Origin of the sequence: Pseudomonas sp. SJZ079, from assembly GCF_007993865.1 — a bacterium.
Classification (GTDB): Bacteria; Pseudomonadota; Gammaproteobacteria; order Pseudomonadales; family Pseudomonadaceae; genus Aquipseudomonas.
The window spans coordinates 57,672-169,407 of sequence record NZ_VIUH01000006.1; the positions used below are offsets into that span (position 1 = coordinate 57,672).

Annotated in this window: 111 protein-coding genes, 2 tRNA genes and 2 pseudogenes (1 of these 115 running past the window's edge); 44 read left to right on the forward strand and 71 right to left on the reverse strand. The window is 63.2% G+C overall.

Features of this window, described 5'->3' with window-relative positions; genetic code table 11:
* Window positions 1-1,236, forward strand: the 3' portion of a protein-coding gene (locus FBY03_RS07965; RefSeq protein WP_147171660.1) for a FadD3 family acyl-CoA ligase. The gene continues 339 nt to the left of window position 1, outside the view; 1,236 of the gene's 1,575 nt are visible here — the last part of the coding sequence; the start codon falls outside the window, past its left edge; it ends in the stop codon at window positions 1,234-1,236.
* A 141-nt stretch (window positions 1,237-1,377) separates the two neighbouring features.
* Entirely contained in the window at window positions 1,378-3,642 is a 2,265-nt protein-coding gene (locus FBY03_RS07970; protein ID WP_147171661.1) for a bifunctional diguanylate cyclase/phosphodiesterase, read from the forward strand.
* A gap of 19 nt (window positions 3,643-3,661) precedes the next feature.
* Here the strand turns inward: FBY03_RS07970 and FBY03_RS07975 are convergent, their stop codons facing one another.
* The 4 genes from FBY03_RS07975 to FBY03_RS07990 form a co-directional block, all read right to left on the reverse strand.
* Window positions 3,662-4,630, reverse strand: coding sequence for an acetyltransferase (locus FBY03_RS07975; protein ID WP_147171662.1), 969 nt, complete (start codon window positions 4,628-4,630; stop codon window positions 3,662-3,664).
* Between the two features lie 12 nt (window positions 4,631-4,642).
* On the reverse strand, window positions 4,643-5,431 hold the full coding sequence (locus FBY03_RS07980; protein ID WP_147171663.1) for an SDR family oxidoreductase: 789 nt from the start codon (window positions 5,429-5,431) through the stop codon (window positions 4,643-4,645).
* 123 nt (window positions 5,432-5,554) lie between these two features.
* A complete protein-coding gene (locus tag FBY03_RS07985; RefSeq protein WP_256677891.1) occupies window positions 5,555-6,736 on the reverse strand; it encodes a sulfotransferase in 1,182 nt (393 codons plus the stop codon).
* Window positions 6,733-7,848, reverse strand: a complete 1,116-nt coding sequence (locus FBY03_RS07990; protein ID WP_147171664.1) for a DUF1214 domain-containing protein — start codon at window positions 7,846-7,848, stop codon at window positions 6,733-6,735. Before FBY03_RS07990 ends, FBY03_RS07985 begins: the two co-directional genes overlap by 4 nt.
* A gap of 280 nt (window positions 7,849-8,128) precedes the next feature.
* On the opposite strand from FBY03_RS07990, the gene FBY03_RS07995 reads away from it, so the two are divergent.
* From FBY03_RS07995 to FBY03_RS08020, 6 genes are all read left to right on the forward strand, one after another.
* Entirely contained in the window at window positions 8,129-8,614 is a 486-nt protein-coding gene (locus tag FBY03_RS07995; RefSeq protein ID WP_147171665.1) for an SRPBCC domain-containing protein, read from the forward strand.
* A gap of 176 nt (window positions 8,615-8,790) precedes the next feature.
* A complete protein-coding gene (cysD, locus tag FBY03_RS08000) occupies window positions 8,791-9,750 on the forward strand; it encodes a sulfate adenylyltransferase subunit CysD (protein ID WP_256677893.1) in 960 nt (319 codons plus the stop codon).
* Window positions 9,750-11,654, forward strand: coding sequence for a sulfate adenylyltransferase subunit CysN (gene cysN / locus FBY03_RS08005; RefSeq protein ID WP_147171667.1), 1,905 nt, complete (start codon window positions 9,750-9,752; stop codon window positions 11,652-11,654). Before cysD ends, cysN begins: the two co-directional genes overlap by 1 nt.
* A 186-nt stretch (window positions 11,655-11,840) precedes the next feature.
* Window positions 11,841-13,010 (forward strand): helix-turn-helix transcriptional regulator, encoded by a 1,170-nt coding sequence (locus FBY03_RS08010; protein ID WP_147171668.1) that lies wholly within the window; start codon window positions 11,841-11,843, stop codon window positions 13,008-13,010.
* Window positions 13,011-13,085: 75 nt separating this feature from the next.
* Complete coding sequence (locus FBY03_RS08015) at window positions 13,086-13,841, forward strand: SDR family NAD(P)-dependent oxidoreductase (RefSeq protein WP_147171669.1); 756 nt, start codon at window positions 13,086-13,088, stop codon at window positions 13,839-13,841.
* A gap of 112 nt (window positions 13,842-13,953) precedes the next feature.
* Window positions 13,954-14,673 (forward strand): EthD domain-containing protein, encoded by a 720-nt coding sequence (locus FBY03_RS08020; RefSeq protein WP_147171670.1) that lies wholly within the window; start codon window positions 13,954-13,956, stop codon window positions 14,671-14,673.
* Between the two features lie 61 nt (window positions 14,674-14,734).
* On the opposite strand, the gene FBY03_RS08025 is transcribed toward FBY03_RS08020, so the two are convergent.
* Both FBY03_RS08025 and FBY03_RS08030 read right to left on the reverse strand, forming a co-directional pair.
* Window positions 14,735-15,613: an SDR family NAD(P)-dependent oxidoreductase gene (locus FBY03_RS08025; RefSeq protein ID WP_147171671.1), complete on the reverse strand. Its 879-nt coding sequence runs from the start codon at window positions 15,611-15,613 to the stop codon at window positions 14,735-14,737.
* Window positions 15,614-15,628: 15 nt separating this feature from the next.
* Window positions 15,629-17,392, reverse strand: a complete 1,764-nt coding sequence (locus tag FBY03_RS08030) for an FAD-binding protein (RefSeq protein WP_147171672.1) — start codon at window positions 17,390-17,392, stop codon at window positions 15,629-15,631.
* 263 nt (window positions 17,393-17,655) lie between these two features.
* On the opposite strand from FBY03_RS08030, the gene FBY03_RS08035 reads away from it, so the two are divergent.
* The 3 genes from FBY03_RS08035 (at window position 17,656) to surE (ending at window position 21,921) form a co-directional block, all read left to right on the forward strand.
* Window positions 17,656-19,287, forward strand: coding sequence for a DUF1302 domain-containing protein (locus FBY03_RS08035; protein WP_147171673.1), 1,632 nt, complete (start codon window positions 17,656-17,658; stop codon window positions 19,285-19,287).
* Between the two features lie 23 nt (window positions 19,288-19,310).
* Window positions 19,311-20,693, forward strand: a complete 1,383-nt coding sequence (locus FBY03_RS08040) for a DUF1329 domain-containing protein (protein ID WP_147171674.1) — start codon at window positions 19,311-19,313, stop codon at window positions 20,691-20,693.
* Window positions 20,694-20,931: 238 nt separating this feature from the next.
* Window positions 20,932-21,921: a 5'/3'-nucleotidase SurE gene (surE, locus tag FBY03_RS08045; protein WP_147171675.1), complete on the forward strand. Its 990-nt coding sequence runs from the start codon at window positions 20,932-20,934 to the stop codon at window positions 21,919-21,921.
* A gap of 274 nt (window positions 21,922-22,195) precedes the next feature.
* Here the strand turns inward: surE and FBY03_RS08050 are convergent, their stop codons facing one another.
* Genes FBY03_RS08050 through FBY03_RS08060 form a run of 3 tightly spaced genes read right to left on the reverse strand, consistent with a single transcriptional unit; the run spans window position 22,196 to window position 25,071 of the window.
* Window positions 22,196-23,305, reverse strand: a complete 1,110-nt coding sequence (locus tag FBY03_RS08050; protein WP_147171676.1) for a 3,4-dihydroxy-2-butanone-4-phosphate synthase — start codon at window positions 23,303-23,305, stop codon at window positions 22,196-22,198.
* 10 nt (window positions 23,306-23,315) lie between these two features.
* A complete protein-coding gene (locus FBY03_RS08055; RefSeq protein ID WP_147171677.1) occupies window positions 23,316-24,242 on the reverse strand; it encodes an alpha/beta hydrolase in 927 nt (308 codons plus the stop codon).
* On the reverse strand, window positions 24,229-25,071 hold the full coding sequence (locus FBY03_RS08060; RefSeq protein WP_147171678.1) for an SDR family NAD(P)-dependent oxidoreductase: 843 nt from the start codon (window positions 25,069-25,071) through the stop codon (window positions 24,229-24,231). Before FBY03_RS08060 ends, FBY03_RS08055 begins: the two co-directional genes overlap by 14 nt.
* Window positions 25,072-25,254: 183 nt before the next feature.
* On the opposite strand from FBY03_RS08060, the gene FBY03_RS08065 reads away from it, so the two are divergent.
* The 4 genes from FBY03_RS08065 to FBY03_RS22960 all read left to right on the forward strand — a co-directional run bounded on the left by FBY03_RS08065 (window position 25,255) and on the right by FBY03_RS22960 (window position 29,300).
* Complete coding sequence (locus tag FBY03_RS08065) at window positions 25,255-26,298, forward strand: Rieske 2Fe-2S domain-containing protein (RefSeq protein WP_147171679.1); 1,044 nt, start codon at window positions 25,255-25,257, stop codon at window positions 26,296-26,298.
* Between the two features lie 126 nt (window positions 26,299-26,424).
* Window positions 26,425-27,555 carry a helix-turn-helix transcriptional regulator gene (locus FBY03_RS08070; protein WP_147171680.1) on the forward strand — a complete coding sequence of 377 codons (1,131 nt, stop codon included), beginning with the start codon at window positions 26,425-26,427 and terminating at the stop codon, window positions 27,553-27,555.
* Between the two features lie 860 nt (window positions 27,556-28,415).
* Entirely contained in the window at window positions 28,416-28,964 is a 549-nt protein-coding gene (gene nudE / locus FBY03_RS08075; protein WP_147171681.1) for an ADP compounds hydrolase NudE, read from the forward strand.
* Window positions 28,965-29,129: 165 nt separating this feature from the next.
* A complete protein-coding gene (locus FBY03_RS22960) occupies window positions 29,130-29,300 on the forward strand; it encodes a hypothetical protein (RefSeq protein WP_156088613.1) in 171 nt (56 codons plus the stop codon).
* A 286-nt stretch (window positions 29,301-29,586) separates the two neighbouring features.
* Here the strand turns inward: FBY03_RS22960 and dmpG are convergent, their stop codons facing one another.
* The 4 genes from dmpG to FBY03_RS08095 form a co-directional block, all read right to left on the reverse strand.
* On the reverse strand, window positions 29,587-30,621 hold the full coding sequence (dmpG, locus tag FBY03_RS08080) for a 4-hydroxy-2-oxovalerate aldolase (protein WP_147171682.1): 1,035 nt from the start codon (window positions 30,619-30,621) through the stop codon (window positions 29,587-29,589).
* Window positions 30,622-30,758: 137 nt separating this feature from the next.
* Window positions 30,759-31,667, reverse strand: a complete 909-nt coding sequence (locus FBY03_RS08085) for an acetaldehyde dehydrogenase (acetylating) (RefSeq protein ID WP_147171683.1) — start codon at window positions 31,665-31,667, stop codon at window positions 30,759-30,761.
* A 2-nt stretch (window positions 31,668-31,669) separates the two neighbouring features.
* Complete coding sequence (locus tag FBY03_RS08090; RefSeq protein WP_218570765.1) at window positions 31,670-32,479, reverse strand: fumarylacetoacetate hydrolase family protein; 810 nt, start codon at window positions 32,477-32,479, stop codon at window positions 31,670-31,672.
* A complete protein-coding gene (locus FBY03_RS08095; protein ID WP_147171684.1) occupies window positions 32,476-33,321 on the reverse strand; it encodes an alpha/beta fold hydrolase in 846 nt (281 codons plus the stop codon). The genes FBY03_RS08090 and FBY03_RS08095 overlap by 4 nt, the downstream gene beginning before the upstream one ends.
* 377 nt (window positions 33,322-33,698) lie before the next feature.
* Here FBY03_RS08095 and FBY03_RS08100 point away from each other — a divergent pair, with 377 nt between their 5' ends.
* Together FBY03_RS08100 and FBY03_RS08105 are read left to right on the forward strand one after the other, a co-directional pair.
* Window positions 33,699-34,472, forward strand: a complete 774-nt coding sequence (locus tag FBY03_RS08100) for an SDR family oxidoreductase (protein WP_147171685.1) — start codon at window positions 33,699-33,701, stop codon at window positions 34,470-34,472.
* Between the two features lie 11 nt (window positions 34,473-34,483).
* Complete coding sequence (locus FBY03_RS08105) at window positions 34,484-34,978, forward strand: SRPBCC family protein (RefSeq protein ID WP_147171686.1); 495 nt, start codon at window positions 34,484-34,486, stop codon at window positions 34,976-34,978.
* Window positions 34,979-35,148: 170 nt separating this feature from the next.
* Here the strand turns inward: FBY03_RS08105 and FBY03_RS08110 are convergent, their stop codons facing one another.
* Window positions 35,149-35,817: a metalloregulator ArsR/SmtB family transcription factor gene (locus FBY03_RS08110; RefSeq protein WP_178090598.1), complete on the reverse strand. Its 669-nt coding sequence runs from the start codon at window positions 35,815-35,817 to the stop codon at window positions 35,149-35,151.
* Between the two features lie 114 nt (window positions 35,818-35,931).
* Between FBY03_RS08110 and FBY03_RS08115 the strand changes: the two genes are divergently transcribed.
* From FBY03_RS08115 to FBY03_RS08150, 8 genes are all read left to right on the forward strand, one after another.
* On the forward strand, window positions 35,932-36,249 hold the full coding sequence (locus FBY03_RS08115) for a Rieske 2Fe-2S domain-containing protein (RefSeq protein ID WP_147171688.1): 318 nt from the start codon (window positions 35,932-35,934) through the stop codon (window positions 36,247-36,249).
* A gap of 202 nt (window positions 36,250-36,451) precedes the next feature.
* Window positions 36,452-37,900, forward strand: coding sequence for a Fe-S cluster assembly protein SufB (gene sufB, locus FBY03_RS08120; RefSeq protein ID WP_147171689.1), 1,449 nt, complete (start codon window positions 36,452-36,454; stop codon window positions 37,898-37,900).
* A 15-nt stretch (window positions 37,901-37,915) separates the two neighbouring features.
* Entirely contained in the window at window positions 37,916-38,674 is a 759-nt protein-coding gene (gene sufC / locus FBY03_RS08125; RefSeq protein WP_147171690.1) for a Fe-S cluster assembly ATPase SufC, read from the forward strand.
* On the forward strand, window positions 38,671-39,990 hold the full coding sequence (sufD, locus tag FBY03_RS08130; RefSeq protein ID WP_147171691.1) for a Fe-S cluster assembly protein SufD: 1,320 nt from the start codon (window positions 38,671-38,673) through the stop codon (window positions 39,988-39,990). The genes sufC and sufD overlap by 4 nt, the downstream gene beginning before the upstream one ends.
* Complete coding sequence (locus FBY03_RS08135; protein WP_147171692.1) at window positions 39,987-41,240, forward strand: cysteine desulfurase; 1,254 nt, start codon at window positions 39,987-39,989, stop codon at window positions 41,238-41,240. Before sufD ends, FBY03_RS08135 begins: the two co-directional genes overlap by 4 nt.
* Window positions 41,237-41,692 carry a Fe-S cluster assembly sulfur transfer protein SufU gene (gene sufU / locus FBY03_RS08140; protein WP_147171693.1) on the forward strand — a complete coding sequence of 152 codons (456 nt, stop codon included), beginning with the start codon at window positions 41,237-41,239 and terminating at the stop codon, window positions 41,690-41,692. The genes FBY03_RS08135 and sufU overlap by 4 nt, the downstream gene beginning before the upstream one ends.
* 3 nt (window positions 41,693-41,695) lie before the next feature.
* On the forward strand, window positions 41,696-42,529 hold the full coding sequence (sufT, locus tag FBY03_RS08145) for a putative Fe-S cluster assembly protein SufT (RefSeq protein WP_147171694.1): 834 nt from the start codon (window positions 41,696-41,698) through the stop codon (window positions 42,527-42,529).
* A 38-nt stretch (window positions 42,530-42,567) separates the two neighbouring features.
* Window positions 42,568-44,574 (forward strand): thioredoxin domain-containing protein, encoded by a 2,007-nt coding sequence (locus FBY03_RS08150; protein WP_147171695.1) that lies wholly within the window; start codon window positions 42,568-42,570, stop codon window positions 44,572-44,574.
* 7 nt (window positions 44,575-44,581) lie between these two features.
* Here the strand turns inward: FBY03_RS08150 and FBY03_RS08155 are convergent, their stop codons facing one another.
* The 9 genes from FBY03_RS08155 to FBY03_RS08195 all read right to left on the reverse strand — a co-directional run bounded on the left by FBY03_RS08155 (window position 44,582) and on the right by FBY03_RS08195 (window position 51,678).
* Window positions 44,582-45,052, reverse strand: a complete 471-nt coding sequence (locus FBY03_RS08155; RefSeq protein ID WP_147171696.1) for a YbhB/YbcL family Raf kinase inhibitor-like protein — start codon at window positions 45,050-45,052, stop codon at window positions 44,582-44,584.
* 111 nt (window positions 45,053-45,163) lie between these two features.
* Window positions 45,164-45,604, reverse strand: a complete 441-nt coding sequence (locus FBY03_RS08160) for a nuclear transport factor 2 family protein (RefSeq protein ID WP_147171697.1) — start codon at window positions 45,602-45,604, stop codon at window positions 45,164-45,166.
* A complete protein-coding gene (locus FBY03_RS08165; RefSeq protein ID WP_147171698.1) occupies window positions 45,601-45,990 on the reverse strand; it encodes a nuclear transport factor 2 family protein in 390 nt (129 codons plus the stop codon). Before FBY03_RS08165 ends, FBY03_RS08160 begins: the two co-directional genes overlap by 4 nt.
* Before the next feature lie 11 nt (window positions 45,991-46,001).
* Window positions 46,002-46,616, reverse strand: coding sequence for a transferase hexapeptide repeat family protein (locus tag FBY03_RS08170; protein WP_147171699.1), 615 nt, complete (start codon window positions 46,614-46,616; stop codon window positions 46,002-46,004).
* A gap of 59 nt (window positions 46,617-46,675) precedes the next feature.
* Complete coding sequence (locus tag FBY03_RS08175) at window positions 46,676-47,878, reverse strand: acetyl-CoA C-acyltransferase (RefSeq protein WP_147171700.1); 1,203 nt, start codon at window positions 47,876-47,878, stop codon at window positions 46,676-46,678.
* A gap of 156 nt (window positions 47,879-48,034) precedes the next feature.
* Window positions 48,035-48,493, reverse strand: coding sequence for a MaoC family dehydratase (locus tag FBY03_RS08180; RefSeq protein WP_147171701.1), 459 nt, complete (start codon window positions 48,491-48,493; stop codon window positions 48,035-48,037).
* A 2-nt stretch (window positions 48,494-48,495) separates the two neighbouring features.
* Window positions 48,496-49,278 carry an SDR family oxidoreductase gene (locus FBY03_RS08185; protein ID WP_147171702.1) on the reverse strand — a complete coding sequence of 261 codons (783 nt, stop codon included), beginning with the start codon at window positions 49,276-49,278 and terminating at the stop codon, window positions 48,496-48,498.
* Window positions 49,279-49,300: 22 nt separating this feature from the next.
* Complete coding sequence (locus tag FBY03_RS08190; protein ID WP_147171703.1) at window positions 49,301-50,494, reverse strand: acyl-CoA dehydrogenase family protein; 1,194 nt, start codon at window positions 50,492-50,494, stop codon at window positions 49,301-49,303.
* Window positions 50,491-51,678: an acyl-CoA dehydrogenase family protein gene (locus FBY03_RS08195; RefSeq protein ID WP_147171704.1), complete on the reverse strand. Its 1,188-nt coding sequence runs from the start codon at window positions 51,676-51,678 to the stop codon at window positions 50,491-50,493. The genes FBY03_RS08190 and FBY03_RS08195 overlap by 4 nt, the downstream gene beginning before the upstream one ends.
* A 259-nt stretch (window positions 51,679-51,937) precedes the next feature.
* Between FBY03_RS08195 and FBY03_RS08200 the strand changes: the two genes are divergently transcribed.
* Together FBY03_RS08200 and FBY03_RS08205 are read left to right on the forward strand one after the other, a co-directional pair.
* On the forward strand, window positions 51,938-52,129 hold the full coding sequence (locus tag FBY03_RS08200) for a hypothetical protein (RefSeq protein WP_147171705.1): 192 nt from the start codon (window positions 51,938-51,940) through the stop codon (window positions 52,127-52,129).
* Between the two features lie 708 nt (window positions 52,130-52,837).
* Entirely contained in the window at window positions 52,838-53,038 is a 201-nt protein-coding gene (locus FBY03_RS08205; protein ID WP_147171706.1) for an AAA family ATPase, read from the forward strand.
* A 23-nt stretch (window positions 53,039-53,061) separates the two neighbouring features.
* On the opposite strand, the pseudogene FBY03_RS23415 reads toward FBY03_RS08205, so the two are convergent.
* The 3 genes and pseudogenes from FBY03_RS23415 to FBY03_RS08220 form a co-directional block, all read right to left on the reverse strand.
* A pseudogene (locus FBY03_RS23415) lies at window positions 53,062-53,127 on the reverse strand (integrase); the annotation flags it as partial.
* A gap of 39 nt (window positions 53,128-53,166) precedes the next feature.
* Window positions 53,167-54,096, reverse strand: coding sequence for a malate dehydrogenase (locus FBY03_RS08215; protein ID WP_147171707.1), 930 nt, complete (start codon window positions 54,094-54,096; stop codon window positions 53,167-53,169).
* Window positions 54,097-54,445: 349 nt separating this feature from the next.
* On the reverse strand, window positions 54,446-55,417 hold the full coding sequence (locus FBY03_RS08220; RefSeq protein ID WP_147171708.1) for an AraC family transcriptional regulator: 972 nt from the start codon (window positions 55,415-55,417) through the stop codon (window positions 54,446-54,448).
* A gap of 174 nt (window positions 55,418-55,591) precedes the next feature.
* Between FBY03_RS08220 and FBY03_RS08225 the strand changes: the two genes are divergently transcribed.
* Complete coding sequence (locus FBY03_RS08225; RefSeq protein ID WP_147171709.1) at window positions 55,592-56,614, forward strand: alpha/beta hydrolase; 1,023 nt, start codon at window positions 55,592-55,594, stop codon at window positions 56,612-56,614.
* A gap of 177 nt (window positions 56,615-56,791) precedes the next feature.
* The gene (locus tag FBY03_RS08230; protein ID WP_147171710.1) at window positions 56,792-58,015 is read left to right on the forward strand and encodes an MFS transporter; all 1,224 of its coding nucleotides are present in this window, start codon (window positions 56,792-56,794) and stop codon (window positions 58,013-58,015) included.
* Window positions 58,016-58,229: 214 nt separating this feature from the next.
* On the opposite strand, the gene FBY03_RS08235 is transcribed toward FBY03_RS08230, so the two are convergent.
* From FBY03_RS08235 to dapA, 20 genes are all read right to left on the reverse strand, one after another.
* The gene (locus FBY03_RS08235; protein ID WP_147171711.1) at window positions 58,230-59,105 is read right to left on the reverse strand and encodes an SDR family oxidoreductase; all 876 of its coding nucleotides are present in this window, start codon (window positions 59,103-59,105) and stop codon (window positions 58,230-58,232) included.
* 238 nt (window positions 59,106-59,343) lie between these two features.
* Window positions 59,344-60,492, reverse strand: coding sequence for an acetyl-CoA C-acetyltransferase (locus FBY03_RS08240; protein ID WP_147171712.1), 1,149 nt, complete (start codon window positions 60,490-60,492; stop codon window positions 59,344-59,346).
* A gap of 75 nt (window positions 60,493-60,567) precedes the next feature.
* Window positions 60,568-61,623: an acyl-CoA dehydrogenase family protein gene (locus tag FBY03_RS08245; RefSeq protein ID WP_147171713.1), complete on the reverse strand. Its 1,056-nt coding sequence runs from the start codon at window positions 61,621-61,623 to the stop codon at window positions 60,568-60,570.
* A 10-nt stretch (window positions 61,624-61,633) separates the two neighbouring features.
* Entirely contained in the window at window positions 61,634-62,800 is a 1,167-nt protein-coding gene (locus tag FBY03_RS08250; RefSeq protein ID WP_147171714.1) for an acyl-CoA dehydrogenase family protein, read from the reverse strand.
* 14 nt (window positions 62,801-62,814) lie between these two features.
* Window positions 62,815-63,573: an enoyl-CoA hydratase family protein gene (locus FBY03_RS08255; RefSeq protein ID WP_147171715.1), complete on the reverse strand. Its 759-nt coding sequence runs from the start codon at window positions 63,571-63,573 to the stop codon at window positions 62,815-62,817.
* 25 nt (window positions 63,574-63,598) lie between these two features.
* A complete protein-coding gene (locus FBY03_RS08260; protein ID WP_147171716.1) occupies window positions 63,599-64,666 on the reverse strand; it encodes a nitronate monooxygenase family protein in 1,068 nt (355 codons plus the stop codon).
* Complete coding sequence (locus FBY03_RS08265) at window positions 64,666-65,538, reverse strand: enoyl-CoA hydratase (protein ID WP_147171717.1); 873 nt, start codon at window positions 65,536-65,538, stop codon at window positions 64,666-64,668. Before FBY03_RS08265 ends, FBY03_RS08260 begins: the two co-directional genes overlap by 1 nt.
* A 37-nt stretch (window positions 65,539-65,575) precedes the next feature.
* On the reverse strand, window positions 65,576-66,379 hold the full coding sequence (locus FBY03_RS08270; protein ID WP_147171718.1) for a CoA-transferase subunit beta: 804 nt from the start codon (window positions 66,377-66,379) through the stop codon (window positions 65,576-65,578).
* Between the two features lie 12 nt (window positions 66,380-66,391).
* Window positions 66,392-67,273, reverse strand: coding sequence for a CoA transferase subunit A (locus tag FBY03_RS08275; protein ID WP_147171719.1), 882 nt, complete (start codon window positions 67,271-67,273; stop codon window positions 66,392-66,394).
* An 11-nt stretch (window positions 67,274-67,284) separates the two neighbouring features.
* Entirely contained in the window at window positions 67,285-68,184 is a 900-nt protein-coding gene (locus FBY03_RS08280; RefSeq protein WP_147171720.1) for a VOC family protein, read from the reverse strand.
* Between the two features lie 531 nt (window positions 68,185-68,715).
* Window positions 68,716-69,117, reverse strand: coding sequence for a type II TA system antitoxin MqsA family protein (locus FBY03_RS08285; protein WP_147171721.1), 402 nt, complete (start codon window positions 69,115-69,117; stop codon window positions 68,716-68,718).
* Window positions 69,118-69,119: 2 nt separating this feature from the next.
* On the reverse strand, window positions 69,120-69,416 hold the full coding sequence (locus FBY03_RS08290; protein WP_147171722.1) for a type II toxin-antitoxin system MqsR family toxin: 297 nt from the start codon (window positions 69,414-69,416) through the stop codon (window positions 69,120-69,122).
* 183 nt (window positions 69,417-69,599) lie between these two features.
* Window positions 69,600-70,343, reverse strand: coding sequence for a hypothetical protein (locus tag FBY03_RS08295; RefSeq protein WP_147171723.1), 744 nt, complete (start codon window positions 70,341-70,343; stop codon window positions 69,600-69,602).
* 247 nt (window positions 70,344-70,590) lie between these two features.
* Window positions 70,591-71,661, reverse strand: a complete 1,071-nt coding sequence (locus tag FBY03_RS08300; RefSeq protein WP_147171724.1) for a serine/threonine-protein kinase — start codon at window positions 71,659-71,661, stop codon at window positions 70,591-70,593.
* Complete coding sequence (locus tag FBY03_RS08305) at window positions 71,658-72,809, reverse strand: serine/threonine-protein kinase (RefSeq protein WP_256677892.1); 1,152 nt, start codon at window positions 72,807-72,809, stop codon at window positions 71,658-71,660. The genes FBY03_RS08300 and FBY03_RS08305 overlap by 4 nt, the downstream gene beginning before the upstream one ends.
* Window positions 72,748-73,878 (reverse strand): PP2C family serine/threonine-protein phosphatase, encoded by a 1,131-nt coding sequence (locus FBY03_RS08310; protein WP_178090600.1) that lies wholly within the window; start codon window positions 73,876-73,878, stop codon window positions 72,748-72,750. Before FBY03_RS08310 ends, FBY03_RS08305 begins: the two co-directional genes overlap by 62 nt.
* Window positions 73,879-74,342: 464 nt before the next feature.
* A tRNA-Ser gene (locus FBY03_RS08315) sits at window positions 74,343-74,432 on the reverse strand.
* A 192-nt stretch (window positions 74,433-74,624) separates the two neighbouring features.
* On the reverse strand, window positions 74,625-75,494 hold the full coding sequence (locus tag FBY03_RS08320; protein ID WP_147171726.1) for a phosphoribosylaminoimidazolesuccinocarboxamide synthase: 870 nt from the start codon (window positions 75,492-75,494) through the stop codon (window positions 74,625-74,627).
* A gap of 95 nt (window positions 75,495-75,589) precedes the next feature.
* Window positions 75,590-76,708: an outer membrane protein assembly factor BamC gene (gene bamC / locus FBY03_RS08325; protein WP_147171727.1), complete on the reverse strand. Its 1,119-nt coding sequence runs from the start codon at window positions 76,706-76,708 to the stop codon at window positions 75,590-75,592.
* A 17-nt stretch (window positions 76,709-76,725) separates the two neighbouring features.
* On the reverse strand, window positions 76,726-77,604 hold the full coding sequence (gene dapA, locus FBY03_RS08330; protein ID WP_147171728.1) for a 4-hydroxy-tetrahydrodipicolinate synthase: 879 nt from the start codon (window positions 77,602-77,604) through the stop codon (window positions 76,726-76,728).
* A 223-nt stretch (window positions 77,605-77,827) separates the two neighbouring features.
* On the opposite strand from dapA, the gene FBY03_RS08335 reads away from it, so the two are divergent.
* Both FBY03_RS08335 and FBY03_RS08340 read left to right on the forward strand, forming a co-directional pair.
* Window positions 77,828-78,385: a glycine cleavage system protein R gene (locus FBY03_RS08335; RefSeq protein WP_025167116.1), complete on the forward strand. Its 558-nt coding sequence runs from the start codon at window positions 77,828-77,830 to the stop codon at window positions 78,383-78,385.
* A 10-nt stretch (window positions 78,386-78,395) separates the two neighbouring features.
* On the forward strand, window positions 78,396-78,869 hold the full coding sequence (locus FBY03_RS08340; protein ID WP_147171729.1) for a peroxiredoxin: 474 nt from the start codon (window positions 78,396-78,398) through the stop codon (window positions 78,867-78,869).
* A 45-nt stretch (window positions 78,870-78,914) separates the two neighbouring features.
* Here the strand turns inward: FBY03_RS08340 and FBY03_RS08345 are convergent, their stop codons facing one another.
* Together FBY03_RS08345 and FBY03_RS08350 are read right to left on the reverse strand one after the other, a co-directional pair.
* On the reverse strand, window positions 78,915-79,982 hold the full coding sequence (locus FBY03_RS08345; protein ID WP_147171730.1) for an AI-2E family transporter: 1,068 nt from the start codon (window positions 79,980-79,982) through the stop codon (window positions 78,915-78,917).
* 40 nt (window positions 79,983-80,022) lie between these two features.
* Window positions 80,023-80,274: a sulfurtransferase TusA family protein gene (locus tag FBY03_RS08350; protein WP_147171731.1), complete on the reverse strand. Its 252-nt coding sequence runs from the start codon at window positions 80,272-80,274 to the stop codon at window positions 80,023-80,025.
* 107 nt (window positions 80,275-80,381) lie between these two features.
* Between FBY03_RS08350 and FBY03_RS08355 the strand changes: the two genes are divergently transcribed.
* Window positions 80,382-81,815, forward strand: a complete 1,434-nt coding sequence (locus FBY03_RS08355; protein WP_147171732.1) for a M48 family metalloprotease — start codon at window positions 80,382-80,384, stop codon at window positions 81,813-81,815.
* A gap of 56 nt (window positions 81,816-81,871) precedes the next feature.
* On the opposite strand, the gene nadA is transcribed toward FBY03_RS08355, so the two are convergent.
* The 16 genes from nadA to aspS all read right to left on the reverse strand — a co-directional run bounded on the left by nadA (window position 81,872) and on the right by aspS (window position 95,199).
* Window positions 81,872-82,930, reverse strand: coding sequence for a quinolinate synthase NadA (gene nadA / locus FBY03_RS08360; protein ID WP_147171733.1), 1,059 nt, complete (start codon window positions 82,928-82,930; stop codon window positions 81,872-81,874).
* Window positions 82,931-83,119: 189 nt separating this feature from the next.
* Window positions 83,120-83,195: transfer RNA gene (locus FBY03_RS08365), tRNA-Lys, on the reverse strand.
* A 57-nt stretch (window positions 83,196-83,252) separates the two neighbouring features.
* On the reverse strand, window positions 83,253-83,927 hold the full coding sequence (queC, locus tag FBY03_RS08370; RefSeq protein WP_147171734.1) for a 7-cyano-7-deazaguanine synthase QueC: 675 nt from the start codon (window positions 83,925-83,927) through the stop codon (window positions 83,253-83,255).
* 69 nt (window positions 83,928-83,996) lie between these two features.
* Window positions 83,997-84,644, reverse strand: coding sequence for a 7-carboxy-7-deazaguanine synthase QueE (gene queE, locus FBY03_RS08375; RefSeq protein ID WP_147171735.1), 648 nt, complete (start codon window positions 84,642-84,644; stop codon window positions 83,997-83,999).
* A 115-nt stretch (window positions 84,645-84,759) separates the two neighbouring features.
* Window positions 84,760-85,572, reverse strand: coding sequence for a tol-pal system protein YbgF (gene ybgF, locus FBY03_RS08380; RefSeq protein WP_147171736.1), 813 nt, complete (start codon window positions 85,570-85,572; stop codon window positions 84,760-84,762).
* Between the two features lie 6 nt (window positions 85,573-85,578).
* Complete coding sequence (gene pal / locus FBY03_RS08385) at window positions 85,579-86,076, reverse strand: peptidoglycan-associated lipoprotein Pal (protein WP_147171737.1); 498 nt, start codon at window positions 86,074-86,076, stop codon at window positions 85,579-85,581.
* Between the two features lie 69 nt (window positions 86,077-86,145).
* The gene (gene tolB, locus FBY03_RS08390) at window positions 86,146-87,444 is read right to left on the reverse strand and encodes a Tol-Pal system beta propeller repeat protein TolB (RefSeq protein ID WP_147171738.1); all 1,299 of its coding nucleotides are present in this window, start codon (window positions 87,442-87,444) and stop codon (window positions 86,146-86,148) included.
* A 5-nt stretch (window positions 87,445-87,449) separates the two neighbouring features.
* Entirely contained in the window at window positions 87,450-88,436 is a 987-nt protein-coding gene (tolA, locus tag FBY03_RS08395; protein ID WP_147171739.1) for a cell envelope integrity protein TolA, read from the reverse strand.
* Complete coding sequence (gene tolR, locus FBY03_RS08400) at window positions 88,433-88,885, reverse strand: protein TolR (protein ID WP_147171740.1); 453 nt, start codon at window positions 88,883-88,885, stop codon at window positions 88,433-88,435. Before tolR ends, tolA begins: the two co-directional genes overlap by 4 nt.
* A 34-nt stretch (window positions 88,886-88,919) precedes the next feature.
* Complete coding sequence (tolQ, locus tag FBY03_RS08405; RefSeq protein WP_147171741.1) at window positions 88,920-89,615, reverse strand: protein TolQ; 696 nt, start codon at window positions 89,613-89,615, stop codon at window positions 88,920-88,922.
* Between the two features lie 2 nt (window positions 89,616-89,617).
* On the reverse strand, window positions 89,618-90,070 hold the full coding sequence (gene ybgC, locus FBY03_RS08410) for a tol-pal system-associated acyl-CoA thioesterase (RefSeq protein WP_147171742.1): 453 nt from the start codon (window positions 90,068-90,070) through the stop codon (window positions 89,618-89,620).
* Window positions 90,071-90,122: 52 nt separating this feature from the next.
* A complete protein-coding gene (gene ruvB / locus FBY03_RS08415) occupies window positions 90,123-91,175 on the reverse strand; it encodes a Holliday junction branch migration DNA helicase RuvB (RefSeq protein ID WP_147171743.1) in 1,053 nt (350 codons plus the stop codon).
* Between the two features lie 6 nt (window positions 91,176-91,181).
* The gene (gene ruvA, locus FBY03_RS08420; protein ID WP_147171744.1) at window positions 91,182-91,787 is read right to left on the reverse strand and encodes a Holliday junction branch migration protein RuvA; all 606 of its coding nucleotides are present in this window, start codon (window positions 91,785-91,787) and stop codon (window positions 91,182-91,184) included.
* A 21-nt stretch (window positions 91,788-91,808) separates the two neighbouring features.
* Window positions 91,809-92,333: a crossover junction endodeoxyribonuclease RuvC gene (gene ruvC / locus FBY03_RS08425; protein WP_147171745.1), complete on the reverse strand. Its 525-nt coding sequence runs from the start codon at window positions 92,331-92,333 to the stop codon at window positions 91,809-91,811.
* A gap of 175 nt (window positions 92,334-92,508) precedes the next feature.
* The gene (locus FBY03_RS08430) at window positions 92,509-93,258 is read right to left on the reverse strand and encodes a YebC/PmpR family DNA-binding transcriptional regulator (RefSeq protein WP_147171746.1); all 750 of its coding nucleotides are present in this window, start codon (window positions 93,256-93,258) and stop codon (window positions 92,509-92,511) included.
* Between the two features lie 165 nt (window positions 93,259-93,423).
* A complete protein-coding gene (aspS, locus tag FBY03_RS08435; protein ID WP_147171747.1) occupies window positions 93,424-95,199 on the reverse strand; it encodes an aspartate--tRNA ligase in 1,776 nt (591 codons plus the stop codon).
* Between the two features lie 305 nt (window positions 95,200-95,504).
* On the opposite strand from aspS, the gene FBY03_RS08440 reads away from it, so the two are divergent.
* The 6 genes and pseudogenes from FBY03_RS08440 (at window position 95,505) to FBY03_RS23220 (ending at window position 100,086) form a co-directional block, all read left to right on the forward strand.
* Window positions 95,505-96,623 carry an HD domain-containing phosphohydrolase gene (locus FBY03_RS08440; protein ID WP_147171748.1) on the forward strand — a complete coding sequence of 373 codons (1,119 nt, stop codon included), beginning with the start codon at window positions 95,505-95,507 and terminating at the stop codon, window positions 96,621-96,623.
* A 94-nt stretch (window positions 96,624-96,717) separates the two neighbouring features.
* The gene (locus tag FBY03_RS08445) at window positions 96,718-97,536 is read left to right on the forward strand and encodes an SDR family oxidoreductase (protein ID WP_147171749.1); all 819 of its coding nucleotides are present in this window, start codon (window positions 96,718-96,720) and stop codon (window positions 97,534-97,536) included.
* A 133-nt stretch (window positions 97,537-97,669) separates the two neighbouring features.
* The gene (locus FBY03_RS08450; RefSeq protein ID WP_147171750.1) at window positions 97,670-98,140 is read left to right on the forward strand and encodes a Dps family protein; all 471 of its coding nucleotides are present in this window, start codon (window positions 97,670-97,672) and stop codon (window positions 98,138-98,140) included.
* Between the two features lie 109 nt (window positions 98,141-98,249).
* Entirely contained in the window at window positions 98,250-99,317 is a 1,068-nt protein-coding gene (locus tag FBY03_RS08455) for a GGDEF domain-containing protein (protein WP_147171751.1), read from the forward strand.
* 166 nt (window positions 99,318-99,483) lie between these two features.
* Window positions 99,484-99,804 (forward strand): annotated as a pseudogene (locus FBY03_RS23420) (cold shock domain-containing protein membrane protein); the annotation flags it as partial.
* A 24-nt stretch (window positions 99,805-99,828) separates the two neighbouring features.
* On the forward strand, window positions 99,829-100,086 hold the full coding sequence (locus tag FBY03_RS23220; protein WP_256677894.1) for a cold-shock protein: 258 nt from the start codon (window positions 99,829-99,831) through the stop codon (window positions 100,084-100,086).
* Between the two features lie 61 nt (window positions 100,087-100,147).
* Here FBY03_RS23220 and FBY03_RS08465 read toward each other — a convergent pair whose 3' ends face one another.
* Window positions 100,148-100,354 (reverse strand): SlyX family protein, encoded by a 207-nt coding sequence (locus FBY03_RS08465; RefSeq protein ID WP_147171753.1) that lies wholly within the window; start codon window positions 100,352-100,354, stop codon window positions 100,148-100,150.
* Window positions 100,355-100,357: 3 nt separating this feature from the next.
* Window positions 100,358-100,783 (reverse strand): HIT domain-containing protein, encoded by a 426-nt coding sequence (locus FBY03_RS08470; RefSeq protein WP_147171754.1) that lies wholly within the window; start codon window positions 100,781-100,783, stop codon window positions 100,358-100,360.
* Window positions 100,784-101,536: 753 nt separating this feature from the next.
* Between FBY03_RS08470 and FBY03_RS08475 the strand changes: the two genes are divergently transcribed.
* Window positions 101,537-102,799, forward strand: a complete 1,263-nt coding sequence (locus tag FBY03_RS08475; protein WP_147171755.1) for an OprD family porin — start codon at window positions 101,537-101,539, stop codon at window positions 102,797-102,799.
* A gap of 96 nt (window positions 102,800-102,895) precedes the next feature.
* On the opposite strand, the gene FBY03_RS08480 is transcribed toward FBY03_RS08475, so the two are convergent.
* Window positions 102,896-103,303 (reverse strand): PaaI family thioesterase, encoded by a 408-nt coding sequence (locus FBY03_RS08480; protein WP_147171800.1) that lies wholly within the window; start codon window positions 103,301-103,303, stop codon window positions 102,896-102,898.
* A 114-nt stretch (window positions 103,304-103,417) separates the two neighbouring features.
* Here FBY03_RS08480 and FBY03_RS08485 point away from each other — a divergent pair, with 114 nt between their 5' ends.
* The 3 genes from FBY03_RS08485 to FBY03_RS08495 all read left to right on the forward strand — a co-directional run bounded on the left by FBY03_RS08485 (window position 103,418) and on the right by FBY03_RS08495 (window position 106,894).
* Window positions 103,418-105,133: a proline--tRNA ligase gene (locus FBY03_RS08485; RefSeq protein WP_147171756.1), complete on the forward strand. Its 1,716-nt coding sequence runs from the start codon at window positions 103,418-103,420 to the stop codon at window positions 105,131-105,133.
* Between the two features lie 24 nt (window positions 105,134-105,157).
* Window positions 105,158-106,111: a hypothetical protein gene (locus FBY03_RS08490; protein ID WP_147171757.1), complete on the forward strand. Its 954-nt coding sequence runs from the start codon at window positions 105,158-105,160 to the stop codon at window positions 106,109-106,111.
* Between the two features lie 210 nt (window positions 106,112-106,321).
* Window positions 106,322-106,894, forward strand: a complete 573-nt coding sequence (locus FBY03_RS08495; RefSeq protein ID WP_147171758.1) for a transglycosylase SLT domain-containing protein — start codon at window positions 106,322-106,324, stop codon at window positions 106,892-106,894.
* Between the two features lie 355 nt (window positions 106,895-107,249).
* On the opposite strand, the gene FBY03_RS08500 is transcribed toward FBY03_RS08495, so the two are convergent.
* Together FBY03_RS08500 and FBY03_RS08505 are read right to left on the reverse strand one after the other, a co-directional pair.
* Window positions 107,250-107,525: an acylphosphatase gene (locus tag FBY03_RS08500; protein ID WP_147171759.1), complete on the reverse strand. Its 276-nt coding sequence runs from the start codon at window positions 107,523-107,525 to the stop codon at window positions 107,250-107,252.
* Window positions 107,526-107,528: 3 nt separating this feature from the next.
* Entirely contained in the window at window positions 107,529-107,966 is a 438-nt protein-coding gene (locus FBY03_RS08505) for a TlpA disulfide reductase family protein (RefSeq protein WP_371920760.1), read from the reverse strand.
* 72 nt (window positions 107,967-108,038) lie between these two features.
* Here FBY03_RS08505 and FBY03_RS08510 point away from each other — a divergent pair, with 72 nt between their 5' ends.
* Window positions 108,039-109,448: a PilZ domain-containing protein gene (locus FBY03_RS08510; RefSeq protein ID WP_147171761.1), complete on the forward strand. Its 1,410-nt coding sequence runs from the start codon at window positions 108,039-108,041 to the stop codon at window positions 109,446-109,448.
* Between the two features lie 126 nt (window positions 109,449-109,574).
* Complete coding sequence (locus FBY03_RS08515; RefSeq protein WP_147171762.1) at window positions 109,575-109,967, forward strand: hypothetical protein; 393 nt, start codon at window positions 109,575-109,577, stop codon at window positions 109,965-109,967.
* Window positions 109,968-110,014: 47 nt separating this feature from the next.
* Here FBY03_RS08515 and FBY03_RS08520 read toward each other — a convergent pair whose 3' ends face one another.
* Both FBY03_RS08520 and FBY03_RS08525 read right to left on the reverse strand, forming a co-directional pair.
* Window positions 110,015-110,236: a hypothetical protein gene (locus FBY03_RS08520; protein WP_147171763.1), complete on the reverse strand. Its 222-nt coding sequence runs from the start codon at window positions 110,234-110,236 to the stop codon at window positions 110,015-110,017.
* A gap of 174 nt (window positions 110,237-110,410) precedes the next feature.
* Entirely contained in the window at window positions 110,411-111,631 is a 1,221-nt protein-coding gene (locus FBY03_RS08525) for a YihY family inner membrane protein (protein ID WP_147171764.1), read from the reverse strand.
* Window positions 111,632-111,736: the final 105 nt, after the last annotated feature.

The following is a 111,736-nucleotide window of genomic DNA, read 5'->3' on the forward strand; positions in this document are numbered from 1 at the left end:
TTCCTCGGCCTCGACTACCCGCGCCAACTGGCTGGTGAGCACTTGCCGCAACTGCGCCAGATCGTCGGCCTGCGTGGCGGCGCTGCGGATTGCCTGGGCTGGGCCGAGTTTCTCGCCCTCGGCCGCAATATCCCCGCTGCCGTGCTGGCGCGCCGTCAGGTGGCGGTCACGGCGCAGTCGCTGTCCGATCTGCTGTTCACCTCCGGCACCACAGGCCGGCCCAAGGGGGTGATGACCGAGCACGGCCAGAACCTGCGGGTGGTGCGCGACTGGAGCGAGGTGGTCGGCCTGCGCCAAGGCGAGCGCTACCTGATCGTCAACCCGTTCTTCCACTCCTTCGGCTACAAGGCCGGTTGGCTGGCGGCGCTGATGCGCGGCTGCTGCATCTATCCGCAGCAGGTGTTCGATGTCGAGCAGCTGCTGGCCTGCGTGACGCGCGAGCGGATCAACGTGCTGCCGGGGCCGCCGACCCTCTATCAATCGCTGCTGGCCCACCCACGGCGCGGCGACTACGACCTGTCCTCGCTGCGCGTGGCGGTGACCGGCGCCGCGGCGATCCCGGTGCAGATGATCCAGCGCATGCGCGACGAACTGGGCTTCGCGACCATAGTCACCGCCTACGGTCTGACCGAGGCCTGCGGCTTCGCCAGCATCTGCCGCCCCGGCGACCCGGCGGAGCTGGTCGCCAACAGCAGCGGGCGAGCCATGCCCGGGGTCGAACTGCGCTGCGTGGATGCCCAGGGCCAGCCGCTACCGCCGGGCCAGGCCGGCGAGCTGCTGGTACGCGGCTACAACCTGATGCGCGGCTACTTCAACGACCCCCAGGCCAGCTTGGATGCCATAGACGCCGACGGCTGGCTGCACACCGGCGATATCGGCGTGCTCGATGCCCAGGGCTACCTGCGCATCACCGACCGGCTCAAGGACATGTTCATCACCGGCGGCTTCAACGTCTACCCGGCGGAGATCGAGCAGGGCCTGCTGCAGTACCCGGGCCTGGCCCAAGTCGCGGTGATCGGCATCGCCGACGAGCGCCTCGGCGAGGTGGCCATGGCCTTCCTGCTGCCCGCCCCCGGTCGCCGCATCGAGACGTCGGCCGTGCTCGCCTGGTGCCGCGAGCGGATGGCCAACTACAAGGTGCCGCGCCGGGTGCAGGTGGTCGAGGCCCTGCCGCTGAACGCCGCCGGCAAGGTGACCAAGAATGTCCTGCGCGAGTGGGCGGCGCGCGAAGCCTAGGTGTGCCCGCACCGGCCTGGCTGGCGGGCTGGCGAGCAGGCGCAATCGGCACCGCTGGGGTGTCGGTCGGCGACGACAGACGCAACCCAGCATGCCCGACGAGTAAGCTAAAATGCGCGCCATTAACCGCCAGGTGCCGCCATGCCGGATCATTCCGAAGAACTTGCCACAACCTATATCCACCTGCTGAAAGAAGTCGCAGTAGCGACCAATGAGGCGCTGGGCGTTGAAACCGCACTGCTCGCGGCCCTGCGCAGCATTTGCCGGGTCACCGGCTGGTCCCTGGGCCATGCGCTGCGCAGCCGCGCGGACGGCAACCTGGTCTCCAGCGGGCTGTGGCACCTGCAGGAGGATCTGCCGACGGACGCCTTCGCCGACTTCCGTCGCGCCAGTGAGGCGCTGTGCTTCGCCCCTGGCGTGGGTTTGCCCGGCCGGGTGCTGGCCAGCGGACAGCCGCTGGCGCTGACCGATGCGCGGCACCAAGCCGACTTCCTGCGCCGCGACGTGGCCGCCAGCACGGGCCTGGCCGCGGCCTTCGCCTTCCCGGTACACGCCGGCGAGAACATCACCGCGGTGCTCGAGTTCTTCGCCACCCGGCCCCAACAGCTGCGTCCCGAACTGCTCGAAGTGATGGGCCAGATCGGCGTCCTGCTCGGCCGCGTGTTCGAGCGCCAGGCCGCGCAGAGCGCGTTGCACACCAGCGAGGAGCGCAGCCGGCAGATCCTCGACAGCGCCGGCGACGCCTTTATCGCCATGGATGCCGAGGGCCGCATCAGCGCCTGGAACAAGGCCGCGGTCAACCAGTTCGGCTGGTCCCAGGCCGAGGTGCTGGGACGCACGGTCGCCGACACCATAGTGCCGCTGCAATACCGCGAGGCGCACCAGCGCGGCATGCAGCGCTTCCTCGCCCAGGGCCAGTCCAAGGTCCTCGGCCAGCGCCTGGAGCTGCCGGCCCTGCACCGCGACGGCCGCGAGTTCCCCATCGAGATCACCCTCTGGTCCCTGCAGGAAGCCCAGGGCTGGAGCTTCTTCGCCTTCGCCCACGACATCAGCGCCCGCAAGCAGGCCGAACAGGAACTGGAGCACCGCGCCCTGCACGACCCGCTGACCGGGCTGGCCAACCGGGTGCTGGTGATGGACCGCCTGCGCCACTGCCTGGCCCGGCGCGACGACGCCCAGCCTGGTCTGGCGGTGCTGTTTATCGACCTGGACCATTTCAAGCGGATCAACGACAGCTTCGGCCATGACGCCGGCGACCAGGTGCTGATCAGCGTGGCGCAACGCCTGCAACGGGTGATGCGGCCGGTCGACACGGTGGCACGCCTGGCCGGCGACGAGTTCGTGCTGGTCTGCCCGGACGTCGCCAACTACCGCGACGCGGCGGTCATCGCCCAGCGCCTGCAGGACGAACTGGCCCCAGCCATCCAGCTCAAGGACGACAGCATCTTCGTCGCCGCCAGCATCGGCATCGCCATGGCGACCCCGGGCGTGGAGGCGGAGAAGCTGCTCGGCTCGGCCGATATCGCCATGTATGAAGCCAAGAGCAGCGGGCGTGCCCATTACCAGCTGTTCGACGAGCAGATGCAGATGCAGGTCGCGAGCCGGCTGCGCATCGAAAACGACCTGCACCGAGCCCTGGAACGCGGCGAGTTCCGCCTGCACTTCCAGCCCATAGTGGCGGCGGCCAGCGGCCAGGTGGCCGCCGTGGAGGCGCTGCTGCGCTGGCAACACCCGGAGCGGGGGCTGCTGGCCCCGGCCGAGTTCCTCCCCGTCGCCGAGGAGTGCGGGCTGATCGTGCCCATAGGCACTTGGGTCATCGAGCAGACCTGCCGCCTGGCCCATAGCTGGAGCCTGCTGCGCAATGCCGGTTTCCCGCTGAGCGTGGCGATCAACCTGTCCGCTCGGCAGCTGATCCAGTCCGATCTGATCGCGACGGTGCAGCGCATCTTCAACACCACCGCCTTCGACCCGGCGCGCATCGAGTTCGGTTTCGAGGTAACCGAAACCGCGGTGATGCGCGACCCCGAGGCCGCCGCCGTGACCCTGCAGGCCCTGCGCGACCTGGGCGCACGCATCTCCATCGACGACTTCGGCACCGGCTATTCGTCGCTGGCCTACCTCAAGCACTTCCCCGTCGACACCCTGAAGGTGGATCGCTCCTTCGTGGTCAACCTGGCCCAGGACCCGGTCGACCAGGCGATTGTCCGCTCAGTCACCGACCTGGCTCACGCCCTGAAGATGGTGGTGGTGGCCGAGGGGGTGGAGACGGAGGAGCAGGCGCAGGCCTTGCGCCGCCTGGATGTCGACCTGCTGCAGGGCTTCCTCTACGCCCTGCCGCAACCGGCCGAGCAACTGGAAGCCCTGCTGCGCCAGGACTTGCCCCAGGCCGCAACGGCCCTGGCCTGAAGCACGCCAGGCGGCGCTCTCAGGCCCTGGCGAACGCCGCCTCGAACGCGCTGGCGAAAGGCTCCAGCCCGACCTCGGGCAGCAGGTTGATGCCCGCCGCCCGCTTGCGCCCACCGCCCGTGGCGAAGCGCCGGCAGAAGTCGTCGGCGCCGAGGTCGTGGCTGGCCGGCACCCGCAGGCTGACGCTGAAACCGCCGCTGGACAGCGGCGAAAGCAGCGCCAGGGCCTGCTCCGGGCGCTGACGCAGCAGCTCGTTGGCCAGCACGCCACTGACCCGCCGCGCCCAGGCCGCGTCCGGCAGGCGGAATAGCCGAGCACCCGCCACCTCACGCTCGGCCACCAGGGTTGCGGCCTTGCGCATGTCGGCGGCGTAGCCCTCACGCAACGCAGCGAACACCGGGCTGGCACGGATAAAGTCGAGGGGGTCGGCAAAGGGCGCCAGCGCCTCGGCCAGCGCCGCCGGGTCGAAATGCAGGTCGGCGAGGCTCTCGCCGTAAGCGTTGTAGTTCAGGTAGCGCCCCAGTTGTTCGAGCCGGGCCAGCTCGCCGGCCGTCAGCCGCTGACCCTGACCCTGAGCCAGCGCCTGGGCCAGGCGCGGCATGGCATCGCCAAAGGCGCCGACCACCGCCCAGCGCGGGTGGCGGCCGTCCAGGTAGCGGTTGACCAGGGCGCTGGTGCAGACCTCGGCGGCGCTGTCGATGTACGACTCGAAGCGCGCATGCTGCGGCAGCTCGCCGGCGAAGTGGTGATCGAAATAGCGCAGGCTGGCGCCGTCCCGCAGCAGCCGCTGGACGTCGTCATGGTTCTGCGCGTGGGACAGATCCAGCACCGTGACCCGCTCGCCGCGGCCGGCCTGGACCCGCCGCAGCAGCGCGATGTCACGCTTGACCCCGGTGACCAGGGTCGCCCGGGGCGCCTCGGCCAGATGTAGCTGCTGCAGCGCGCAGAGCCCGTCGGCGTCGCCGTTGAACACGAAGTAGTCGCTCATCTGGCTGCCTCCTCAGCGCATCAACCCGCCGCCATTGGCGTCCAGTTGCGCACCGTTGATCGCGCTGGCGTAGTCGGAGGCCAGGAACAAGGCCGCGCGGGCGCATTCCTCGTCACCCGGCATGCGTCCGCCGGGAATCCCGGCACTGAACTCGGCACGTACCTGCTCCTCGCTGACCCCGCGCGCGGCGGCCGTCTGGCGCACATGGGCCTGCACCGGCTCGCCCCACATCCAGCCGCAGGCCAGGCCGTTGACCCGCAGGCCATGCTCGGCCAGCTCCGCCGCCAGGTAACGCACCGCCACCGCCAGGCTGCCCTTGGAAATCGCGTAGCCAGCGCCGCCGGCGTAGGGCTGGTGCACGCCCAGGGTGTTGATCATGACAATGGCGCCGGCGCGCTGGGCCTTCATCTGCGGCAGCACGGCGCGAGTCAGGTGCAGGGAGCCGAACAGGTTGACGTTCAGCGCCTCCTGCAACTGCTGGTCGGGGCAGCTTTCCAGTGGTTCGAAGCCGCCATGGGCATAGGCGCTGTTGACCAGCGCATCGATACGTCCGAAACGCGCCAGCGTGGCTTCGGCAAAGGCTTCGCAGGCCTTGGCGTCGCTGACATCGGTGGGCATCCAGAGCACCTGACAATCGCTGCCGAGGGCCTGGATGCGTTGCTCCGCCTCGCGCAGCCGCGCTTCGTTGCGCGCGCAGATGGCCACGCCGCGGGCGCCCTCGCGGGCGGCCTCCAGGGCCAGTTTGATGCCCATGCCCGGGCCGATGCCGGAGATCATCACGACTTTGTCTTTGAGCAGCATGTGCAATTCCTCTTGTGGTTATCGATCCGTTCTTTGTAGGAGCCAGCTTGCTGGCGATGCTTCTCCTGGCACTGGAAGCGCCAGATCGCCAGCCAGTTGGCTCCTACAGCTAATCCCGTCTGTTCAGGCCAGGTGGCGGGCGCGGTAAGCGCCGTAGTCGTGCTGCAGGCGCGCCTCGTCGAGGCCGAAGGCGGCCGGGTCATAGTGGTGCGCCGCGCGCTTTTCGCGGCCGTTGTCCTGCAGCCAGGCGGCCATGGCGGCGCGCACCGCGGGGCTCAACTCGAGTCCGGCGAAGCGGTAGATACGCTCGACCACGCCAAGCGGGTCGCTGACCGTGTCGGCGAAGTGCACATCGAGGAAAGCCTCGCCCGGCATGCCGTCACGCACCGCCATGCTGTGGCGCAGGGCGCGCGCCATGCGGCGGTTCCACTGCTCGCCGACCTGGGCCGGGTCGGCCTGGTCGCTGTAGAGCTGCCACAGGCAGTGGATGAAGCTGGCCAGGGACGCAATGGTCTTGCCCGGATCGCGGTGGGTGAGGATCACCTGGGCGCGCGGGAAGACCTTGAGCAGCAGCTCCAGGGTGTGCAGGTGCTGCGGGCTCTTCAGCAGCCAGCGGCGCCCCGCCGGGATGCCGCGGCGGGCCTGCTGCCATTGCAGGAACCGCAGCATCTTCTTCAGGTAGGCGTAGACCTGGGTCTGGTCCTGGCGATCGAGCCAGGCGGTATAAGCCGGCACGTTGACGTAGGAATCCATGGCGCAGAGGAAGGCGTGCTCCATGAGCATGAACTCCTCGTCCGGCTGCTCGGCATCCAGCGGGTGGATGGCCAGTATCTGCGGCACGAAGTCGATCATCGCGGCGACCTCGGCGCGCGCCCGCTCGATGCGTAGCTTCGGCTGCTCCAGGGTTTCCCCGGGCAAGGGCGCCGGGTAGCGGGTTTCCCACCACAGCGCCTTGCTGAACTGCGGGTCCACCGCCAGCACCCGTTGCAGCAGGGTGGTGCCGGTGCGCGGCAGGCCGACTATCACCAAGGGATCGTCGATGGGCTGCTGGAGAATTTCTGGATGGCGCTTGCAGTGGTCTTCGATCACCAGGCGGTTGGCCAGTTGCGCCACCAGTTTCTCGCGCAGCAACAGCCTGCCCTGTTCCGATAACTGCGCCTCGTCGCGCAGTGCCTCTGCCAGCACACCTAGGGCCTCACGGAAATCGCCGGGGCCGAAGTCGTCCAGCCCGCCGGCACGGACACTGGCCTCGGCCAGCAGGCTATCTGGGGCGAACGCATCGCCCGGCATCATGGACGTGCTCATTGCAGCTCCTTGAGGTGGTCGAGCTTGACCACTCGGGTGGTGGGGTGGACCGGCCGCTCGGCGCCGACCCAGCGCATGCACAGGGTGCCGTCGGCATGCCCGGCGGTCTCCAGCCAGTTCGCCAGGCCGGGGTCGCGGTGGCTCAGCACCAGGCGCAGCCCGCCGTCGCTGCCCAGGTGCGCCGAATGCTTGTTCAGGCAGATGCGGTGATGGCGGTAGTCCAGCGACTCCATCCAGTAGTTGTTGATCTGCAGGTTCCAGAAGTCGCAATCGGGCACCCGCTCGACCTCGATCAGCAGCGCCTCGTCCTCGGCCAGCGCCCAGTAGCCGTGGTAATAGAAGATGTTCGGATCGCCGCCCACCGCCTGGCACAGCGCCTGGTCGGCCGGCGGCAGCTGATTGGGTAGCGCCTGGTAGCCCTGGGCCCAGTCGGCGAACAAGGCCGCGGTGTTCTCGACGAAACTGGCGGCGCGTTGCAGCCCCAGGTGCAGACGCTCGGCGCTCAGCGGCTGCGGTTTCTGGCCGCTGTCCAGGCGTTCGATGTGCAACTGCGCCGGCTGCTCGCTGGCGCGGTCGAGGAAGGTCTGGCGCACCACCAGGGCGTTGCTCTCGGGTTCCAGGCGCAGCCAGTTGCCCGTTGCGGGCGGTTGCTGGCTGAGGATCAGCTCGAAGCGGCCGTCGGCGTCCAGTTGCAGCTGGCCGGCGTCGATAAAGCCGGTCTGGGTCATCTTGCCGTCACTCTCGTAGCCGCCCTTCTGGGCGCCGAAGCTGAGGTAGCTGACGCTGCCGCGCTGGCCGCTGACGCGGTAGTCGTGCCGGCCGTTGAGACGCGCGTACTGGTAGCGGTTGTCCGGGTTGTCGGCGCCGATCTTGGCGGTCTCGTGGGACGGCGAGAAGAAACCGGGGAAGTCCGCGTCGGCGAACTCCAGGTGCATATCCAGGGCGATGCGCAGCAGCCGGCTGAGGTAGCGAAAGCCCTCGGCGCGGGTCTGCGCGTCGGCCGGCGCCTCGGCGCGCAGGATCTGCTCGCCGCTGCGCTTGAGCTGGTCGCAAAAGGCCGCCCAGCTCTCACCGCTGCGCACCTGTTGTTCGATTCGGTCATCGCTTGCCATGTTCAACTCCTCGGGTCCGGCGGGCAGCCCCGCCACTGCAGCCACCTTAGGGAGGCCAATACGCTGGATTCTTCGTCTGACCGGACTAAGGAGCCGGACATCCGGCTCGGTCTTTGCTCCGGCTCGGTCTTTGCTGTAGGAGCGAGCTTGCTCGCGAAAGGGACGCGGCGAGCGGGAACCTAGTCCACCCGGACGAGGAATCTTCGCCGCTGCGTTGGGAGGATCGCGGAGGACGACGCCGCACGGTGCGTGCGTTGCCCACCCTGCCAAGGAGTCCCCCATGCCTGATGAAGAGAATCTGGTCCGCTCGCTGAGTGTCGACATCGCCGCCCCCGCCGAACGGGTCTGGGCGGTGCTGACCGATCTGGAGCGCTACCCGCAGTGGAACCCCTACACCGTCAAGGTGGAATCCAGCCTGCGCCTCGGCGAGCCGGTGCACCTCTACCTGCCCGACCCGAGCCGCCCGGGTGAACTGTTGCTGGTGGTCGAGCAACTGGCCGACTTCGCGCCGCCCCGCCTGCTGGCCTGGGAGATGCACGCCACGGCCGACAACCCCGATGCCGCGCGTCGCGAGCAGCACATCGAGAGCACAGGGCCGGCGAGCTGCCGCTACTACACCACCGACCTGTTCCTCGGGCCGACCGCGCCAATCGTCATGAAGAATCACGGCGCCTGGGTCAAGCAGGGCTTCGATGCCGTCGCCCTGGCGCTCAAGAGCCGGGCGGAGGCCCTGCAGCGCGAGGCACTCGCCGCCGCGCCGGCCTAAGCCAAGCCCCTTCTGGCCTCCCGGCGTGCGCCCAGGCGCGCCGGGCATGGACGCGGCGCAACGCCGCGCCTTGTCCTTTACCTCGGCCCTCGCCGCAATCCCCAACGCCGATCCTCGCCGCGGATTTTTTAGTCTGGTCAGACGAAGAGTGCGCCGCGCCGCGCCGCATAGCCTGTCTGCGAGGCGCGCGGCCCGCCCGACGTTCACAGCAGGCCCGGCACAACTTGAGGAGAACCACGATGTTGACCCATTTAGAACGGCTGGAGGCGGAGAGCATCCACATCATGCGCGAGGTGGTCGCCGAGTGCGAAAACCCGGTAATGCTCTATTCGATCGGCAAGGACAGCGCGGTCATGCTGCATCTGGCGCTGAAGGCCTTTGCGCCGGGGCGCCTGCCCTTTCCCCTGCTGCACGTGGACACCACCTGGAAATTCCGCGAGATGATCGCCTTCCGCGACCAGACCGCCGAGCGCCTGGGCCTGGAGCTGCGGGTGCACGTGAACCCCGAAGGGATCGAGAACCACATCAACCCCTTCACCCACGGCTCGGCCCTGCACACCGATATCTGGAAGACCCAGGGCCTCAAGCAGGCCCTCGACCAGCACGGTTTCGACGCGGCCTTCGGCGGCGCCCGCCGCGACGAGGAGAAGTCGCGGGCCAAGGAACGCATCTTCTCGATCCGCTCCGAGCAGCACCGCTGGGACCCGAAAATGCAGCGCCCGGAGCTCTGGCGCCTGTACAACACCCGCAAACGCAAGGGCGAAAGCCTGCGGGTGTTCCCGATCTCCAACTGGACCGAGCTGGACATCTGGCAATACATCTATCTCGAACAGATTCCCATAGTGCCGCTGTACTTCGCCAAGCCGCGCCCGGTGGTCGAGCGCGACGGCACCCTGATCATGGTCGACGACGAACGCCTGCCGTTGCGCGCGGGCGAGCGGCCACAACTGAAGAAGGTGCGCTTTCGCACCCTGGGCTGCTATCCGCTGACCGGCGCGATCGAGAGCGAGGCCGACACCCTGCCCGCGATCATCCAGGAAATGTTGTTGACCACGACCTCGGAACGCCAAGGGCGGCTGATCGACAGCGACTCGGCCGGCTCCATGGAAAAGAAAAAACAAGAGGGGTACTTCTGATGGCACAGGCTTGCGATCTTATCGCCGAGGATATCCAGCACTACCTGCAGGTCCAGCAGACCAAGGGCATGCTGCGCTTCATCACCTGCGGCAGCGTCGACGACGGCAAGAGCACCCTGATCGGCCGGTTGCTGTATGAATCGAAGATGCTGTTCGAGGACCAGCTCGGCCAACTCGAAGCCGACTCCAAGCGCCAGGGCACCCAGGGCGGCGATCTGGATTTCGCCCTGCTGGTCGATGGCCTCAGCGCCGAGCGCGAACAGGGCATCACCATCGACGTGGCCTATCGCTACTTCGCCACCGACAAGCGCAAGTTCATCGTCGCCGACACCCCGGGGCACGAGCAGTACACCCGCAACATGGTGACCGGCGCATCCAGCGCCGACGTCGCGGTGATCCTGGTCGACGCCCGCAAGGGCCTGCTGACCCAGACCCGCCGACACAGCTACCTGGTGTCGCTGCTGGGCATCCGCCAGGTGGTGCTGGCCATCAACAAGCTGGACATGGTCGGCTACTCCCAGGCGGTGTTCCAGCGCATCGAAGCCGAGTACCGCGCCTTCGCCGCGCAGATCGGCCTGCACACCATCCAGTGCATTCCGCTGTCGGCCCTGCGCGGCGACAACCTGATCGAGGCCAGCACCCAGACCCCCTGGTACCAGGGGCCGACGCTGCTGGAGCACCTGGAGAACGTGCCGCTGCAGGACGAGGCGCAGGGCGCGCAGCCGTTCCGCCTGCCGGTGCAGTGGGTCAACCGGCCGAACCTGAACTTCCGCGGTTACGCCGGCAGCATAGTCGCCGGCAGCATCCGCCGTGGCGAACGCATCCGCGTGCTGCCCTCGGGCAAGGAGAGTCGCGTCGCCAGCATCCTCACCCCGGCTGGCGAGCGCGACATCGCCATCTGCGGACAAGCGGTGACCCTGTGCCTGGAAGACGAGATCGACATCAGTCGCGGCGACCTGCTCGCCCTGACCGACGCCCCGCCGGCCAGCGCCGACCAGTTCGAGGCGACCCTGGTGTGGATGGACGAGGAAGCGCTGCTGCCCGGGCGCCCCTACCTGCTGAAAATCGGCACCCGCACCCTGGGCGTGACCTGCACCGAGCTCAAGCACAAGGTCAACGTCAATAACCTGGAGCACCTGGCCGCGCGCACCCTCGAACTCAACGAGATCGGCCTGTGCAACCTGCACCTGGATCAGGCCATCGCCTTCGACCCCTACACGGAGAATCGCGATACCGGCGGTTTCATCCTGATCGACCGCCTGAGCAACAACACCATTGCCGCCGGCATGCTGCACTTCGCCCTGCGCCGGGCGCAGAACGTGCATTGGCAGGCGATCGACGTCAACCGCCAGGCCCACGCCGAACTCAAGCGCCAGCAGCCGCTGATCCTCTGGTTCACCGGCCTGTCGGGGGCGGGCAAGTCGACCATCGCCAACCTGGTGGAGAAGAAGTTGCACGCCCTGGGCCGGCACACCTACCTGCTGGACGGCGACAACCTGCGCCACGGCCTGAACAAGGACCTGGGCTTCACCGAGGCCGACCGGGTCGAGAACATCCGCCGGGTAGCCGAGGTGGCGCGGTTGATGCTGGACGCCGGGCTGATCACCCTGGTGTCCTTTATCTCGCCGTTCCGCGCCGAGCGGGCCATGGCCCGCGCCCTGGTCGCCGAGGGCGAGTTCGTCGAGATCTTCGTCGACACGCCGCTCGAACTCGCCGAGCAGCGCGACCCCAAGGGCCTGTACCAGAAGGCGCGGCGCGGCGAGCTGAAGCACTTCACCGGCATCGACTCACCCTACGAGGCGCCGGAGCACCCGGAAATCCGCATCGACACCCGCGCCGATTCACCGCAGCAGGCGGCCGAAGCCATAGTCGCCTATCTGCTGGCGCATATCCCCGGACGCTGAAACCCGCTCGCCCGGCGCCGCCCCTCTCCTGCCGGCAGAGGGGCGGTGGTACGGCCCACCGACAACCCAGTATCGACCAACGCCAGCTAGGCCAAACGGACGATGCCGTCCGCCACGCGCTTGTCGATGCTCAGAGCCACTGGCACCCCGAACTCAGCGCAGGTGCTGCACGCGGAGGCTACACCCATGCCGATCACCACAGCGCCGGAACTGTTCGACGTCGCCGCGTTGCCCCCCAGCCAACTGAGCACACTGCTCGGCCAGGTCTATCAAGGGCCGCTGGAGCCGACGCCCTGGTCGAGCCTGCTCGAGGCCATCCGCCAGCAGTTGCAGGCCAGCTTCGTCACCCTGGTGTTGCGCACCCCGGCCAGCGAGCGCCCGGGCCTGATAGTCAACGCCTCGGCCTATGGCCCGCTGCTGCCGGGGGAACCCTCCTACAGCGAGCACTACTATGCGGTCTGCCCCTTTCTCGACTGGCCGACCGACCGCATCGCCACCGCCGACGAGGTGTTCGGCGACGACGCCTGGTGCGCCCACGCGTTCTATCTGCAGTACCTGAAACCCCTGGACCTGCGCTATATCCTGACCAGCAACATGCGCACCGAGGCCGGCGTGGAGTGTGCGTTGTTCGTCTCCCGCGAGCATGCCGGGCGCGACTACGACGCGGCCGACAAGGCACTGATCGGCATCCTCCTGCCCCACCTCAAGCGCGCGGTCGACCTGCACTCGACCCTCGACGTGCTGGAGTCGGAGCGCGGGCTCTACGCCGGCGCCATCGACCGCCTGCTGGTCGGCACCCTGCTCCTCGACGAAAGCGGCCAGCTGATGAAAAGCAACGCGGCGGCGGCTGACCTGCTGGCCAAGCAGGATGGCATCCACAGCCGCCACAACCGCCTGCAGGCCTACTGTTCGGTCGAAAACCGGGCCCTGCAGAAGGCGATTCAGACCACCCTCGCCCAGCACCTCACGGCGGCCAGCGCCAGCTGCGAGGTGATCGCCTTGTCGCGGCCGGGCGGCGAGGCGCCGCTGAGCCTGCTGTTGCGGCCGATCCCGCTGAACTATTGCGCCGATGACCGCAGCAGGCGGCCGGCGGTGGCGGTGTTTATCCGCGACCCGCTGGGCTCGCCGCAGGCCTCGCGCGCCACCCTGCGCAAGCTGTTCCAGCTCACCGCGACGGAAACCGAGGTGGCGCTGCTGATGATGGACGGGCTGACCCTGGACGAGGCCGCCACTGCCCTGGGCACCAGCAAGAACACCGTCCGCGCGCATCTGCGCGGGGTCTTCGCCAAGACCGGCGCGACGCGCCAGGCCCTGCTGGTCAAGACCCTGCTGAACAGCGTGGTGGCCCTGGCCTGAGTTCGCGGGCACGCCCCAGGTTTACCCTCGGCTCGAGAGCCGAGTTGTTTGACTTACCAGCAAGAGGTAGTGAACGTGACAGATCTGCAAGGGAAGGTGGCATTGGTCACCGGGGGCGGCCAAGGCGTGGGCCAGGGCATCGCCTATGCACTGGCCGCAGCCGGCGTGAAGGTGGCCGTGGCCGGACGTACGCTCGGCACCCTGGAACAGACCTGCGCCGAGATCCGCCGCCGCGGCGGCAGCGCCGAGGCGATAGTCTGCGACGTGATGCGCAAAGACCACATCGAGCATTGCGTGGCGCAGGTGGTGGCGCGCTTCGGCGCCCTGAATATCCTGATCAACAACGCCCAGGTGGTGCCGCTGGGCCCGATCCTGGAGGTGAGCGACGAGGCCTTCATGCAGGGCGTGGATTCGGGTCCGCTCGCCACCCTGCGCATGATGCGCGCCTGCTACCCCTACCTGAAAGGCGACGGCGTGGTGGTGAGCCTGGCCTCCTCTGCCGCCGTGCGCTGGGACGCCTCGGGCTACGGCGCCTATGCCGCGGTCAAGGAAGCCATCCGCGCCCTGACCCGGGCAGCCGCCTGCGAATGGGGCGCCGCGGGCATCCGCGTCAACGCCATAGCCCCGCACGCCCTGTCGCCGGGAATGGCCGGCTGGATCGACGCGCGCCCGGATGAAGCCGCCGAGTTCATCAAGAGCATCCCGCTGCAGCGGGTCGGCGACTGCGAGCGCGACATCGGCAGGGCCGTGGTGTTTCTGGTGGGGGCCGACGCCGGTTATCTGACCGGCGCGACCCTCCCGCTGGACGGCGGCCAGGCCTACTGGGGTTGAACCACACACCGCGCGTGGCTGGCCCTAGCGCAATCCACCACCTTAGCGAATACGGGCCGCTCGCCTAGCCGAGCGGCCCTTCCACCCCTCCACCACCGAGAGTACTGCCCACATGGAAAAGATCATCTACACCCTCTGGCGCGATCCCCAGACCAGCGCCGACGCCTTCGCCCAGCGGCTGCGTAACGACGTCGCCGAACAGCTGCTCGCCCTGGGCGCCCGCGGCCTGCAGGTAAACGTCGTGGACCAGCACGTCGAGCCGGCCGCTGGGTTGCGCCAAGCCAATAGCCAGCCGCCGATCGACGCCACCCTGGCGCTCTGGGTCGACAGTGCCAACGGGCCGTTGCGCTATCCCTTCGATAAAGTGCTCGGCGCTGCGGTTACCCGCTTTGCCTGCTACCTGGTCAGCGAGTCCGTGGCGATCCGCAACACCCGCTACCCGGCGCAAGTGGGCGAGCGCACCCACGGCTTCGCCCAGGTGGCCCTGCTCACCCGTCCGCCACGGCTTAGCGCCGAGGCCTGGCTGGACATCTGGCGCAACCAGCACACCCAGGTGGCCATCGAGACCCAGGACAACTTCCTCTACGTGCAGAACCTGGTGGTGTTGCCCCTGACCCACGGCGCACCGCGAATCGATGCCATCGTCGAGGAGTGCTTCCCGCCCGCGGCCATGACCGATCCTCGGGCCTTCTTCGACGCGCCCGGCGACGAGGACAAGTTCCAGCGCAACCTGGCGGCGATGATGGACAGCTGCCAACGCTTCCTCGACTTCGACAAGATCGATGTGGTGCCCACCAGCCAGTACCTGCTCAAGGTGCCGTCGGCGGGCTGAAGCCACGTGGCGATGCCCGGCAAAAACCAACGGGCCTTGTGGCCCGTTGGTTTTTTCTGCCTCAGATCACCCGCGCCGGATGCTGCTGGCGCGGCGCGCCGAGCATCTCGCGGTAGGACGGCGGCTGGCGGCCTGCCGCCTCGCTGATGCCGTAGCGCGGGGCGATCTCGGCGGTCACCAGGGTCTGCCCGCTATAGCTCGGCAACTCCGGGTCACCCAGCAGCGCGTGGATCACCCGGCCGTTGAACTCGGGGGTCTCGGCCTGGGCCAGAAACGCCTGGTATTGCTCGCCGTGCTGCGCGCCGGCCAGGCGCGTGCGCTCGGTCAACTGCGGCCCCAGCCACAGCGACAAGGCCGCCACCGCGCTGCCCTCGAAGTCGATGGCCATGTCCGCCGCCAGCTTGTCGACCCCGGCCTTCTGCGCGCCGTAGGCCGGGCCGTGCATATAGCAGCCGGCGCCGAACGAGGAGGTGAAGGCGATCAGCCCACGGCCGGCCTTGAGCAGCAGCGGTGCGGCATGATAGCTGGCGACATAGGCCGAGCGCAGGCCGACCTCGAGGATGTCCACCAGTTCCAGGGGTTTGTCCCAGAAGGGCCCCGGCTCGATCAGTTGCTCATGGATGGCGGCGGCGTTGTTCACCAGCAGGTCCAGGCGCCCGTGTTCGTCCGCGACCCGCGCGAACAGCGCCTGCACCTGGGCATCCTCGGCATGGTCACAGGTCACCGCGATACCGTGGCCGCCCGCCGCGCTGATCGCCCTGGCGGTGTCCTCCAGCGTACTTTCCAGGACCTGGCCATACAGCCGTGAGCCGGCCTGCGCCGGACTGCGGCCGGTGACGTAGACGGTCATGCCGGCGGCGCCCAGGGCCAGGGCGATACCGCGGCCGACGCCACGGCTGGCGCCGGTGACCACGGCGACTTGGGGCATTTCAATGGGCATAGGCAGCTCCTGGGGTTAGGCCTGATCGGCGGATTCGGCGGATTCGGCGGACAAGGACGGGCTGTGCAGGCGTTGCTCGACCTGACTCTTGATATGGTTGGCCGCCAGGTAGGCGAAGCACATGGCCGGGCCGATGGTCGAGCCGGCGCCCGGGTAGGTACGGCCCATCATCGAGGCGGCGCAGTTGCCCACCGCATACAGGCCGGCGATGGCTTGGCCGTCGACATGCAGCACCCGGGCATGCACGTCGGTGAGCAGGCCGCCCTTGGTGCCGATGTCGCCGGCGTCGATGCGCACTGCGTAGTACGGGCCCTTGTTCAGCGGTGCCAAGCAGGGGTTGGGCTGCACATGGGGGTCGCCGTAGTAGCGATCGAACAACGACTCGCCCTTGTGGAAATCCAGGTCGCGGCCCTGCTCGGCCATGCCGTTGAAGCGTTGCACGGTACGCGCCAGCCCTTGCGGGTCGACGCCGATCTGCGCAGCCAAACCTTGCAGGCTAGCGGCCTTGTGGAAGTAGCCACGCAGCGCCTTGGGCACCTGCCAGTCGGGCTGGGCGTAACCGGGCAGCAGCGCACCGCAGGGGTATTTGCGCCTGAACTCGGCGTCGAAGACCATCCAGCAGGGCACGCTGGTCGCCCCCTCGCGGTTGTGCGCATACATGGCGTAGACGATGTCGGTGTAGGGCGCCGCCTCGTTGACGAAGCGTTGGCCGGCGGAATCGACCAGCACGCAGCCGGGCAAGTTGCGCTCGACGAACATCGCGCGCTGCTTCTCCTCGCCGTTGACATGGGTGGTCGGCGCCCACCAGCTGTGCCCCATCAACGCGGTGGCCGCGCCTATGCCCTGACCGGCGCGAATCGCATCGCCGGTGTTGTAAGGCGGCGTGGCGCTCCAGCTGGCCTGCGAGGGTTGCGGCAGGTACTGCGCGCGCATCGCCTGGTTACGCTCGAAACCACCGGCGCCGAGTATCACCCCATGGCGCGCCTTGATCCGCAGCGGCCGCCCCTCGCGCAGGGCCAGGACACCGCAGACCCGCCCGTCGTCGATGATCAACTCTTCCAGCGCACAGTTCAGCCACAGCGGCACGCCACGGTCCAGCAGCGAGGCACGCAGGGCGCCGATCAGCGCGTTGCCCAGAGTCAGGAAACGGTCGCGGCGCGACAGCCGGCGGCCGCGCCAGTCGCGCCAGTAGCGCCACAGTACCTTGGCGGTCAGGCCGAGCCAGCCCGAGCCGCGGCACAGCAGCACCTGCGCCTCCTTCATGGTCATGGCCATGCGCCCAAGCATCAGCGTGCCGGGCGACGGCGGGCGCATGCGCAGAAATTCCTCGCCCAGTTCGGTGGCGTCGAAGGGCAGCGGGTCCATGGAGCGGTAGCCGGGCTTGCCGCCTTCCACCTCCGGGTAATAGTCGGCGTAGCCGGGCTGGGCCTCGAAGCGCACCCGGCTGTGCCGCTCGAGGTACTCGACCATCTCGCGGCCGTGCTCGACATAGGCCTCGATGCGCCCATCGGCGATTTCCCCCTGGGTCACCGCCTGGATATAGCGAATCCCCTCCGCCACCGAATCGCTGCCGCCAAGCGCGGCGATCCGATGGTTATTGGGAATCCAGATGCCGCCGCCGGACACCGCCGAGGTACCGCCGTACTGCTCGCTCTTCTCGATCAGCAGCACATCCAGGCCGAGGTCATGGGCGCGCAACGCGGCGGTCATGGCGCCAGCGCCGGAGCCGACCACCAGCACATCGCAGCAGTCATCCCAGTCGATCTTGGGTTCATTCATCGCTCACCTCCGCCCAGGGCCTGCACAGTCATAAAGGGGCCGCGGCAGCACGGACGTGCCGGCGGTCATGGCAGCGATTGTTCGCAGCTGGCGGGACAAAGGGCATCGTCCGATGGGACTAAAGTGATAAGAGGAGAATTGCGCCGATCGGGTTAGTCCGCTTGGACGATGTTGGGCCTTCGGCTATGACTCCATAGTCACGCCAGCTCCCCCCTAAACCTGAAGTGCAGGTCGGGTAGCCCCGACTTCTGTAAGAGGACGACATGATAAAAACAACAATCGCCCCACAACCGCTACGCACTGCCATCCGCCTCGGCCTGGCGGTGCTGGTCGGCGGCCTGGCCAGTCAGGCCAGCGCCCTGTCCTTTCAGCCCAGCGATGAGCTGAGCGTCGACTGGGACACCACCCTGAGCTACGGCCTGGCCTGGCGTACCGAGGGTCGCGACCGCCGCCTGACCGCCAACGCCGATGGCAATGATGGCGACAACGCCTTCGACAGAGGCAGTCTGATCAACAATCGCGTCGGTTTCATCAGCGAAGCCGACTTCAAATGGCGCGAAGACTACGGCCTGTTCGTCCGCGCCGCCGGCTTCTACGACAACGTCTACGACCAGGGCAACGACAACGCCAGCGGTACTTCCAACTGCTTCGCCGGTGGCCAATGTTCGCGTCCCGACCGCTTCTCCCAGGAAACCATCGACCAGCACCGCGAGGACCTGCGCCTGCTCGACTCCTACTTCTATGGCAGCTGGGACATCGGCGGGCACAACCTCAACCTGCGCCTCGGCGATCAGGTGGTGAGCTGGGGCGAGAGCCTGTTCTACCAGGGCATCTCCTCGGCGCAGAGCCCGGTGGACGCGACCAAGACGACCACCCCGGGGGTCGAGGTCAAGGAGATCCTGCTGCCGGTTGGCCAGCTGTTCGGCCAGTTAAGCCTGACCGACAACCTCGGCCTGCAGGCCTACTACCAGTACGAATGGGAGAAGACCGAACTGTTCGGGGTCGGCAGCTACTTCTCCACCACCGACCTGATCGACGAGGGCGGCTTCAACGACTCCACCGGCTTCCTGCGTAGGCTGAAGGACGACAAGCCGTCCGACAGCGGTCAGTACGGTGTGGCCCTGACCTACACCGCCGAGTCGCTGAACAACACCGAGTTCGGCCTCTACTATTCGCGCTATCACGACAAGACCCCGACCCTGGACTTCCTCAGCGACTTCGGTAGCTACCGGGTGCGCTATTTCGACGACATCGACCAGTACGGCGCCAGCTTCGCCACCGTGCTCGGCGAGACCAGCCTCGCCGGCGAAGTCAGCTACCGCGACGGCCAGCCGGTGCTGGTCGACACCGCCACCACCTTCAACGGCTTCGGCTTCCCCATCGACATCCCGTTACCACCGCACGCGGTCAGGGCCAAGACCCTGCAGGCGCAGATGTCGATGATCCACGTGCTCGGCCCCACCGCCTGGGCGGACAACACCACCCTGGTCGGCGAGGTGATCTACAACAACGTCCTCAGCCACGACAAGGCGGAGTCCTTCTCGGTGTTCATCCCCGGCATCGGCCCGCTCGACAGCCCACGCTCCGACACCCTGTTCAAGGACCGCGACGCCTGGGGCTACACCGTGCAGGCGACCTTCGACTACAACAACGTGTTCAGCGGCTGGGACATGTCGGTGCCCATCACCTACAGCACCGCCGCACAACGCGACAGTTCGCTGCTGGGCTCGATCAACTCGGGTGAGGGCGACGATCGCATGAGCGTCGGCAGCACCTGGCGTTATCTCGGCAACTTCACCGTGGAGGCTAGCTACAACGTCTTTCTGGGCAACGCCAAGAATTCGCCCCTGGCGGATCGCGACAACCTTGCCCTCAACTTCAAATACCGCTTCTGAAGCCTCTGACGGAGGAACCCAGCATGACCCTGAAAAACCACCTTCTGCTGCACACGGCCCTCGCCGCTACCCTGCTCGGCGCCAGCCTGGCCGCCCAGGCCAAGGTCAGTCCGGAACAAGCCGCGCGCCTGGGCCAGGACCTGACGCCGATGGGCGCGGAAAAAGCCGGCAACGCCGACGGCAGCATCCCCGAGTGGTCCGGCAAATGGCGCGGTGCGCCGCCGCACGTGAAATTCGCCGGCCCCGGCGCGGTCTATCCGGACCCCTACGCCGACGAGAAGCCGCTGTTCGTCATCACCGCCGAGAACATGGCGCAGTACGCCGACAATCTCAGCGACGGCCAGCAGGCCCTGCTCAAACGCTACCCGGCAACCTTCAAGATTCCGGTCTACCCCAGTCACCGCGACTTCCGTTACGACCAGAAGACCGAGGAGTACATCAAGCACAACGCCCTCAACGCCGAACTGATCGACGGCGGTAATGCCGCGGCGAACGCCTTCGGTGCCTCGCCCTTCCCGATTCCGCAGAACGGCAGCGAGCTGATGCTCAACCACACCATGCAGGGGCGCGCCGCGGAAGAAGAGGCCACCTACCTGCAGGCGGTGAACTACAGCGATGGCAACAAGGTGTTCGAGAAGGTCAACTACAAGATCTACTCGGTCTGGTCCGACCCGAAGAACACCCTGGAGTCGATCGACGGCATGTTCACCCACTTCCTGCTCACCACCCTGGAACCGGTGCGCAAGAAGGGCGAGATGGTGGTCGGCCACGAGTTCGTCAACCCGGTGGGCAATCCGCGCCAGGCCTGGATGTACGCACCGGGGCAGCGTCGGGTAAGACGCGCGCCCACCGTGGGCTATGACTCGCCCACCGGCGCCGGCGGCTTCCGCGTGTACGACGAGGATCGTCTGTTCAACGGTGCGCCGGACCGCTACGAGTGGACGCTCAAGGGCAAGAAGGAAGTCTATATCCCCTACCACAACTACAAGCTCGATGATCCCAGCGTGACCACCGAGCAACTGTTGGCCACCAACGGGCATCTCAACCCCGACTACATGCGCTACGAGAAACACCGGGTCTGGGTGCTGGAGGCCAAGCTCAAGCCCAACAGCCGGCATATCTATGCCAAGCGCGTGCTCTACCTCGACGAGGACTCCTGGGCCGCCACCCTGGCCGACAACTACGACAGCCGCGGGCAGTTCTGGCGCACCAACATGCAGACCTCGGTCTACGCCTACGACATGCAGCGCTATCACGCCCGCCTGGGGGTGTATCACGACCTGATCGCCGGCTCCTACATGGTCGACCGCCTGCTGGTCGATCAGCAACCGGCCCTGCTGAATGCCAGCAACTTCCAGGTCGGCGACTTCACCCCGAGCAACCTGCGCAAGCTGGGCACCCGCTAAACCTTGGCTGCGCGCTATGGCGCCAGCCAGGTATGGACTTAGCTGCATGCCCTGAGGCCAACGTGCCTCACCCCAGCATCCAAGCACTCACACACCCGTAATTGAGCGGCCTTCGCCTGGTTGTACACAGGCGAGGGTCCTTCAACCCGGGCCCAAGGCTGCCGTGCGCCTGTCATACCCGCTCGACTGCCTGGCGGGCCTTCTTGCCCTTCGGCTAAACCCTGTGGAGACAATAACAATGAGAAACCTGCTAGCCACTTCACTGACCCTGGCCGCCGTGTCCTTGGCGCAACCGGCCCATGCCTTGAACATCCTCCTGACCAACGACGACGGCTGTCGCGCCCCGGGGATCGGCGCCATGTACCAGGCGCTGATCGCCGCTGGCCACCAGGTCACCCAGGTCGCGCCGGACAAGGACAACAGCGGCATAGGCGCGGCCAGCGTGGTCAGCCCCGGCCAAGCCCTGGCGGTGAGCGAACTGGCCGCCGGCAAATACTGCGTCGGCGCCCCCGCTGGCTTCAACGCGCCGACCGGCAAGAACATGGCCATCGGCACCCCGGTGGATGCGGTCAACGTCGGCCTCGACCTGCTGCTCAAGGACAATCCGCCGGACCTGGTGGTTTCCGGCAGCAACTTCGGCGACAACGTCGGCCCGCTGACGCAGATGTCCGGCACGGTCAACGCCGCGATACGCGCAATGTTCAAGGGCGTACCGGCGATTGCGGTGTCCACTGCGATCGACCTCGAACTGATCATGCGCGATCAACAGGCCGGCTACCTGAAGACCCTGAATGCCATGGACGACACGGCCAATTTCACAGTCCGGGTGATCCAGCAGGCCACCGCCGAAGGCGCCAAGGCCAAGCAGCAGTGCGCTAAGAGCGGCGGCAAGGCCAAGCCGTTCTGCACGCTGAACGTACTCGGCCTGCCTGGCACCACGGGGCTGAACATCAACTACCCGGCCCTGGAGGCCGGCGAGGTGAAAGGCGTCAGTTATGCACCGATCGGCAACTGGGGCATGGTCGGCTTCCAGGCCCAACGTGGCGGCGACGGCGTGGTGCGGGTCAACCTGGTCGCACCGCCGACGCCGACCACCGAGCAGCAGCAGGCGGATGCCTACCAACTGTTCGCCGGCAATGCGGTGATCACCGTGATCGACGGCAACATGACCGCCCCCGAGGCGCTGCAGCAGCAAACCAAGCAGATGCTCGAGGGGCTGACCCCCTAAACCTGCCCCCCTTGTATCTCGGGCAGTAACACAAGGCTATGTCTGAGTGAGCTGTTGCACGAGCCGAAGCTCTTCGTAGGAGCCAGCTTGCTGACGATTCGGCTGACAGCGAATGCATCGCCAGCAAGCCGGTTCCTACAGGGGTTGTGTTTTAGCCCGTTAGCCATTGCAACAACCCACTGGGACATAGCCAAAACAAAGCCCCGGCAGCGTAAGCACCGGGGCTTTGTTTATTGTTGCGCCGCCGCAACCAGGCGGATGCGGCGCTGGAAGTTCAGTCGGCCAGGGTTTGGAAGGGAACGAACTCCACCACCTCCAGCTCGAAGCCGGCCACCGCCTTGTAGGGCACCGGTGAACTCAGCAGGCGCATTTTGCGCACATTGAGGTCGCGCAATATCTGCGCGCCTATACCCAGGGTGCGCTGGGCAAACTGCGGCGGCCGCGGCTTGCCCGCGCTCTGCTGGCACAGTTGTTCGAGCAGGCTGTCCGGCGTTTCCCGCTGGGCCAGCAGCACCACCACGCCGCTGCCCTCGGCAGCCACCTGGGCCAGGGCTCGGTCCAGGTTCCACTGCGCCGGCCCGCTCTCGGGCTCGCAGCCCAGGGCGTCGCGCAGGGTCTCGACCGCCTGCACCCGCACCAGGGTGGGCCGATGGCTGTCGACTCGCCCTTTGACCAGCGCCAGGTGCAACTGACCCCGGTACGCATCCTGGTAGGTCAGCACCCGAAACTCGCCGTGCCGGGTACGCAGCGGATATTCGCCGGAATGCTGGATGCAGCCCTCGTGGAGGATGCGGTAGTGGATCAGTTCGGCGATGCTGCCGATCTTCAGCCCATGCTGCCGGGCGAACTGCAGCAGCGTCTCGCCCTGGGCCATTTCGCCGTCCTCGTCGAGGATGCCGACCAGGATGGCGCTCGGCAACAGACCGGCCAGGCGGGTCAGGTCGCAAGCCGCCTCGGCCGGGCCGGCGCGGTTCATCACCCCACCCGGCTGCGCCTGGATCGGGAAGATATGCCCGGGTTGCACCAGATCACTGGGGCGGCTGGCCGGGTCCACCGCGACCTGCACCGAACGCGCCCGATCGGCGGCCGAGATGCCGGTACTCACCCCCTGCGCCGCCTCGATCGAGACGGTGAAACCCTGGCCGTTCGGAGCCCGCGAATGAGGCACCATCAGACCGAGACCGAGTGTCCGGCAGCGCTCCTCGGTGAGCGCCAGGGAGATCAGCCCGCGGGCCTGCACGGCCATGAAATTGATCGCCTCGGCGTCAACCTGTTCGCCGGCCATGATCAGCACACCTTCGCTGTGCTTCTCGTCGTCGGTCAGCACCACCATCTCGCCGTGACGCAGCGCCTCGAGCAGCTCCTGAATACTGTTCAACTGCATGCCAGACCTCTCAATTCAAAGCCGCGCGCAGATCGGCGGCAGCGACAGCCAGGGCTTCGGCGGCGCGCTCGACGAACGGCGCCATGCTGACGAAGCCGTGAATCATGCCGTCATAGCGCTGCATACGGCAGGCCACGCCAGCCTGCTGCAGGCGCTGGGCCAAGGCCTCACCCTCGTCGCGCAAGGGATCGAACTCGGCGCTGATCAGGCTGGTCGGCGGCAGGCCGGCCAGGTCCTCGGCCAACAGCGGCGAGGCCAGCGGCTCGGTGACCTGTTCGCCACGCGCCAGGTACTGCTGCCAGAACCACTGCATCATCGCCCGGGTGAGGAAGAAGCCCTCGGCGAATTGCGCGTAGGAGTCGCTGCCACAACGACCGTCGGTGACCGGGTAGAACAGGCACTGATAGGCGATGCGCGGCCCTCCGCGCTCGAGCGCCAGGCGGCTCACCGCCAGCGCCAGATTGGCCCCGGCGCTGTCGCCGGCTACGGCCAGGCGGCTGGCGTCGACGCCCAGCGCCTGGGCCTGTTCGACCAGCCAGCAGGTGGCGCGGTAGCAGTCCAAGGGCGCCGCCGGGAACCTGGCCTCGGGCGCCAGGCGATAGGCCACCGACACCACTACGGCGCCGCTCTGCTTGGCCAGCGCCCGGCACAGGTTGTCATGGGTATCCAGGTTGCCGATGACGAAACCGCCACCGTGGAAGAACACCAGCAGCGGCAGGTTGGCCTGGTCCAGCGGCCGGTACAGCCGCGCATCCAACTCGCCATCGGCGCCGGCCACGCGCAGGTCGCGGACCTCGGCCAGCGGCTCGCCGGGGATCGGCGGCATCAGGTTGTCGGAGAATTGGCGGTAGTCGGCGGCGTTGAGTTGGCTGAAGTCGGGCTCAGGCAGGCCACTGAATTGTTCGAGTACCGCGGCGATCTGTTTATCCAGCGGCATGGCTAGCTCCTGGCTCATCGGCCTCAACGAATTGGAAGACCGGGTTGCGCTCTTCGAGGATGCTCTGTAGCCGTCGCTGTAACGCCGGCTTGAAGAACTTGTGCGGGAATATCCAGAAGCGCTTCTCGGCAATCGCGGCGAACACCAGTTCGGCCAGTTCCAGCGGGCTCATGCCCTGGCGAATGCTGGCGTCGAGCAGTTCACTGAACTGCGCGCCGGCACCCGCGACCTGGTTCGAAGCCATGATTGCGCTGGCCACCGGCCCCGGACAGAGCACCGACACCGAGACTTGCGCCTGCAACTGGCTGAGTTCGTAGTGCAGGGTTTCCGAGAGCGCGACCACCGCCTGCTTGGTCACGTTGTAGGGCGCCATCAAGGGGCTGCTGAGCAGGCCGGCGAGCGAGGCGGTGTTGATCACATGGGCCGGGCGACCCTGGGCCAGCAGCAGCGGCACGAAACTGCGGATGCCATTGATCACCCCGTCCAGGTTGACCCTGAGCATGCGCTGCCACTGTGCGTGGCTGATTTCCCAGCAGTGGCCGGTCTGCATCACCCCGGCATTGTTGAACAGCAGGTCGACGCCACCGAACTGCTGCACGGCGACGTCGCGCAGGTGCTCGACCTGCACCGGGTCGCCGACGTCGGCAACGCAGGCGATGGCCTCGACGCCACGGCCCTGCAACTCGGCGCACAGCGCCTGCAGTTGCGCTTCATCGACATCGCTGAGCAGCAGGCGCATGCCCAGCCCCGCGGCGTATTCGGCCAGGCCACGGCCAATGCCGTTGGCCGCTCCGGTGATCACCGCCACGCGGCCCTGTTCACTGCTCATGCTCGACTCCTGCTGATAGTGGTAGCACCACCAGTAGAGCCGCCCGGGCCGGGACGGCCATCGTCCATTCAGACGATGCCCTCAGCTGTGGGCGTTGCAGAATTCGCAACGTGCACCAGTGCTGCCCCAGGTTTGCCTGAACCTGCGCCAGCCCAATCAGCAACGCCTGCGGAGAACAACAAGATGACCCCCCTGCATCGCATCGAAACGCGCCAACTGGAAGACCGTTACGCCCGTGGCTGGCACTGCCTCGGCCTGGCATCCCAATACCGTGACGGCAAGGCCCACCGCCTGGACGTGTTCGGCACCCGCCTGGTGGCCTTCCAGGGTGAGGACGGTGAACTGCATGTGCTCGACGGCTACTGCCCGCACATGGGCGCCGACCTCAGTCAGGGCTGCGTCGAGGGCAATTCGCTGCGCTGCCCCTTCCACGCCTGGCGCTGGGGCGCGGATGGCGTGTGTGACGATATTCCCTACGCCAAGCGCATCCCGCCGCGGGCCAAGATCAAGTCCTGGCCACTGATGGAGGAAAACCAGCTGCTGTTCGTCTGGAACGACCCGGAAGGCAACCCGCCGATCGCCGAGCAGCGCATCCCGCGGATCGCCGCCAGCTTCAGCGACGAGTGGGCCGACTGGGAAGTCGCCGAGCTGCAGATCGCGACCAACTGCCGCGAGCTGATCGATAACGTCGCCGACATGGCGCACTTCGGCACGGTGCATGGCGCCCCGGTGGAGGAGTTCAGCAACGTCTTCGAAGGCCATATGGCGACCCAGATCATGCGCGCGCGCAGCGAACGGCTGTCCGGCGACAGCGCGCTGAGCACGGTGGCCACCTACTTCGGCCCGGCTTACCAGATCACCGAGATGACCGGCGAAATGGACGGCCAGCCGATCCACTCGATCCTGCTCAACTGCCATGTGCCGATCGACCTCAACAGCTTCACCCTGCGCTACGGCGTGCTGGTGAAGAAAATCCCCGGGCTCAGCGACGAACAGAACAGCGCCATGGCCAAGGCCTACGTGCAGCAGGCGCAGGCCGCCTTCTACGAAGACGTGGCGATCTGGCACAGCAAGACCCGGGTCGACAACCCGCTGCTGTGCGACGGCGACGGCCCGGTCTATCAGCTGCGCAAGTGGTACCAGCAGTTCTACCACGACGTCGCCGCGTTGCCGGCCGAACTCGGCGAGCGCAAGGTGTTCGCCGTGCGCAGCCCCGAGCCGGCCTGAAGCAAGGGATGGCGGCAGCCCCTGCCGTCATCCCGCTACCCTCTAGCCTGAGCGTTGCGCGAGGCAGAAGGCGCCGTTTATGCTCGGGGTCCGGCACAGCATAAAAATAACCAGGGTACCTCCCTTATGGCACACGCCCTCACGCTCGAGACGTTCAGCGAGATACTCGGCAACCTCTACCAGGGACCGCTGGAGACTATTCCCTGGGCCAGCTTTCTCAACCAGCTCAACCTGCACCTGGACAGCAAGTACGTCACCTTTATCCTGCGTCCGCCGAGCCAGCATGACGCCGGCCTGATGGTCAACACCACCGGCACCTCGGCCGAGGCCACCGCCTCCTACAACCAGCACTTCTTCACCCTCGACCCCTTCGTCGACCTGCCCAACCGCCAGGTCGTCACCCTCGCCGAATTCGTCTCCACCGACGACTGGCTGAATTCCGAGTTCTACAAGAACTTTCTCGAGCCGGTGGACGTGTTCCATATCCTCGGCGCCGACATCAACACCAGCGACGGCGCGCAATGCCGCATCCGCATCAGCCGTGGCCGCGCCAGCCCGCCCTTCGACGAGGCCGACAAGGCCCTGCTCGGGCAATTCATCAGCCACCTGGAGCGCTCGATCAAGATCCATATGCAGCTCAATCGCATCGAGACCGAGCGCAACCTGTATGCCGGTGCGGTCGACCAGATGGCCGTGGGCACCATCATCCTCGACGAGGCGGGCAAGGTGCTGCAGACCAACCAGGTCGCCGACCAGCTGCTGCAGGAAAAGGACGGCCTCAAACTGGTTAACGACGGCCTGCAGGTCGGCACCGCCCGTGACACCCAGGAATTCCGCCGCCTGCTGAAACAGTCGCTGCTGTCGCAGAAGAGCGGCCACCCCTCGGTGGTCGAGGCCCTGCGCGTGCAGCGGCCATCCGGGCGCGCGGACCTGGGCATCATCGTGCGTTCGGTGCCGCTGTCGGCCTGGAGCGAGGGCAAGCAGTGCCCGGCGGTGGTGATTTTCATCAGCGACCCGGAACAACAGTCCAGCGCCCCCCAGGAAATCGTCCGCGCGCTGTTCGACCTGACCCCGGCCGAGACCCAGCTGGCCATGCTGCTGGCCAACGGCCTGACCCTCGACGAAGCCTCGGAAGAACTGGGCATCAGCCGCAACACCGCGCGCGCGCACCTGCGCTCGACCTTCTCGAAGACCGGGGTGACCCGCCAGACCATGTTGGTACGCCTGATTCTGCGTAGCGTGGCGACTCTGGGCTGAGCCTCACTGATGGGCTTGCTTAGTCCGCCAACTTGAACCCGAGCGAGATAGCGCCGGTCTCCCCCTCCGTTGGAAGACCACTGCCTGGATGCACGAGGTCCGGTGCCACGGGATGCCAACCCCGAGGGGCCGAGGCTGAAGGCAGCGACGGGGCGTAGGCTGGGTAGAGCCGCTTTTTGGCGAAACCCAGCGTGGCCACGCTGACGTTGCTGGGTTTCGCTGCGCTCTACGCCAGCCTACAGGTTCCCAGGTAGACCAATTAACCAGGGCGGCACGGGATGCCAACACCAAGGGGCGGAGGGTGAAGGCAGCGATGGGGCGTAGGCTGGGTAGAGCCGTTTTTTGGCGAAACCCAGCGTGGCCACGCTGACGTTGCTGGGTTTCGCTGCGCTCTACGCCAGCCTACAGGTTCCCAGGTAACCCAATTACCAGGGCGCGCGGGATGCCAACCCCGAGGGGCCGAGGGTGAAGGCAGCGACGGGGCGTAGGCTGGGTAGAGCCGTTTTTTGGCGAAACCCAGCGTGGCCACGCTGACGTTGCTGGGTTTCGCTGCGCTCTACGCCAGCCTACAGGCTCCCAGGTAACCCAATTAACCAGGGCGGCACGGGATGCCAACCCCGAGGGGCTGAGGGTGAAGGTAGCGACGGGGCGTAGGCTGGGTAGAGCCGTTTTTTGGCGAAACCCAGCGTGGCCACGCTGACGTCGCTGGGTTTCGCTGCGCTCTACGCCAGCCTACAGGCTCCCAGGTAAACCAAATAAACAGACGGGCCTCCCGTAGTCCGCATGGACGATGGCGGGGTGGGCGGTGGCGCGCAGAGTGTCTTCACCGAGACACCCTCCCCACGCACAGGGGCCACACCATGCGCAGCTGTCCGACCATCCTGAAAACCGAACTGCTGGCCGAAAGCGGCTACTTCCAGATCGAGGCCCTGCACCTGCAATTCAGCAACGGCCAGCAACGGGTCTACGAACGCCTGCGCGGCACCGGCTACCGCTCGGTGATGCTGGTGGCGTTGCCCGACCCGGAGCATGTGCTGCTGGTGCGCGAGTACGCGGTGGGCGTGGAAAGCCAGGTGCTCGGCCTGCCCAAGGGCGGCGCCGAACCGCATGAGACCTACCTGCAGGCGGCCCAGCGCGAACTGATCGAGGAAGTCGGCCTGCGCGCCGATCGCCTCACCGAACTGGGCGAACTGACCCTGGCGCCCGGCCACCTGTGCCATAGCTGCCAGGTGATACTCGCCGAACAGCTGAGCCCCAGCTACCTGCCCGGCGACGAACCCGAACCGCTGGACCTGATCCGCCTGCCGCTGAGCCAGATCGGCGACCTGGTGGGCCGTGGCGAACTGCACGAAGCGCGCGCCATCGCCGCGCTGTTCATGGCCCTGAGCGCCCTCGCCCGGCGCAACTAAGACGCCAGCTGCCGACCGCTAATCGCCCGCACTCAGAGCTAGTCCATTCGGACGAAGCCGGTCGCCTGCCCGCCGCCTAAGGTGAGCGCACAACAACAAAACCCAGTGCCAGCCGCAGTGGCAAAACCGTCTGACTGCGTCGGCCCGTGGAAGCCGAGGTGCGCCATGAAGAACCCCGCGACAGTTCTGCTGCTTGTCATCTGCGTCGCCAGCGCGGCCGCCCTGAGCCTGCTGCTGACCCACCCCGCCTACCGAGTGGCGAGCCAGCCCGCCTGCCAGGCCTATGTCGGCGGCTGCTACATGCCTCCGCCCTCGATCCATCGCCTGCTGCCCTGACCCGCCCCACCGCGTCACGCCCAGATCCAAGGGTGGGTTAGGCGCCTGGTACAAGGCTAATGGCTGTTACCCGGTCAGTGGCGCCGTAACCCACCATGATCAGCACGCCGAGCGCCAACTTGGTGGGTTACGCGGCGCGCCAATGCCGCAGTTGATTTCAGCTACCCGGCCTGCGCCGCCAACCCACCCTACAAAAGCGGCGGCCAACACCTTGCTGAGACATAGCCAATAAAAACGGCAGGGTTTGTCTGGCAAGCCCTGCCGTGGTTCAGCCGGTTTCGGTCGTTCAGGTCGGCAGCACGCCGCGTGCCCGCGACAGGGTCAGTGCCAGGTCTTCGATCATGTCTTCCTGACCGCCGACGGTACCGCGCCGGCCCAGCTCCACCAGCAGTTCGCGGGCGGAGATGCCGTATTTCTGCTCGGCGCGTTTGGCGAACAGCAGGAACGAGCTGTAGACCCCGGCATAGCCCAGGGTCAGGGCATCGCGATCCAGGCGAATGGGCTGATCCATCATCGGCACCACCAGGTCCTCGGCCACGTCCATGATGGCGTAGAGGTCGACGCCGCTGTCCACGCCCATGCGTTTGAGCACCGCGACGAACACCTCCAGCGGCGTGTTGCCGGCACCGGCGCCGAGGCCCGCCACCGAGCCGTCGATGCGCGCGGCGCCGGCCTCGATCGCAGCCAGGGAGTTGGCGATGGCCATGCCCATGTTGTGGTGGCCGTGGAAGCCGACTTCGGTGCGCGGGTTCAGTTCGGCGCGCAGCAAGCCAATTTTCTCCGACACCTCGGTGGGCAGCATGTAGCCCGCCGAGTCGGTGCAATAGATGCAGTTGGCGCCGAAGCTCTCCATCAGCTTGGCCTGCTCCAGCAACTTCTCGGCGCTGAGCATGTGCGCCATCATCAGGAAGCCGACGGTATCCAGGCCCATCTTCGCCGCCATGCCGATGTGCTGCTGCGACACGTCGGCCTCGGTGCAGTGGGTCGCCACGCGGATGGTCGAGACGCCATGCTCATGGGCCATCTTCAGGTGCTCGACGGTGCCGATGCCCGGCAACAGCAGCGCGGAAATCTTCGCCTGCTTCATCAGCGGCACCACCGCGGCGAAATACTCCTCGTCGCTATGGGCCGGGAAACCGTAGTTCAGCGAGGCGCCGCCCAGGCCGTCGCCATGGGTAACCTCGATCAGCGGGATGCCTGCGGCATCCAGGCCGCAGGCCACCGCGACCATCTGCTCCAGGGAAATCTGATGCTGCTTGGCATGCATGCCGTCGCGCAGGCTCATGTCGTGGAGGGTGACGCTCTTACCGTGCAAGTTCATCGTGCTTCTCCTAAGTAGGAAAAGTCGCCGAGCGACGGTGAGGCTAGGCAAGAACAGGCGAGGAAGCGGAGTTTACGAGCTGTAAATGAGCATTCCGAGCCTGTGCTTAACAACGCCTCACCGAGCGCAGGCACTTTTCAGCGGGCGGGTAACTGAAGCGCGCCCTTGTGCGCTTCCTCGGCAAACATCTCGGCGGTACGCAGGCCGGCGGCGGTCATGATGTCGAGGTTGCCGGCGGATTTCGGCAGGTAGTCGCCGAGGCCTTCCACCTCGATGAAGATCGACACCTTGTTGCCGTCGAAAATCGGCCCATTGATCAGCTTGTAGCCCGGCACGTAGCGCTGCACCTCCTTGACCATATGCAGCACCGAGGCGCGGATCTCGTCCTGGTCCGGCTCGCCCTCGGTCAGGCAGTGGATGGTGTCGCGCATCATCAGCGGCGGCTCGGCCGGGTTGATCACGATGATCGCCTTGCCGCGCTTGGCGCCGCCGATCTGCTCCACCGCACCGGCGGTGGTGCGGGTGAACTCGTCGATATTCTGCCGAGTGCCCGGGCCCACCGAACCGGAGGATACGGTGGCGACTATCTCGCCGTAGCTGACCGGCTGTACCCGCGACACGGCGGCGACCATGGGGATGGTGGCCTGACCGCCGCAGGTGACCATGTTGACGTTCATCGCCAGGCTGGCGGCGTGCTGCTTGAGGTTCACCGGCGGTACGCAGAAGGGGCCGATGGCCGCCGGGGTGAGGTCGATCATGATCACCCCCAGCTCGTTGAGCTTGCGGCTGTTCTCGGCGTGCACATAGGCCGAGGTGGCGTCGAAGGCGATGCGAATGTCGTCGTCCAGCACGTGCGGCAGCAAGCCATCGACGCCCGCTGCGGTGGTCTTCAGGCCGAATTCGCGGGCGCGCTTGAGGCCCTCTGATTCGGGGTCGACGCCGACCATCCACACCGGTTCGATCCACTCGGAACGGCGCATCTTCATCAACAGGTCGGTGCCGATATTGCCCGGCCCGATGATTACCGCTTTGAGTTTCTTGCTCATGGTCATTCCTCGAAGGACACCCGGGCGCTGCCCAGGCCGTCGATGGTCAGGGAAAAATGGTCGCCGACGCTTACCGGTTCCAGCGGCACCAGCGAACCGGAGAGGATGATTTCCCCGGCCTTGAACGGAATGCCGAAGGCGCCGAGGGTGTTGGCCAGCCAGGCCACGGCGGTCAGCGGGTTGCCTTGCACGGCGGAGCCGAGGCCCTCGCTGAGCGGCTGACCATTCTTGAACACCTGCATGCGCAGGTTGGGCAGGTCCAGCTGGCGCGGATCGAGGCGCTGCTCGCCGAGCACGAATACGCCGCAGGAGGCGTTGTCCGCCACGGTGTCCTGGATGCGGATGCGCCAGTCCTGGATGCGCGAATCGACTATTTCGAAACAGGGCATCACGCATTCGCTGGCGCCCAGCACGTCCTGCTCGCTGATACCCGGGCCGACCAGGTCGCGCTTGAGCAGGAAGGCGATCTCGCCCTCGGCGCGCGGCTGGATCAGTTTGTTGGCGGAAAGCGAGATGCACGCGCCCTCGGCGAAGTGCATCTGCCGGGTGAGGAAGCCGAAGTCCGGCCGGTGCACGTCGAGCATCTGCTGCACCGCCTTGGAGGTGACGCCGATCTTCTTGCCGACTATGGCGTCGCCGGCCGCCACCCGCCGTTCCACCACCTGCAGGGAGATGTGGTAGGCGTCCTCGATGCTGATCTGCGGCCAGCGCGTGGTCAGCGGCGGCACGCACTGGCCCTGGCTCAGGGCCTGATACAGCTCGGCGGCGTACTGCTTGCGCAGCAGCTGTTGCAGGGCGAGGTCGTTGCTCATGACCGCCCCTCCGCGAGAAAGTCCAGGCACTGGCGATTGAACAGCTCACGGTGCTCGACCATCACCCAGTGCCCGCATTCGCTGAGCATGACGAAGCGGATATTGCGGCAGGCCTCAAGCATGGTTTGCGCGCCGGAGGCCGGGCAGAACTTGTCGTTGATCCCCCAGAAACCGAGGATCGGGCACTGCAGCTCGCCCAGGCGACTGGCCAGGTTCGGCACCTGCATGCTCGACAGCACGCAGCGCGGCTGCTGCTGTACCACCGCGACCCGCTCGGCCACGGTCTCATCACTGATCAGCGCCGGGTCGAACAGTTGCAAGCTGAGCAGGCGGCGCATGCCCGCCGCATCGTTCAGCTCACCGGCGGCGAAGGCCGCGCCCATCTGCTGGATGCCTTCCATCTGCAGGTAGTACTGCTCTTTTTCCATCAAGCCGCCTGGCGCCATCAGCACCAGCTTGGCGACCCGCTGCGGCTGGTCCAGCGCCAGTTTGAGGGCGATGGCACCACCCAGGGAGTTACCCACCAGCACACAGCGCTGGATATCCAGGGCATCGAGCAGGCCGACCAGGGCGGCGACGAAGAAGTCCAGGCTGTAGGTGGTTTCGGGCTTGTCCGAGACGCCATAGCCCGGCAGATCTGGGACTATCACCCGGTAGCCGGCGGCGGCGAACTGCGGGTAGTTCTGCTTGAAGTTGCTGTGGCCGCTGGCGCCGGGGCCGCTGCCGTGGATAAACACCACCGGCTCGCCCTGCCCGGCCCCTTGCTCAGATTCGAGCTCGACATAGTGCAGCCTGAGTCCATCGTTCAGCGTGACGAAATGCCCTTGCGGTCTAGCGCCCATGGGGTCCTCCTCGGGTTCACGGTTTGCCGGATTATTCCCAGCCACCCGCGGCGCAACATCGTCCGAGAGGACTACAGCCCGATCGCGGGCCTGTAGGGTGGGTTAGGCGCACGCTGCCGATAGCGATCAACCCGCAAAATCCGTTGCGCCGTAACCCACCATCGGGCAACGCAATCCAGATTCGAGGCGAGGCGCCTGGTGGGTTACGCGGCGCGCCACGATAACGCTGTCTGATCGTTCGGAGGTTGGCGCCGCTAACCCACCCTACAGCTAGCCGGCATTTCAGGATTGACACCTCACTAGTCCCATCGGACGTAGGCGCCTGCGCCACGGCGTCCTAGGCTCGGGCCTATTCGAAATAGAGGAGCGAGGCCGAGATGCACGACCCGATGGATTTTCGCGGCAAGGTGGTACTGGTGACCGGTGGCGGCAAGGGCGTCGGCCGCGGCATCAGCCGGCGCTTTCTCGAGTGCGGCGCCGAGGTGGTGATCTGCGGGCGCCAGGCGCCCTCGCAGCTGCCCGAACACGACGACCGTCAGGCGCTGTTCCTGCCCTGTGACCTGCGCGACTGGGAGCAGGCGGTGGGTCTGATCGAGGCCATAGTCGAACGCTACGGCCGCCTCGATGTGCTGATCAACAACGCCGGCGGTGCACCCAATGCAGACGCCGCCACGGCCTCGCCGCGCTTCTCCGAGGCGATCATCCGCCTCAACCTGCTGGCACCGTTGAACCTCTGCCAACTGGCCAACCGGGTGATGCAGACACAGGCCGAAGGCGGTGCGATCATCAACATCTGCAGCGTCAGCGCCACCCGCCCCTCCCCCGGCACCGCCGCTTATGGCGCGGCCAAGGCCGGGCTGCTCAACCTAACCCGCTCGCTGGCGGTAGAGTGGGCACCCAGGGTGCGGGTCAACGCGGTGACCGCCGGGCTGATCCGCACCGAGCAGGCCGAACTGCATTATGGCGATGCCGCCGGCCTGGCCCGGGTGGCCGCGACCATCCCGCTGCAACGCCTGGCCGAGCCGGAGGAGATCGGCGACAGCTGCCTGTACCTGGCGTCACCTTTGGCCCGCTACGTCAGCGGCGCCGATATCGGCGTGCATGGCGGCGGCGAACGCCCGGCCTTTCTCGACGCCGCCCAAGCCCATTGAACGAGGTGTCTATGCCCGATGCACATGCCAGCCACAGCCTGCTGATCGACCTGCCCAGCGAGCAGGTGTGGGGCCGACTGCGCGACCTGACCCTGGCCCCGCACTATGTGCCGGACCTGACCGGCTGCCAGTTGCATCCCGGCCCCCAGCAGGGTCTGGGCGCCAGCCGCCGGGTCTTCCAGAAGAACGGCCACTGGCTGGATGAGACGGTGGAGGAATGGCACGAGGGTGAGGGTTTTCTGATCCGCCTGCACCGCGGTGCCAAGGGCGCGCCGCCGCCCTTTCGCCAGGCCTGGTTCCGCTATGCCATCGCCCCGCACGGTGCGCGCACGCGCTTCACCGCCAGCCTGATCTACCGCCCGGCCGGCGGGCCGTTCGGCCGGCTGCTGGACCGTCTGTTTTTGAGGCGCGCGCTGAACAAGGTGGTGGCGCAGATCGCCGTCAATCTCAAGGCCTTCTACGAGACCGGCGAGACGCGCAACCCGGCCTTCGTCCGCGGCGCCTAGCAGGCCGTTGAAAAATGTAGGCGAGGCAGCCGAGACAAGGCAAAAAGAGACGAGGAAGCGGAATTTACGAGTTGTAAATGAGCATTCCGAGCCTGTTTTTAACACCGTATCGGCAACGTAGGTAGTTTTTCAGCGGCCTGCTAGGGCGCGCCGCCCTTGGAGCGCGTGGCTCAGGGCGTGTTCGGCTGCGCCAGGATGCGGTAGCTGCAACGGCGGTCGCCGGCGAGGAAATGCTCGACCCGCTCGACCCTGACCGCCTCGCCCAGCAGCTCGCGAAACAGCCTCAACTCGCCGCCGCACAGCTGCGAGCAATGGTGCGCGGCCTGGGCGATGGCGCAGTGGTTTTCCACCAGTTCGAGCGTGCCATCCTCGGCTACTCGGCACTCGGCCATAAAGCCCTCGGCGCAGCGGAGCCGTGCCAGGGCGGCGACCCGCTGCTCGATCGGACTATCCTGGGCCGGCATCTGCGCACGATAGGCGGCCAGCTTCCGATCGGTCCAGCCATCGGCGAGGCGCTGCAGGCCCTCCTCGCCGAAGCTGCTCTGCACCACTTGGAGGAAGTCGACCGCCAGCGCCCCGTGGCGATCCGGGAAGCGTTCAGCCGCCTTGGCCGTCAGCCGCCAGATGCGCGCCGGCCGGCCGATCCGCCGCGCCTCGTCGCTGAACTCGACCAGGCCCTCGCCCCGCAGCACCGACAGCTGCTGACGCACGGCCATGCCGCTGACGCCCAGCCGCTGCGCCAGCCCCGCGGTGGCCTGGGGGCCGTCCCGCTTGAGCAGGAAGAGTACCCGCTCGCGGCCGGAGCCGGGCACCTCGGACTGCTGACTGGTCATGCGCATCGACGCGGCCCTTTGCATACTTTGTAAAGTCGATTATTGATAATCTAGGAACAATCGTCTAGCAGAGGTTGCGGCGCCCCGCTCGGCACGGCGCCCGCAGCCGGGAGTGAGGCCATGAGCGACTTTATCAAGGTCGCCCGGCGGGGCGAGATCGCCCCAGGCACGGGCAGGACGGTGGATGTCGCCGGCACCCCCGTCGCGCTGTTCAACGTTGACGGCCAGTACTTCGCCATCCACAACAGCTGCCCCCACGAGGACGGCCCCCTGGGCGACGGCAGCCTCTGCGGCGCCGTGGTGACCTGCCCGATACACGCCTACGAATTCGACGTGACCAGCGGCGAGTGCCTCACCGAGCCGGTCTACCGGGTCGAGCGCTTCGAAGTGCGCCTGGACGGCGACGACATCCTGGTGCGGGAAACGGCCGAGGCCTAAGCCGAGACAGGCAACCAGTCCAACTCATTGAATTACTGATTAAAATGACTTTATAAAGAACAGGCTTGCTAAACCTGGGAATGGAGTATAGTGAGAACTGGCGAGTCGGCCGACGAGAAGGCGCTCATCCGCCCCCCCTGAGAGCTGGGTGAAACCTAGGTGAGTCCCGTCGTGCATGGCCTGCCCGCAGCAGGAGGAAGCGATGAGCACTGACAATGCCAAGATCCGCGAACTCAGCAGTCGCGCCTACAAGTACGGCTTCGTCAGCGATCTGCAGAGCGATGCCCTCCCGCGCGGGCTCAACGAGGACGTCATCCGCCTGATCTCGGCCAAGAAGCAAGAGCCGCAGTGGTTGCTCGACTGGCGCCTGAAGGCCTACCACCATTGGTTGACGATGACCGAGCCGAGCTGGCAGAACGTGCATTACGCGCCTATCGACTACCAGAACATCATCTATTACTCGGCGCCCAAGTCGAAAAACCCGGGACCCAAGAGCCTCGACGAGATCGACCCCGAGCTGCGCAAGATGTTCGGCAAGCTCGGCATCTCCCTGGCCGAGCAAAAGCGCCTGAGCGGCGTCGCGGTGGACGCGGTGGTCGACTCGGTGTCGGTGGCGACCACCTTCAAGCACAAGCTGGCCGAGGCCGGGGTGATCTTCTGCTCCTTCGCCGAGGCGGTGCAGCAGCATCCCGAGCTGGTGCGCCAATACCTGGGTTCGGTGGTGCCCTACAGCGACAACTTCTTCGCCACCCTCAACTCGGCGGTGTTCTCCGACGGCTCCTTCTGCTACGTGCCCAAGGGCGTGCGCTGCCCCATGGAGCTGTCTACCTACTTCCGCATTAACGCCGCCGATACCGGCCAGTTCGAACGCACCCTGATCATCGCAGAGGAAGGCGCCTACGTCAGCTACCTGGAGGGCTGCACCGCGCCCATGCGCGACAACAACCAGCTGCACGCCGCGGTGGTCGAGTTGGTGGCGCTGGACGACGCGCAGATCAAGTACGCCACCGTACAGAATTGGTACCCGGGCGACGCCGCGGGTCGCGGCGGCATCTACAACTTCGTCACCAAGCGCGGCAAATGCCTGGGCGCACGTTCGAAGATCTCCTGGACCCAGGTCGAGACCGGCTCGGCCATCACCTGGAAATACCCGGGGGTGATTCTCCAGGGCGACGACTCGGTCGGCGAATTCTACTCGGTGGCCCTGACCGCCAACTACCAGCAGGCCGACACCGGCACCAAGATGATCCACATCGGCCGCAACACGCGCAGCACCATCCTCTCCAAGGGCATTTCCGCCGGCCATGGGCAGAACACCTACCGCGGCCTGGTGAAGATCCAGAAGGGTGCCAGTGGCGCGCGTAACCACAGCCAGTGCGACTCCCTGCTGCTGGGCAGCCAGTGCGGCGCGCACACCTTCCCCTATGTCGAGGTGAAGCACCCCGACGCGCGGGTCGAGCACGAGGCCTCCACCTCGAAGATCGGCGAGGATCAGCTGTTCTACTGCCGCCAGCGCGGTATCCGCGAGGAAGACGCGGTATCGATGATAGTCAACGGTTTCTGCCGCGAGGTGTTCAAGGAGCTGCCGATGGAGTTCGCGGTGGAAGCGCAGAAACTCTTGGGGGTGAGCCTGGAGGGCTGCGTCGGCTGAAGCCGGAGGTGAAGCATGCTGGAGATCGACAAGCTGCACGCCAGCGTCGAAGGCCACGAGATACTGCGCGGTATCAGCCTGCGGGTCGAAGCCGGCGAGGTGCACGCGATCATGGGGCCGAACGGCTCGGGCAAGAGCACCCTGGCCCGGGTGCTGGCCGGTGACGAGAGCTACGCGGTCAGCGGCGAGGTGCGCTACCAGGGCGAGGATCTGCTGGCCATGGCGGCGGAAGATCGGGCGGTCGCCGGGGTCTTCCTGGCGTTCCAGTACCCGGTGGAGATCCCCGGCGTCGGCAACCTCTACTTCCTGCGCACCGCCCTCAACGCCCTGCGCCGCCAGCGCGGACTGGAAGAACTCGACGCCATGGACTTCCTGGCCTTGGCCAAGGAACGCATGGCGCTGGTGGAAATGGACCCAAGCTTCCTCAACCGCGCGGTCAACGAGGGCTTCTCCGGCGGCGAGAAGAAACGCAACGAGATCTTCCAGATGGCGATGCTGGAGCCGCAGCTGGCGATTCTCGACGAAACCGATTCTGGCCTGGACATAGACGCGCTGCGCAGCGTCGCCGCCGGGGTCAACGCGCTGCGCCGCGCCGACCGCGCGCTGCTGATCATCACCCACTACCAGCGCCTGCTCGACTACATTGTTCCCGATCGGGTCCACGTCATGGCCAACGGCCGCATCGTCCAGTCCGGCGACAAGGCGCTGGCCGTCGAACTGGAAAAGCACGGCTACGCGCACTTCGAACAGCCGGCGCCCGGAGCGACCTCATGAACGGCGCGGCGAGCACGGCCTTCCTCGCCCGCCTCGAGCCCAGGGACATTGCTGGTCAGCCCCTGCGGCTCGAGCAGCAGCGCCGCGCGGCCTGGCACTGGCTGGCCGAGCAGGGCTTTCCCACGGCCAAGGACGAGGCCTGGAAGTACACCCGCATCGCGCCCATTCTGGAGACCCCCTTCCAGCCGGCCGGGCCGGGCAGTCGTCGGCACCTGACCGCCGCACGGCTGGCGGCGCTGGCCGGCGACTACGGCGGCCCGCGGCTGGTGTTCGTCAATGGCTACTTCGCCGCCGAGCTGTCGTCGCTCGAGCAGCTGCCTGCGGGCATCCGGGTCGACCCACTGGCGGCACTGGCGCTGGATGAGCGGCAGCGGCTCGAGCCGCTATTCGCCACGGCGCTCGATGCGCCGGCGCAGGCCTTCGCGGCGCTCAATAGCGCCCTCGCCGAGGACGGCGCCCTGGTGCAGATCGCCGCCCACGCCAGGGTCGAGCGGCCGCTGCAGCTGCTGTTCCTCAGCGACCCGGGTGCCACGCCCAAGGCGGCGCACCCGCGCCTCCGGGTGCTGGCCGGTGCCGACAGTCGCGCGAGCCTAGTCGAGAGCCATCTCGGCGTGGGCGCCGAGCGCTACCTGAGCAACGCCGTCACCCAGATCAGGCTTGAGGCCGGCGCGGAACTCGAGCATTACAAGCTGCAGAACGAGCGCCGCACGGCCTTCCATGTCGCCCTGCTCGACGTGCGCCAGGCCGAGGACAGCCGCTTCGTCGCGCACTCGCTGGCCCTCGGCGGCTTGCTGGCGCGGCAGGAGGTGCGGGTCAGGCTTGAGGGCCCGGGCGCCACCGTCAGCCTCAACGGCCTGTACCTGCCCCGGGGCCTGCAGCACCTGAACAACCAGACCTGCATCGAGCACCGCGCGCCACGTTGCACCAGCCGCGAACTGTACAAGGGGCTGATCGAGGGGCGCGGCCACGGCGTGTTCGACGGCCGCATCATAGTGCGTCCGGGGGCGCTCAAGAGCGATGCCCGGCAGACCAACAAGGTGCTGTTGCTGTCGGCGACGGCGCAGAGCAACTCGCAGCCGCGCCTGGAGATTTTCGCCGACGACGTGCAATGCGCCCACGGCGCCGCCGTCGGCCAGCTGGACGAGCAGGCGATCTTCTACCTGCGCTCGCGGGGGCTGCCCCACGCGCAGGCGCGGGCCCTGCTCTGCTACGCCTTCGTCGACGAACTGCTGGCCGCCATCCCCCTGGAGCCGCTGCGCGCCCGCCTGCAGCGGCTGGTGCGGGCGCGCTTGCGCAGCCGGGAGCTGACGCCATGAGCGCTCTGCACAGCGAGCACCTGACGCCTGCGGCTTACGAGGTCGCGCGGGTGCGCCAGGCCTTCCCCATCCTCGCCCAGCGGATCTACGGCAAGCCGCTGGTCTACCTCGACAGCGCCGCCACCAGCCAGAAGCCGCAGGCGGTGATCGAGGCGATGTCGCGCTTCTTCCTCGAGGAGAACGCCAACGTGCACCGCGGCGTGCACTACCTCGCCGAACGCGCCACCCAGGCCTACGAGCAGGCACGGGCCAAGGTCCGACACTTCCTCAACGCCGAACAGGCCGAGGAGATCGTCTTCGTCCGCGGCACCACCGAGGCGGTCAATCTGGTGGCGCAGACCTATGGCAAGAGCCAGCTCCAGGCCGGCGACGAGGTGCTGATCAGCGCCATGGAGCACCACTCCAACCTGGTGCCCTGGCAGATGCTCTGCGAGCAGACCGGCGCCCGGCTGCGGGTGGCGCCGATCGACGACGTCGGCACCCTGCGGCTGGATGAACTGGAACGGCTGATCGGACCCAGGACCAAACTGGTAGCCGTCAGCCATGTGTCGAACGTGCTCGGCACCCTCAACCCGATCCGCCGCATCGTCGAGCTGGCCCACGCCCGGGGCGCGGCGGTGCTGGTCGACGGCGCCCAGGCGGTCCCGCACCTGCGGGTCGATGTACGCGCCCTGGGCTGCGACTTCTACGCCCTGTCGGGGCACAAGATGTACGGCCCCACCGGCATCGGCGTGCTCTACGGCCGCCGCGAGCTGCTCGAGGCGATGCCGCCCTACCAGGGCGGCGGCGACATGATCCTCTCGGTCAGCTTCGCCAAGACCCTCTACGCCAAGCCGCCGCAGCGCTTCGAGGCGGGTACGCCGAACATGGCCGGGGCCATCGGCCTCGGTGCGGCCATCGACTTCCTCGGCGAGCTGGGGCTGGAGGCCATCGCCGCCCACGAACAGGATGTGCTGGCCTACGCGCAGCAGGCGCTGGCGGCGGTGCCCGGCTTGCGCCTGATCGGCACCGCACAGGGCAAGGTCGGCGTGCTGTCCTTCGTCCTCGAGGGCATCCATCCCCACGATATCGGCACCATCCTCGACCGCGAAGGGATCGCCATCCGCACCGGCCACCACTGCGCCCAGCCGCTGATGCAGCGCTTCGGCGTCGCCGCCACGGCCCGCGCCTCCCTCGGCTGCTACAGCAGCGTGCAGGACATAGACGCGTTGCTGGCCGGCCTGGCCAGGGTGCGGGAGCTGTTCAAATGAATGGCGAGCTGCGCGACCTCTACCAGGAGGTGATCATCGACCACGGCAGGCGGCCGCGCAATTTCCGCCGGCTGGCGGAGCCCAGCTGCACGGCGGAGGGTTTCAACCCACTGTGCGGCGATGAGCTCAGGGTCGAGCTGAAACTCGCCGATGGGCTGATCGAGGACATCGCCTTCCAGGGCGCCGGCTGCGCCATCGCCATGGCCTCGGCCTCCTTGATGACCCAGGCGGTCAAGGGGCACAGCCCGGAGCAGGCGCTGGCGCTGTTCGCCCGGGTGCATGAGCTGCTCACCGAGGGGCCGAGCACCCTGGAAGCGCCCGAGCAGCTCGGCAAACTGGCGGTGCTGGCCGGGGTCTGGGAGTTCCCGGTGCGGGTCAAGTGCGCCACCCTGGCCTGGCACACCCTGCGCAGCGCCCTGCAAGGCGGCGCTGCGCCGGTCACGACGGAGTAGAGCATGACAGAGGCTAACCCCAGTCCCGATATCCGCCTCAGCGACGCGGCGCGGCGCATCCTGCGCGAGGCCCTGGCCGAGGGTGGCGGCAGTTGGTTGCGCCTGCGGATCGACGAGCATTTCGCCCACGAGCTGCTGTTCGAGCCCGGCGCCGAGGGCGACACTGTGGTGGACGCGAACGGCATCTGCCTGCTGCTCGATCCGGCCAGCGCGCAGCGCGCCCATGGCCTGTCCATCGACTACCGGGAAGACCTGCAGGGCACCGGCCTGTACTTCGCCAATCCCAACCGGCCAGCCCAGACCCTTCCGCAGGCACTCAGGCGCGACTGCCCGGCTACCCTGATTCCGCACGGCGAGCCGCTGCTGCTGACGCAGGGCGAGCGGGTGCTGGTGACCCAGGCGCTGGGGGGCAGCTTCACGGTGCAGATCGCCGGCGGGCGGCTGGCGCGGATCGCCGCCAGCGAGGCCGATGCCCTGGGGCGGGAGGCTGCGCCGACCAGCGCGCCGCCCCCGGCGAGCGGCGCCTTCGACATCCAGCAGGTGCTGGAGACGCTCAAGACCGTCTACGACCCGGAGATTCCGGTCAATGTGGTCGACCTCGGGCTGATCTACCAGTGCCAGGCCCAGCCGCTGGAAGGCGGCGGCCAGCGGGTGTCGATCAAGATGTCGATGACCGCCCCCGGTTGCGGCATGGGCGACGTCTTGCAGGAGGAAGCGCGGGCCAAGGTCGAGGCCTTGCCCGGGGTCGCCGAGGTCGAGGTCGAACTGGTCTGGGACCCACCCTGGGATCAGAGCCGCATGTCCGAGGCGGCCCGTCTGCAGCTGGGCCTGTTATGAAGATTCTGCCGTGACTCAGCCACTGCGAGGCGCCCGCCATGAGCAATAGACTCGCCCAGGAAAGCTCGCCCTACCTGCGCCAGCACGCCGACAACCCGGTGGACTGGTACCCCTGGGGCGAGCAGGCCTTGCGCCGCGCCCGCGCCGAGGACAAGCCGATCCGCCTGTCGCTAGGCTATGCCGCCTGCCACTGGTGCCACGTCATGGCCCACGAGTCGTTCGAGAACCCGCAGCTGGCGCGCCTGCTCAACCAGCACTTCGTCAACATCAAGGTCGACCGCCAGGAGCGCCCCGACCTCGACAACCTCTACCAGCAGGCCGTGCAGATGATGGGCCTCGGCGGCGGCTGGCCCCTGACCGCATTCCTCACCCCGGCCGGCGAGCCCTTCTTCGCCGGCACCTACTTCCCGCCCGAGGATGCCTTCGGTCGCCCCGGTTTTGCCCGGGTGCTGCTGGCCCTCAGCGCGGCCTGGCGCAACGACCGGGCCCAGTTGCTGCACAACGCCGCGCAGCTGCTGCGGGGCTACCACCTACTGGAGACGCAGCTGCTGGCCGGCGCGGCGCCGACTGAGGCCGACCCGCCGGCCGCGGCCGCCCGGCAGTTCGCCGCGCACACCGACCCGCTGTACGGCGGCCTGGGCCAGGCGCCCAAGTTTCCCCACCCGGCCATCTACGACCTGATCCTGCGTGTCCACCAGCGCCTCGGCGAGCCGGCACTGCTCGCCGCGCTGCAGCTGACCCTCGCGCGCATGGCCGGCGGCGGCCTCTACGACCAGCTGGGCGGCGGCTTCGCCCGCTACTGCGTGGACCAGCGCTGGGCCGTGCCGCACTTCGAGAAAATGCTCTACGACAACGGCCAGCTGGTGAAACTCTATGCCGACGCCTACCGCGCCACCGGCCAGCCCGAATGGCGGCGGGTGTTCGAGGACTGTATCGGTTACCTGCTGCGCGACCTGAGCCACCCCGAGGGCGGCTTCTACGCCAGCGAGGACGCCGACAGCGAGGGCGAGGAAGGCCGCTTCTATGCCTGGACCCCGGCGCAGCTGCAGGCCGTGCTCGGCGCGGAGGACGCCGCGCTGGCCTGCCGCGCCTACGGGGTGACCGCGACGGGCAACTTCGAGGGCGGCAGCAGTGTGCTGCAACGCAACGCCGAGCTGGACGCAGCGGAGGAGGCGCAGCTGCCAGCGCTGCGCGCCAGGCTGCTGGCGGCGCGGGCGCAACGGGTGCGCCCGGGGCGCGACGAGAACATCCTCTGCGGCTGGAACGCGCTGATGATCCAGGGCCTGTGCGCCGCCTACCAGGCCACCGGCACCTCGGCCTACCTGCAGGCCGCGCGGCGCGCCGCCGCCTTTATCCAGGCCCACCTCACGCGCCCCGACGGCGGCCTGTACCGCGCGTGGCGCGAGGGCCGGGCGAAGGGCACGGGCTTTCTCGAGGACTACGCCTTCCTCGCCAACGCCCTGCTCGATCTCTACGAGTGCGCCTTCGAGCGACGCCATCTGACCCGGGCCACGCGCCTGGTCGAACTGATACTCGAGCAGTTCTGGGACCAGGGTCTGTACTTCACCCCCCACGATGGCGAAGCCCTGGTGCACCGGCCGCGCGCGCCCTACGATCAGGCCTGGCCGTCGGGCACCTCGAGCAGCACCTTCGCCCTGCTGCGTCTGTTCGAGCTGAGCGGCCGCACGCTCTACCGCGAACGCGCCGAGCAGCTGCTGAGCATGTACGCCGCCGCGGCCGCCGAGACGCCCAGCGGTTTCGCCCATCTGTTGGCCGCCGAGGACTTCGCCCGACGCGGCCCGCTGGTCCTGATCATCGCCGGCCCGCGCGCCGCCGCCCGCGCCCTGGTCCAGCCCCTGCTGCGTCGCTACCTGCCGGCACGGGTGCTGGCCTGCGCTGCGGACGTGCCGATCGGCGCGGAGCGGCCGGCGCTGGTCGGGCAAGCCACCGCCTATCTGTGCCGAGAGCACAGCTGCAGCGCCCCCCTGACCGAGGCGGCGGCGTTGCTCGAGCGTTGCCTGGAGCTGTCCGGCGAGGGCCAGTAGTCGCCCCTCACCGACCCTTGCGGTAGGTACCGATCAGCTCGGCCTGAGCCAGCACGTGGCCCTGCATGGCGCTCTCCAGCCGGGCCTTGGTCGGTTGCCCCAGGTCTGGCAGCACGCAGTCCAGGGCGTACAGCTTGTGGAAGTACCTATGCTTGCCGATGGGTGGACAGGGCCCGCCGTAGCCGGTTCTGCCCCAGTCGTTGAGTCCCTGCAAGGTGCCGGGCGGCAGGCTGTGCAGGTCTTCCACCAGCGCCTGGGTGCTGGCCGGCAGGTTATACAGCAGCCAGTGGACCCAGGTGGTCTGAGGCGCGGCGGGGTCCGGCGCGTCCGGGTCGTCGACTATCAGCGCCAGGCTCTGGGTGCCGGGCGGCGCACCGCTCCAGGCCAACGGCGGGGAAATATCCTCGCCTTCGCAGCTGTAGCGCAGCGGAATCGCCGCCTGGGCAGCAAAAGCGGCAGAGCTGAGGCTGAATGACATGGCCGTTACCCCCTTGTCGAATTGGGTCGAGCGGGCGGCGGACGGCGCCCCCACCAGCAAGCACTATAGCCAAGCCGCGGGGCTATGCAGCGGGACTGCCGGCGGGGGCACTTAGCCGGCGCTGCCGCTGGTCTGCGAGTGGGCACGGAAGCGCGTTTCGACGATCTTCCAGCCGGCCTCGGTCAACCGATAGCGGTCCTGGTAGAAGCCGCCGAGCTGGCGGGTGGCGCCACTGTTGGCGTCGATATTGAAATACCAGAGTGCCCAGCGCGCCTCGGCCTCGCTCGCCGAAAGCAGTTCGATCTCCGGGTTGGCGCCGTGGTGCAGGTCAATCACCGAGTCCCGGCAGGCCAGCTCGCGGTACAGGGCGACGAAGGGCTCGCGCGCCTTGAACACACCCAGAGGGCCATAGTCGATAAGGATCTCGCCCTCGGCGAAACAGTCGCGGATGCACTCGACATCCTTGAGGTCGCAGGCATTCAGGTAACGGTGCTTGAGCTGGCGAATGGCTTCCAGCGCTTCCAGCCGGGCGATGCGTTGCTCCAGGCTCATGCCTCACCCCGCAGCTGCAGGTTGGCTGCACTCCAGTAGGCTTTCATCGAGCGAATCTTGCCGGCGTCATCGAACTCCATCACGTCGATCACCTCGATCGAACAAAGCTGCCCGCTCCAGTTCAGGTCCACGCGAAAGGCCATGGCGCCGCAGCCATTGAGGGTGGCGCGCACCGGCCCGCTGAGCGTCGCACGGGCCTCGCTCAGGCCCAGTCCCTCGCGGTAAAAGGCGTCGATGGCCGCGAGGCCGACAATCGGCGGATTGCCGACTGGGTCCTCGACCACCGCATCCGCCGCGTACAGCGCGACTATGCCGTCGATATCGCAGCTATCCACCAGTTCGACATAACGCGCCATGCATTGCTGTATCTGTTCCGGTTTGATCATCGACCTATCCTTTAACCTAGGGCTTCGAATGTTGGCTGGGGTTTGCTGGTTTGTTCCGCCCAGCGTATGCGTGGGCGATCCGGTTCCTCGGCGGACAACGGCGTGACCGCCTCGAGCGTCTGCAGGCAACGGCTCGCCAGCTCTTGGTAGATTGCGCTGCCGCGGCTTTTCCAGGCGAGTTCGTCTGCGCTCAGCGCGCGCAGCAGCCGCGCCGGCTGGCCGGCGAACAAGCTGTTGGCGGGAATCACCTGCCCCGCCTTGACGAATGCCAGGGCGGCGACGAAGGCGTTTTCGCCGACCTCGACACCATCCATCAACACCGCGTGCATGCCGACCAAGGCATTGGCGCCCACCCGGCAGCCGTGCAGGATGGCGCCGTGACCGATATGACCGCAGGGCCCGACCCACATCTCGGCGCCCGGAAAGGAATGCAGTACGCAGTTATCCTGGACATTCGCCCCCGCCTCGATGCGGATGCGCCCGAAGTCGCCGCGCAGGCAGGCGCCCGGGCCGATATAGCAGTGCGCAGCGATGATCACGTCACCGATCAGCACCGCATCCGGGTGCACGAAGGCGCGCGGGTCGACCACCGGGATAACCCCCTCAAAACCATAGACCTTGGCCATCCTCACCTCCCCTCGGTGCTTCAGGCGGCGCATTCCACACGCCACCCGCTTCGGCCGATTCAGACCACCTCGAACAACGCCGCGGCGCCCATGCCGCCTCCGATGCACATGCTCACCACCACATAGCGCAGGCCGCGGCGCTTACCCTCGAGCAGGGCGTGGCCGACCATGCGCGCGCCGGACATGCCGAACGGATGACCAATGGCGATGGCGCCGCCGTTGACGTTCAAGCGCTCGTCGGGGATGCCCAAGGTGTCGCGGCAATACAGCACCTGGCAGGCGAAGGCCTCGTTGAGTTCCCACAGGCCGATATGGTCCACCTTCAGGCCGTGGCGCTTGAGCAGCTTGGGGATCGCATAGACCGGGCCAATGCCCATCTCGTCGGCATTGCAGCCGGCCACTGCCAGGCCGCGGTAGATGCCCAGCGGCTCCAGGCCCTTCTGCTCGGCCAGCTTGGCGCTCATCAGCACCGAGGCGCTGGCACCGTCGGACAGCTGCGAGGCGTTGCCGGCGGTGATGAAGCGACCCGGCCCGCTCCACTGCCCGCCCTGCCACACCGGCTCCAGCGCGGCCAGGCTGTCGCGGCTGGTGCTGGGGCGATTGCACTCGTCGTGCGTGAGGATCAGCGACTCATGGCGGGTCTCGCCGCTGGCCTTGTCGAAGACCGCCTGACGGCTGCGCAGCGGCGCCAGTTCGGCGTCGAACAAACCGGCGCTTTGCGCCAGGGCGGTACGCAGCTGGCTCTGGTAGCTGTATTCGTCCTGCGCCTCGCGGCTGATGCCATAGCGCGCGGCGACTATTTCGGCGGTCTCGATCATCGGGATATAAGCGCTGGGGTCGCGTTCCAGCACCGCATTGGATTGGTTGCGGTAGAGGTTCTTGTGCTTGTTCTGCACCAGCGAGATGGACTCCAGACCGCCGGCCACGGCGATGTCGAGCTCGTCGCAGATGATGCCCTTGGCCGCCATGGCGATGCTCATCAGGCCCGAGGCGCACTGGCGCTCGATCGCCATGCCGGCCACGCTCGCTGGCAGGCCGCCGGCAATCGCGCACAAGCGGCCGAGGTTATAGGACTGAGTCCCCTGCTGCGCCGCGGCGCCGATGAGCACATCGTCCACCTCGCCCGGCTCGATGCCGGCGCGGCGTACCGCCTCGCGCACCACATGACCGCCCAGCACGGGCGCCTCGGTGTCGTTGAAGGCGCCGCGAAAGGCTTTGCCGATGGGTGTGCGCGCGGTGGAGACGATGACGGCTTCTTTCATTGCGGTAGTCCTCGAAGGTAATTCAATAGCTCAGCTAAAAGCGTCGCGAGCGAAGGTCAGGCAAGGCGGAAGCACGGCTGAAAAGCGGAGTTTGCTGATTGCAAATGAGCATTTTCAGCCGTGATTCCAACGCCGCATGGGCGAGCGCAGCAGCTTTTAGGCGGGGTAATAGCGGCTGATGCTGTCCACTACGCAGGCCGGGCGCTCCTCGCCCTCGATTTCGACGGTGACGCGGATGGTCGCCTGTACCGCGCCCTTGACCTCCTCCACCGCGATCAATTGCGCGCTGCCGCGTACCCGGGCGCCGGCCTTGACCACATTGGGGAAGCGCACCCGCTCGCAGCCGTAATTCACGCCCATAGCGACGCCGCGCACCTCGAGGATCTGCGGCAGGAACAGGTTGACCAGACTCAGGCTCAGGTAGCCATGGGCGATGCAGGCGCCGAACGGGCCCTTTGCCGCGCGCGCCGGATCGACGTGAATCCACTGGTGATCGCCGGTGGCCTCGGCGAACTGGTCGATGCGTTGCTGCTCCAGCGTCAGCCAGTCGCTGTGACCCAGTTGTTCGCCGACCCGGCCGGCCAGAGCAAAGGGGGTCTCGAATATCTGCGGCATGCCTAGGCCCTCTGGCTGGAGACCGACAAGACTTCGCCGGTCATGTAGGAGCTGTAGTCGCTGGCCAGGAACATCATCACGTTGGCCACCTCCCAGACTTCCGCGGCGCGGCCGAAGGCCTCGTTGGCCGCCAGCTGCTCCAGCACCGCTTGCGGCGCGGATTTACGCAAAAAATCGTGCAGGGCGATGCTCGGGCTCACCGCGTTGATGCGGATGCCATGCTCGGCGGCCTCCACTGCGGCGCAGCGGGTCAGCGCCATGACCCCGGCCTTGGCCGCGGCGTAGTGGCTCTGCTCCTTCTGCGCGCGCCAGCCGAGCACCGAGGCGTTGTTGACTATGACCCCGGCCCGGCGCGCCATCATCTTCGGCAGCATGGCGCGGGTCATGCGCATGGTGCCGGTGAGGGTCACATCGAGCACCCGGCTCCACTCCTCGTCGCTCATCTCCACCAGCAGCCGTGAGCCGCCGAAGCCGGCGTTGTTGATCAGCACATCGACGCCGCCCAGCTCGCGTTCGGCCGCCTCGATCAGCGCCTGCACCTGGGCCTCATCGGCGACGTTGCAGACCTGGCTGAATACCTGCTGCAGCCCGCTCTGCTCACGGATCTTCGCCACCGCCTCGGCCAAGCGGCCCTCGTGGATATCGCTGATGAACAGCGCTCGGCAACCTTCCTCGGCGGCGCGCAGGGCGGCGGAGAAACCGATGCCGGCGCCGGCGGCGGCGGTGATCAGCACCGACTTGCCGCGCAGCAGGCCGTGACCCGGCACGTAGTTGGGAATGGACATGGGCAAACTCCTGGAAACGGGTTCAGCCGCGCACGCGCGGTTCGCGGGGCATGCCCAGCGCGCGTTCGGCGATGATGTTGCGTTGAATTTCGTTGCTGCCGCCGTAGATGGTGTCCGAGCGGCTGAACAGGAACATCGACTGCAGGCGGCCCAGTTGGTAGGGTCCGCCCTCCAGCAACTCGGCGTCGGCGCCGAGCACGTCCATGGCCAGCTTGCCCAGCTCCAGGTGCCAGGTGGACCAGCCCAGTTTGTAGATCATCGCCTCGCGCTGCAGCCGGCCGTCCTGCTGGCCCGAGAGCATGCGCAGGGAGTTGGCGCGCAGAATGCGCAGGCCGCTCCAGGCCTTGGCGATGCGCTGGCGCAGCACAGGATCACGGGCGGCGCCATTGGCCCGGGCTATGCCGATGATCTCCTCCAGCTCGTTGTGGAACAGCATCTGCTGGCCCAGGGTCGACACCCCGCGTTCGAAGCCGAGCAGGGCCATGGCGATCTTCCAGCCCTCCCCCGGCGCGCCGAGGATATTGGCCGCGTCGGTCTCGGCGTCATCGAAGAACACCTCGTTGAACTCCGAGGTGCCGGTCAGCTGCTCGATCGGCCGCACCGTGACCCCCGCCTGGGCCATGGGCACCAGCAGGAACGACAGGCCCTGGTGGCCGACGCTGCCCGCTTCGGTACGGGCGATCACGAAGCACCAGTCGGATTCGTGGGCCAGCGAGGTCCAGACCTTCTGCCCGTTGATCCGCCAGCTGCCGCTGGCGCGGTCCAGCGCGGCGCGGGTCTTGACGTTGGCCAGATCGGAGCCTGCGCCCGGCTCGGAATAGCCCTGGCACCAGAACTCCGTGCCGGCGACTATGCCCGGCAGCAGGCGGCGCTTCTGCTCCTCACTGCCGAAGGCGGCGATGGTCGGCCCGGCCAGGCCCTCGCCGATATGGCCCATGCGCCCGGGACCGCCGGCGCGGGCGTACTCCTCGTGAAAGATCACCTGCTGGTTGATCGACAGGCCACGGCCGCCATGCTCCGGCGCCCAGCCAACGCAGGTCCAACGACCGCCTGCCAGCTTGCGCTCCCAGGCCTTACGCTGCTCGGCGAAGCTGTGCTCGTCGCCCGGGCCGCCGCGAAAGCGCAACGCCTCGAACTCGCCGCCCAGGTTGGCCGCCAGCCAGGCGGCGACCTCGGCGCGGAATGCCTCGTCCGCGGCGGTGAATCCTAGCTTCATGGCTGCTCTCCGGCTGGTGGGGCGTCCAGCAGCGCGGCGGCGATGCGCTCGCGCTGCCAGGACGGCGCGCCGAGGAAGGCCTCGCCGGCCCGGGCGCGCTTGAAATAGAGGTGCGGGTCGTACTCCCAGGTGAAGCCGACGCCGCCGTGCAACTGGATGGACTCGCCCGCGCAGTGGAAGAAGGCCTCGCCGCACTCGGCCTTGGCCAGCGCCGCGGCCAGCGGCAGCTCGGCCGCCACCGCCGCGTCGCCCGCCGGGTCGAAGAGCTCCTGGGCCACGCAGGCGGCGTAGTAAGCCGCCGAGCGCGCGCACTCGACCTGCAGCATCATGTCCGCGGCGCGGTGCTTGAGCGCCTGGAAGCTGGCGATGGCGCGGCCGAATTGCTGGCGTTCCTGCATATAGGCCACGCTCAGGTCGAGCACCTGCTGGGCGCCGCCGGTCTGCTCGGCGGCCAAGCCGATACAGGCCAGTTGCAGGGTGCGTTCGAGTTGCGGCCAGGCGCCACCGAGCTCGCCCAGCAGGCAGTCGGCGTCGAGATACAGGTTATGCAGGTCGATGCGTGCCTGGCGGCGGGTCTGGTCCATGGTCGCCAGCGCCTGGCGCTGGATACCGGCGCTGTCGCTGGCGACCGCGAACAGACTGATGCCCGCCGCGCCAGTCGAACCGGGGGTTCGCGCGGCGATGATCAGCAGGTCGGCGCTGTGCCCGTCGAGCACATAGTTCAACGTGCCGTTGAGCACGAAGCCCTGGCCTTCGGCGACCGCCGTGGCCTGCACGGTCTCGGCGCCCCAGCAATTGGCGCCGGCGAAGGCCAGGGTGGCGGTGACGCTGCCCGCGGCGATGCGCGGCAGCCAGGTGTTTTTTTGCTGCTCGCTGCCGGCCAGCAGCAACGCCGGGGTGGCCAGGCAGGCGGTGGCGAAGAACGGCGAACAGAGCAGCCGGCGGCCCATCTGCTCCAACAGGATCGCCAGCTCGACGTAGCCCAGACCGAGGCCGCCGTACGCCTCGGGGATATGAATGGCCGGCCAGTACAGCTCGCCACACAGGCGCTGCCACAGCTCGGCGTCATAACCGCGCGCACTGACCATCGCCGCCCGCACCGCGGCGGAGTCGGAGACCTGCGCGAGAAAACCCTCGGCAGACTCGCGGATCATTTCCTGCTCGTCGCTGAATGCAAATTCCATAGGCGCGCCTTCTGCTCGTCTGGCGGGGCGTATACGCCCCTTTGCCGACGAGTCTGGCGGCTTCGCCAAGCGGCGGAATCGTTACCGCTGCCTAGTCCGAATGGCCGATGCCCGGGCCGGTCAGGCGATTGCCGCGCCGCCGCCCGCCGACACCCCGCCGCCTAGGTCGCCTAAGCCGCGAAGCGCCGTGCTGATGGCCACGGCGATGGACCTATAGTCGCCATCGACACACAGTGAACGGATAAGGAACGCTAACGGGATGGCCTCGCAGGACCAGCCGGGGCCGGTCACCGATGAGGCAGTATTGGCCTCTGTGCAGCGCAAACTGAGGTCCGCGCGGGTCAAGCCGGCGGTGCCGGTGGTGCTGACGCAGAAGACCTACCCCGATGTCTCCCGCAAGCGGATCGTGCACCGTTTCAAGCGGTTGGACTCGTCGCTGTTCAAGCGGTGAAGGCCGGTAAGGCCTTGAGGTAATTCGCTGGGAGGGATAACGCTACATAAGCCTATCTGCGATGTGGTAGGCAGGAAGCGGCCGATTCTGTTGAAAAAGTCGCTTTGCCCTAGCGGCCCCAAGAGTGACCGATGAAAAACCCTTTTCTGTGCGTCCCTACGTGAAATCTGAGCCCACAAACCTCTGCCGAATTTTAAGATTTCAATCTCAGGCGCCAACTTTTACGTCGTGGTAACCAAGGCCGGCTTTTTCAACAGAATCGGCCACAAGCGGTCGCTCGCTCCCGGACGTTATCGCCCTGTAGCTGGCGGCGACAGCCCAACTGAGGGGAAGAAACGCTAGGGTCTGTTGCCGTTTCATTCGCGGCCGCGCCGTAGCCTGTTTTTGCGCGAGGCAAGGCACGAGGAGCGCGGTTTGGTTGTTCCAAATGAGCGACGAGAAACGCCGCATCGCGCAAAAACAGGCCCGGCCCTTCGGGTTGCGCGGGACATGGCCCCCGCTGTTGTTGCAGGACTTGGCAAGGGAATGACCATTACCTGCGTCCTGCGCCTAATCGGGGGCCATTTCTCGCGGCAACGCGGCTCGCAATGAAACGGCAACAGACCCTAGCCAATGGTCATCTTGTCGAGTGCTGACGGACCCACCAATATGGCCATGCGCCACCACATTTGGCACAGCCCTCGTTTCCTCCTCTTCAAGGATGACTAAATGAAGCTCCACAAATTGCGTATTAACGGATTCAAACGTATTCATGCCGCCGAAGCCCAATTCGGAGAGGCAACATTTCTAATTGGTGCGAATAATGCTGGAAAAAGCCCTGTTCTATGGGCGATAGGATGGCTTCTTGCAGACAAAGAAAGAATTGATCCCGAATTTTACTACCCAGAGGCTCCCCCGGTGTCAGGATAGTTGCCGCCTGATCGGATTCATCACATGGCCGGATCAAGGCCAATAGCTGTTACCCAGGCTTTGACGATTCGAGCGTATTGCCTAGTGGCTCCACTCCCTCTTGCGCCCCCCCTCATATACCCCCCCGCTCACAAAGCATTCATTTCAGCAATATCACGCACCACCTGATCTGCAGAGCGGTCGAACATCGCCTGCTCCTGCGCATCCAGAGACAACTCGATCACCCGCGCAACCCCCTCCTCTGCCAGCACACACGGGACACCCATGGCAATATCTGTCCGCCCGTACTCGCCCTCGAGAATCGCGACCGCCGGCAAAATGCGGTTTCGCCCATTGGCGATAGCGTCCACCATCTGTGCAATTGCCACGCCCGGCGCATCGCAGGCGCTCCCCAGCTTCTTCAAACCGAGAATCTCGCCGCCACCCTGACGTGTGCGCTCCACAATCCGCTCTATCTGCTGACTGGACAGGAAGTGAGACAGCGGCACCGAACCGACCGCACAGTATCGCATCAGCGGCACCATGCTATCGCCATGCCCCCCCAGCACCAGCGCCGTGATATCCCGAACAGAAAACCCTGTCTCCTCAGCAATGAAACACTTCATGCGCGCTGTATCCAGCACCCCCGCCTGCCCGAACACCCTGCCGCGTCCCAGCCCACTGAGACACCAAGCCCGATAGGTCAGCACGTCAACCGGGTTCGACACCACCAACACCGTCGCCGCCGGAGCATGACGATTAATATCCAGCATGATGCTATCGAGAATTGGCAGATTGATACTCAATACATCCTGGCGCGACTGACCTGGCTTGCGGGGCACCCCCGCCGTAATCACCACTAGGTCAGAATCCTGCAGCATTTCGGCATTGGACCCACCGTAAACCCGGGTATCAGAACCTGACTCAACTGCCGCCTGCCAGACGTCCAGCGCCTTGCCCTGTGCCAACTCACCCTGCACATCAATCAACATCAACTCACGACAGAACTCTTCCCGGGCGATGATCTGAGCCGCCGCCTCACCCACCATACCGGCACCCACAATTGATAGCTTGTTCACCTCACACCTCCTCGCGGCGCGCGCCACCAGCACCACGCCCACCTATATAGAGAAGTATTACCCGCTAATGCAAAAAGGCCACCCGAAGGTGGCCTGTAGTTATTCTCTGCCTGTGCTTGAGCGACTTCGTTTGACTCCCGATGCCTTTGATACTGGCGGTTTCTGTCTTCGCCCTCTGCTCATTTTCGTCTTCGTTCAGGACGGCGCCCTGGGCTTCGATAGCCTCCGCGAAGCCTTAGCCCATGGTCTTCTTCTGGCCGGTTTCTGCCTGTCTCGACCGGCCGCTCTGGATCGGCAGCGGCCTGTCAGGACCGGCAACTACCGGCCAAAAGGACAGTCGGCAGGCTGTCTAATTATGAAGTGCTACCGGCGGTAAGGTGTCGCTCTTATAGGCATTAATGTCATTGGTTCGTCCGCGCAACACTGCCATGTCTCGCTTGGGTGGCACGCCAAACAAACGGCTGTATTCTCGGCTGAACTGGGAGGGGCTTTCGTAGCCGACCTTGAAGGCCGCGCTCGATACATCCAGGTGCTCGTTCAACATCAAGCGTCTTGCCTCGTTCAACCGCAGCCACTTCTGGTACTGCAGCGGGCTCATCGCGGTGAGTTGGCGGAAGTGGTGATGAAAGGTCGGTGCGCTCATCTGCACCCGTGCGGCGAGCTCCTCGACGCGCAGCGGCGAGGCGTAGTGCAGCTTCAGCCAGTCAATGGCCTTGGCAATTCGATAACCCTGACCATCGACAGCAGTGATCTGGCGCAGTCTGGCCGCCTGGTCACTCAGCAGCAGCCGGTAGTGAATTTCTCGCTGGATCAATGGCGCGAGCACAGGGATGGCTTCGGGTTCATCCAGCAGCGCCAACAGACGCCCGAACGAGGCTAACAAAGTCGGGGTCGCCGAACCGATTCCCACGCTCGTCCCAACGGCTTTATCACGACTTGGCGGTAGGCCGCCCTGGGCAATCAACTCAGCCAGCATGCGCAGGTCGAGCTTCAAGGTCAGCCCCAGACAGGGCTGCTCCGGGCTCGCCACCATCACCTCCGAGTTGGCGGGCAGATCCAGCGAGGTGATCAGAAATCGCGAGGTGTCATATAGATACCCCTCACCGCCTACCCACAGGCGCTTCTCGCCCCGGGCGACGAGGATGATGCTCGGCTCGACCATGCAGACGACCGGGGCCGATGGATGTTCACGGCGAAAGAAGCCGAGGCCGGCGATAGGCGTTGCGTAATCACCCGGTTGGGTGATCCGGGCGCCAATGATCTGCGCAAGCGCCTCTTGGGGCGATGTGCTCTGAGCCAGGGTGTCGTTGTTGATGGTCATGTCTGCCTATACCTCGTGAACGAACTCTAACTCGCCAGCCCGCGCCCTTCCCACCGAGAAAATGAAAGCTCATCGGATTAGGCAAGTAATCCAGCGAAATGCGCTACAGGACATACAAGCAGCGCCGGAGAATGTGTCCCTATCGGGCAACAACTCAACGGCAAGGAATATCACATGAAAAACATGCTGCTGGCCTTAGGGCTGCTCATCAGCTCTTTCTCATCAATGGGAGCCGACAGGTCTAATGGGGCGGACAACTTCTACCAGAGTGACAAGGTGACCGTGCAAAAGGTCTCCTTTAACAATCAATACGGGATGAAGGTGGCAGCCAACCTGTTCACCCCGAAGGGCCTCGACGCCAAAGCCAAGCATGCCGCCATCATCGTCGGCCACCCGATGGGCGCGGTGAAGGAGCAGAGCGCAAACCTCTACGCGACCAAAATGGCTGAGCAAGGCTTCGTCACGCTGTCGCTGGATCTGTCCTTCTGGGGGGAAAGTGCGGGCACCCCGCGTAACGCCGTATCCCCTGACATCTACGCCGAAGACTTCAGCGCCGCCGTGGATTTTCTCGGTACCCAGCCGTTGGTCGATCGTCAGCGCATCGGCGCCATTGGCATCTGCGGCAGCGGCAGTTTCGTCATCAGCGCCGCCAAGATCGATCCACGCTTGAAGGCTATTGCAACCGTCAGCATGTATGACATGGGGGCGGCCAACCGCAACGGTTTGCAGCATGCCGTGACCCTGGAGCAACGCCGGCAGATCATCCGCGAGGCGGCCGAGCAGCGCTATGCAGAATTCCAGGGTGGTGCAACCCAGCTCACCGGCGGCACACCGCTGAAGCTGACCGGTAACCCAATAGGTGATGAGTTCTACGACTTCTATCGCACCCCGCGAGGCGAAGTCACACCTGCCGGCGCTACACCACAAACAACCACCATGCCGACGCTGACCAGCAACGTGAAGTTCATGAACTTCTACCCCTTCAATGACATCGAGACCATCTCGCCACGCCCGCTGCTGTTCATCACCGGCGCTGAAGCACATTCGCGCGAATTCAGTGAGGACGCCTTCCAGCGCGCAGCCGAGCCCAAGGAACTGGTGATCATTCCGGGAGCCGGCCATGTGGATCTGTACGACCGGGTCAACCTGATCCCGTTCGCCAAACTCACCGCGTTCTTCCAGAGCAATCTGCAGTAATTGATCGGTGCCTGAGATAGGCAGCGTTGCTCTCGCGGTACCGATCCTGGTGCCGCGTTTCAGCATCTGTACCCCGCCTTGAGTCAGCTTTTCAGCAAGGCTTCGGCTAATGACAGAGACCCCGCGCCTGCCAATTGCAACGGCGGTGCGCATCTAAAAACCCAGGCCCTTCTATCCATGACCGATCAAGTTGTCTCCCCGCAAAGTCGCCAGCCATCCTGGGGCGCGGTTCTCGCCATGTCGCTCGCCGCATTTGCGCTGGTGGCTTCGGAGTTCATGCCCGTCAGCCTGCTGACGCCCATTGCAACCGACCTGCACATCAGCGAGGGGCAGGCCGGCCAGAGTATTTCCGTCTCGGGGCTGTTCGCTTTGTTGACCTGTCTGGTCATCGCCGCGGTGGCGGCACGGGTCGAGCGAAAACTGCTGCTCCTGTGCCTGACGGTGCTGATGATCGTTTCCGCAACGGTGGTGGCCTTCGCGCCGAACTACAGCCTGTTCATGGTTGGCCGCGCGCTGATTGGCGTCGCCATTGGCGGCTTCTGGTCACTGTCGGCGGCTACCGCCATGCGCCTGGTGGCGGATGACCAAGTGCCGCGCGCGTTGGCAGTGGTCAATGGCGGTAATGCCCTGGCCACAGTGATTGCGGCGCCCCTGGGCAGCTTCCTCGGTGCGCTGATCGGCTGGCGGGGTTCGGCTTTTTGTATTGTGCCGGTCGCCGCGATTGCCGCCGTATGGCTGCTGTTCAGCTTCCCCAAGATGAAGACCGAGCGTCGCGCCGCAAGCGGCAATCTATTCAGCTTGATGAAGAGCCTGCCGGTGGCGCTGGGCATGGTGGCGGTTGGTGTGTTTTTCATGGGTCAGTTCATGCTGTTCACCTATTTGCGACCGTTTTTGGAAACAGTCAGCCAGGTCAGCGCCTCCATGCTGTCACTCATGCTGTTCGTGCTGGGGGCGGCTGGCCTGGCGGGCACTTTCCTGATTGAAGGCTTCCTGAACAAAGGCCTGTATCGGACCTTGATCACCATCCCGATGCTGATGGCCGTCATTGCCCTTGCGCTCGTTGCGTTGGGTGGCTCGGCGATGACTGCAGCCGTCTTGCTGGGTTTCTGGGGCTTGGTTGCAACGGCAGCGCCGGTCGGCTGGTGGTTATGGCTGGCGAGAACCCTGCCAAATGATACGGAAGCGGGCGGCGCGCTGATGGTAGCGGTGGTTCAGCTGGCGATTGCTTCAGGCGCTACCTTTGGCGGGTTGGCCTTCGACCTGAGTGGGTATCGAGCGACCTTCGAATTGAGCGCGGCTGTGCTGGTGATTGCGGCCGCATTCGCCTACCTGGCTGGCCGAGCATCATCAAGGAAACCTGTGGCTACTGCCGCTGCCCCAGCCTGCGGGGTACTGGATTAACTAAGCCCGCCTAGCTACTACCAGTTGGTCGAAAGCTGCGCTATGCCAAATGACGCCAACGGGTCGATTTAGGCCAGTCGCCAGAGCTATGAAGTCGCGCGCCGCAACCGACAGCACTGCGCAAAAAACCGGGAACGCCAGCCAAGTAGCCTTGAGTGAAGCCCCATAGAAAAACCGGGCCTGCTGGCCCGGTTTGCTTACTCGCTACGCCGGCTTAGCTGCCATAGACCTTCTGCGCCGGCACCGCCTGGGCGATCAGCTGCTGCACCGCCTCGCCGACCTCGGTAGCCAGCCAGCGTCCGCCCTTGTCCAGTTCCGGGCCCTTGCGCCAGCCGTCGGCGATCGACAGCTTACCGCCCTCGACCTCGAACAGCCGCCCGCTGACCGTCTGCGACGCCTCCGAGCCGAGCCAGACCAGCAGCGGCGCGACGTTTTCCGGGGCAAAGTAATCGAAGCCCTGCTCCGGCTTCTGCATCACCGCGGCGAACACCTGCTCGGTCATGCCGGTGCGCGCGGCCGGGGCCAGGGCGTTGGCGGTGATGCCATAGCGCGCCAGTTCGGCGGCCTGGACCAGGGTCAACGCAGCGATGCCGCCCTTGGCCGCGGCGTAGTTGGACTGGCCGATGGAGCCTTGCAGGCCGGCGCCTGAGCTGGTGTTGATGATGCGCGCCTTGACCGTCTGCCCGCCCTTGGCCTGCTCGCGCCAGTATTTGACCGCGTGGCTGGCCAGGCAGAAGTGGCCCTTGAGGTGCACCGCCATCACCGCGTCCCAGTCGGCCTCGGTGAGACTGGCGAACATGCGGTCGCGGCAGATGCCGGCGTTGTTCACCAGCACGTGCAGGTCGCCGAAATCGTCGATGGCCTGGCGCACGATTTCACCGGCAGCCGCGTAATCGGTGATATTGCCGCTGTTGGCGCGGGCCTCGCCGCCCGCGCCGCGAATCTCGGCCACCACCGCCTCGGCGGCGGCAGCATTGATGTCGTTGACCAGCACCTTGGCGCCTGCGGCGGCGAAGGCCAGCGCATAGGCCTTGCCCAGGCCGCCACCGGCGCCGGTGATGATGACTACGCGGTCTTTGCAAATAGGCATTTTGTTCTCCAAGAATTCCAGGACTACATCGGTCTACGGGGTGGGCCTTGCCCCACTATGTACAAACCGCTGCAAGGCTCTGTTAAGGATGTTCGCCAGGTGTTTTCAAAGCGTCGCGAGCGAAGAGGAGGCAAGGTGGGACGACGACTGAAAAGCGGAGTTTACGAGGCGTAAATGAGCATTTTCAGTCGTCGTCCCAACGCAGCATCGTCGAGCGCAGCAGCTTTGAATCACCTGTTCACAATCGTTCGATGATGGTGACATTGGCTTGGCCGCCCCCCTCGCACATGGTCTGCAGGCCGTAGCGGCCGCCGCTGCGTTCCAGTTCATGCAGCAGGCTGCACATCAGCCGGGTGCCGGTGGCGCCGAGCGGATGGCCGAGGGCGATGGCGCCGCCGTTGACGTTGGTTTGCGCGTGGGGGTAGCCGGTTTCCTTGAGCCAGGCCATGGCCACCGAGGCGAAGGCCTCGTTGATCTCCACCCGGTCGATGTCGTCCAGGCGCATGCCGGCGCGTTTGAGTGCGTACTCGGTGGCCGGGATCGGTGCGGTGAGCATCCAGATCGGGTCTTCGGCGCGCACGCTGATGTGCTGGATGCGCGCGCGCGGGGTCAGGTCGTAGCGTTTGAGCGCCGCCGCGGAGACGATCAGCATCGCGCTGGCGGCGTCGCAGGTCTGGCTGGACACCGCGGCGGTGACCCGGTCGCAGCCGAACAAGAAGTCCAGTTCGGCCATCTTCGCCAGCGTGGTCTGGCGCGGTGTCTCGTCCTGCTCGACCCCGGCCAGCGGCACGATTTCGCGGGCGAAGCGGCCTTCGCCGATGGCGCGCAGGGCGCGCTCATGGGATTCCAGGGCATAGGCTTCGAGCGCTTCGCGCGACAGCCCCCACTTCTCGGCGATCATCTGCGCCGCCTTGAACTGGGTCGGTGGTTGCTTGCCGTAACGCCGCACCCAGCCCTCGGAGCCGGAGAAGGGATCGCTGAAACCCAGCGGCTCGGCGGCGGTCATGGCCGAGGAGATGGGAATCTGGGTCATGGTCTGCACACCGCCGGCGATCACCACGTCCTGGGTGCCACTCATCACCGCCTGGGCGGCGAAATGCACGGCCTGCTGCGAGGAGCCGCACTGGCGGTCGATGGTGGTGCCGGGCACCGCCTGCGACAGGCCCGCAGCCAGCCAACTGGTGCGGGCGATATCGCCGGCCAGCGGGCCGATGGTGTCGACGCAGCCGAAGATCACGTCGTCGTACTCGTGGTCGGGAATGCCGTTGCGCTCGACCAGCGCGCGCAGCACATGGGCGCCCAGGTCGGCGGCGTGGATCTGGCTCAAGCCGCCCTTGCGCCGCCCGGTGGGGCTGCGCAGGGCATCGACTATATAGGCCTCGGGCATGGGGTACCTCGGTTGCAAATGGACTCAAAAAAGCCTGTCCCGCTGCGCTTGGCGGAGTGGGTCAGGTTGTCGGGGCTAAAAGGTCTGCCCGGCACCCGGGCTCAGCGCGCCGGCAAACAGCGCCTCACGCACCCGCGCCTTGTGCCAGCCGCGGTCGCCCCAGACCTTGTCCAGGGCCCAGGCGCGCTTCATGAACAGCTGCAGGTCGACCTCCCAGGTGTAGCCCATGGCGCCATGCACCTGGATAGCATGCTTGGCCGCCAGCAAGGCGGCCTCGGCGCAGGCCAGCTTGGCGTGGGAGACCTGTACCGCCGCCCCCGGTTGATCCTCGCTGACCGCGTAGGCGGCGCGGTACAGCGGGCCCTTGGCGAATTCGATGTGCACCGCGACATTGGCCATCAGGTGCTTGACCGCCTGGAAGGAGCCGACCGGTTTGCCGAACTGCTTGCGCTCGAAGCTGTAGTCCACCGCCAGATCGACCATGCGCTTGGCCAGGCCGAGCAACTGCGCCGCCGTGGCCAGGGCGCCACGATTGCCGGTGGCGGCCCACAGCGCCCGGCCCTGCTCGCCGGCGGCCACGCAGGTGGCGGCGCTCGGCGTCCAGTCGAGGCGAAACAACTGGCGGCTGGGGTCGACCGACTGGTTACGGCTCAACTGCACCGCCGCACGCGGCACTGCATGTACTTCATCGCCATGGGGCAACAGCAGCAGGTCGGCAACGTGCGCGTCGCTCACCAAGGGGTTACCCGGTTGGCCCACCGCCAGGCGTGCGCGACCCTCGGCCACGCGGGTCAGCCACTGTTCCTTGAAGGCTTGCTGCGCATCGTCCAGCGCGGCGAGCAGCGGCACGCCGACCAGCATGCATTCCACCAGCGGTTCCGCCAGGCCGGCATAGCCGCATTCCTGGGCCAGCAGGACGAAGTCCAGCTCGCGCAGGCCCAGGCCGCCGTAGGCTTCCGGCACGCTGAGGGCGGTCAGGCCCAGTTCGGCGAGCTGCGCCCAGAGCTCGTCGCTGCGCCCGCTTGCGGTCTGCCAGAGTTCGCGAATGCGCTCGGGGGTGACCTCGTTGGTCAGGAAGCTCCTGACGTTGGCCTGGAACAGCAGTTGATCATTAGTAAAACTGAAGTTCATGGGCGACTCCTCAGGCGCGCGGCATGCCGAGCATGCGTTCGGCGATGATGTTGCGCTGGATTTCGTTGGTACCGGCGTAGATCGGCCCGGCCTGGGCGAACAGGAAGCCGTCCAGCCAGTGGCCGACTTCGCCGGCGTCCGGCGCCTCGGGCAGCAGCTCGCCGCGCAGGCCGAGGATGCTCATGGCGGTCTCGTGCATGCGCTGGTCCAGTTCCGACCAGAAGATCTTGTTGGTCGAGGATTCCGGGCCAATCTTGCCGCCCTTGCCCAGACTCGAGGCGGTCATATAGGTGGCCAGGGTGTAGGCCTCGGCATCCAGGTAGGCGCGCATCACCGCCTCGCCGATGGCCGGGTCCTGGTCGGCCTGCTCGCGGTTGGCCAGGTACAGCTCGACCAGGCGTCGCGCGGTTTCCTGGAAACGCGCCGGCGAGCGCAGCATCAGGCCGCGTTCAAAGCCGGCGGTGGACATCGCCACATGCCAGCCACGGCCCTCGCCGCCGAGCACGTTGGCCGCAGGCACCTCGACGTCGTCGAAGAAGATCTCGGCGAAGCCCGGCAGGCCGTTGAGCTGGGCGATCGGCCGCACGCTGATGCCCGGGCTGTTCAGCGGCAGGAGGATGAAGGTCAGGCCGTGGTGACGGCTGGACTGCGGGTCGGTGCGGAAGATGCCGAACAGCCAGTCGGCCCACACCGCGCGGGTCGACCAGGTCTTCTGGCCGTTGAGCACGTATTTATCGCCGACCCGCTCGGCGCGGGCTCTGATCGCCGCCATGTCGGAGCCGGCACCCGGCTCGGACCAGCCCTGGGCCCAGATGTCTTCACCGGTGGCCATGCGCGGCAGGAAACGCGCCTTCTGCTCCTCGGTGCCGAACTCCATCAGAGTCGGGCCGAGCAGGAAGATGCCATTCTGATTGACCCGCGCCGGGGCGCCGGCGCGGTAATACTCTTCCTCGAAGATCAGCCACTCGATCAGGTCGCAACCGCGCCCGCCGAGTTCGCTCGGCCAGGTCACCATGCCCCAGCGCCCCTGATTGAGGGTGGCCTCCCAGGCACGGTGCTGAGCGAAGCCCGCCTCGGTATCGAAGGATTGCAGCGGCTCGCGCGGCACGTTGGCGGCCAGCCAGGCGCGCACCTCGGCGCGGAAGGCCTGCTGGCTCTCGGTATAGCTAAGGTCCATAGCGTTCTGTCCTGTCAGCCGTTGAACTGGGCGCTGCGTTTTTCCACGAAGGAATCGCGCGCCTCCTGGGAATCCAGCGAGCGGTAGGCCTCGAGGGTGAAGCCCTGCTCCCAGCGGTATTTGTCTTCCAGGTTGCCGTCCTCGATGCCGCTCAGCGCCTCCTTGGCCAGGGCGATCATCGCCGGGCTCTTGGCGGCTATCTGCCGGGCGATGCACAGCGCCGCCTCGCGCAGTTGCTCGCGCGGCACCACCCGCTCCACCGCGCCCAGGCGATAGGCCTCGGCGGCGTCGATCATCTCGCCGGTGAAGTACATGTGACGCACCTTCTGCACCGGGAACAGGCGCTGCAGGTGCGCGCCGCCGCCCATGGCGCCACGGTCCACCTCGGGCACGCCGAAGGTGGCGCACTCGGAAGCGACCAGGATGTCGGCCGCGCCGCAGATGCCTATGCCGCCGCCGAGGACGAAGCCGTGCACCGCGACTATCACCGGCTTGGGATTGCGGTGGATGGCCTTGAAGCTGTCGTAGTTGCCCTTGTTCACCGCGACGATCAGGTTGCCGTCGGCGGCCAGTTCCTTGATATCCACGCCGGCGCAGAAGCCACGCCCCTCGGCGCGGATCAGGATCACCCGCACGCTGGCGTCGCGGCCGAGGTCCTCGATCTGGCGGGCGATGGCCGCCCAGCCCTGGCAGTCGAAGGCGTTGACCGGCGGGCGGTCGAACACCAGCTCGGCGATGCCGTTGTCGATGCTGACGCTAAAGGGATTGCTCATAGGGGGTCCTTTCAGGAAATTCTGTTCAGGAGGCTCGGCGGCACAGCTCGGCCAGGCGCGCTTCGGCTTCCCGGACGATCTGGCCAATCAATTCTGCGCAGCTGGGCAGGCTGTCGATGCTCGCGGCGACCTGCCCGGCGGGCAGCACGCCCAGTTGCGGCTGGCCTTCGACCATGGCCTTCTGGATCACCATGGGCGCGTTGGCCGCCATCAGCGTCTGCGCCGCACTCAGCTCGCCGGCACCGCGCAGCTTCAGCGCGCTGCCGAGTAACTGGGCCAGGCTGGCGCCGCTGTACCGGCGGTAAGCCAGGGCACTCTGCAGCGCCAGCAGCAGGCGTTTGAGACCGCCCGAGCGTTCCAGCTGGTCGAGCAATTCGTTGCGGATCATCCGCTGCGGCATGCCATCGATGGCGCGGCTGATGATGATCGCCGCCGGGTCGCGCACCGCCAGGTAGCGCGCCAGGGTCGCTGGCGGCACCGGGCTGTCGCTGCTCATCAGAAAACGCGTGCCCATGGCGATGCCGGCGGCGCCGTAGGCCAGGGCCGCGACCAGGCCGCGCCCGTCCTTGAAACCACCGGCCGCCACCACCGGCACCTGCACCGCGTCCACCACCTGGGCCAGCAGCAGGGCAGTCGGCACCGAGCCGGTATGCCCGCCACCCTCGCCGCCCTGGATGGTCACCGCATCGGCGCCCATCTCCACGGCCTTGACCGCGTGCTTGAGGGCGCCGACCGTAGGGATGCAGACCACTCCGGCGTCCTTCAGGCGGCCGATCATCTGCTTGCCCGGCGAGCGGCTGTAGCTGACCGCCTTGACCTTGTGGCGCAGCACCAACTCGACGATGTCGCCGGCGTTAGCCTGGTACATATGGAAATTCACCCCGAACGGCGCGTCGCTGAGCGCCTGGGTCTCGAGGATCGCCGCCTCCATCCGCTGCGGCTCGATGGTGGCGCCGGCGAGGAAGCCGAAACCGCCGGCATTGCCGGTGGCCGCCACCAGTTTCGGCTCGGCGACCCAGCCCATGGCGGTCTGGATGATCGGGTAGCGGCAGCCGAGCAGCTCGGTCAGACGGGTATTCAGGGCCATCGCCATCAGGCCTCCGCCGGTTTGCGCTGGGAGCTGGCCATGGCCTTGGCGTCGTAGCCGCCGAGACGGTCGCCGGAGACCAGTTCGTTGTGCGCGTGGGCGAAGTGGTGCAGACCGAACACCATGTCCATGGTGGCGCGCTTGCCCATCAGGTCCTCGGCGTTGTTCACCGCCTGCTTGCTCAGTTGCAGGCCGAGGCGCGGCATCTGCGCGATGCGCCGGGCCATGTCCAGGGTCACGTCCTCCAGCACATCGCGCGGCACCACCTTGTTGAGCATGCCCATCTGCTGGGCCCGCGCGGCCGGCATGCGCTCGCCGAGAAAGAGCAACTCCTTGGCGATGCGCGGGTTGAGTTCGTGCACGTGGGCGAAGTATTCAACCCCGGGAATGCCCATGCGCACCACCGGGTCGGCGTAGTAGGAATCGTCCGAGGCGACGATCAGGTCGCAGACCCAGGCCAGCATCAGGCCGCCGGCGATGCAGGCGCCCTGGACCATGGCGATGGTCGGCTTGGGCATCTCGCGCCAGCGCCGGCACATGCCGAGGTAGACCTCCTGCTCGCGGGCATAGAGGAACTCACCGCCGGGCTTGCCCACGTGGTCGTACCAGAGGCTGGCGCGCTCGAAGCTCTGGTTGACGTCACGCCCCGGTGTGCCGATGTCGTGGCCGGCGGAAAAATGCTTACCGGCGCCGCGCAGCACTATGACCTTGACCGCGTCGTCATCGCAGGCGCGGCGGAAGGCGGCGTCCAGCGCATAGGTCATCTGCGAGTTCTGCGCGTTGTGGTACTCGGGGCGGTTCATGGTGACCAGGGCCACCGCATCGCGCACCTCGTAGAGCACCACCTGGCTGTCGTCTTGCGGGTTCAGTTCGCTCATCTTCTGTTTCTCCGGCAGGCGGGACTGCGTGTGGCCGTCAGCGCGGGCTGCGCTCGCCCGGCGGGTTGTCTTTCAATTGACTGGCGCGCAGGTTGTGCGGGTCGAGTTGCTGGATCAGCAGCAACTGCTCGACGCTGGGCGCGGCGGTGGTGGGGATCGCCTCCGGCACATGCAGAGCGAAGCCGGTGTTGTCCTGCACCTCATCCACAGTCACGCCCGGGTGCAGCGAGCGGATGCGCAGCTGCCGGTCGGGGCCCTGGAAGTCCAGCACGCACAGGTCGGTGACGATCAGGCGGATATCGATCTCGTCCAGCGACCAGCCACGCGCCAGACGCGCCGGGTTGTAGCCGACCGAGGCGACCATATCCACCTCGCCCTCGACGAATACCCGGCGGTTGTGGCTGGGCACGAAGAATGAGTTGGCGTGGCTGATGGAGTTGCCGGGAAAGCCGCGCACCCCGAGCATCTGCGCCTTGGGCTTGGCGTAGGCGCCGATGCAGCTGATGTTGGCCTGGCCGAAGCGGTCGATCTGGGTCGGGCCGACCAGGGCATGGCGCTTGCCGCCCCAGACGTTGTCGAAGATCCGCGAGAAGCCCATCCAGCTGTCGAGCTTGGGCTGGTAGCCGTTGCGCGCGCCGAGCGGTACCGGCTCGGCGACCATATAGGCCTCGGAGTCGGTCATCAGCAGCGCGGGGTTGCTGCTGAGCATGCTCAGCGAGGCGGCCAGACGCGGAATCACGCCGATGCCGCTGGCCAGCACCTCACCGTCGTCGCGCCAGCATTCGGCGGCGGCGCAGATCAGCAGTTCGGCCAGGCTGTAAGTCGTGGTACTAGGGGTCATCTTGAGCCTCGATTAGAAAACCGGCAGGGGGAGCTGGTGAATCGCGGCCAGGCCGCCGACCCGTTCCAGGTACTGCTCATGGCTGCAGTGCACGAACTGCTCGGCATAGGCCTGCCAGCCGTCCGCCTGCTGGGCCGAGGCGTTGTAAGCCTTGAAGTGGGCGACATCGAAGCCATACAAGGGCGCGCAGGAACTCGGGTGGGCACCGCCCGGCACGTGCACCACGGCGCTGGTCTGATTGCGCTCCCAGAACACCTGGCGCGCCTGTTCCGGGTGGGCGTGGAAATAGCCGCTGTCGACCAGTTCGTCGCAACTGACGTAGGCGCGCTCGGCGGCGCGCACGAACAGGTCGTCCATGTAGTGGTCCGGGCCCTGGATCTGGCAGACGCCGCGCGGGTCGGCGCGGTCGACGTGGACCAGCGCCGCATCCAGCTTGAGCGCCGGCATGGCCAGCCAGTCCTTGCCGTCGGCATAGGGCGAAGCGATCAGCTTCAGCTGCGGGTTGTGGGTCAGCACGTCGGTACCCAGGCCCACCGCGGTGGGGATGAACGGCACGCCCATGGCGGCGGCGCGCAGACCGAGCAGGAGCATGCCCTCGTCGATCTCCATCACCTCGATGGCGCCGTCCTGGCGGGCCTTGCGGAAGTACGGCTCGAGCGGGATGAAATCCAGCGAGACGAAGGCGAACACCAGCTTCTTGATCTTGCCGGCGGCGCACAGCATGCCGACGTCGGCGCCGCCGTAGGCGACCACTGTCAGGTCTTTCAGCTCGGAGCGGAGGATCTCGCGCACCAGCGCCATCGGCTTGCGCCGCGGGCCCCAGCCGCCGATGCCGATGCACATGCCGTCGCGCAACTGGCCGACGATCTCGGCCGTGGTCATACGTTTATCCATGCTGTGCGTCCTCATTGGCGGCCCACGCTGAAGTCATGACCCCAGTGGCTGACCACAGTGCTCTCGAACGGCGTGTGCTGGTCCCAGTCGACCACCAGGCCGTCGTAGCCGTACTCCAGGTCGAAGCCGGACGGGGTCTGCATGTAGAAGGAGACCATCTGGTCGTTGGTGTGCTGGCCAAGGGTGGCGGACAGCTTGACGCCGGCGGCCTGCATGCGGTCGAGGGCGCGGCCGACCTCATCGAGGCCATTGACCTCGACCATCATGTGCACGCAACCGTGTGGCATCGGGCACTCGAAGATCGCCAGGGAGTGGTGGCGGCCGTTGTTGCAGTGCATAAAGTGAATGCGCTTCTCCGGCTCGGCCGGATCGGCGCTAAAGCGCACCTTCATCAAATCGGACAAACCGAAGCCCAGCACCCGCTCGTAGAAGTCGCGGCAGCGCTCGAAGCTCGGCGCCGGCAGCACCACATGGCCCATGCCCAGGTCGCTGGTGACGAAGCCCTTGACCCCGACCGGCGAGACGAAGCGGGCGAAGTCCTGGCGCGGGCCCCAGAACAGTTCGTGACGGTTACCGTCCGGGTCCTTGAAACAGGCCAGCTCCTGCACCTTGCGCACCTCGGCCTGCACCGCGCTGCCGCGCTGCACCGGCACGTCGGCCTGCGCCAGCTCGACCAGTGCCTGTTCGAAGGCGGCCTTGCCGGCCAGCTCCCAACCGCAGGCGCCATAGCCATCCTGGGTGCTCTTCTCCACCAGGATGCGGTAGGGGCGCTCGTCCATCTTCAGGTACAGCAACTCATCCGCCTGCGGGCCGGCGGCGGCCATCATGCCCAGCACCTGCGTGGCGTAGTCGCGCCAGCGCTTCAAGTCGCTGGACAACACGGTGACGTAACCCAGACCACGGATATCCATGGGCGCTCTCCTCGTTGCACTAAGACTCGACCCACCCGCGGCGCAATGCCGGGGGAGGCCCTATGGAGAGCGATTTAATAGCCTTGGGGCGCGAGCAACATCGTCCGTTGGGACTAGCGGAAAAGTGTGGCGTCGAGAAGCCCGGCCAGGCATGCACCTGCTGCAACCAAGCTGAATAAGCCAGGCTTATTGCTCACCCGGCACAAGGTGCGTGCGGCGAAGAACTACTGGCCGGAAGACAATAGGGGTTCAGACCCGGCAGGACTCGCCGCGCTTCTCGCAGGAGGCCATGGGCGAACGCAGCTGGGGGAATAGAGGAGTGTCACCGGAAGTCATTACCCAAAACGAAAAGCCCCTGAAACTCTAATAATTTCAGGGGCTTAAACGTTCGATATGGCGGGAAGATAGGGATTTGAACCCTTCTTTTTCGGTGTCGATCCGTCGCTAACCGTTGCAATACGGGGCTTCCGCCCTCCCCTCCGTGTCGATTTGTTGCTATTCAGCACAGTGTTTTCGACACTTTATCGACACTCAGCCTGCACGCAGCTCGTTGATCAACTCAGGGTGGCGACCCAGTATCTTGAACAGTTGCACCAAAGGCTGAGGGGCTTCCGTGCTGCCTCGTTCGTAACGAGAAAACGCATTAGGTCCACCGCCGAACAGCTCGGCCGCCTCGCGCTGGCTCAAGTGCAATTGCTTGCGCACACTGCGAATCAGCTCTTGATTTCCGGCCTGGGCGTTAACCTGTTGACGGAACTCGTTCATGGCACGCATAACGCGCTCGCTTTCAGCAGGCCCAGTCAGGGACTCACCACACGCATCGCACCAGTCAGCCGTTACGGCGGTAATTTGGGTGGTTTGGCCCTTGTAGGTGAAGGGCATATCGCGGGTGTCGTGGACCAGTTCCGCCCCGCTGCATACTGGACATTTCATGGTCACTTCTCCTTAAAGGAAACGATCAGCAGATCGGCCACCAGCGTGAACTTCAGATACACCTGCCCGAACTCGGTTTCGGGTCGGTAAACGTCCTGCCAGTTAGTATGATCCGCATAGGTTGTCATGCTCTTGAAAAAGTCGCGGCTGGTCAGGGCATCGATCACGGCCAGCATATCGGCCACCTCCATACCCAGCTCAGCGCCCCCTTCAAGGGCCACGCGGGTGAAGCGATAACGCTGCTCGGCTACGGCCTGCTTCACCAGCTCCAGCTTGTAATGGGGTTTGCGTTTTTCCATACAGCACAAAATAACCTTTTAGGTTAATTTATTCAAGGCGGATTCACATGGAAAATGACGTACGCACGCAACTGCGCGACCAGCTTCTCTCAGGGGCTGCAACCAGCCCCACGGTGCCGGTTGATCGTCAATATTTTGCAAGCCTTCGCCGCCGAGTACAGCAGGCCAAACCCGCCGTAAGGCCTACCCCATCGGGCTAAAACTGCTCGCCGCTGAGCAATAGCGCTGCTTCATACGATCACTATGATCTTTACGGTCATTATCGTAGCGGGCTCGCCATGTTCTGCATTCTTCGTGATAGTGCTGCTTAGCGGCCTTGCGACACTCTCTGTAGTCGATTGAGCCTTTACGGTGGTTGGCGCACACGCTGCTACTGTCGATGTAGTTATTAACGGCCACCCACTCTGCTAAGTAGTTCGAGCCACCATTCCAGCTCTTGATCCACTTCGAAGTTCGCTCACGTTGCACTCGGCGTGGTTGTGGTTGCTCACGCTGGCGAGTTTCGGCTTGTTGGTAACTGGGCGGACTGTAGGTGTTTTCAGGCTGTTTGGGCCTGTAATTGTTATCGTTAAACCTGTTCTGCGCACGCTGGGTCGCGATGGTTTCCATCCGTTCAAACCACTCAATCTCAGCTTTGCTAATTGGCGGCTGAGCAACCTGCTGTACAGGTTCAAGTGACAGGGATGGTAATCGGATTGGCGCAGCAGGTTCGCTGTACGCCTGGGTTGGCTGCTCGCTGAATAGCGGTTGACCGCCAACGCGGATGGCCTGCTTAAGCTGGTTAACATCGATCACGATTGGCTGAGCAAATAGCGCGATCAGCCCCCATGTGATCGCAGCACCAACGCCGAGGGTGATCACAGTACGCCAAGGGGATTGCCTCTTGCTGCGAAGATAGTCTGGCGCGTCGTCCCAGTCAGTTTTCATAATCGCATCCCTGCTCTCCCTTTAAGGTCAGAAAATAAATCCGACCCCTTTTAACTCTAGAACATGTCCGATTGAGCAATGCACCTCGGAGAAGCGGGAACGATATTTTAATTTTCCGACGCGCTGTCAGGCTAGCCACTTACCACCAGCTAAGCGATATTGCTACCCCGAAGCCCATTAAAATTCACGCGGTTCCCATATAACTGTATCCACTGATATCAAAGCCTACAGGCTATAAGTGGAATCATCAATTCTTAAGTCTAACTACCGGCAACGCCCTATCCGCACCCCCTCCAACATATCTGGAAAACATGACCTCCTCCCCAACTGCCGGCAAAGCTCCGTAGACGCAATTTCTATGATAGAAAACATCTCCGCTTAGCGTTTTAATAAAACCAAAAGCACTAAATTGAAAATCACGCACAACCCCCCGAAACCTAGGCGATGACGTATAGCAAAGCTCGCTACACCTCGAGACCAACTGATCTCCCGTAGGACGATCCTGCGGATTTTTCTTCAAGCATGAAATTGCCAGCCCCATCAACTCACTCGCCAATGGAGAAAATTGAGGATTTGAACTTAGAAATACAGGAATAGCCGGCGGCTGCGCAGCAATAATCTGAGGAACTGCCTTCAAGCCCTGACCAAATGGATAGTTACCGGATAGCAAGTGGTACATCATGGCACCTATCGACCAGATATCAGCAGGCGCACCAACCTCCTTAGGCGTTTCAATCGCTTCAGGAGCCATATATGGAAGTGCTCCAACTGCAGTCTGAGAACTTGTCATGCTGGCATCACCCCCCTCCACTGCTTCTAGCAACTCTTCACCGGCCATCTTTGCGATACCAAAATCCGTGACTTTTAGCTCACTCAATGAATAATCACCAACAACCATGATATTTGTTGGTTTTAGATCACGATGAATAACACCAGCATGATGTGCCGCTGCCACCCCTTTAGCCAAATGATGAAAAACCTTAGCCGCCAAATATGGATCAAGAAAATCCGCACTTACTAGTAACGCGGCCTTCAAATCCTTCCCTTCAATCAATTCCTCAATTAAGTACCGCCGCTCGCCTTCTCTTACATAATCCAGCGTTTTAGCGACATTAGGATGGTTAACCTTCGCCGCCACGACTGCACTTCGACGAAAGCGCTTTGTAGCAGAGTGATTCTTAGGTGTTTTCAGCGCAACGAGCCGCTCAGTTATACGGTCTAGTGCAACATACACGTACTGCATGCCACCCTCATCCAAATAACTCCGAATCTCATAGCGACTGCCAATTACATCACCACACGTCAACGGGCCAGTCACAGAACAATCTCCGGATGAGAAAGATCGAAAGTAATATATCTTCTAAGATTTGTTTTCTCAGGCGCCCCAAGAGCTACAACGCACGCACCGGGAAGCTTTTCACCAACGACAGCTCGGCGATTATTCACAAAAACATCGCCACTCTGACGCTGAATCAAAAAACTGAAGCCATCATAACTAATCCCGACCTCCCCCATCGACGGGAGACGGAGATTTACAGTTCGATTGTTTGAGTCCAGATAAGAGGCCTTTCCATTGAATACAACAAGCGCCTTATGACGGTCAAAGAGCAAGTGCTTAGCTAATACATCGCGCACATTTTTCATTAATGGCCTCTTCCCTGGGTCCATATCAAGGCAAGAGTTCAACACATCAGCAACCTCACCAGCCAGTGCAAAAGGGAGCTTAGCGAAGTAATTCTCAGCTAAAGCAATTGGAGGCTGACACAATAACTCCCCGGGCAAGTCACGCAAGCCGATGTACAAGGCGGAACTACCAAACGCAAAAACATCAACCGCAGCAGTGAATTTCGCATCGTGCTGATAAAGCTCTGGAGCAGCGAATCCTCGAGTACCAATAAAACCCACTGTCGCTGCACTAATCCCCTCATCGCGAGCAAGACCAAAATCAAATATCTTGATCAACCCCTCTGGGTCCATCTTCATATTATTCGGCTTTATATCTCGATGAATCACATCCAAAGCATGGATATCAGAAATCCCTGAAGCAATCTGCCAGACCATCTTCAGATATTCTGCAGCAGAACCAGGAACTAGCGCATCATCAAAAAGATCTTTACCATCGATAAACTCTTGAACAATAGCGAGATCATCAACTTCTATAGCGAGATCATCAACTTTTATTTTCAGAATATCGTACACCTGAACTACATGCTTGGAGCGCATCTTCAGTAAAGCACTAATTTCGTCGAGAACCCGACGCCTATTTGCACTTCCCGGCATAATTTTTATCGCCACATCCCGTTCTAAAACAGTGTCCTTACAAGGCAATACTCTTGCCATGCCACCGACATAAGATTTTCCATAAAACTCATAGCGATCAGCAATTAACATCAGTGTAAGCCTTTCATTTGTTTTTGTTCGGGAATTCCATAAACAATTGCGGAGCATCTTTTTCAGGTGCTTCATCCAATGCTTTGTTCTTTTGGGATACCGACGACTTAGCCTTAACAATCCTTTTCACACGACGATCTTTAGAGGAGTCATCCGCTCCAGCAGCCTGAGCAGCCTCATCCAACTCAATCTTGCTGGGAACACGTTGCACTTTCAAAACTTCTTGCCTTAGACCACGAGCCGAGACATCAATCTTCACGTCAAAGAGCATTTGGAGTTCACCAAACGCATCCCAAACATCTAACCTTGGATAACCCGGAAAACTCTCTAGCTCGGAATCAGACGTAAAGGAAATCATCGCCACCGTAGCATTGTCATGTCCACCACACCACTTAGCCAACTCAATGAGTCGCTTGGCGCATGATCCAGCGTCAGGAGAGTTGACAACAATTCTTCCTAACCAACCGGGAGATGGTGCTAGATAATGAACTCCATCCGTAGTTAAAACCACAGCATCGACCTGCTCACCATTGAAATCATCAATATGAGGCTCTAAGTCGTCACCACCCATACCGATAAATTGAAGCAACTTCGACTGATCGGCACTAGCATCAGCGCTTTTGCCAAGCTGACCAGCAATAGTGTCATCCACAGATACCTGCACTAGATCCTTACCAGCCAAACGATAGACTCGACTATCACCTACGCTTAGCCAGTGGACTGGCCGCCCCTGATGGATCAACACCGCCACCAACGTGGCTCCTCCCTCGCCCCGAAATTTGGAGTAAACAGCATTATTTGCAGCGTGAACGGCACGACGCATCCACTCGTCAGTGTGGTCAGATGCACTCTGGGCATATTGGTTTAGAGCTACCAGAAAAGTACCTAGCGACAAGGCCGCACATTCAGCACCATTTCGCATTCCACCCATGCCATCAACCACGGCGGCAACTACAAACTCTTCTCCATGGCTGTCCCAGCCTCGAGCAATTGCCACACGATCTTGGTTTTCGCTCCGAACGTTACCAATTTCACTCGCAACAGCGGCTGCAAGGGACAAGATGCGGCGAACGCCCGTCGGTGCAGTTCTTCGCGACAACCACGCTGTTAACCGGCTTTCAAGTGGCGTGTTCAAGTAATTCATATTGGCCTGTTCTACATGCTTGCTTTCACATCGCATAGCCTAGCGAGCTTACTAGATTTAAGCTCACTACCATTGCAACCGAATTAGTCTGATACACCTAGATCATACACAAGTCAGGGAGCTTGAAAGCGGCACATCCCAAAATTCAAGCAGCAGGCAACGAACAAGAAAAGCAGAGAGAATGGAAGCAGACCACACTAGAATTCGAATGCAGCCAACTACAAGATACGAGAAATCCGTAGACCCACCCAGAGACTAAGACGGGAACCAGACCACGCTGGAAAGGTAGCTCGATACATCAGGCATAACCCTTACAGAATATGCGTGATTTACCAAGCAGGCCACGCCCTCCCTCTGCCCCCAAAAAATGGATACCTGCGAAGAGAACGATACGTACAAAGGATACGTACAACCAGAAAAGAAAAAGCCCCGTAACTCATTGAATTACAGGGCTTTTCTATATATGGCGGGAAGATAGGGATTTGAACCCTAGGTGCTATCGCTAACACAACGGATTTCGAATCCGTCCCGTTCGGCCACTCCGGCATCTTCCCGTGGCGGCGCGCATGATAGCAGCTGAAGCGCGTTTGGCGAACCCCAGTTTGAAAACTTTTCACATGCTTTCAGATGCTTGCGGCCGAGGCGGGGCTACAGCAGGCGTACCGCCCCTACTCCACCGTCCAGCCCAGATACGCAAAGAGGCACCGAAGTGCCTCTTTGCGTTGCGTTAGCCGTCTCGGTGCACGTTAGACGGTCAAGCGGGTCAGCGCCTCGCGGTATTTGTCGGAGGTCTTCTGCGCGACCTCAGCCGGCACTGCCGGGGCCGGCGCTTGCTTGTTCCAGCCGGTGGATTCCAGCCAGTCGCGCACGAACTGCTTGTCGAAGCTTGGCGGGTTTTTTCCTTCGACATAGCTGTCGGCCGGCCAGAAGCGGCTGGAGTCGGGGGTCAGCACTTCGTCCATCAGGGTCAGGGTGCCGTCTTGGTCCAGGCCGAACTCGAACTTGGTGTCGGCGATAATGATGCCGCGCGTCGCCGCATAGGCGACTGCCGCGCTATACAGGGCGATGGCCGTGTCACGCACCTTGGCAGCCAGCTCCGCACCGATAATCGACTCGCACTGGGCGAAGGAAATGTTCTCGTCGTGGTCGCCAACGGCGGCCTTGGTCGACGGCGTGAAGATCGGCTGCGGCAGCTTGGAGGCCTCTTGCAGGCCGGCGGGCAGCTGAATGCCGCAGACGGTGCCGCTCTTCTGGTATTCCTTCCAGCCGGAGCCGGCGATGTAACCGCGCACGATGGCCTCGATCGCTACTGGCTTGAGGCGCTTGGCAACCACCGCACGGCCTTCTACCAGCGGCAGCTCGGCGGCTGACACTACGTCTTCAACGGTGTCGCCGGTGAAGTGGTTGGGCACCACGCCGGCGAGCTTGTCGAACCAGAAGTTGGAGATGGCGGTGAGTATCTTGCCTTTGTCTGGAATCGGCTCTGCGAGGATCACGTCGAACGCCGAGAGGCGGTCGGTGGCGACCATCAGCATGCGCTTGTCATCGATTTCATAGAGGTCGCGGACTTTTCCCGAATAGATCTTCTTCAGGCTCAGGGTCGCAGGAGTGGTCATGTCGGGAATTCCGCCTTTAGCAAACAAAACAGGCGAAACCCGCTGGGTTTCGCCTATTGGTTTCTTTCCGAGTTGCGCCTGCAACCCAATTATCTTTAGCCGAGGTTTTCCTGGATCAGGTCCAGAATCCGGCGCGCGACATCAGACGGCGCGACGGTGTTGAGGTCTTTTTCCACGGTGACCTGGACGCTGTCACCCACCGGCGTCAGGCGCACCTGATAGCGCTCGGCGCGGGCCTCGATTTCTTCCTTATCGCGCTCACCGCCGAACAGCTTGCCGAGGAAACCCGGTTCTTCGTCCTTCTTGATCGCACCTTCGGCCAGGTTGATGTAGTACACGCCGAGGCTGCGATTGAGGTCGTCGATGCGCACATCGGCCATCTCCAGCGAGCGACCCACACCGGACCAGGCCCGATCGAAATCGGCGCCCAGGTTCAATACCGGGTTGCCGTTGCCGTCCTCAGACAGGCTGACGCGACGTGGCGCGTCGAAATCGCGGGCAGCCAGCAACGACACGGAACCACCCTGCTCGGCGCTGCGCGCCAGGTTCACCAGCATCTCATCGAGCAACGCGGCTTCCAGCTTCGGATTGCCGCTACGGCTGGCAAAGGCCACATCGGCGCTGCTGCCGGCTGGGCGCTCGGCACTGACCACGAAGACCTCACTGGTATTGCGTTGCACGCCCGGCTCGATGCGCACCCGCACGCGGGTCTCGGCATCCGCCGCCACACCCGACTCGGGCTTGCTCAAACGACGCGCCATGGCGCTGGAGAGTTCATCGAAACGCTGCCAGGCGGTGCTGAATTCACCGGTCTGCGGGCGCTCGTCGACCACCCGAAAACCGTTGTCTTCGAAGAACTGTCGAACCACCGGCCAGACTTCCGCAGGCACCCGTTGGGCCACCAGCCAGCGCGACTCGCCGCTCTTCTGCAGGCTGAACTCGCTGGCATCGGCGCGCGCTGGCAGCGCTTGCGGACGCGGAACTTCGTATTCACCCGTTACCGTGCTGCTGGCCACCTGCTGCGGCACCGGCAACAGGGGATCGAGGCGCTTGGCTTCGACATTCGCCGGCAGCTGCATGGGGGCAGTTTGCCGCGCGGCGAGGTAGTCGCCACCACGATCACGGAAATAGCCATCCTCACCCCACAACCAGCCGCAACCGCTGGTACTAGTGATGATCAGAGCAAGTGCAGAGAGTCCGGCCAGTCGCTTCATGCGCAGTAATTCCTCAATTAAACCAATACACCGGACTGGCGCAGGGCCTGACGCAGCGGTTCATGACAACGCGGGCTGAGCCAGGTCAGTGGCAGGCGAATACCATCCGGCATCATGCCCATCTCATGCAGGGCCCACTTCACCGGAATAGGGTTGGACTCCATGAACAGCGCTTTGTGCAACGGCATCAAACGGTCGTTGATGGCGCGGGCAATCGCGGCATCACCACGCATGGCGGCGGCGCACAGGTCGCTCATCGCACGCGGGGCGACGTTAGCGGTCACCGAAATATTGCCTTTGCCGCCCATCAGCATCAGTTCGACGGCGGTGGCGTCGTCGCCCGAATACACCAGGAAATCCTTGCTCACCCGGTCCAGTACTTCCTGACCGCGCTGCAGGTCGCCGGTGGCTTCCTTGATACCGATGATGTTGGCTATTTTCGACAGCCGCTCGACGGTCTCCGGCAGCATGTCGCAGACGGTGCGGCCCGGTACGTTGTAGAGAATCTGTGGAATCGCCACCGCTTCGGCGATGTGGCGGAAATGCAGATACAGGCCTTCCTGAGTCGGCTTGTTGTAATAAGGGGTCACCAGCAAGCAGGCATCGGCGCCCACCTCTTTGGCGGCGCGGGTCAGTTCGACCGATTCGCGGGTGGAGTTGCCGCCCGTACCGGCGATCACCGGGATGCGCCCAGCGACCTGGTCGACCACGCGACGGATCGCCTCGATATGCTCCGACACGTCCAACGTAGCCGACTCACCCGTGGTGCCGACCGCGACGATGGCGTTGGTGCCCTCCTGCAGGTGGAAATCCACCAGTTTGCTCAAGCTGTCCCAATCGAGATCACCTTGCGCATCCATGGGCGTGACCAGTGCCACCATACTGCCCGCAATCATGCAACCGCTCCTGCCGGAAAAAGAGAGCGGTAATGGTACTGGCGCCACCAGCCTTGCACAAGCGAAGGACATGACCACTGGACAACCCGGCTTTGCGGGCAAACGCCACAGATTGCATGGATCCGCCAGCCGCGAGCATTCCCCTGAGCAGCGCTTTTCGCTACCCTTCGTCTTTGCTCGGTACTCTGTTCGAGCCGAACGCTCATCGTTTTAGGAAGGCTGCATGTCCACCCCCCAAGTTCGCGAACAATTCCTCATCATCAGTGCACTCGGCCCCAACGCCATGGAGCTGACTAACGTCCTGTGCCGCGCCAGCCATGAAAACCGCTGCGCAGTACTCAGCACCCGCCTGAGCCGGCACGGTGAATTCAGCGCGTTGGTGTTGCAGGTTTCCGGCAGCTGGGACGCGCTGGCACGCCTCGAGTCGAGCCTGCCTCTGCTGGCCAAGAAGCACTCGTTCTCCACCAACGTGATTCGCAGCGGCGCCTCGGAAAACCGCCCTCAGGCGTTGCCTTATGTGGCCTACGTCAGCTCGGTGTATCGCCCCGACATCCTCAATGAGTTGTGCCAGTTCTTTATCGACCACCATGTCGAGCTGGAAAATCTCACCTGCGATACCTACCAGGCCCCGCAGACCGGCGGCACCATGCTCAACGTCACCCTGACGGTGACCTTGCCGGCCGGCACTCAGATCAGCTGGTTGCGCGATCAGTTTCTCGACTTCGCCGACGCCTTGAACCTGGATGCGCTGATCGAACCCTGGCGCCCGCAGAATCCATAAGGAGCGTTTTATGGCCGTAACACTCGACACCCCTATTGCCGATTTCCAGGCTCAGGCCACCAGCGGCCAGGCCGTGCAACTGTCGGCCCTGCAAGGCCAGCAAGTGGTGATCTACTTCTACCCAAAAGACAGCACGCCGGGCTGCACCACCGAAGGCCAGGGCTTTCGCGATCAATACCCAGCCTTCCAGGCGGCCAATACCCAGGTATTTGGCGTGTCCAGGGACGGCCTGAAATCCCACGAGAACTTCAAGAGCAAGCATGCCTTTCCCTTCGAACTGATCTCGGACAAAGACGAGACGCTCTGCCAACTGTTCGACGTGATCAAGCTGAAGAAGCTCTATGGCAAGGAATACCTGGGCGTCGATCGCAGCACCTTCCTGATCGACAAGCACGGCGTGCTGCGTCAGGAATGGCGTGGCGTGAAGGTACCCGGCCACGTCGATGCAGTACTGACCGCGGCGCAGGCACTGAACAAAGCTTAAGCCCTCGTCAGAAGCAGAACGGCCGCTCTATGCGGCCGTTCTCGTTTAAACGCTTCGCTCGAGGGGCTCAGTGCGCGGCCAGGCGTCCAGCAGCGCCTTGAACAAGGTAGCCAACGGAATGGCGAAGAACACTCCCCAGAAGCCCCACAGGCCGCCGAACAACAGCACGGCGCAGATGATTGCCACCGGATGCAGGTTCACCGCCTCGGAGAACAGCAGCGGAACCAGCACGTTACCGTCGAGCGCCTGAATCACCCCGTACACCACCAGCAGGTAGATGAACTGATCGCTCCAGCCCCACTGGAACAACGCAATCAGCACCACCGGCACGGTGACCACCACAGCGCCGATATAGGGCACCACGACCGACAGCCCCACCAGTAGCGCCAATAACGCCGCATAGTTGAGCCCCAGCGCCGCGAATGCGATGTAGCTGACCACCCCACAGATGATGATTTCGATCACCTTGCCACGGATGTAATTGGCGATCTGCAGGTTCATTTCCTGCGCCACATGACTGAGCAAGGCCCGCTCAGTCGGCAAGTAACTGCGAAACCAGCGACCGATCAGCTCACGATCCTTAAGAAAAAAGAACACCAGGATCGGCACCAGCACCAGGTAAATCATGATGCTGGCCAGCAACGGCAGGCTGGACAACGAGAAGGTCAACGCCCATTGACCGAACTGACCGATCTCGCCACGCGCCAGCTCAATCGCCTGCAACACCTGTTCCTTGCTGACCAAGTGCGGGTAGCGCTCCGGCAGCAACAGCAGCAACGACTGCCACTCGCCCAGCATGCGTGGCAGCTCGTTGAACAGGTTGCTCAACTGACGCCACAGCAAAGGCATCAGCACCAGCAGGCACAACGCCAGGGCACTTACGAACAGGGCGAATACCAGCGATACCGCAGCTATCTGCGGTAAACGCAGACGCTCGAGGGCATTCACCAGGCCTTGCATCAAAAACGCCAGCACCAACCCGGTCAGCACCGGCGCCAACATCCCCCCCAGGGTCAGCACGGCCGCAAAACTGAGGATCAGCAACACCGTCAAAACCACGGCCTGCTCATCGGAAAAATAGCGGTGTAGCCAGTTGCGTAACACGCGAAGCATCGACATTCCCTAGATCAAAACAGCCCAATCACATACAGCGTCAGGCTTTACGCAACCAGTAGCGGTAGGTGCCATTGTCTACCTCCTCGCGCAACAAGGTGTGTCCGGCGAGGTTCGCAAAGGCACGAAAGTCGCGCTGCGAACCCGCATCGGTCGCAATCACTTTCAGCACCGCACCACTGGCCAGGCGATTCAACTCCAACTTGGCCTTGAGCAGCGGCAGCGGACAATTCAAGCCACTGGCATCCAGCTCTGCATCGCAGGCCTGCACCTGTTCCTGTACATCGTTCATTCAATCTCTCCCAAACCTGGCGCTAGGATACCTCAAGCCAGCGTAACCCTGGCCATACGCGCGCTTGCCCAGCTACAGTACGGCTCTGTTCACCAAGAGCCTCGTGCATGAATCTTCTGCGCCCTACCCTGTTGACGCTCGCCTGCCTGCTCGCCCTGCCCGGTACGGCTAGCGAGCTGCCGTCACTCGGCGATGCCAGCTCCGCCATCGTCTCGCCGCAACAAGAGCATCAACTGGGTCGCGCCTGGCTGAGCCTGCTGCGCGGCCAGGTTAGCCAGCTATCCGACCCGCAGCTCAAGGATTTCGTCGAGAGTAGCGTTTACCGCCTGGGCGAAACCAGTCAGGTACAAGACCGGCGCCTGGAGTTCGTCCTGCTCGACAGTCCACAGATCAACGCCTTCGCCGCACCCGGGGGAATTATCGGGGTCAACGGCGGGCTGTTCCTCTACGCCCAGACCGAAGCCGAATACGCCTCGGTAATGGCGCACGAGCTCGCTCACCTTTCGCAACGTCATTTCGCCCGCGGCGTGGAAGCCCAGCAGCGCATGCAGCTGCCGGTCATGGCGGCAATGCTCGCCGGAATAGTGGCAGCGGCAGCGGGTGCCGGTGACGTCGGGATTGCCGCCATCGCCTCGACTCAAGCGGCGGCGATTCAGGAGCAGCGACGCTTCTCCCGGCAGAACGAGCAGGAAGCTGACCGCATCGGCCTGGTCAACCTGGAAAAGGCCGGTTACGACCCACGCGCCATGCCGAGCATGTTCGAGCGCCTGATGCGCCAGTATCGCTATGACCGCAAGCCACCGGAATTCCTCCTGACCCACCCGGTATCCGAGTCGCGGATCGCCGACACGCGCAACCGCGCCGAGCAATTCAACAGCGGCGGCACAGAAGACAGCGTGCGCTATCAACTCATGCGCGCCCGCGTGCAACTGATCTATGAAGACACTCCCGGTCTAGCCGGCAAACGCTTTCGCGCCATGCTCGAGGAAAATCCAAAACTGGAAGCCGCGCGCTACGGCCTGGCATTGGCGCAAATCAAGAGTGGCCAACTCAAGCAAGCCCGCGAAAGTTTGCAGCCCTTGCTGCAAAACAGCCCCAACGATATTGCTTACAACCTGGCCCAGGTCGAACTGGACATCGCCGCCCGCCAACTTGCGGATGCCCAGAGCCGGGTCGAACGTCTGCAGCGGCTGTACCCGAGCAACTACCCGCTGCATCAAGCCGGTATCGACCTGCTGATGAAACAGGGCCGCAGCCAGGACGCCGAGCGCGCCCTCGACGCACTGCTGAAGGATCGCCCGAAAGATCCGGACATCTGGTATCAAGTCGCCGAAGTGCGCGGCCTCACCGGTAACACCATCGGCCTGCACCAGGCACGTGCGGAATTCTTCGCCCTGGTCGGTGACTTCGATCAGGCCATCGAACAGCTCGACTTCGCCAAGCGCCGAGCAACCAACAACTTCCAACTGGCCTCGCGCATCGATGCACGACAGCGCGAATTGATCGAAGAGCAACGCAGCATCGAACAAATGCTGCGGTAAACACTCAGAAAAAAGCCCGGAACAGCCCGGGCTTCTCAATTCAAATAGCGTTGCGTTTAGGCATTCCCAGCCAGCTTCAACCGCGCAGCCTGAGTGAAGTCGAGCATGCGCTTGAGCGGCTTGATCGCCTTGGGAATCAACGCAGGGTCGACAAAAATCTCGTTGCTGCCCTCACGCAGGCAATTCAGCGTGCGTTCCAGGGTATTCATCGCCATCCAGGGGCAGTGTGCACAGCTGCGGCAGGCCGCACCGTTACCGGCGGTTGGCGCCGCGATAAACGTCTTGTCCGGACACAATTGCTGCATTTTGTAGAAAATGCCGCGATCAGTGGCAACGATAAAGGTCTTGTTCGGCAGCGTCTGCGCCGCCTTGATCAACTGACTGGTCGACCCCACCGCGTCGGCCAAATCGATGACCGCCGTCGGCGACTCCGGGTGCACCAGCACAGCCGCCTCCGGATACAGCGCCTTCATGTCTTCCAGTTGCTTGGCCTTGAACTCTTCGTGAACGATGCACGCACCGTCCCACAGCAACATGTCGGCGCCGGTCTGGTTCTGGATGTAACGGCCCAGGTGCTGATCCGGCGCCCAGATGATGCTTTCGCCGTTGTCCATCAGGTGTTCGATGATTTCCACCGCGCAGCTGGACGTTACCACCCAGTCAGCCCGCGCCTTCACCGCCGCCGAGGTATTGGCATACACCACCACGGTACGCTGTGGATGCTGGTCGCAGAACGCGGAGAACTCCTCCACCGGACAACCCAGGTCCAGCGAGCAGGTCGCCTCCAGGGTCGGCATCAGCACCCGCTTTTCCGGATTGAGGATTTTCGCCGTCTCGCCCATGAATTTCACGCCCGCAACCAGCACGGTCTGCGCCGCGTGCTGATTACCGAAGCGGGCCATCTCCAGTGAGTCGGAGACACAACCACCGGTTTCTTCAGCGAGCGCCTGCAGCACAGGGTCACAGTAGTAATGGGCGACCAGTACGGCATTCTGCTTTTTCAGTTCAGCAGCAATCTCAGTGCGGTAAAACGCCTCTTGCTCGGGCGTCAGCGGTTTAGGCTGCTTGGCGTCGAGGTGAGCTTGCACCAGAAGGCGTTCGGAAATCTGCGTCATCTCATCAGGCCCTGTGGAGGTCTATTAGCGCGAAACTTGAGTATACCCGCCTGATTGGCACGAGAGCAGACAAGGCAGAAATACGGGACACTCGAGCTCGATCAAGGTAAAAATTGCAGATACAAAAAAGCCCGAAAATTCCTTTAATCAGAATTTTCAGGCTTTCTCGACCTTCCGCAGAAGGAAATATGGTGGGTCGTGTGGGATTCGAACCTACGACCAATTGGTTAAAAGCCAACTGCTCTACCAACTGAGCTAACGACCCGACGCGAGGCGCATGATACTGATTTAATTCAGAAATTCAACACTTCGCGAAATATTTTTAAGCGTAACGCGTGGGATCGGCCAACCCCGCCGCGGCAAAGCCCTCGGCACGCAGGCGACAGCTGTCACATTTGCCGCAGGCGCGGCCCTGATCATCGGCCTGATAGCAGGACACCGTCAGGGCATAATCCACGCCGTGCTGCATACCCGCCTGGACGATCTCGGCCTTGCTCATGTTCTGCAGCGGTGCCTGAATGCGAAAGCCCTGGCCTTCGACACCGGCTTTCGTCGCCAGATTAGCCATGCGCTGGAACGCCTCGACGAACTCCGGACGGCAATCCGGGTACCCCGAATAATCCACGGCATTAACCCCGATAAAAATGTCGCGTGCACCCAGCACCTCAGCCCAACCCAAAGCCAAGGAGAGAAACACGGTATTGCGCGCCGGCACATAGGTCACCGGAATGCCTTCACTCGGCCCTTCCGGCACCTCGATACTGCTGTCGGTCAGCGCCGAGCCGCCGATGCCATTGAGGTTAAGCCCGATCACCTTGTGCTCGACTACGCCCAAGTGCCTGGCTACGCGCTCGGCCGCTTGCAGCTCTGAACGATGACGTTGCCCATAATCGAAACTCATGCTGTAGCAGGCATAACCCTCGGCTTTAGCCAGGGCGACCACAGTGGCCGAATCGAGACCGCCGGAAAGCAGGATGACCGCTTTTTTCTCACTCATGGGGTGTTCCTCTTCATTACCGGCCCGACAGACTTGTCACAGGCGCACTGAGCAGCTTGAGCAACCAACTCAGTGCCCCGGCTCGTCATTCCAGAGAATCTTGTGCAACTGCATCTGCAAACGCACGGGCAGGTTGTCGGCCACTATCCAGTCGGCCAGCGAGCGTGCATCCAGCTCCTGATGGCTCGGCGAGAACCACACATCGCCGGCGCGCTGATCCAAACGGTACTGGATCAGCTTGGACACCGCCCAGTCATAGTCTTCGCGCGAGCAGATGACAAACTTGACCTGATCATTCGGCGTCAGCAGCTCGATATTTTCATAACGATTGCGCGCCACTTCCGCCGAGCCCGGCGTCTTCAGATCAAGCACTTTACTCACCCGCGGGTCGACCGCCGAGACATCCAGGGCACCGCTGGTTTCCAGTGACACCTCATAGCCGGCATCACACAACCGCTCGAGCAGAGGTATGCAGTTGGGTTGCGCCAACGGCTCACCACCGGTCACACAGATATAGCGCGGCTTGTAGCCGGCGACCTGCTCGACAATGGCATCCAGGGACATGACCTCGCCGCCACTGAAGGCATAGGCGGTGTCGCAATACTGGCAACGCAGGGGGCAGCCGGTCAGGCGAACGAACACGGTCGGCAAGCCGGCAGTGCGCGTCTCGCCCTGCAGCGAGTAGAAAATCTCGGTAATTCGCAGGTTTTTTTGCATATAGCCACGGGCGTGACGGCTAAACAGGCCATCCGCCTCCGTTGCGGGAAAAGGGCGAAGATTCTAACGAAAAAACCCGCGACAGGCGCGGGTTTTCTTGATCGCAGATTCAGCTTTAGGGTAAGCGCTGCAAATCACGCTGCGCCAACTGCGCCGCCGACGACCCCGGATACTGGGCGATGACTTGCTGCAGAATGCCTTTGGCCTTGTCCACATTGCCCAGGCGCATTTCAACATCCGCCAGTTTGAACAATGAGTCGGGCACTTTTGCATGCTGCGGATACACCTGGCTGACCCTGGCAAAAGCCTGGCCCGCACCCTGCAGGTCGCCCTTCGCCAGGTTCACTTCACCCAGCCAGTACTGAGCATTGCCGGCATATTGGCTGTTAGGGTATTTGCGTAGAAACGCCGAAAAAGCCTGGCTGGCCTTGTCGAAATCTTTGACTTTGATCAGATCGAAGGCAGCGTCATAAAACAGCTTCTCCTTCTCCGGATCCGCTGATCCATTGCCGGCAGGCGACTGAGCCTGATCTGCAGTAGGTGCTGGTGAGGCACTGTTCGCGCCCTCACCCGAGGAATTCTGTGTGGCCGCAGCACCTGCTGCACCACTGCTCAAGCGTCGATCAAGATCCTGGTAACGCTCCAGGCCCTGTTGCTTCAATCGCTCAATTTCATTCTGCTGTTCTTCGAGCATACCGCGCAGTTGCGCGATCTCCTGCTGCATCTGCTGCAGCTGATTGAACAGCATGCCCTGCGCCGAGGCAGGGGCCTCAGCCCCTCCCCCGGCGTAGGCGCCGGACGTGTCATAACCAGGTGATGGGTAACTGCTGCCGTAACCGGCATCGTTATCCACCACAGGAACCTCAGCCCAAGCCACAAGTGGCAGGCTGAGCACCAAAACGGTTAAAGCACGACGGCACATACGCATGGCGAATTACTTACGCAGTTCGACGCGACGGTTCTGAGCCCAGGACTGCTCATCGTTACCGGTAGCAATCGCACGCTCTTCACCGTAGGAAACCAGCTCCAGCTGAGCAGGGGAAACACCCTGCAGTACCAGGTAGCGCTGCACGGCCTTTGAGCGACGCTCGCCCAGTGCCATGTTGTATTCACGGGTACCGCGCTCGTCAGCGTGGCCTTCCAGAACGACGCGAGCGCCGTTGCCTTTCAGATCCTTGGCGTGAACGTCGAGGGCGCGCATGGCTTCCGGCTTCAGATCCGAGCTGTCGTATTCGAAGTAGAAGGTGGTGATAGCGCGCAGGGCCGCTTCTTCGCTCAGGCTGCCGTCGACAGCACCGGTGTCGGTACCGTAACCGGCATTCGGGTCGATTGCGCCTTCGCCAGCAGCATCGCCGCCCTTGGAGGAACAACCAACAGCAACGGCGAGAGCCAAGCTCAGAGCAGCAAATTTACCGAATTTCAGCATTTCCATCATGTAACTCCTAATGAACCCCAGTGTGTTAAGCAGTATTTCAAGCAATAGCAAAGGTGTAGCGCCGCATCAGTTCAGGTAGGGGGACCAGGAAGGCTCTCGAACTTCGCCTTGAGCGGTAGGAAGAGGGAGCCTAACGCGACCATTGGTGGACGCTAACATCAAGACTCCCCGACCCTGCTGGCGGGTGGCGTAGATTATCATGGTGCCGTTAGGTGCAACAGTGGGTGACTCATCCAAACTGGTATCAGAAAGAATGCGCAAATTGCCCCGCTGAAGATCCTGTGCCGCTACTTTGAACACGGTATAACCATCCTGGCGGTGAATCATCACCAGGGTCTTTTCATCCGCAGAGAGTTTCGGGTTGGCGTTGTAGTTACCAACGAAGGTCACACGCTCAACCGCACCACTGCCGATGTTGGTTTTGTAGATTTGTGGCTTACCGGAACGGTCCGAGGTGAAGTAGATGGTCTGGCCATCCTTACCCCAGAAGGGTTCGGTATCAATCGAGCCCTGATTGGTCACGCGACGCAGTTGCCGCGAGCCCATGTCCATCACATAGATTTCCGGATTGCCGTCACGCGACAGCACGAAGGCCAGGCGACTGCCGTCCGGCGACCAGGCCGGCGCGCCGTTCAGGCCTTCGAAATTGGTGATCTGCTCACGCCGCCCGGTATCGATGTGCTGCACGAAGATACGCGGACGCTTTTGCTCGAACGACACATAGGCGATGCGCCGGCCATCCGGAGCAAACGACGGCGACAGGATTGGCTCACGCGACTGCAGCAGGGTCACTGCACGAGCGCCGTCGTAATCGGAGCGCTGCAAGGTATAGCGCGTATTGTTCACTGCAAAACGTTCGGCGGTGACATAGAGCATGCGCGTGGAAAACGCGCCTTTGGTCCCGGTGAGCTTCTCGAACGACTGATCGGCAATATGGTGGGCCATGTCGCGCAGCTGATCGACTCCTCCACCGACGCTGCCCGTCATCACCTGCTGCTCGGTGGCCACGTTGAACAACGCGTACTGAACCTGCAAACGGCCGCCGCTGGGAACCAGGCTACCAACCAGGACATACTGGGCGCCAAGGGCCTTCCAATCACGGTAGATGAGTTCGCTGGCCTGGGTCGGCAGACTGATCATGTTCTGCTTCGGGATTGGCTCGAAAACCCCCGAATTGCGCAGATCCTTGCCGATGATATCGGCCATATCCTCCGGTAGCACGCTACCGCCCTGCCAACCAAACGGCACCACGGCAATCGGTGTCGCGCGATCACTACCGCTACTGATCACCAAGGGGTCAGCCGCCTGAACGCTGCCGACCAACATGGCCAGCCCCACCAGGACAATACGCATCAGGGTATTCACTGAGTTCAATTCTCCGGTTTGAATAAAACAGCGCGCTGCCTATATAGGCTATCAAAGGTAGCGCGATCCAATTGTTGCATTTCGGCGATGCGGCCTACGTTGCGCACCGCTTGTACCGCTGAGCTATCGAAAGCTGCGTCACCACTGGAGCGGGTGACGCTGGCATTGGTGATGGTGCCATCGGGCAACATCTGAATCAGTAATGCAACGCTCATCCCGCTACGAGCCGACATAGGTCTTTGCCAGCTTTCGGTGATCAGCTTGATGATCAAGTCATCAAGATTCCCGGCCACCTGATCGCCCTGGGTTTCGGCTAACGCCTGCTGATGCCCGACTTCGTCCGACAGCAGCTCGGCCAATGCAGCGGCCTTCTTATCCTCAACCGCTTTACGACTGGCCACTTCAGCAGCCTTTTTCTTGGCATCCTCCGCGGCTTTTTTCTTCGCAGCTTCGGCAGCGGCCTTTTTCTTGGCCTCTTCGGCCGCCTTCTTCTTGGCGTCTTCCGCAGCCTTTTTCTTGGCATCCTCGGCGGCTTCCTTCTTCGCCTCATCTTCAACCGCCTTCTTCTTGGCGATATCGGCTAGCTTCTTCTGCTCTGCGGCCTTTTTTTCCGCCTCCGACTTCTTAGCGGCATCCGCTTTCTTAGCCGCTTCGGCCTTTCGAACCTCATCGGCTTTCTTTTGTTCCGCAGCCTTGGCCGCCGCCTGCTTCTGCTGCTCGGCTTTTTTCTGTTCCAGTTGCTCGGTTTCGTACTGCGGCGCAGCGGTTTTCTTCGCCTCGCCGGCAATTTTCTGGTTGGTCTGAGTAGTCGCCTGGCTTTGCGACTTCAATTGATACAAGGTCGCCTGCACGACTGGCCTGGCTGGCGGCAAATCCGGGGCAAAGGCAAAACTGACGAACAGCATCGCGAACATCAGGGTATGCAGCGCCACCGCCCACACCACCGGCCAGAACAGGCTTTCCGAAGAAGAGCGCTCACGCTGCTGCATCAGGGTGCCTCGGTAATCAGCCCGACGTTACCCACGTCAGCCTGCTGCAAGCCACTCATGGCCAACATCACCGTACCGTAATCGACCGCTTTGTCTCCGCGCACGAACACTTGCACTTGCTTACCCTGGCGACGACTCTCAGCCAGGATGCCAGTCACCGCACGCGTCATCTCATCCAGGGTCATGGCTTGATCCTGCACGGTATCGACATCGACCTCGGTGCCCATGTTCCAGTAATAGGACTTGTCGGCCTTGATCGAAATGGTCAGCACCTGGGCGTTGTTGTCCTGCGGCAGCACTTCGCTGCTGACTTTCGGCAGGTCGACCTTGACCCCTTGATTGAGCATCGGCGCGGTCACCATAAAGATCACCAGCAGTACCAACATCACATCGATGTAGGGCACCACGTTCATCTCGGCGACGGGCTTGCGTCTGTTGCGAATTCTGGCCATGGCTTGAAAAACCTGTATTGAGAATGCCTAAGGCTTAGTCGTCGCTGGTATGCACTTTACGGTGCAGGATCGCCTGGAACTCATCGGCGAAGGTGTAGTAACGGCCGATCAGCATCTCACCCCGAGAGGAGAAGCGGTTGTAGGCAATCACCGCCGGAATGGCCGCGAACAGACCGATGGCCGTGGCAATCAGCGCCTCGGCGATACCTGGGGCCACAGTGGCCAGGGTTGCTTGCTGAACCTGGGCCAAGCCGCGGAAGGAGTTCATGATCCCCCACACGGTGCCGAACAGACCAATATAGGGGCTGGTGGAGCCGACTGTGGCGAGGAATGGCAGGCTTTGCTCGAGCTTCTCTTCCTCGCGCGAGATGGCCACGCGCATGCCACGGGCCACGCCGTCCATCACCGCATCCGGATCGACACCTTGCTGCTGGCGCAAACGGGAAAATTCCTTGAAACCGGCGCGGAAAATCTGCTCCAGACCAGAGTCTGGATCCGGGTTGCTGCCTGCCTGACGATACAGCTTGGACAGGTCGATGCCGGACCAGAAACGTTCCTCGAAGTTATCCAAGGCGCGCTTGGCGGCGCGCAGCAGCGTGCTGCGCTGGAAGATCATGACCCACGATGTGACCGAAGCGGCCACCAGCGTCAGCATCACCAGTTGCACCACCAGGCTGGCGTTGCTGATCAAACTCCACATCGACATGTGGTCAACGGCGTTGGCTTCCACGCTTACTCTCCTGCCTTAGATGTACCCGTGCCGCCCAGGACGGCAAAGGCCGTACGCAGAGCTTGGGGAATAGCCCGGGGTTTCAAATTGTCGGCGCGCACACAGGCCACCAAAAACTGCCCCTCACAGAGCAGCACGTCATCCACAGCCCGCCTGACCTGTTGACGAAAACGCAGGCTGGCACGGTTTAATTCGATTACTTGCGCACTGACCAGCAACTCATCGTCGAGCCGGGCCGGTGCGTGATAGCGCGCCTCCGCGGAATGCACGACAAACAACAGGCCCTCACCCGCCAGCGTCGACTGGGCAAAGCCCAGGTCGCGCAGGCACTCGGTGCGAGCCCGCTCCATAAATTTGAGGTAGTTGACGTAGTAGACGATGCCGCCGGCATCGGTGTCTTCGTAATAAACCCGACAACGATGAGCGAAAGACTGAACTCCGTTTTGCGCGTGCATACTGTAGTGCTAGCTCCTGAACTTGCCAATTGGCTACGGCAAGTATTTTTTCTTACTCGCCACTGCTGTCGAACAGGTCGACGGTCGGTAGTTCGCCCATACGCTTCGGCACATTCAGGCCGAAATGCAGATAGGCATGTCGTGTCACCACCCGTCCCCGCGGGGTGCGCATGATGAAGCCCTGCTGAATCAGGTAAGGCTCCAACACATCTTCGATGGTATGGCGCTCCTCACTGATCGCCGCGGCCAAGCTATCGACCCCCACCGGGCCGCCGTCGAATTTCTCCATCATGGTCAGCAACAGCCGGCGATCCTGGTGATCGAAACCGCGCTCATCGACATTCAACAGATTCAGCGCCCGATCGGCGATCTCTCGGGTGATGTCACCCTGACCACGCACCTCGGCGAAATCACGCACACGGCGCAACAGACGGTTGGCGATACGCGGTGTCCCCCGCGCACGTCGGGCGATTTCAAATGCCCCCTGCGCTTCGATCGGCAAGCCGAGAATACCTGCCGAACGTGTGACGATGGTTGCCAGATCGTCGACACTGTAGAACTCCAGACGCTGCACGATACCGAAGCGATCACGCAACGGATTGGTCAGCATGCCCGCGCGAGTAGTGGCACCGACCAGGGTGAAAGGTGGCAAATCCAGCTTGATCGAGCGCGCGGCGGGACCCTCGCCGATCATGATGTCGAGCTGGAAATCCTCCATTGCCGGGTACAACACTTCTTCGACAATCGGCGACAGACGATGGATTTCATCGACGAACAGCACATCGCCCGGCTCAAGATTGGTCAGCAGCGCGGCCAAGTCACCCGGCCGCTCCAGTACCGGACCCGAGGTGCTCTTGATCGACACGCCCATTTCCTGGGCAATGATATTGGCCAGGGTGGTCTTACCCAGACCCGGCGGACCGAAGATCAGGGTGTGATCCAAGGCCTCGCTACGGCCTTTAGCGGCCTGAATAAACAACTCCATTTGCTCGCGCACACTCGGCTGGCCGATGTATTCGGCCAGCTTCAACGGCCGAATGGCTCGATCCACCTGCTCATCGCGGTCGCGGGGTGTGGCGGCAATCAGGCGATCTGCTTCTAGCATCTGGAGTTACACCATTCCCTTCAGGGCACGACGAATCATATCTTCACTGCTCAAGCCATCTTCCTTGATACTGGAGACGGCACGACTGGCTTCTTGCGGTTTATAACCTAGAGAAATAAGTGCACTGACTGCATCATCCTCCGCGCTTGAGACTGCACCACCGGCGCGAGGTTCAACAACCAGCGTCGCCATACCCGGCACGGCCTCCCAGGCCTTGAAGCGATCCTTCAGTTCAACCAACAGGCGCTCAGCGGTTTTCTTGCCAACGCCGGGGACCTTCACCAGCACCGAAGCATCCTGCACTTGTACACAACGCACCAGCTCATCGACTTCCAGGCCAGACATTAGCGCTAGCGCCAGCTTCGGACCAACGCCATTGAGACGGATCAGCTCGCGAAACAGTTGACGCTCGCGCTTCTCGAAGAAGCCATAGAGCAAATGGGCATCCTCACGCACCACCAGATGCGTATGCAGGGTCACCGACTCGCCGACTGCCGGCAGACGGTACAGGGTGGTCATCGGTACTTCCAGCTCATAGCCGAGTCCCTGCACATCCACAATCAAATGCGGCGGCTGCTTTTCCGCCAAGGTGCCGCGCAAACGTCCGATCACCACTGTGTTCCTTAAATGACATTACAAACGAAGGCGGCCACTGCGCCGCTTGGCGCCTGCCAGACCATGGGGAATCAGGCTTTGCCGGTGATGGGCATGGCACAGGGCAATGGCCAGGGCATCCGAGGCATCGATCTGCGGTTTCTGCACCAGCTTGAGCAGGTGCATAACCATCATCTGCACCTGCTCCTTATCCGCGCCGCCGGTACCAGCAATAGCCTGCTTGACCTGGGTCGCGGTGTATTCGGCCACATCCAGCCCCGCCTCGATACCCGCCACGATGGCAACGCCCCGCGCCTGACCGAGTTTCAACGCGGAGTCCGGGTTACGCGCCATAAACACCTGCTCGATGCCCATGGTCACCGGCCCGTAGGTTTCGATGACCTCGCGCACGCCACGAAACACGATTTGCAAGCGCTCCGGCATCGACCCGCTACCGGTCCGGATGCAGCCCGAAGCCACATACTCACAGCTGCGCCCGGTGTCGCGCACTACCCCATAACCGGTGATGCGCGAACCGGGGTCGATACCGAGGATCAACGTCATGCCCTACCATCCACCCCAGGCGTCGACCAGAGCCGGCCACCATACTGTTTATTTATCCAGCACGCAGTATAGGGGCAGGCCTTGGTGCCGTCACCCGCCAAACACCCATGAAAAAGCCGGAAGTGCTCAGGCCGCATGCGCCCAGCAACTTCCGGCCTGTTCAACACGGGTTCGATCAGCCAAGCTGCTCCATGATTTCGTCCGGGATCTCGGCATTGTGATAGACACTTTGCACGTCATCCAAGTCCTCCAGCATGTCGATCAGCTTGATGACTTTCTGCGCGACTTCCAGGTCATCGATCGGCGCACTGATAGATGGAATCATCGCAATCTCAGCCTCATCGCCCTTGAACCCTGCGGCGCTCAGCGCTTCGTTTACCGAGATAAAGTCGACGAACGAACTGAACACATCCATCGAACCGTCATCATTGACCACGACATCATCGGCGCCAGCTTCCAGCGCCGCCTCCATCAAGGCATCTTCATCCACGCCCGGAGCGAAGCTGATCTGCCCCTTGCGGTCGAACATGTAGGCAACCGAACCGTCAGTACCGAGATTGCCACCACACTTACTGAACGCATGGCGGACTGCGGCGGCAGTGCGATTGCGGTTATCGGTCATGGCCTCGACGATAATCGCCACGCCGCTTGGCGCATACCCTTCATAGCTGAGCTCTTCAACCTTGTCGCCGTCATCCGAACCCACGCCACGGGCGATGGCGCGATCAATGGTATCGCGCGTCATGTTGGCAGTCAGCGCCTTGTCGACCGCCAGACGCAGACGCGGGTTATCCGCTGGTATTCCACCGCCCTGACCTGCTGCAACTGTCAGTTCACGGATCAGCTTGGTGAAAATCTTGCCCTTTTTGGCGTCTTGACGCCCTTTGCGGTGCTTGATGTTCGCCCACTTAGAATGACCAGCCATAACTCACTCCGTATTCCTCTCATTCATTTCGATCACAGATCGATCTGAAAACCGTCACAAGCGAAGGCTAGGCAAGGCGAAAGGAGACGAGAAAGCGGAGTTTGCCGTAGCAAATGAGCATTTCGAGTCTCTTTCCAACGCCGCATAGCCGAGCGCAGTAGGTTTTTATTCGGCTTTCGGCTGCTCGCGCAGACGGATATGCAACTCGCGCAACGCCTTGTTATCCACGGCCCCCGGCGCCTGAGTCATCACGCACGCGGCACTCTGGGTTTTCGGGAAGGCGATCACTTCACGGATCGACTGAGCGCCAGTCATCAGCATCACCAGGCGATCCAGACCAAAGGCCAGGCCTCCATGAGGTGGCGCACCGAACTTCAACGCATCGAGCAGGAAGCCGAACTTCTCTTCTTGCTCCGCCGCCTCGATACCGAGCAAGCGGAACACCGCCTGCTGCATCTCCTTGCGATGGATACGGATCGAACCACCGCCCAGCTCGGTGCCGTTCAGTACCATGTCGTAGGCACGCGACAGTGCGGTGCCTGGATTGGCTGCCAACTCTTCCGGGCTGCACTTGGGCGCAGTGAACGGGTGGTGCAGCGCGTTCAAGCCGCCGTCATCGCTCTCCTCGAACATCGGGAAGTCGACGACCCACATTGGCGCCCACTCGCAGGTGAGCAGATTGAGGTCGTGTCCCAGCTTGATGCGCAGCGCGCCCAGGGCCTCGCTGACAATCTTGGCCCGGTCGGCACCGAAGAACACGATGTCGCCATCGACTGCGCCAACGCGATCGAGGATCACATTGAGGTTGTCCAGCGGGATATTCTTGACGATTGGCGACTGCAGGCCTTCGACGCCATTGGCGCGCTCGTTGACCTTGATGTAGGCCAAGCCACGGGCACCGTAGATACCGACGAACTTGGTGTAATCATCGATCTGCTTACGCGGCATGCTCGCGCCACCCGGCACGCGCAATGCGGCGACGCGAGACTTCGGGTCATTGGCCGGGCCACTGAATACCTTAAACTCGACATCCTTGAGCTGATCGGCAACGTCGATCAGCTCAAGCGGGATGCGCAGGTCCGGCTTGTCCGAGCCATAGCGACGCATGGCTTCTTCATAGGTCATGTGCGGGAAGTCGGCGAACTCCACATCCAGCACTTCCTTGAACAGCTGACGAATCATCTTCTCGGTGATACCCATGATCTCGCTTTCATCGAGAAAGCTGGTCTCGATGTCGATCTGGGTGAATTCCGGCTGACGGTCGGCACGCAAGTCTTCGTCGCGGAAGCACTTGGCGATCTGGTAGTAGCGGTCGAAGCCAGCCACCATCAACAACTGCTTGAACAGCTGCGGCGACTGCGGCAGGGCGAAGAAACTGCCGGCGTGAGTACGGCTCGGCACCAGATAGTCGCGCGCGCCTTCCGGGGTGGCGCGAGTGAGAATCGGCGTTTCCACATCGAGGAAGCCATTCTCGTCCAGGTAACGCCGAATGCTGGTGGTGATACTTGAACGCAGCTTCAGCTTGGCCGCCATTTCCGGGCGACGCAGGTCAATGAAGCGGTAACGCAGGCGAGTCTCCTCGCCGACATCGGTGTATTCGTTGAGCGGGAATGGCGGAGTCTCCGCCTCGTTCAGCACTTCCAGCGCATAACCCAGCACTTCGATAGCGCCTGACGCCATGTTGGCGTTACCGGCACCGGCCGGGCGCAAGCGCACCTTACCGGTGATTTTGACCACGTATTCGCTGCGTACTTTATCCGCCGCGGCAAAAGTCTCTGCACGATCCGGATCGAACACCACCTGGGCCAGACCTTCACGGTCGCGAATATCGAGGAAAATCACCCCGCCATGGTCACGACGGCGATGAACCCAGCCGCAAAGGGTGATTTCCTGACCGTCCAGGCTCTCGTTCAGTTGGCCGCAATAGTGACTGCGCATCATCGTGGTAATCGCTTCTCTTGAGTCTTGAATTCATTGGGTCGCACAAAATGCGACGCTCGTGACCAGCATCTCGGCGCGCCGACAGCCCACACACCGACTTAACAGGCAAACGCGGTACTCCGGCAATTGCGCCATCCAACGACCCCACAATCGAGCAGCGAGGCGCTTGCGCCTGACAGCTGCCAACCCGGACACCGTGGCAAAGCGCGAGATTATATATGGTTAAGCCGCTACGTGCAGCCGCCACCCCTCCCGCTTTCGACAGGCAGCCCTATACTCAGCGCTTAACCCCAGGGAGAGCGGTTATGACCTCACCTCATTGCGTCGAGCTGCCTAGCGAACTGCTGGAGGACTTTCGTCAAGAAGCCGCCGAGCAGTTCCAACGCAGCGAACAACTGCTGATCGAACTGGAGCACTCGCCGGCCGACAGCGAACGCCTGCACGACCTGTTTCGCCAGGTCCACACCCTCAAAGGCAACCTCGGCTATATCGGCCTTAGTACGCTGATGCCGCTGCCCCAAGCGATCGAGGACGTACTGGCTTGCCTGCGCGAAGTGAAGTTGAGCTTTGACAGCCTGCTCGGCGACATCCTCCTGCTTAGCCTCGATCACCTAAAAGAGCTGATCGAGCAAGACCTCGGCGGCCGCACCGCGCGCCTCGACCCCAGCCAACTCAGCGAGCTCAGCCAAGCCCTGAGCTCGCTAGCCTGCGCACCGCCCGCGCGACAGACGGAAATCCGCCGCGCACTACTCCAGCAACTCGACCCGAACAACCAGCTACCGAAGCCCACCCCCACAAACAACGTACAAGCCACCGAACTGCTCGAGCACCATGGCATCCAGCCCGATGCTGACCTGCTGTTTTTCATCGAACTCATGCAGGCCAGCGAACACCGCTCGCGCTACTGGCATGGCCGCGGCATGCGCCAGCTGGATCTGGCACTGACCATCAATCGACTCGGCGGTACAGCGGAACAACCTGCGCAGCTGGCGGCGGCCATATGCCTGCATGACCTCGGCATGGCCTTCCTGCCACTGGAAATGCTGCACAAGGAAGCCCGCTTCAGCAACGAAGAACGCCAACAGATGCAATCACACCCGCGCCTGGCACACGACCTGTTAAAACGCCTGCCTAATTGGCATGCCGCCGCCGAAATTGCCCTGCAACATCAGGAGCACGCTGACGGCAGCGGCTACCCGAAAGGCCTGCGTGAGGCCGAGATCAGCCCTGGCGCCTTGATCCTCAACATCGTCGACACCTTCGACGCCCGTACCCATGAGCGCGCCCACCAGACCTTGAGCAAACGGCCGTTGCTGCGCGCCATTTTGGAGATCAATGGACTGGCCGGCAGTCAGTTCAGTCCCCACTGGGTCGAAGTGTTCAACCGCACCCTACACCTGCAACCTGAACTGGCCCATCGCTGAAGCCCTTGCACCCGAAGTTCTCGCCTCGCTAAGCTCGCCAGCCCACCATTCGGCCGCCAAACCAGCGGACCCAGGCTCGAACCAAGGAGTTGTAATGCAATCGCTTGCAGGCAAGGTAGCCGTCATCACTGGCGCGAACTCTGGCATTGGTCGCGCCCTCGCCGAACTATTGGCCACCGAGGGTTGCCACCTGGCGCTGGCCGACATCAACACAGACAATCTGCAAAGCATCGCCCTCGACCTGCGTCAACACGGTGCACGCGTTAGCTGCCACCAGCTCGATGTCGCCGACCGCACCGCCGTGTTCGCTTTTGCCAATACCGTGTTAGCGGACCACGGCAGCGCCCAACTGATCATCAATAATGCCGGCGTAGCGGTCTCTCAAACCATCGCAGAGCTGAGCTATACGGATTTCGAATGGCTGATGGGCATCAACTTCTGGGGCGTGGTACACGGCACCAAAGCCTTCCTCCCGCACCTACAGAAGAATAATGAGGGGCATATCGTCAATGTCTCGAGCATCTTCGGCATCATCGGCATGCCGACCCAGGGCGCCTATAACGCCAGCAAGTTTGCCGTGCGCGGTTTTACCGAGGCACTGCGCCAGGAACTGAGTACTAGCAAGATCACGGTCAGCTGCGTGCACCCGGGCGGCATCAAAACCAACATCGCCCGCTCAGCTCGCTTCTACCAAGGCATCGGCGGCCAGCGCGACGCCTGCCGCGCTGCAGCTGACTTCGAAAAGCTCGCCCGCACCAGCCCCGAGCAGGCCGCCAGGGTCATTGTCGACGGTATTAAAGCCAAACGCCCACGCATCCTGATCGGCAGCGATGCCCGCCTGCTCGACTGGATTCAGCGTGCACTGCCGGCCTCCTACCCCAAGGTACTGGCCAAGCTACTGCGCAAGAATTGAACCCCAGCAAACCAATAGCTTCTAACAATGGCATTTATTGACACAAGCCAAGATCAAGCCCGACAAGAGCCATGCTAGCCTTTGTTCATCCAAGAGCTCGCCCAGCCTCAAGCCACCTGAAAGGAGAAACGGTATGGAAATCAACATCGGTATTGCCGAACAAGATCGCGCAGCCATCGCCGAAGGCCTGTCCCGCTTACTCGCAGACACCTACACCCTGTACCTGAAAACCCATAACTTCCACTGGAACGTCACCGGCCCGATGTTCAACACCCTGCACCTGATGTTCGAAGGGCAGTACACCGAACTGGCGCTGGCAGTTGACCAAATTGCCGAGCGCATTCGTGCCCTGGGCTTTCCGGCTCCGGGCACTTACGCCGCCTACGCACGCCTTTCCTCGATAAAAGAAGAAGAAGGCGTACCGAGCGCAACGGACATGATCAAGCAACTGGTTCAAGGCCAGGAAGCGGTGGTGCGTACCTCACGCGGCATATTCCCACTGCTCGACAAGGTCAGCGACGAACCCACTGCCGACCTACTGACCCAGCGCATGCAGGTACACGAAAAGACCGCCTGGATGCTGCGCAGCCTGCTCGACGCTTAAGACATACAACCACAAATACACAAAGGCCCGTTCGCTCGGGCCTTTTGCTAGGCGTAGAGGTGCGCTTGTTCTATGCTCTGACCATTCGCAACTCGCCACAGTGACGTGCATGAGCCCGCCAACCAAAGCCCCTAGCCTCCTAGAGCTGTACCCCGAAGACACCCGCGATGCGGCCGCCCTGTTAAAGCAGGCCGTACCCTTGATGGTGCGCCACAGCATTCCACCCAATCCGGTGCATTACGCCCTGTGGTACACCTACAGCAAGGGCCAGGAGCCGGGTCTTAACCGTCGGCTGGACAAAATCGTCAAGGACTTCGACAGCTTTCCAGCCGAAACCGCCGCCAAGCTATTTCGCGAGTACATCATTCGCGGCGAACTGGAGGAGGCACAGACCAAGCAACAGCAAGTCATCGACCTGGTTGACGACATTGAAGGCGATGTTTCCCACAGCCTGGCTGGCAGTCGCAATTATCAACTCAGCCTGGAGCAGGGCCTGGCAGCACTGCAAGAACCACTCATGGATGACCTGCCCAGCGTATTGAGCGAGTTGCAGGAGAGCACTCAGCTGATGCAGGACCAGCAAGAGAAATTCCTATACCGCCTACGCGCCGCGCAAGGCGAAATTCAACATCTACGCAGCCAGCTCGATCGCGCCCATGCAGCCGCAACCCTGGACAGCCTGACCCAGGTATTCAACCGACATGCCTTTACCCGCTTGCTGGAGAAAATACTAAGCAACGACCACCAGGGTGTGGCGTTAGTCATGTTGGATATCGATCATTTCAAGCAATTCAATGACCAGTACGGCCACCCGTTGGGCGACCGCGTCCTGCAACATGTCGGCCAGCTCCTGCGTGACCTGTTGCCGCCTCAAGCGATGGCCGCACGCTATGGCGGCGAAGAGTTCTGCATCATCCTGCGTAATTGCTCCGACCTTCCCAGCGCCCACGCCTACGCCGAGCAACTGCGCGAGAAAATTCAATCGCTACGAATCAAGGTACGTCGCACCGACAAAGTGCTCGACAGCATCACCGCCTCTTTCGGCCTGGCTCTCGCCGAAGCGGGAGACAACCTGGAAAGCCTGCTGACTCGTGCCGATGACGCCCTCTACCAAGCCAAGCACAACGGCCGCAATCAAGTACACCCCGAGTCCCCGGTGACCGCGTTAAGCGCCTGATTTGAGTAGCCCTCCTCTTTGCTGTTAAATACGCCCCGTGCATCCGCCCCAAGTCCTTGGGGCAGTGCATAGGCTGGTTCCGCGCACCTCCAACGCCCTCCACTCATGGCACAGCATGCGAACCCGCTCGTCCTGGTGATCCTTTTAATAAGTGAGCTGATTAAATATGTTGAAAATCGTCCACCTACTTACGGGCCTCGCTGCCCTTCTGTTATCCATCGTCCCAAGCCTAAGCAGTAACGCCCCGTCACTCCTGCAACAACCAGACGCCCTGGGCCTTGCTCTATTAGGCCTGCTCAACTTGCTCCTGGCGCCACAACTACCCATCTGGCACGCCGGCCTGCGGCATCAGCTGCAAACCCTGGTCTCCGTCCTATTGGTACTGGGCACACTGCTCCAAGCCCTGATCTTACTGGCCCCCCTACCCGTAATCGCCAACCAAACGGCCACCCTGTTCAGCCTGCTAACCGTGCTCGCAGCCGTGCTACTGCACCTGGCCACCAACCTGCGCCTGCAAACTCGCAGCCGCACTCCGGCGCAAAACACGACCAATCGGGAAACGGGTACGGTCAAGTGGTTCAACACTTCCAAAGGTTTCGGTTTCATCTCCCGTGATTCGGGCGACGATATCTTCGTGCACTTCCGCGCCATTCGTGGCGAAGGCCATCGAGTACTGGTCGAAGGCCAGCGCGTCGAGTTTTCCGTCATGCAGCGCGACAAGGGCCTACAGGCAGAAGATGTGATTGCCGCGCTACCCTCGCGCCGCTGAAATACAGCCCAGACTATAAAGCCCGCATCTGCGGGCTTTATAGTCTGGGCGTTACCGCCTGCTAATAATGAGGCGGTGGCGCCTCATCTCCAGCACTCTCGAGCTGCCCGCTGATGTCTTCCTGACGCTTAGCCAAGGCAGCGAGCTGTAGCTGCAAGCGTTCAATTAGACGCTGCTGCGCGACTAACTCATCGCTGAGCGTTTGAATGGTGTCGTCCTGAAAAGCCAAACGGCTCTCCAATTCAGTGACCCGCTCTTCCATATTCACCACTCACACCTCGACGAAACTGAAATTTTCGGCCAACACCAAACGCAATTTACTCCTGATCGCCGCCACCTGCTCCTCGCTGTAGGGCTGCGCCGGATGCTTACCCCAAACCGGCGCTGGCCACGCGACATCCTCACGGCGACGCACCACCACATGCATATGCAACTGATTGACCATGTTGCCCAAGGTCGCGACGTTCATTTTATCGGCAGCGAAGGTGTCCTTGAGCATTTCCGCCAGCTGCGTGGTTTCTTGCCACAGCGCCTGCTGGTCACCTGCATCCAGCTGGAACAGCTCACTGACATCCTCGCGCCGTGGCACCAGGATAAACCATGGGTAATGCGCATCGTTCATCAGCAACAGACGGCACAATGGAAAATCCCCAATGGGCACAGTGTCCTGCTGCAAGCGTGAATCCAAGACGAACATACCGCTCCCCTGCTCAACCAATCGATAGGAAAAGCTTAGCGCCAGAATCGCGACCCCGGCAGACCAAGCAACAGATGCGCAGGATACGCGAGAGCCACAGGGGACTCACCCTTACACCGGATCGAGCACAACAGCCGCCCCCCCCCCGCCAGACTCTTAACGGATTGACACTCGGCAGCGTTACGTAATGCGCACCAAGATTGGGCAATTGTCCGCCCGTAACCGCAACAAACCCACTAAAACGTTACCGCGACTACACCCTCCCTCTGACGATCACACCCCAACCAATAAAGCAAGCAACCACCCCCACTACCCCCACCCATCCAGCCGCAGTACCATGAACGCCTAAAATACCCCTACAATCAGCCACTAGCACTCATCCAGCCCCAACCGGCAAGCCACCTGCAGCCAGAATATTAAAGTTTTATGGAAACCCTGAGAGATGAGCACGACTTTTGCTTTAGGCAACGACAATGTGTGCGATACACACTAGAGCCGCTCACAAAATCAGCTACCGAGACAAAACACCGTAAACCTGTCAGCGCTGATATACACAAGTGAAAATCTACAAAATTGCGACATGCTTCATTAGCTTTTGCGACACCGCCATGAAGAAAGCGTAACGAATAGATTGTAACTATCGCCAACATTGGCCTCGTGCTATAAGTTAGCGCCGACACAAAAAGAAAGAGCTGCCCATATAAAAATACAGGTGGGTAGCGCAACTCTTCTAAACCAAAAGGAGCAATCACGATGCAAGTGATGAAGTGGAGCGTAATCGCCCTGGCAGTAGCCGCGGGCAGCACCCAGATGGCATTCGCCTCTAGTCAATCCGAGTCGAAGGGCTTTCTTGAAGACAGCACCTTCAACATCTTCAACCGTATCCTGTATCAGAACCGCGACTTCCGTAACGGCGCCGCTAACACTGCCGGCACTGGCGATAAGGGCTACCGCGAAGAAACCGGTCTGGGCATCCGCCTGCTGGGCGAGTCCGGCTTCACCCAAGGCACCGTGGGCGTGGGCTTCGATGCACACAGCCTGAGCAGCATCAAGCTTGACAGCGGTCGCGGCCGTTTTGGCACTGGCCAGTTCGACCAGACCGATAGCGGTCGCGGCGACGACACCCAGACCGAAGTGGGCGGCGCGATCAAGTTCCGCATCTCCGACACCGTACTGAAGTACGGCAACCAGATGACTGGCAGCCCGGTGTTCAGCACCGACGACAGCCGTATCCTGCCAGAAGTGGCCACCGGTACTCTGCTGACCAGCAACGAAATCGAAGGCCTGGAACTGACTGCCGGTCGCTTCACCGCCATCAGCAGCCAGACCAGCACCGACCGTGACACCTTCGGTCTGGATGAAATCAACATCGTCGGCGCCAGCTACAGCTTCACCGACAACTTCAGCGGCGCGCTTCACTACTCCGACGCTGACGACAACTTCACCAAGACCTATGCCAACCTGAACCTCAACCTGCCGCTGGCAGACGACCAGGCGCTGAACTTCGACCTCAACGGTTACAGAACACGTGGTCAGGGTAAAGAGCTTCTGGGCGAGATGGACAACAACATCTGGAGTCTGGCGGCTGCCTACTCGCTGGGCGCTCACACGTTTACCGTAGCTCACCAGCGCTCCAGCGGCGATACCGGCTACCGCTACGGCGACATCGATGGTGGCGGCACCATTTGGCTGTCCAACTCGGTTCAATACTCCGACTTCAACGCCAAAGACGAAACCTCCTGGCAGGCTCGTTACGACATCAATATGGCCACCTATGGCATTCCGGGCTTGAGCTTCATGACCCGTTATATCACTGGTGACAATATCGACGTTGGTGCAGGCAGCGACGCCAAAGAGCACGAACTGGATATGGAAGCCAAGTACGTGCTCCAGGAAGGCGCAGCGAAAGACCTGTCCTTCCGCGTTCGTAACGCCATCTACCGCACGAACAGCTCGAACGGCCCAGACGTCAACGACTTCCGCCTGATCGTCGAGTACCCGCTGTCCGTGCTGTAATCCAGCATTAGGTAGCGTGCAATACAAAAAGCCCGGCTCATGCCGGGCTTTTTCTTTTAACTGATCAAATACTGATCAACATTTAAGTCAACGCCCTCAAAGTGGCAACGCATAAGTCCCCGTCACATGCGCCACCAACTCTTCCGAGTTACCCGCCGAATACAGTGAGACTTCGCACACCGCCTGGCGCCGACTCAAACGCAGGATGCGCGCCTCCGCCAATAGATCCACCGGCTTGGGCTTGACCAGAAAATTGATATTCAGGTTCGAGGTCACCGCCATTTCCACTCGACCCAAGCGCCCCAGCACCACCGCATACATGGCGGCATCCGCCAGCGACATGATGGTCGGCCCCGACAACGTACCGCCAGGACGCACCAGTTTGCTGTGGAACGGCACCCGTGCCAGCACGCTATCGGCATCCAACCGATCGATACACAGGCTGATATCTTCGGCCATGGGCAGCCCCGCCCGAATCAGCGCCTGAACCTCTTCCGCCGTCAAAACCGACATCCCCGCCCTCCTCTTATCACTTCGTCTGCATCCTGTACGCAACAGTACAGGCACCGTACAATGCGGGCCTATTGAATGCCCATGCAACCGACAGAACGGCCAAATATGCGTACCAGTCAGTTCCTGCTGTCCACTCTTAAAGAAACCCCTTCCGACGCCGTGGTCATCAGCCATCAGTTGATGCTGCGCGCCGGAATGATCCGCAAACTGGCGTCCGGTCTCTACACCTGGCTGCCGATGGGTTTGCGGATTCTACGCAAGGTCGAGGCGGTGGTCCGCGAAGAGATGAACGCCGCTGGCGCCCTTGAGGTGCTGATGCCGGCGATCCAGCCCGCCGAACTATGGCAGGAGTCTGGCCGCTGGGAGCAATACGGCCCCGAACTACTGCGTCTGAAGGATCGCCACGGGCGTGAGTTCTGTGTCGGCCCGACCCACGAAGAAGTGATCACCGACCTGGCCCGCAACGAATTGAGCAGCTACAAGCAACTGCCGCTCAATCTGTACCAGATCCAGACCAAATTCCGCGATGAGATCCGCCCGCGCTTCGGTTTGATGCGTGGCCGCGAGTTCACCATGAAGGACGCCTATTCCTTCCATGTGGACCAGGCATCGCTGCAAGCGACCTATGACCGTATGCATCAGGCCTACTGCAATGTATTCACGCGCCTGGGCCTGAATTTCCGCCCCGTACAAGCCGATACCGGTTCGATCGGCGGTACTGGCTCCCATGAATTCCATGTCCTGGCCGAGTCTGGCGAAGACGATATCGCCTTCAGCGATAGCTCGGACTATGCCGCCAATATCGAGAAGGCCGAGGCCGTTCCGCGCGAACAACAACGCGGCGGCGCAACAGAAGAACTGCGCCTGGTCGACACACCGAACACCAAGACCATTGCCGCCCTGGTCGATAACTTCAACCTGGCCATCGAAAAAACCATCAAGACCCTGGTGGTGCATGGCGCAGCAGAAGGCCAACTGATCGCCCTGATCATCCGCGGTGACCATGAACTGAATGAGATCAAGGCTGCCAACCTGGCTCAGGTCGCTAGCCCGCTGGTAATGGCCTCTGAAGCCGAGTTGCACAAAGCCATCGGCGCCGGTGCCGGTTCCCTCGGCCCATTGAACCTGCCACTGCCGTGCATTGTCGACCGCTCTGTCGCCTTGATGAGCGACTTCGCCATCGGCGCCAACATCGACGACAAGCACTACTTTGGCGTCAACTGGGAACGCGACCTGCCATTGCCTGAAGTCGCCGATCTACGCAACGTCGTCGCCGGCGACCCGAGCCCAGACGGCCAGGGTACGCTGGAAATCAAACGCGGCATCGAAGTCGGGCATATTTTCCAGCTGGGCAGCAAATACAGCGAGGCGATGAACTGCACGGTGATGGGCGAGAACGGTAAGCCGGCGACCCTGAGCATGGGCTGCTATGGCATTGGTGTATCGCGCGTGGTTGCCGCCGCCATCGAACAGAACCATGACGAGCGCGGCATCCTCTGGAACGACGTACTCGCGCCGTTCCAAATCGCCTTGGTACCGCTGCGCTATGAGACCGACAGCGTTCGCGAAACCACCGACAAGCTGTATAGCGAACTGACCGCCGCCGGCTTTGAAGTTCTGCTCGATGACCGTGACAAAAAGACCAGTCCGGGCATCAAATTCGCTGACATGGAGTTGATCGGCATCCCGCATCGCATCGTGATCAGCGATCGCGGCTTGGCCGAAGGCAATCTGGAATACAAGAGTCGTCAGGAAACTGATGCTCAAGCGGTAGCCGTTGCCGACATCATGGCCTTTATCCAAGCACGTATCCGCCGCTGATTTCAGCCTTTCACAAGAGCCAACATGTTCAAGCGAAGCACCTACCACCTCGTTGGCGCCGCACTCTGCGGCGCCTTGTTTCTCAGTGGCTGCGCCAATCAGTTGCCGCAGCGCAGCGAACACGAGGAGCGCGTCGAGCGAAAATTGCTGGATCACAGCCTGCAAATCGATGTGGGCGAGCCCGGAGTACTGGAACTGCCGCAACGACGCGTGCGCGTGCATGAGCAGAAGACCTTTGAGGTCACGGTATTCGACGTCACCCGTCGCTACGACCGCTACACGCCTTATCAGGCCTGGCGCGAGCTTTACGAGATACCACTGGGAGCCGTAGCCGTAGTCGCGGGCGTCGGCGCCAACGCGCTCAACGTGGCGATGCTCGGCAGCCTGCCGGACAGCGTCACCAAAGACTGGATCAGTTATGGGTTTGCAGGCCTCAACCCACTGCTCAACGTCGAATCCAACGGCCGCTCACAGCAAAGTCTCGCCAGTCTCGACGAGCGCCGTCAGGATGCTCGATCGGAGTACTCCAGCCTGCCCTGGGCCGAACGCCCGGTGCTGCTCAAGGCGGGCGAACAGACCTATGAGTTGCTGACTGACCGCAATGGCATTCTGCGCCTCAACCTGCTCGACAGCCCCTTCGCCGAACAGGATATAAGCCGGATCGGCACCTTGCTGCTCAGCGTCGAGGACCCGCAAGGCTCGGCCCGTGCCGACGCCACTTTGCTGGTCAGCCGCACGTTGCGCGGCAAACTGCAGGAAGCCCATACACTGATCTACAGCGATCTGGAAAACGATGACGTCGAGCAATGGGTGCATCGCGTCAAGCGCCTGTCGGAGCTGGGTCTGGAAGAAGAAGCCAGCGAGCTCGAACAGAGCCTGATCGAATTGACTCGCAACGATCCCGAGCTACAGGAGACCTTCTTGCACGCGCTGATGCAGGATGCGGGTCGCCTGGTCGCCGATCCCGGCATCGACTAACAGGCCGTTGAAAAACTACTGCGCTCGGCTACGCCGCGTTGAAATCAGCCACACAAAAGCGCAGCGTTGAACGCGCTTCAGCGCGGCCCCGAAGGGGTGAGCGAAGCGAATAAAATGCCCATGTACAACTCGTACGCTGCGCTTTCTCGGCTGATTTCGTCTTGCCCAGCCATCGCTCGCTACATTTTTCAGCGGCCTGCCAAGCCGAGCATGGCATTGCGCCTGGGCCTGACGCTGCTGATGGCACTGCTGTGCATGCCCAGCCATGCCAATCTGCGCCAGGCGCCCGAGCCCGAATTGCGCAGCCTGCTGCAGCGCACCGTCGCCGAGGCCGACAGCTTTCAAGACCGTTTCGATGCGCAAGTCTGGCTGCTCGATATGTCCACCCGCCTGACACGCTTCATGCCCGAGGCCGAAGAGCGCCTGACACTGCTGAGGCAGGTGCATCATGAGGCCAGCAAGGCCGGTCTGCGGCCTGATCTGGTACTGGCATTGATCCACACGGAAAGCCACTTCGACCGCTTCGCCATTTCCTCGGTCGGCGCCCAAGGCATGATGCAAATCATGCCTTTCTGGAAAGCCGAACTCGGTCGTCCACAGGACAATCTGACCGATAACGCCACCAACCTGCGTTACGGCTGCACCATTCTCAGCTTCTATTTACGCAAAGAGAACGGCAACCTGAGCCGCGCCTTGGCCCGTTACAACGGCAGCCTGGGTCGAAACACCTACCCCGCCAAGGTAATCGGGTTCTGGCATGACTACTGGTATGTGAAGCCCTAGCTTGGCCTAGGGTCTGTTGCCGTTTCATTGCGAGCCGCGTTGCCGCGAGAAATGGCCCCCGTTTAGGCGCAGGACGCAGGTAATGGTCATTCCCTTGCCAAGTCCTGCAACAACAGCGGGGGCCATTTCCCGCGCAACCCGAAGGGCCGGGCCTGTTTTTGCGCGATGCGGCGTTTCTCGTCGCTCATTTGGAACAACCAAACCGCGCTCCTCGTGCCTTGCCTCGCGCAAAAACAGGCTACGGCGCGGCCGCGAATGAAACGGCAACAGACCCTAGGCATACGTTGAAGCCTGACCGTGCAGAAAAACTCAGCACGCGTAACTCAGCATGCACAGCGGCATGAACGCCGCACCTTCACCGCCGCACCACAAACCCGGCAATCCCCTGCAACGGCTGCGCTTCCAACTCCACTGCGGTGACATTGGCCAGCGTCGGCCCCTTTTCCAGCCAGGCAGCCAATGCATTCACCGCGGCCTCCTCGCCCTCGAACAACAGCTCGACGCGACCATCGTCCAGATTACGCACCCAGCCAGCCAAGTCCAAACGCTCGGCTTGCTCGCTGGTGTACTGGCGAAAACTCACCCCCTGCACTCGCCCGCTGACATAGCCATGCAAACACTTGCGCGACATCATCTACTCCTCCGCCTGCAAGGCTTTCAGACGAGCCGCCAGGCCAGCAGCAGTCTGCTCGCCCAGCAAGCGCTCGCGCACTCGCCCCTGGCTGTCGACGATATAGGTGACCGGTAGCGCTTCACTGCGCGGCAGCTCATAGCGCGCCGCCGGGTCTTGCTCCAGCACGGTGAACTCGATGCCCAGGGCCTCTGATGCCTTAAGCAACTCAGCCCCCTGCAAGCCATCGAAGTTCACCCCCAGCACAGTCACCGAACTCGCCTTGAATTGCCTGGCCAAGGCATTCAACTCGGGAATCTCAGTCCGGCACGGTGCGCACCACTCGGCCCAGTAATTAATCACCAGCCACTGGCCTTCCAGGCTCTCAGCCGTTACCTTTCGTCCAGACTGATCGACACCGACGCCTTCGCCGCAACCTGCCAGAATTAGACAGACGCACATGCCTATAACACTACGAATAACAGCCTGGAGTTGCGTGCCCATGCATTTGGTCCTCGTCCACAAAGGATTGATATGACGTTAGATACCTTGCGCCTGGAAGTGCCGGATCTACTCGAAGAAGACGCGGCTTCACTAGCCGACCTCAACGAGCACCTGGTCAATGCCCGACAGCAGCCCCATGACCTGGGATTGCAACAGGTGCTCAGCCTGCTGTTTCGACTTAACCGCAGCGCCATGACCTTACTCGAAAGACAGCGCGCACTGCAAAGTCTCAGCGAAGAGTACCGCCACTACAGCGCGGCCTATCTAACGGGTACGCCGCCACCCACGTTATTCGTACGCTTATGCGGCGAACTGGCCATCGGCTTCAAACGCCTGCTGCTGCAGATACTCCAAGGTCGGCAACCCTCACGCCCGCACCTGGCCTGGTGCCTGTACATGGCCCAGTACTTTCTCGCGCAAAATTTGCTGCGCCACTTTCAGCTGTATCAGGAGCCGCCACCCAGCCTGTGGCGTGACAGTCATCTGCTGTACTGGATCGGCGAACACCAGGAGTGCCTGGATGAGTCGGTCGCGGCAGCCTTTCAGCCCGCGCCCGCCAGCAGCTTACGTGGCCTTTACCAGCAAATGCTGTTGCTCGGTCTGAGCAACCCTTTTCATCTCGCCGAAGGTGAGTGTCCCCTGCTGTTCGGAGCCCTTGCACCTTTGGCAGGCTTGGCGCGACTACTGCCCTGGGATGAGGAGGAGGACGCTGAAGGCCCGATTGTCGACCTGACGGAATCGCAGCCCTGCTTGGGCTACGCGCAGAAGCCCGAGGGCAGTCGCGCCTACCTGCGCCGCTTTGAGCTCGGCGCCCTGTTAGTCGCCCTGCATGAACCGGCACCGTTACAAAGCAGTGCCGAACGGCAATTGCTTGAGCAGGTCCAGCATCACTGGCTAGGCCAGCAACAACGACGCCACCCACGCGCCGAACAGGACGTGGAGTGCAGCCTGGTCGTCGGCCTGCCGGCCATTCATGCGCAGCTCTTGGAACAACGTCCCGAACGCACCGACACTCAGATGCTCGACACCAGCCCCGGTGGCGCGCGCCTGCTGTGCGACCCTGATCAGGCTGCGCATTTACCCATTGGCCAGCTAGTGCTCATGCTCAGCGGCAGCACCACACCAGTGCTGGCCCTGGTCCGCTGGCGTCACCTCAACGTCGAAGGCCTGCATCTGGGCTTGAGCTTCCTCAAAGGCCTACCGCGCCCCGCCTGGCTGCGCCGCGCGCCCAGCGCGCAAACCCACCCAGGCGTGCTGCAGAGCACACCAACCCCCGGTAGCGGCTGGCATCACGGCGTATGGTTACCCACTGGACAGTTCGCCGCCGACGAAAAACTCTGGCTACAACTCGGCGGCGTGCATAACCAAACCGTCCTGCAATTGCCCGCAGCCAACCTCAGCACCCCCTCGGTCACACGCCACCCACTGCAACTGGCATAAACAATAAAAACTGCGAGACGAGTCACGCAGGGCGTCGGCTGAGCGCACAGTTTCGTCCGCGTGCCACTGCTTATAATTCCCACACCTTTGTTTGACTCAATTCGCTATCAGCCTGGAAACGCCCCAATGACCCAAGTCCACGACAAGCTGATCGGCCCAGTGCCTACGCGCATCGTCGATGCCGCTCGCCTACGGGTCACGCCCTACGAGGGGCGGGTTGCCGAGTACAATATTGCCGCCTGGCTGCAGGTTCCAGGGTTGGCTAACCTTCCGGTGTCTTTGCTGGTCAGCTACCGTGATGCTGGCAAACGTCGCGAAATCACGATAGATCACGGAAAAGTCAGCGCTCATAGCAAGATCCTGCTGTCTGGGATCGCCCGGCTGCCGCTCAAACAGAAGATCGAAGACATGCAGGTGCGCTTGCGCTCAGCAGTGCCGACGCAAGGCTTGGTGGTCGAAGAGTTGTTCGTACAAGCGGTCGAACTGGCGAACAGCGACAGTCGCCAAGCACTCGCCTGACCTTCCGTTTAATCTCGCTGCCTATGAGCAACTACGGGGCGATGCCATTAACCCGATAACACCTCAACCCGCATCACAGATTCGCCTTGTTCCTGCGCCTGCGCGCGTATTTCCTGACCTTCGCCCGGCACCTGCACCAACGATTCGGGCCAGTGGGCGAAACGCAGCCCAGTAATCCGATTCAGCCGCTCCAGCGCCTCTTGTGGATCACGCTGATAGAGATAAATCACTCTGCGATCAGTGGCTGGGAAAAAACGGGTAGCAGTCATAAAACGCCTTTATTCTCAGTCAATCCCTGATCTGCTGGCAGCCTGGTGGCAATCTTCGATAGCGATTGCCAGTGCCAGAAGCGTGCCAGCCTCCTTATCCCGCTCGCCCCAACCCCTATCAAGCTAACACCCGGCATTTCGCGCCGAGGCCACGCCGCAAACTGACGTTTTTTGTCACTCGGCGACTGGGTGCAGCCAATCCGCCAGGCTCCCTTCAAACAACGCCTCCTGCTGAGCATGCAACTGCTCCAAGGCACTGCGCAGCGCCGGATACCAGGGCTCATCGAGCTGTTCCGGCAACTGGCTGAGCCGCGGCAATGGCCAGGGACTGTGGCTCAGTAACTGCTCCATGCTGTACTGCCCCAGATCACGACTCAACACCCAGGCGCCCGCGGTAGTCGGGGCGACCAGCTGCCGCTGCTCAAGGAACTCGAGCACTTCCTCCCATTCATGCTCCGGCAACAGCCAGCCTTGGCGTTGCACGTCGCGATGACGCACCTTCAGGCCCGAGCGTTGGCGCTCATGAAACACCCGAAGAATCCCCAGAACCACCAGCAGCCGCGGCATGGACTGCTTACGCCACTGCGGCGACGAAGATAGATTGCATACCAGCTCAGCGCCAAACAGCACAAGAAACCAGGACAAATAGATCCATAAAAGAAACAACGGCACCGTGGCAAACGCCCCGTAGATCAGCTGGTAGCCAGGGAACAGCCTTACATACAGGCTAAACAATGCCTTAGCCACCTCGAATAAAACCGCAGTGAACACGCCACCCAAGCACGCATGTTTCAAAGGCACGCGCGCATTCGGCACCGTCGCATAGAGCAAGGTAAAGGCCGCGACACTGAACAGCAGCGGCATGAATTTCAACGCGGTTTGCGTACCGAGTAACGCATCAGGCCCGGAAACCAGCGCCAAAGAGGCGATGTAGGTGCTGACCGCAAAGCCCGCCCCCAGCAAGATCGGCCCCAGGCTCAGGATGGCCCAATAGAGTAAGAAACTGGAGACGCCGCGACGCGGTTGGCGCACCCGCCAGATGGTGTTGAACGCCTTTTCTATGGTCACCAGCATCCAGAAGGCGGTGACGGCCAACACAACCACGCCAATCCAGGTCAGCTGACGCGCCTGAGCCGTGAAGTCGCGCAGGTATTCCTGCACGGTTTCACCGGACGAGGGTATGAAATTGCGGAAGATAAAACTCTGAATCTGCTCGCCCGTTCCCTGAAACGCCGGCACGGCAGAGAGCATGGCGAAGGTCACGGTCATCATCGGCACCACCGCGAACAGCGTGGTGTACGTCAAGGCAGCCGCATTATTGGCCCCGCGATCGGCGAGAAAACGCTGGATCAGGAAACGCCAGAACTCCACCAGGTTATTTAAGCGCTGACGCATGCCCTCTCCTTAGCTGCCCATTGCAAAACCATTGCGCTCGACCAAACCGTGCTGCAGCCCACCTTAAAGCACCTGAGTACGACCGTAGGCCAGGGTTAGCTCACT

Excerpts from the sequence above, each read along its gene's own strand:
- FBY03_RS08235 (WP_147171711.1), bottom strand. The coding sequence starts at position 59,105 with ATGCCTATTTGCAAAGACCGCGTAGTCATCATCACCGGCGCCGGTGGC.
- FBY03_RS08440 (WP_147171748.1), top strand. The coding sequence starts at position 95,505 with ATGACCTCACCTCATTGCGTCGAGCTGCCTAGCGAACTGCTGGAGGAC.
- FBY03_RS08030 (WP_147171672.1), bottom strand. The coding sequence starts at position 17,392 with ATGAATGAACCCAAGATCGACTGGGATGACTGCTGCGATGTGCTGGTG.
- FBY03_RS08175 (WP_147171700.1), bottom strand. The coding sequence starts at position 47,878 with ATGAAAGAAGCCGTCATCGTCTCCACCGCGCGCACACCCATCGGCAAA.
- FBY03_RS08095 (WP_147171684.1), bottom strand. The coding sequence starts at position 33,321 with ATGGGCGCTAGACCGCAAGGGCATTTCGTCACGCTGAACGATGGACTC.
- FBY03_RS08510 (WP_147171761.1), top strand. The coding sequence starts at position 108,039 with ATGACGTTAGATACCTTGCGCCTGGAAGTGCCGGATCTACTCGAAGAA.
- sufC (WP_147171690.1), top strand. The coding sequence starts at position 37,916 with ATGCTGGAGATCGACAAGCTGCACGCCAGCGTCGAAGGCCACGAGATA.
- pal (WP_147171737.1), bottom strand. The coding sequence starts at position 86,076 with ATGGAAATGCTGAAATTCGGTAAATTTGCTGCTCTGAGCTTGGCTCTC.
- sufT (WP_147171694.1), top strand. The coding sequence starts at position 41,696 with ATGACAGAGGCTAACCCCAGTCCCGATATCCGCCTCAGCGACGCGGCG.
- FBY03_RS08250 (WP_147171714.1), bottom strand. The coding sequence starts at position 62,800 with ATGGACCTTAGCTATACCGAGAGCCAGCAGGCCTTCCGCGCCGAGGTG.
- sufU (WP_147171693.1), top strand. The coding sequence starts at position 41,237 with ATGAATGGCGAGCTGCGCGACCTCTACCAGGAGGTGATCATCGACCAC.
- FBY03_RS08270 (WP_147171718.1), bottom strand. The coding sequence starts at position 66,379 with ATGACCCCTAGTACCACGACTTACAGCCTGGCCGAACTGCTGATCTGC.
- FBY03_RS08345 (WP_147171730.1), bottom strand. The coding sequence starts at position 79,982 with ATGCTTCGCGTGTTACGCAACTGGCTACACCGCTATTTTTCCGATGAG.
- ybgF (WP_147171736.1), bottom strand. The coding sequence starts at position 85,572 with ATGCGTATGTGCCGTCGTGCTTTAACCGTTTTGGTGCTCAGCCTGCCA.
- FBY03_RS08100 (WP_147171685.1), top strand. The coding sequence starts at position 33,699 with ATGCACGACCCGATGGATTTTCGCGGCAAGGTGGTACTGGTGACCGGT.
- FBY03_RS08115 (WP_147171688.1), top strand. The coding sequence starts at position 35,932 with ATGAGCGACTTTATCAAGGTCGCCCGGCGGGGCGAGATCGCCCCAGGC.
- ruvB (WP_147171743.1), bottom strand. The coding sequence starts at position 91,175 with ATGCTAGAAGCAGATCGCCTGATTGCCGCCACACCCCGCGACCGCGAT.
- cysN (WP_147171667.1), top strand. The coding sequence starts at position 9,750 with ATGGCACAGGCTTGCGATCTTATCGCCGAGGATATCCAGCACTACCTG.
- FBY03_RS08280 (WP_147171720.1), bottom strand. The coding sequence starts at position 68,184 with ATGGATATCCGTGGTCTGGGTTACGTCACCGTGTTGTCCAGCGACTTG.
- FBY03_RS08265 (WP_147171717.1), bottom strand. The coding sequence starts at position 65,538 with ATGAGCGAACTGAACCCGCAAGACGACAGCCAGGTGGTGCTCTACGAG.
- FBY03_RS08290 (WP_147171722.1), bottom strand. The coding sequence starts at position 69,416 with ATGGAAAAACGCAAACCCCATTACAAGCTGGAGCTGGTGAAGCAGGCC.
- FBY03_RS08155 (WP_147171696.1), bottom strand. The coding sequence starts at position 45,052 with ATGTCATTCAGCCTCAGCTCTGCCGCTTTTGCTGCCCAGGCGGCGATT.
- FBY03_RS08135 (WP_147171692.1), top strand. The coding sequence starts at position 39,987 with ATGAGCGCTCTGCACAGCGAGCACCTGACGCCTGCGGCTTACGAGGTC.
- FBY03_RS08310 (WP_178090600.1), bottom strand. The coding sequence starts at position 73,878 with ATGAATTACTTGAACACGCCACTTGAAAGCCGGTTAACAGCGTGGTTG.
- bamC (WP_147171727.1), bottom strand. The coding sequence starts at position 76,708 with ATGAAGCGACTGGCCGGACTCTCTGCACTTGCTCTGATCATCACTAGT.
- FBY03_RS07995 (WP_147171665.1), top strand. The coding sequence starts at position 8,129 with ATGCCTGATGAAGAGAATCTGGTCCGCTCGCTGAGTGTCGACATCGCC.
- FBY03_RS08245 (WP_147171713.1), bottom strand. The coding sequence starts at position 61,623 with ATGAACTTCAGTTTTACTAATGATCAACTGCTGTTCCAGGCCAACGTC.
- FBY03_RS08085 (WP_147171683.1), bottom strand. The coding sequence starts at position 31,667 with ATGAGCAAGAAACTCAAAGCGGTAATCATCGGGCCGGGCAATATCGGC.
- FBY03_RS08240 (WP_147171712.1), bottom strand. The coding sequence starts at position 60,492 with ATGCCCGAGGCCTATATAGTCGATGCCCTGCGCAGCCCCACCGGGCGG.
- FBY03_RS08260 (WP_147171716.1), bottom strand. The coding sequence starts at position 64,666 with ATGGCGATGGCCCTGAATACCCGTCTGACCGAGCTGCTCGGCTGCCGC.
- sufD (WP_147171691.1), top strand. The coding sequence starts at position 38,671 with ATGAACGGCGCGGCGAGCACGGCCTTCCTCGCCCGCCTCGAGCCCAGG.
- FBY03_RS08055 (WP_147171677.1), bottom strand. The coding sequence starts at position 24,242 with ATGCCGCTGGATAAACAGATCGCCGCGGTACTCGAACAATTCAGTGGC.
- FBY03_RS08495 (WP_147171758.1), top strand. The coding sequence starts at position 106,322 with ATGGCATTGCGCCTGGGCCTGACGCTGCTGATGGCACTGCTGTGCATG.
- FBY03_RS08225 (WP_147171709.1), top strand. The coding sequence starts at position 55,592 with ATGAAAAACATGCTGCTGGCCTTAGGGCTGCTCATCAGCTCTTTCTCA.
- FBY03_RS08040 (WP_147171674.1), top strand. The coding sequence starts at position 19,311 with ATGACCCTGAAAAACCACCTTCTGCTGCACACGGCCCTCGCCGCTACC.
- FBY03_RS08305 (WP_256677892.1), bottom strand. The coding sequence starts at position 72,809 with ATGAAGCACCTGAAAAAGATGCTCCGCAATTGTTTATGGAATTCCCGA.
- FBY03_RS08295 (WP_147171723.1), bottom strand. The coding sequence starts at position 70,343 with ATGAAAACTGACTGGGACGACGCGCCAGACTATCTTCGCAGCAAGAGG.
- FBY03_RS07970 (WP_147171661.1), top strand. The coding sequence starts at position 1,378 with ATGCCGGATCATTCCGAAGAACTTGCCACAACCTATATCCACCTGCTG.
- FBY03_RS08185 (WP_147171702.1), bottom strand. The coding sequence starts at position 49,278 with ATGTCCATTCCCAACTACGTGCCGGGTCACGGCCTGCTGCGCGGCAAG.
- FBY03_RS07980 (WP_147171663.1), bottom strand. The coding sequence starts at position 5,431 with ATGCTGCTCAAAGACAAAGTCGTGATGATCTCCGGCATCGGCCCGGGC.
- ybgC (WP_147171742.1), bottom strand. The coding sequence starts at position 90,070 with ATGCACGCGCAAAACGGAGTTCAGTCTTTCGCTCATCGTTGTCGGGTT.
- FBY03_RS08035 (WP_147171673.1), top strand. The coding sequence starts at position 17,656 with ATGATAAAAACAACAATCGCCCCACAACCGCTACGCACTGCCATCCGC.
- FBY03_RS08200 (WP_147171705.1), top strand. The coding sequence starts at position 51,938 with ATGGCCTCGCAGGACCAGCCGGGGCCGGTCACCGATGAGGCAGTATTG.
- FBY03_RS08195 (WP_147171704.1), bottom strand. The coding sequence starts at position 51,678 with ATGGAATTTGCATTCAGCGACGAGCAGGAAATGATCCGCGAGTCTGCC.
- FBY03_RS08350 (WP_147171731.1), bottom strand. The coding sequence starts at position 80,274 with ATGAACGATGTACAGGAACAGGTGCAGGCCTGCGATGCAGAGCTGGAT.
- FBY03_RS08500 (WP_147171759.1), bottom strand. The coding sequence starts at position 107,525 with ATGTCGCGCAAGTGTTTGCATGGCTATGTCAGCGGGCGAGTGCAGGGG.
- FBY03_RS08455 (WP_147171751.1), top strand. The coding sequence starts at position 98,250 with ATGAGCCCGCCAACCAAAGCCCCTAGCCTCCTAGAGCTGTACCCCGAA.
- FBY03_RS08450 (WP_147171750.1), top strand. The coding sequence starts at position 97,670 with ATGGAAATCAACATCGGTATTGCCGAACAAGATCGCGCAGCCATCGCC.
- FBY03_RS08170 (WP_147171699.1), bottom strand. The coding sequence starts at position 46,616 with ATGGCCAAGGTCTATGGTTTTGAGGGGGTTATCCCGGTGGTCGACCCG.
- queC (WP_147171734.1), bottom strand. The coding sequence starts at position 83,927 with ATGAGTGAGAAAAAAGCGGTCATCCTGCTTTCCGGCGGTCTCGATTCG.
- sufB (WP_147171689.1), top strand. The coding sequence starts at position 36,452 with ATGAGCACTGACAATGCCAAGATCCGCGAACTCAGCAGTCGCGCCTAC.
- FBY03_RS08320 (WP_147171726.1), bottom strand. The coding sequence starts at position 75,494 with ATGACCACTCCTGCGACCCTGAGCCTGAAGAAGATCTATTCGGGAAAA.
- tolR (WP_147171740.1), bottom strand. The coding sequence starts at position 88,885 with ATGGCCAGAATTCGCAACAGACGCAAGCCCGTCGCCGAGATGAACGTG.
- FBY03_RS08020 (WP_147171670.1), top strand. The coding sequence starts at position 13,954 with ATGGAAAAGATCATCTACACCCTCTGGCGCGATCCCCAGACCAGCGCC.
- FBY03_RS08445 (WP_147171749.1), top strand. The coding sequence starts at position 96,718 with ATGCAATCGCTTGCAGGCAAGGTAGCCGTCATCACTGGCGCGAACTCT.
- FBY03_RS08160 (WP_147171697.1), bottom strand. The coding sequence starts at position 45,604 with ATGAGCCTGGAGCAACGCATCGCCCGGCTGGAAGCGCTGGAAGCCATT.
- FBY03_RS08220 (WP_147171708.1), bottom strand. The coding sequence starts at position 55,417 with ATGACCATCAACAACGACACCCTGGCTCAGAGCACATCGCCCCAAGAG.
- FBY03_RS07985 (WP_256677891.1), bottom strand. The coding sequence starts at position 6,736 with ATGAGCACGTCCATGATGCCGGGCGATGCGTTCGCCCCAGATAGCCTG.
- FBY03_RS08525 (WP_147171764.1), bottom strand. The coding sequence starts at position 111,631 with ATGCGTCAGCGCTTAAATAACCTGGTGGAGTTCTGGCGTTTCCTGATC.
- FBY03_RS08275 (WP_147171719.1), bottom strand. The coding sequence starts at position 67,273 with ATGGATAAACGTATGACCACGGCCGAGATCGTCGGCCAGTTGCGCGAC.
- FBY03_RS08340 (WP_147171729.1), top strand. The coding sequence starts at position 78,396 with ATGGCCGTAACACTCGACACCCCTATTGCCGATTTCCAGGCTCAGGCC.
- FBY03_RS08255 (WP_147171715.1), bottom strand. The coding sequence starts at position 63,573 with ATGAGCAATCCCTTTAGCGTCAGCATCGACAACGGCATCGCCGAGCTG.
- FBY03_RS08490 (WP_147171757.1), top strand. The coding sequence starts at position 105,158 with ATGTTCAAGCGAAGCACCTACCACCTCGTTGGCGCCGCACTCTGCGGC.
- FBY03_RS08515 (WP_147171762.1), top strand. The coding sequence starts at position 109,575 with ATGACCCAAGTCCACGACAAGCTGATCGGCCCAGTGCCTACGCGCATC.
- FBY03_RS08485 (WP_147171756.1), top strand. The coding sequence starts at position 103,418 with ATGCGTACCAGTCAGTTCCTGCTGTCCACTCTTAAAGAAACCCCTTCC.
- ruvC (WP_147171745.1), bottom strand. The coding sequence starts at position 92,333 with ATGACGTTGATCCTCGGTATCGACCCCGGTTCGCGCATCACCGGTTAT.
- surE (WP_147171675.1), top strand. The coding sequence starts at position 20,932 with ATGAGAAACCTGCTAGCCACTTCACTGACCCTGGCCGCCGTGTCCTTG.
- FBY03_RS08065 (WP_147171679.1), top strand. The coding sequence starts at position 25,255 with ATGACCCCCCTGCATCGCATCGAAACGCGCCAACTGGAAGACCGTTAC.
- queE (WP_147171735.1), bottom strand. The coding sequence starts at position 84,644 with ATGCAAAAAAACCTGCGAATTACCGAGATTTTCTACTCGCTGCAGGGC.
- FBY03_RS08475 (WP_147171755.1), top strand. The coding sequence starts at position 101,537 with ATGCAAGTGATGAAGTGGAGCGTAATCGCCCTGGCAGTAGCCGCGGGC.
- FBY03_RS08285 (WP_147171721.1), bottom strand. The coding sequence starts at position 69,117 with ATGAAATGTCCAGTATGCAGCGGGGCGGAACTGGTCCACGACACCCGC.
- aspS (WP_147171747.1), bottom strand. The coding sequence starts at position 95,199 with ATGATGCGCAGTCACTATTGCGGCCAACTGAACGAGAGCCTGGACGGT.
- nadA (WP_147171733.1), bottom strand. The coding sequence starts at position 82,930 with ATGACGCAGATTTCCGAACGCCTTCTGGTGCAAGCTCACCTCGACGCC.
- FBY03_RS08180 (WP_147171701.1), bottom strand. The coding sequence starts at position 48,493 with ATGCCGCAGATATTCGAGACCCCCTTTGCTCTGGCCGGCCGGGTCGGC.
- FBY03_RS08205 (WP_147171706.1), top strand. The coding sequence starts at position 52,838 with ATGAAGCTCCACAAATTGCGTATTAACGGATTCAAACGTATTCATGCC.
- FBY03_RS22960 (WP_156088613.1), top strand. The coding sequence starts at position 29,130 with ATGAAGAACCCCGCGACAGTTCTGCTGCTTGTCATCTGCGTCGCCAGC.
- FBY03_RS08105 (WP_147171686.1), top strand. The coding sequence starts at position 34,484 with ATGCCCGATGCACATGCCAGCCACAGCCTGCTGATCGACCTGCCCAGC.
- FBY03_RS07990 (WP_147171664.1), bottom strand. The coding sequence starts at position 7,848 with ATGGCAAGCGATGACCGAATCGAACAACAGGTGCGCAGCGGTGAGAGC.
- FBY03_RS08060 (WP_147171678.1), bottom strand. The coding sequence starts at position 25,071 with ATGAGCAGTGAACAGGGCCGCGTGGCGGTGATCACCGGAGCGGCCAAC.
- FBY03_RS08335 (WP_025167116.1), top strand. The coding sequence starts at position 77,828 with ATGTCCACCCCCCAAGTTCGCGAACAATTCCTCATCATCAGTGCACTC.
- FBY03_RS08110 (WP_178090598.1), bottom strand. The coding sequence starts at position 35,817 with ATGCGCATGACCAGTCAGCAGTCCGAGGTGCCCGGCTCCGGCCGCGAG.
- nudE (WP_147171681.1), top strand. The coding sequence starts at position 28,416 with ATGCGCAGCTGTCCGACCATCCTGAAAACCGAACTGCTGGCCGAAAGC.
- FBY03_RS08190 (WP_147171703.1), bottom strand. The coding sequence starts at position 50,494 with ATGAAGCTAGGATTCACCGCCGCGGACGAGGCATTCCGCGCCGAGGTC.
- FBY03_RS08470 (WP_147171754.1), bottom strand. The coding sequence starts at position 100,783 with ATGTTCGTCTTGGATTCACGCTTGCAGCAGGACACTGTGCCCATTGGG.
- FBY03_RS08230 (WP_147171710.1), top strand. The coding sequence starts at position 56,792 with ATGACCGATCAAGTTGTCTCCCCGCAAAGTCGCCAGCCATCCTGGGGC.
- FBY03_RS08430 (WP_147171746.1), bottom strand. The coding sequence starts at position 93,258 with ATGGCTGGTCATTCTAAGTGGGCGAACATCAAGCACCGCAAAGGGCGT.
- FBY03_RS08520 (WP_147171763.1), bottom strand. The coding sequence starts at position 110,236 with ATGACTGCTACCCGTTTTTTCCCAGCCACTGATCGCAGAGTGATTTAT.
- FBY03_RS08090 (WP_218570765.1), bottom strand. The coding sequence starts at position 32,479 with ATGAGCAACGACCTCGCCCTGCAACAGCTGCTGCGCAAGCAGTACGCC.
- FBY03_RS08165 (WP_147171698.1), bottom strand. The coding sequence starts at position 45,990 with ATGATCAAACCGGAACAGATACAGCAATGCATGGCGCGTTATGTCGAA.
- FBY03_RS08505 (WP_371920760.1), bottom strand. The coding sequence starts at position 107,966 with ATGTGCGTCTGTCTAATTCTGGCAGGTTGCGGCGAAGGCGTCGGTGTC.
- FBY03_RS08150 (WP_147171695.1), top strand. The coding sequence starts at position 42,568 with ATGAGCAATAGACTCGCCCAGGAAAGCTCGCCCTACCTGCGCCAGCAC.
- FBY03_RS08050 (WP_147171676.1), bottom strand. The coding sequence starts at position 23,305 with ATGCAGTTGAACAGTATTCAGGAGCTGCTCGAGGCGCTGCGTCACGGC.
- FBY03_RS08355 (WP_147171732.1), top strand. The coding sequence starts at position 80,382 with ATGAATCTTCTGCGCCCTACCCTGTTGACGCTCGCCTGCCTGCTCGCC.
- dmpG (WP_147171682.1), bottom strand. The coding sequence starts at position 30,621 with ATGAACTTGCACGGTAAGAGCGTCACCCTCCACGACATGAGCCTGCGC.
- FBY03_RS08010 (WP_147171668.1), top strand. The coding sequence starts at position 11,841 with ATGCCGATCACCACAGCGCCGGAACTGTTCGACGTCGCCGCGTTGCCC.
- FBY03_RS07975 (WP_147171662.1), bottom strand. The coding sequence starts at position 4,630 with ATGAGCGACTACTTCGTGTTCAACGGCGACGCCGACGGGCTCTGCGCG.
- dapA (WP_147171728.1), bottom strand. The coding sequence starts at position 77,604 with ATGATTGCGGGCAGTATGGTGGCACTGGTCACGCCCATGGATGCGCAA.
- FBY03_RS08025 (WP_147171671.1), bottom strand. The coding sequence starts at position 15,613 with ATGCCCATTGAAATGCCCCAAGTCGCCGTGGTCACCGGCGCCAGCCGT.
- FBY03_RS08070 (WP_147171680.1), top strand. The coding sequence starts at position 26,425 with ATGGCACACGCCCTCACGCTCGAGACGTTCAGCGAGATACTCGGCAAC.